The organism is Caenimonas terrae, assembly GCF_042655405.1.
In the GTDB taxonomy this organism is placed as follows: Bacteria; Pseudomonadota; Gammaproteobacteria; order Burkholderiales; family Burkholderiaceae_C; genus Ramlibacter; species Ramlibacter terrae_A.
The window spans coordinates 56393-164580 of record NZ_JBHSMF010000010.1 but is presented as its reverse complement, the minus strand read 5'-3'; the positions used below and the strand labels follow the sequence as shown (position 1 = coordinate 164580).

Annotated in this window: 108 protein-coding genes, 1 tRNA gene and 2 pseudogenes (2 of these 111 running past the window's edge); 56 read left to right on the top strand and 55 right to left on the bottom strand. The window is 69.1% G+C overall.

Features of this window, described 5'->3' with window-relative positions; all coding sequences use genetic code 11:
- The 4 genes from def to smc form a co-directional block, all read right to left on the bottom strand.
- A protein-coding gene (def, locus tag ACFPOE_RS20015) for a peptide deformylase (protein WP_376852086.1) crosses the window boundary here: on the bottom strand, positions 1-217 show its 5' portion. It extends 323 nt beyond the left edge of the window; 217 of the gene's 540 nt are visible here — the first part of the coding sequence; its start codon is at positions 215-217; the stop codon falls past the left edge of the window.
- Positions 218-283: 66 nt separating this feature from the next.
- A complete protein-coding gene (ligA, locus tag ACFPOE_RS20010; RefSeq protein WP_376852085.1) occupies positions 284-2347 on the bottom strand; it encodes an NAD-dependent DNA ligase LigA in 2064 nt (687 codons plus the stop codon).
- Between the two features lie 11 nt (positions 2348-2358).
- Positions 2359-3399, bottom strand: a complete 1041-nt coding sequence (locus tag ACFPOE_RS20005; protein ID WP_376852458.1) for a cell division protein FtsZ — start codon at positions 3397-3399, stop codon at positions 2359-2361.
- Between the two features lie 14 nt (positions 3400-3413).
- Positions 3414-6929: a chromosome segregation protein SMC gene (gene smc / locus ACFPOE_RS20000; RefSeq protein WP_376852084.1), complete on the bottom strand. Its 3516-nt coding sequence runs from the start codon at positions 6927-6929 to the stop codon at positions 3414-3416.
- A 146-nt stretch (positions 6930-7075) separates the two neighbouring features.
- On the opposite strand from smc, the gene ACFPOE_RS19995 reads away from it, so the two are divergent.
- Positions 7076-7993, top strand: a complete 918-nt coding sequence (locus tag ACFPOE_RS19995; protein ID WP_376852083.1) for a DUF72 domain-containing protein — start codon at positions 7076-7078, stop codon at positions 7991-7993.
- Entirely contained in the window at positions 7990-8823 is an 834-nt protein-coding gene (locus tag ACFPOE_RS19990; RefSeq protein WP_376852082.1) for an aldo/keto reductase, read from the top strand. Before ACFPOE_RS19995 ends, ACFPOE_RS19990 begins: the two co-directional genes overlap by 4 nt.
- A 3-nt stretch (positions 8824-8826) precedes the next feature.
- Here ACFPOE_RS19990 and budC read toward each other — a convergent pair whose 3' ends face one another.
- The 3 genes from budC to ACFPOE_RS19975 form a co-directional block, all read right to left on the bottom strand.
- Positions 8827-9594, bottom strand: a complete 768-nt coding sequence (gene budC / locus ACFPOE_RS19985) for a meso-2,3-butanediol dehydrogenase (protein WP_376852081.1) — start codon at positions 9592-9594, stop codon at positions 8827-8829.
- Positions 9595-9678: 84 nt separating this feature from the next.
- Positions 9679-10584 carry a class I SAM-dependent methyltransferase gene (locus ACFPOE_RS19980; protein WP_376852080.1) on the bottom strand — a complete coding sequence of 302 codons (906 nt, stop codon included), beginning with the start codon at positions 10582-10584 and terminating at the stop codon, positions 9679-9681.
- Between the two features lie 97 nt (positions 10585-10681).
- Positions 10682-11737, bottom strand: coding sequence for an alkane 1-monooxygenase (locus ACFPOE_RS19975; protein WP_376852079.1), 1056 nt, complete (start codon positions 11735-11737; stop codon positions 10682-10684).
- A gap of 81 nt (positions 11738-11818) precedes the next feature.
- Here ACFPOE_RS19975 and dapC point away from each other — a divergent pair, with 81 nt between their 5' ends.
- From dapC to ACFPOE_RS19940, 7 genes are all read left to right on the top strand, one after another.
- Positions 11819-13063 carry a succinyldiaminopimelate transaminase gene (dapC, locus tag ACFPOE_RS19970; protein WP_376852078.1) on the top strand — a complete coding sequence of 415 codons (1245 nt, stop codon included), beginning with the start codon at positions 11819-11821 and terminating at the stop codon, positions 13061-13063.
- Between the two features lie 4 nt (positions 13064-13067).
- Positions 13068-13892 (top strand): 2,3,4,5-tetrahydropyridine-2,6-dicarboxylate N-succinyltransferase, encoded by an 825-nt coding sequence (gene dapD, locus ACFPOE_RS19965; RefSeq protein WP_376852077.1) that lies wholly within the window; start codon positions 13068-13070, stop codon positions 13890-13892.
- Between the two features lie 151 nt (positions 13893-14043).
- Positions 14044-15201: a PilT/PilU family type 4a pilus ATPase gene (locus tag ACFPOE_RS19960; RefSeq protein ID WP_376852076.1), complete on the top strand. Its 1158-nt coding sequence runs from the start codon at positions 14044-14046 to the stop codon at positions 15199-15201.
- Positions 15202-15217: 16 nt separating this feature from the next.
- Positions 15218-16366 (top strand): succinyl-diaminopimelate desuccinylase, encoded by a 1149-nt coding sequence (gene dapE, locus ACFPOE_RS19955; RefSeq protein WP_376852075.1) that lies wholly within the window; start codon positions 15218-15220, stop codon positions 16364-16366.
- 134 nt (positions 16367-16500) lie between these two features.
- On the top strand, positions 16501-17367 hold the full coding sequence (gene prmB, locus ACFPOE_RS19950) for a 50S ribosomal protein L3 N(5)-glutamine methyltransferase (protein WP_376852074.1): 867 nt from the start codon (positions 16501-16503) through the stop codon (positions 17365-17367).
- Between the two features lie 18 nt (positions 17368-17385).
- On the top strand, positions 17386-19317 hold the full coding sequence (locus ACFPOE_RS19945) for an ABC-F family ATP-binding cassette domain-containing protein (protein WP_376852073.1): 1932 nt from the start codon (positions 17386-17388) through the stop codon (positions 19315-19317).
- Between the two features lie 65 nt (positions 19318-19382).
- The gene (locus ACFPOE_RS19940) at positions 19383-19889 is read left to right on the top strand and encodes a hypothetical protein (RefSeq protein WP_376852072.1); all 507 of its coding nucleotides are present in this window, start codon (positions 19383-19385) and stop codon (positions 19887-19889) included.
- Here the strand turns inward: ACFPOE_RS19940 and ACFPOE_RS19935 are convergent.
- Both ACFPOE_RS19935 and ACFPOE_RS19930 read right to left on the bottom strand, forming a co-directional pair.
- Positions 19876-20256, bottom strand: coding sequence for an STAS/SEC14 domain-containing protein (locus ACFPOE_RS19935; RefSeq protein WP_376852071.1), 381 nt, complete (start codon positions 20254-20256; stop codon positions 19876-19878). The two genes, ACFPOE_RS19940 and ACFPOE_RS19935, sit on opposite strands and share 14 nt — an antisense overlap.
- An 81-nt stretch (positions 20257-20337) precedes the next feature.
- Positions 20338-20556: a hypothetical protein gene (locus ACFPOE_RS19930; protein WP_376852070.1), complete on the bottom strand. Its 219-nt coding sequence runs from the start codon at positions 20554-20556 to the stop codon at positions 20338-20340.
- Between the two features lie 126 nt (positions 20557-20682).
- Here ACFPOE_RS19930 and ACFPOE_RS19925 point away from each other — a divergent pair, with 126 nt between their 5' ends.
- Entirely contained in the window at positions 20683-21780 is a 1098-nt protein-coding gene (locus tag ACFPOE_RS19925) for a glycosyltransferase family 9 protein (RefSeq protein WP_376852069.1), read from the top strand.
- Positions 21781-21852: 72 nt separating this feature from the next.
- Here the strand turns inward: ACFPOE_RS19925 and ACFPOE_RS19920 are convergent, their stop codons facing one another.
- Positions 21853-22446, bottom strand: coding sequence for a hypothetical protein (locus ACFPOE_RS19920; protein WP_376852068.1), 594 nt, complete (start codon positions 22444-22446; stop codon positions 21853-21855).
- Positions 22447-22793: 347 nt separating this feature from the next.
- Here ACFPOE_RS19920 and ACFPOE_RS19915 point away from each other — a divergent pair, with 347 nt between their 5' ends.
- Positions 22794-23213 (top strand): YybH family protein, encoded by a 420-nt coding sequence (locus ACFPOE_RS19915; protein ID WP_376852067.1) that lies wholly within the window; start codon positions 22794-22796, stop codon positions 23211-23213.
- A 182-nt stretch (positions 23214-23395) separates the two neighbouring features.
- On the opposite strand, the gene ACFPOE_RS19910 is transcribed toward ACFPOE_RS19915, so the two are convergent.
- From ACFPOE_RS19910 to ACFPOE_RS19885, 6 genes are all read right to left on the bottom strand, one after another.
- Positions 23396-23471, bottom strand: a tRNA-Lys gene (locus ACFPOE_RS19910).
- 34 nt (positions 23472-23505) lie between these two features.
- Entirely contained in the window at positions 23506-24300 is a 795-nt protein-coding gene (locus tag ACFPOE_RS19905; protein WP_376852066.1) for a tRNA threonylcarbamoyladenosine dehydratase, read from the bottom strand.
- A 4-nt stretch (positions 24301-24304) separates the two neighbouring features.
- Positions 24305-25111 (bottom strand): tol-pal system protein YbgF, encoded by an 807-nt coding sequence (gene ybgF, locus ACFPOE_RS19900; RefSeq protein ID WP_376852065.1) that lies wholly within the window; start codon positions 25109-25111, stop codon positions 24305-24307.
- The gene (gene pal, locus ACFPOE_RS19895) at positions 25108-25647 is read right to left on the bottom strand and encodes a peptidoglycan-associated lipoprotein Pal (protein WP_376852064.1); all 540 of its coding nucleotides are present in this window, start codon (positions 25645-25647) and stop codon (positions 25108-25110) included. Before pal ends, ybgF begins: the two co-directional genes overlap by 4 nt.
- 26 nt (positions 25648-25673) lie before the next feature.
- Positions 25674-26975, bottom strand: a complete 1302-nt coding sequence (gene tolB, locus ACFPOE_RS19890; RefSeq protein WP_376852063.1) for a Tol-Pal system beta propeller repeat protein TolB — start codon at positions 26973-26975, stop codon at positions 25674-25676.
- Positions 26938-27723, bottom strand: a complete 786-nt coding sequence (locus ACFPOE_RS19885; protein ID WP_376852062.1) for a glycosyltransferase family 2 protein — start codon at positions 27721-27723, stop codon at positions 26938-26940. The genes tolB and ACFPOE_RS19885 overlap by 38 nt, the downstream gene beginning before the upstream one ends.
- A gap of 140 nt (positions 27724-27863) precedes the next feature.
- On the opposite strand from ACFPOE_RS19885, the gene ACFPOE_RS19880 reads away from it, so the two are divergent.
- Genes ACFPOE_RS19880 through ACFPOE_RS19870 form a run of 3 tightly spaced genes read left to right on the top strand, consistent with a single transcriptional unit; the run spans position 27864 to position 31722 of the window.
- Positions 27864-29063 carry an O-antigen ligase family protein gene (locus ACFPOE_RS19880; RefSeq protein ID WP_376852061.1) on the top strand — a complete coding sequence of 400 codons (1200 nt, stop codon included), beginning with the start codon at positions 27864-27866 and terminating at the stop codon, positions 29061-29063.
- Complete coding sequence (gene msbA / locus ACFPOE_RS19875) at positions 29060-30850, top strand: lipid A export permease/ATP-binding protein MsbA (RefSeq protein WP_376852060.1); 1791 nt, start codon at positions 29060-29062, stop codon at positions 30848-30850. Before ACFPOE_RS19880 ends, msbA begins: the two co-directional genes overlap by 4 nt.
- A complete protein-coding gene (locus ACFPOE_RS19870) occupies positions 30847-31722 on the top strand; it encodes a glycosyltransferase family protein (RefSeq protein WP_376852059.1) in 876 nt (291 codons plus the stop codon). The genes msbA and ACFPOE_RS19870 overlap by 4 nt, the downstream gene beginning before the upstream one ends.
- A 63-nt stretch (positions 31723-31785) precedes the next feature.
- On the opposite strand, the gene ACFPOE_RS19865 is transcribed toward ACFPOE_RS19870, so the two are convergent.
- The 11 genes from ACFPOE_RS19865 to ACFPOE_RS19815 form a co-directional block, all read right to left on the bottom strand.
- Entirely contained in the window at positions 31786-32004 is a 219-nt protein-coding gene (locus tag ACFPOE_RS19865) for a hypothetical protein (protein WP_376852058.1), read from the bottom strand.
- On the bottom strand, positions 32001-33146 hold the full coding sequence (locus ACFPOE_RS19860; protein ID WP_376852057.1) for a glycosyltransferase family 4 protein: 1146 nt from the start codon (positions 33144-33146) through the stop codon (positions 32001-32003). Before ACFPOE_RS19860 ends, ACFPOE_RS19865 begins: the two co-directional genes overlap by 4 nt.
- Positions 33143-33871, bottom strand: a complete 729-nt coding sequence (locus ACFPOE_RS19855; protein ID WP_376852056.1) for a polysaccharide deacetylase family protein — start codon at positions 33869-33871, stop codon at positions 33143-33145. Before ACFPOE_RS19855 ends, ACFPOE_RS19860 begins: the two co-directional genes overlap by 4 nt.
- A 6-nt stretch (positions 33872-33877) precedes the next feature.
- A complete protein-coding gene (rng, locus tag ACFPOE_RS19850) occupies positions 33878-35353 on the bottom strand; it encodes a ribonuclease G (protein WP_376852055.1) in 1476 nt (491 codons plus the stop codon).
- 51 nt (positions 35354-35404) lie between these two features.
- A complete protein-coding gene (locus ACFPOE_RS19845; RefSeq protein WP_376852054.1) occupies positions 35405-36010 on the bottom strand; it encodes a Maf family protein in 606 nt (201 codons plus the stop codon).
- Between the two features lie 108 nt (positions 36011-36118).
- Positions 36119-36586: a 23S rRNA (pseudouridine(1915)-N(3))-methyltransferase RlmH gene (rlmH, locus tag ACFPOE_RS19840; RefSeq protein WP_376852053.1), complete on the bottom strand. Its 468-nt coding sequence runs from the start codon at positions 36584-36586 to the stop codon at positions 36119-36121.
- A complete protein-coding gene (rsfS, locus tag ACFPOE_RS19835; RefSeq protein ID WP_376852052.1) occupies positions 36583-37296 on the bottom strand; it encodes a ribosome silencing factor in 714 nt (237 codons plus the stop codon). Before rsfS ends, rlmH begins: the two co-directional genes overlap by 4 nt.
- The gene (gene nadD / locus ACFPOE_RS19830; RefSeq protein WP_376852457.1) at positions 37296-37877 is read right to left on the bottom strand and encodes a nicotinate (nicotinamide) nucleotide adenylyltransferase; all 582 of its coding nucleotides are present in this window, start codon (positions 37875-37877) and stop codon (positions 37296-37298) included. The genes rsfS and nadD overlap by 1 nt, the downstream gene beginning before the upstream one ends.
- A gap of 17 nt (positions 37878-37894) precedes the next feature.
- Positions 37895-38824, bottom strand: a complete 930-nt coding sequence (hemF, locus tag ACFPOE_RS19825; RefSeq protein ID WP_376852051.1) for an oxygen-dependent coproporphyrinogen oxidase — start codon at positions 38822-38824, stop codon at positions 37895-37897.
- Positions 38821-40107 carry a phosphoribosylamine--glycine ligase gene (gene purD, locus ACFPOE_RS19820; protein ID WP_376852050.1) on the bottom strand — a complete coding sequence of 429 codons (1287 nt, stop codon included), beginning with the start codon at positions 40105-40107 and terminating at the stop codon, positions 38821-38823. The genes hemF and purD overlap by 4 nt, the downstream gene beginning before the upstream one ends.
- A gap of 127 nt (positions 40108-40234) precedes the next feature.
- Positions 40235-40966, bottom strand: a complete 732-nt coding sequence (locus ACFPOE_RS19815; protein ID WP_376852049.1) for a YebC/PmpR family DNA-binding transcriptional regulator — start codon at positions 40964-40966, stop codon at positions 40235-40237.
- Positions 40967-41031: 65 nt separating this feature from the next.
- Between ACFPOE_RS19815 and ACFPOE_RS19810 the strand changes: the two genes are divergently transcribed.
- The 8 genes from ACFPOE_RS19810 to ACFPOE_RS19775 all read left to right on the top strand — a co-directional run bounded on the left by ACFPOE_RS19810 (position 41032) and on the right by ACFPOE_RS19775 (position 50294).
- Complete coding sequence (locus ACFPOE_RS19810) at positions 41032-42588, top strand: helicase HerA-like domain-containing protein (protein ID WP_376852048.1); 1557 nt, start codon at positions 41032-41034, stop codon at positions 42586-42588.
- Between the two features lie 152 nt (positions 42589-42740).
- Positions 42741-43994, top strand: coding sequence for a GTP cyclohydrolase II (locus ACFPOE_RS19805; RefSeq protein WP_376852047.1), 1254 nt, complete (start codon positions 42741-42743; stop codon positions 43992-43994).
- Positions 43991-45250: a URC4/urg3 family protein gene (locus ACFPOE_RS19800; protein WP_376852046.1), complete on the top strand. Its 1260-nt coding sequence runs from the start codon at positions 43991-43993 to the stop codon at positions 45248-45250. The genes ACFPOE_RS19805 and ACFPOE_RS19800 overlap by 4 nt, the downstream gene beginning before the upstream one ends.
- A gap of 135 nt (positions 45251-45385) precedes the next feature.
- Complete coding sequence (gene upp / locus ACFPOE_RS19795) at positions 45386-46015, top strand: uracil phosphoribosyltransferase (RefSeq protein WP_376852045.1); 630 nt, start codon at positions 45386-45388, stop codon at positions 46013-46015.
- Positions 46016-46019: 4 nt separating this feature from the next.
- On the top strand, positions 46020-47213 hold the full coding sequence (locus ACFPOE_RS19790; RefSeq protein ID WP_376852044.1) for a tetratricopeptide repeat protein: 1194 nt from the start codon (positions 46020-46022) through the stop codon (positions 47211-47213).
- Positions 47210-48349 carry a HupE/UreJ family protein gene (locus ACFPOE_RS19785; protein WP_376852043.1) on the top strand — a complete coding sequence of 380 codons (1140 nt, stop codon included), beginning with the start codon at positions 47210-47212 and terminating at the stop codon, positions 48347-48349. The genes ACFPOE_RS19790 and ACFPOE_RS19785 overlap by 4 nt, the downstream gene beginning before the upstream one ends.
- A gap of 40 nt (positions 48350-48389) precedes the next feature.
- Positions 48390-48995, top strand: a complete 606-nt coding sequence (locus ACFPOE_RS19780; protein ID WP_376852042.1) for a GNAT family N-acetyltransferase — start codon at positions 48390-48392, stop codon at positions 48993-48995.
- Between the two features lie 21 nt (positions 48996-49016).
- Positions 49017-50294 (top strand): amidohydrolase family protein, encoded by a 1278-nt coding sequence (locus ACFPOE_RS19775; RefSeq protein WP_376852041.1) that lies wholly within the window; start codon positions 49017-49019, stop codon positions 50292-50294.
- A 12-nt stretch (positions 50295-50306) separates the two neighbouring features.
- On the opposite strand, the gene ACFPOE_RS19770 is transcribed toward ACFPOE_RS19775, so the two are convergent.
- A complete protein-coding gene (locus tag ACFPOE_RS19770; protein ID WP_376852040.1) occupies positions 50307-50717 on the bottom strand; it encodes a hypothetical protein in 411 nt (136 codons plus the stop codon).
- 112 nt (positions 50718-50829) lie between these two features.
- Between ACFPOE_RS19770 and ACFPOE_RS19765 the strand changes: the two genes are divergently transcribed.
- The 4 genes from ACFPOE_RS19765 (at position 50830) to ACFPOE_RS19750 (ending at position 53304) form a co-directional block, all read left to right on the top strand.
- Positions 50830-51513 carry a DUF4339 domain-containing protein gene (locus ACFPOE_RS19765; RefSeq protein WP_376852039.1) on the top strand — a complete coding sequence of 228 codons (684 nt, stop codon included), beginning with the start codon at positions 50830-50832 and terminating at the stop codon, positions 51511-51513.
- Positions 51514-51620: 107 nt separating this feature from the next.
- Positions 51621-51863, top strand: a complete 243-nt coding sequence (locus tag ACFPOE_RS19760; protein ID WP_376852038.1) for a DUF6582 domain-containing protein — start codon at positions 51621-51623, stop codon at positions 51861-51863.
- A 48-nt stretch (positions 51864-51911) separates the two neighbouring features.
- A complete protein-coding gene (locus ACFPOE_RS19755) occupies positions 51912-52319 on the top strand; it encodes a cupin domain-containing protein (RefSeq protein WP_376852037.1) in 408 nt (135 codons plus the stop codon).
- A gap of 73 nt (positions 52320-52392) precedes the next feature.
- Positions 52393-53304, top strand: coding sequence for an SMP-30/gluconolactonase/LRE family protein (locus tag ACFPOE_RS19750; protein WP_376852036.1), 912 nt, complete (start codon positions 52393-52395; stop codon positions 53302-53304).
- 13 nt (positions 53305-53317) lie between these two features.
- Here the strand turns inward: ACFPOE_RS19750 and ACFPOE_RS19745 are convergent, their stop codons facing one another.
- Complete coding sequence (locus ACFPOE_RS19745) at positions 53318-53794, bottom strand: hypothetical protein (protein ID WP_376852035.1); 477 nt, start codon at positions 53792-53794, stop codon at positions 53318-53320.
- Positions 53795-53837: 43 nt separating this feature from the next.
- On the opposite strand from ACFPOE_RS19745, the gene ACFPOE_RS19740 reads away from it, so the two are divergent.
- The 5 genes from ACFPOE_RS19740 to ACFPOE_RS19720 all read left to right on the top strand — a co-directional run bounded on the left by ACFPOE_RS19740 (position 53838) and on the right by ACFPOE_RS19720 (position 57335).
- Entirely contained in the window at positions 53838-54650 is an 813-nt protein-coding gene (locus ACFPOE_RS19740) for a hypothetical protein (protein ID WP_376852034.1), read from the top strand.
- Between the two features lie 271 nt (positions 54651-54921).
- Complete coding sequence (locus tag ACFPOE_RS19735) at positions 54922-55635, top strand: YebC/PmpR family DNA-binding transcriptional regulator (protein ID WP_376852033.1); 714 nt, start codon at positions 54922-54924, stop codon at positions 55633-55635.
- A 77-nt stretch (positions 55636-55712) separates the two neighbouring features.
- On the top strand, positions 55713-56108 hold the full coding sequence (locus tag ACFPOE_RS19730; RefSeq protein WP_376852032.1) for an MbcA/ParS/Xre antitoxin family protein: 396 nt from the start codon (positions 55713-55715) through the stop codon (positions 56106-56108).
- On the top strand, positions 56105-56812 hold the full coding sequence (locus ACFPOE_RS19725) for an RES family NAD+ phosphorylase (protein ID WP_376852031.1): 708 nt from the start codon (positions 56105-56107) through the stop codon (positions 56810-56812). The genes ACFPOE_RS19730 and ACFPOE_RS19725 overlap by 4 nt, the downstream gene beginning before the upstream one ends.
- A gap of 58 nt (positions 56813-56870) precedes the next feature.
- Positions 56871-57335, top strand: coding sequence for an EVE domain-containing protein (locus tag ACFPOE_RS19720; protein WP_376852030.1), 465 nt, complete (start codon positions 56871-56873; stop codon positions 57333-57335).
- 105 nt (positions 57336-57440) lie between these two features.
- Here ACFPOE_RS19720 and clpA read toward each other — a convergent pair whose 3' ends face one another.
- Both clpA and clpS read right to left on the bottom strand, forming a co-directional pair.
- Complete coding sequence (gene clpA, locus ACFPOE_RS19715; protein WP_376852029.1) at positions 57441-59780, bottom strand: ATP-dependent Clp protease ATP-binding subunit ClpA; 2340 nt, start codon at positions 59778-59780, stop codon at positions 57441-57443.
- 50 nt (positions 59781-59830) lie between these two features.
- Positions 59831-60202 carry an ATP-dependent Clp protease adapter ClpS gene (clpS, locus tag ACFPOE_RS19710; protein WP_376852028.1) on the bottom strand — a complete coding sequence of 124 codons (372 nt, stop codon included), beginning with the start codon at positions 60200-60202 and terminating at the stop codon, positions 59831-59833.
- Positions 60203-60435: 233 nt separating this feature from the next.
- Here clpS and ACFPOE_RS19705 point away from each other — a divergent pair.
- Positions 60436-60633 (top strand): annotated as a pseudogene (locus tag ACFPOE_RS19705) (cold-shock protein); the annotation flags it as partial.
- A gap of 213 nt (positions 60634-60846) precedes the next feature.
- Here ACFPOE_RS19705 and ACFPOE_RS19700 read toward each other — a convergent pair.
- Both ACFPOE_RS19700 and icd read right to left on the bottom strand, forming a co-directional pair.
- Entirely contained in the window at positions 60847-63084 is a 2238-nt protein-coding gene (locus tag ACFPOE_RS19700) for an NADP-dependent isocitrate dehydrogenase (protein WP_376852027.1), read from the bottom strand.
- Positions 63085-63244: 160 nt separating this feature from the next.
- Positions 63245-64498, bottom strand: a complete 1254-nt coding sequence (gene icd / locus ACFPOE_RS19695) for an NADP-dependent isocitrate dehydrogenase (RefSeq protein WP_376852026.1) — start codon at positions 64496-64498, stop codon at positions 63245-63247.
- A gap of 229 nt (positions 64499-64727) precedes the next feature.
- Here icd and ACFPOE_RS19690 point away from each other — a divergent pair, with 229 nt between their 5' ends.
- The 3 genes from ACFPOE_RS19690 to ACFPOE_RS19680 all read left to right on the top strand — a co-directional run bounded on the left by ACFPOE_RS19690 (position 64728) and on the right by ACFPOE_RS19680 (position 65970).
- On the top strand, positions 64728-65090 hold the full coding sequence (locus tag ACFPOE_RS19690; protein WP_376852025.1) for a cell envelope biogenesis protein TolA: 363 nt from the start codon (positions 64728-64730) through the stop codon (positions 65088-65090).
- Positions 65091-65242: 152 nt separating this feature from the next.
- Complete coding sequence (locus tag ACFPOE_RS19685) at positions 65243-65437, top strand: hypothetical protein (RefSeq protein WP_376852024.1); 195 nt, start codon at positions 65243-65245, stop codon at positions 65435-65437.
- Between the two features lie 74 nt (positions 65438-65511).
- A complete protein-coding gene (locus ACFPOE_RS19680; protein ID WP_376852023.1) occupies positions 65512-65970 on the top strand; it encodes a DUF192 domain-containing protein in 459 nt (152 codons plus the stop codon).
- Between the two features lie 67 nt (positions 65971-66037).
- On the opposite strand, the gene ACFPOE_RS19675 is transcribed toward ACFPOE_RS19680, so the two are convergent.
- Both ACFPOE_RS19675 and xseA read right to left on the bottom strand, forming a co-directional pair.
- Positions 66038-66619, bottom strand: coding sequence for a superoxide dismutase (locus ACFPOE_RS19675; RefSeq protein WP_376852022.1), 582 nt, complete (start codon positions 66617-66619; stop codon positions 66038-66040).
- A 46-nt stretch (positions 66620-66665) separates the two neighbouring features.
- Positions 66666-67958, bottom strand: coding sequence for an exodeoxyribonuclease VII large subunit (gene xseA / locus ACFPOE_RS19670; RefSeq protein ID WP_376852021.1), 1293 nt, complete (start codon positions 67956-67958; stop codon positions 66666-66668).
- A gap of 358 nt (positions 67959-68316) precedes the next feature.
- Here xseA and ACFPOE_RS19665 point away from each other — a divergent pair, with 358 nt between their 5' ends.
- The 6 genes from ACFPOE_RS19665 to adk all read left to right on the top strand — a co-directional run bounded on the left by ACFPOE_RS19665 (position 68317) and on the right by adk (position 72121).
- Positions 68317-68943 carry a MotA/TolQ/ExbB proton channel family protein gene (locus ACFPOE_RS19665; protein WP_376852020.1) on the top strand — a complete coding sequence of 209 codons (627 nt, stop codon included), beginning with the start codon at positions 68317-68319 and terminating at the stop codon, positions 68941-68943.
- An 11-nt stretch (positions 68944-68954) separates the two neighbouring features.
- A complete protein-coding gene (locus tag ACFPOE_RS19660; RefSeq protein WP_376852019.1) occupies positions 68955-69383 on the top strand; it encodes an ExbD/TolR family protein in 429 nt (142 codons plus the stop codon).
- Positions 69384-69385: 2 nt separating this feature from the next.
- The gene (gene lpxK, locus ACFPOE_RS19655) at positions 69386-70387 is read left to right on the top strand and encodes a tetraacyldisaccharide 4'-kinase (RefSeq protein WP_376852018.1); all 1002 of its coding nucleotides are present in this window, start codon (positions 69386-69388) and stop codon (positions 70385-70387) included.
- Positions 70368-70574, top strand: a complete 207-nt coding sequence (locus ACFPOE_RS19650) for a Trm112 family protein (RefSeq protein ID WP_376852017.1) — start codon at positions 70368-70370, stop codon at positions 70572-70574. Before lpxK ends, ACFPOE_RS19650 begins: the two co-directional genes overlap by 20 nt.
- 7 nt (positions 70575-70581) lie before the next feature.
- The gene (gene kdsB, locus ACFPOE_RS19645; protein ID WP_376852016.1) at positions 70582-71331 is read left to right on the top strand and encodes a 3-deoxy-manno-octulosonate cytidylyltransferase; all 750 of its coding nucleotides are present in this window, start codon (positions 70582-70584) and stop codon (positions 71329-71331) included.
- 133 nt (positions 71332-71464) lie between these two features.
- Positions 71465-72121 carry an adenylate kinase gene (adk, locus tag ACFPOE_RS19640; RefSeq protein ID WP_376852015.1) on the top strand — a complete coding sequence of 219 codons (657 nt, stop codon included), beginning with the start codon at positions 71465-71467 and terminating at the stop codon, positions 72119-72121.
- On the opposite strand, the gene ACFPOE_RS19635 is transcribed toward adk, so the two are convergent.
- Positions 72087-73052 carry an asparaginase gene (locus ACFPOE_RS19635; protein ID WP_376852014.1) on the bottom strand — a complete coding sequence of 322 codons (966 nt, stop codon included), beginning with the start codon at positions 73050-73052 and terminating at the stop codon, positions 72087-72089. The two genes, adk and ACFPOE_RS19635, sit on opposite strands and share 35 nt — an antisense overlap.
- Before the next feature lie 104 nt (positions 73053-73156).
- On the opposite strand from ACFPOE_RS19635, the gene lexA reads away from it, so the two are divergent.
- Positions 73157-73831, top strand: coding sequence for a transcriptional repressor LexA (gene lexA, locus ACFPOE_RS19630; protein WP_376852013.1), 675 nt, complete (start codon positions 73157-73159; stop codon positions 73829-73831).
- A 115-nt stretch (positions 73832-73946) separates the two neighbouring features.
- Positions 73947-74285: a hypothetical protein gene (locus tag ACFPOE_RS19625; protein ID WP_376852012.1), complete on the top strand. Its 339-nt coding sequence runs from the start codon at positions 73947-73949 to the stop codon at positions 74283-74285.
- A 6-nt stretch (positions 74286-74291) separates the two neighbouring features.
- Here the strand turns inward: ACFPOE_RS19625 and ACFPOE_RS19620 are convergent, their stop codons facing one another.
- Positions 74292-74807, bottom strand: coding sequence for a DUF1993 domain-containing protein (locus tag ACFPOE_RS19620; protein ID WP_376852011.1), 516 nt, complete (start codon positions 74805-74807; stop codon positions 74292-74294).
- A 95-nt stretch (positions 74808-74902) separates the two neighbouring features.
- On the opposite strand from ACFPOE_RS19620, the gene ACFPOE_RS19615 reads away from it, so the two are divergent.
- Together ACFPOE_RS19615 and ACFPOE_RS19610 are read left to right on the top strand one after the other, a co-directional pair.
- Positions 74903-75910, top strand: a complete 1008-nt coding sequence (locus ACFPOE_RS19615; RefSeq protein ID WP_376852010.1) for a D-2-hydroxyacid dehydrogenase family protein — start codon at positions 74903-74905, stop codon at positions 75908-75910.
- Positions 75911-75932: 22 nt separating this feature from the next.
- Complete coding sequence (locus ACFPOE_RS19610) at positions 75933-77129, top strand: MFS transporter (RefSeq protein WP_376852009.1); 1197 nt, start codon at positions 75933-75935, stop codon at positions 77127-77129.
- Here ACFPOE_RS19610 and ACFPOE_RS19605 read toward each other — a convergent pair.
- On the bottom strand, positions 77126-79390 hold the full coding sequence (locus ACFPOE_RS19605; RefSeq protein WP_376852008.1) for a type IV pilus assembly protein FimV: 2265 nt from the start codon (positions 79388-79390) through the stop codon (positions 77126-77128). The genes ACFPOE_RS19610 and ACFPOE_RS19605 overlap by 4 nt on opposite strands.
- Before the next feature lie 65 nt (positions 79391-79455).
- Between ACFPOE_RS19605 and ACFPOE_RS19600 the strand changes: the two genes are divergently transcribed.
- The 5 genes from ACFPOE_RS19600 to ACFPOE_RS19580 all read left to right on the top strand — a co-directional run bounded on the left by ACFPOE_RS19600 (position 79456) and on the right by ACFPOE_RS19580 (position 85044).
- Positions 79456-80976, top strand: coding sequence for a 3-hydroxyacyl-CoA dehydrogenase (locus tag ACFPOE_RS19600; RefSeq protein WP_376852007.1), 1521 nt, complete (start codon positions 79456-79458; stop codon positions 80974-80976).
- 80 nt (positions 80977-81056) lie between these two features.
- Positions 81057-81836 (top strand): oxepin-CoA hydrolase, alternative type, encoded by a 780-nt coding sequence (locus ACFPOE_RS19595; RefSeq protein WP_376852006.1) that lies wholly within the window; start codon positions 81057-81059, stop codon positions 81834-81836.
- A 101-nt stretch (positions 81837-81937) separates the two neighbouring features.
- Entirely contained in the window at positions 81938-82660 is a 723-nt protein-coding gene (locus tag ACFPOE_RS19590; protein WP_376852005.1) for a Crp/Fnr family transcriptional regulator, read from the top strand.
- The gene (locus ACFPOE_RS19585; RefSeq protein WP_376852004.1) at positions 82657-83739 is read left to right on the top strand and encodes a phosphotransferase; all 1083 of its coding nucleotides are present in this window, start codon (positions 82657-82659) and stop codon (positions 83737-83739) included. The genes ACFPOE_RS19590 and ACFPOE_RS19585 overlap by 4 nt, the downstream gene beginning before the upstream one ends.
- Positions 83740-83769: 30 nt before the next feature.
- Positions 83770-85044, top strand: coding sequence for an acyl-CoA dehydrogenase family protein (locus ACFPOE_RS19580; protein ID WP_376852003.1), 1275 nt, complete (start codon positions 83770-83772; stop codon positions 85042-85044).
- A gap of 74 nt (positions 85045-85118) precedes the next feature.
- Here ACFPOE_RS19580 and ACFPOE_RS19575 read toward each other — a convergent pair whose 3' ends face one another.
- Entirely contained in the window at positions 85119-85511 is a 393-nt protein-coding gene (locus ACFPOE_RS19575) for a RidA family protein (protein WP_376852002.1), read from the bottom strand.
- Between the two features lies 1 nt (position 85512).
- Complete coding sequence (locus ACFPOE_RS19570; protein WP_376852001.1) at positions 85513-86220, bottom strand: hypothetical protein; 708 nt, start codon at positions 86218-86220, stop codon at positions 85513-85515.
- Positions 86221-86280: 60 nt separating this feature from the next.
- On the opposite strand from ACFPOE_RS19570, the gene ACFPOE_RS19565 reads away from it, so the two are divergent.
- Complete coding sequence (locus ACFPOE_RS19565; RefSeq protein WP_376852456.1) at positions 86281-86973, top strand: glutathione binding-like protein; 693 nt, start codon at positions 86281-86283, stop codon at positions 86971-86973.
- A gap of 33 nt (positions 86974-87006) precedes the next feature.
- On the opposite strand, the gene ACFPOE_RS19560 is transcribed toward ACFPOE_RS19565, so the two are convergent.
- The 3 genes from ACFPOE_RS19560 to ACFPOE_RS19550 form a co-directional block, all read right to left on the bottom strand.
- The gene (locus ACFPOE_RS19560) at positions 87007-87819 is read right to left on the bottom strand and encodes a beta/gamma crystallin-related protein (protein ID WP_376852000.1); all 813 of its coding nucleotides are present in this window, start codon (positions 87817-87819) and stop codon (positions 87007-87009) included.
- Between the two features lie 168 nt (positions 87820-87987).
- Complete coding sequence (locus ACFPOE_RS19555) at positions 87988-89316, bottom strand: protein kinase domain-containing protein (protein WP_376851999.1); 1329 nt, start codon at positions 89314-89316, stop codon at positions 87988-87990.
- Between the two features lie 85 nt (positions 89317-89401).
- Positions 89402-89596 (bottom strand): DUF3606 domain-containing protein, encoded by a 195-nt coding sequence (locus tag ACFPOE_RS19550; RefSeq protein ID WP_376851998.1) that lies wholly within the window; start codon positions 89594-89596, stop codon positions 89402-89404.
- 172 nt (positions 89597-89768) lie between these two features.
- Here ACFPOE_RS19550 and ACFPOE_RS19545 point away from each other — a divergent pair.
- The 4 genes and pseudogenes from ACFPOE_RS19545 to lon form a co-directional block, all read left to right on the top strand.
- Positions 89769-90113 (top strand): annotated as a pseudogene (locus ACFPOE_RS19545) (DUF899 family protein); the annotation flags it as partial.
- Between the two features lie 161 nt (positions 90114-90274).
- The gene (locus ACFPOE_RS19540; RefSeq protein ID WP_376851997.1) at positions 90275-90757 is read left to right on the top strand and encodes a VOC family protein; all 483 of its coding nucleotides are present in this window, start codon (positions 90275-90277) and stop codon (positions 90755-90757) included.
- 104 nt (positions 90758-90861) lie between these two features.
- Positions 90862-91668: a citryl-CoA lyase gene (locus ACFPOE_RS19535; RefSeq protein ID WP_376851996.1), complete on the top strand. Its 807-nt coding sequence runs from the start codon at positions 90862-90864 to the stop codon at positions 91666-91668.
- A 298-nt stretch (positions 91669-91966) separates the two neighbouring features.
- Positions 91967-94342: an endopeptidase La gene (lon, locus tag ACFPOE_RS19530; RefSeq protein WP_376851995.1), complete on the top strand. Its 2376-nt coding sequence runs from the start codon at positions 91967-91969 to the stop codon at positions 94340-94342.
- A gap of 38 nt (positions 94343-94380) precedes the next feature.
- Here the strand turns inward: lon and ACFPOE_RS19525 are convergent, their stop codons facing one another.
- The 11 genes from ACFPOE_RS19525 to ACFPOE_RS19475 form a co-directional block, all read right to left on the bottom strand.
- Complete coding sequence (locus ACFPOE_RS19525) at positions 94381-95463, bottom strand: porin (RefSeq protein ID WP_376851994.1); 1083 nt, start codon at positions 95461-95463, stop codon at positions 94381-94383.
- Positions 95464-95564: 101 nt separating this feature from the next.
- Entirely contained in the window at positions 95565-96323 is a 759-nt protein-coding gene (locus ACFPOE_RS19520; protein ID WP_376851993.1) for an ABC transporter ATP-binding protein, read from the bottom strand.
- Positions 96313-97056, bottom strand: a complete 744-nt coding sequence (locus tag ACFPOE_RS19515) for an ABC transporter ATP-binding protein (protein ID WP_376851992.1) — start codon at positions 97054-97056, stop codon at positions 96313-96315. The genes ACFPOE_RS19520 and ACFPOE_RS19515 overlap by 11 nt, the downstream gene beginning before the upstream one ends.
- On the bottom strand, positions 97053-98042 hold the full coding sequence (locus tag ACFPOE_RS19510; protein ID WP_376851991.1) for a branched-chain amino acid ABC transporter permease: 990 nt from the start codon (positions 98040-98042) through the stop codon (positions 97053-97055). The genes ACFPOE_RS19515 and ACFPOE_RS19510 overlap by 4 nt, the downstream gene beginning before the upstream one ends.
- Positions 98039-98917: a branched-chain amino acid ABC transporter permease gene (locus ACFPOE_RS19505; RefSeq protein ID WP_376851990.1), complete on the bottom strand. Its 879-nt coding sequence runs from the start codon at positions 98915-98917 to the stop codon at positions 98039-98041. Before ACFPOE_RS19505 ends, ACFPOE_RS19510 begins: the two co-directional genes overlap by 4 nt.
- A gap of 73 nt (positions 98918-98990) precedes the next feature.
- On the bottom strand, positions 98991-100133 hold the full coding sequence (locus ACFPOE_RS19500; protein ID WP_376851989.1) for an ABC transporter substrate-binding protein: 1143 nt from the start codon (positions 100131-100133) through the stop codon (positions 98991-98993).
- A 44-nt stretch (positions 100134-100177) separates the two neighbouring features.
- On the bottom strand, positions 100178-101416 hold the full coding sequence (locus tag ACFPOE_RS19495) for an LVIVD repeat-containing protein (protein WP_376851988.1): 1239 nt from the start codon (positions 101414-101416) through the stop codon (positions 100178-100180).
- A gap of 130 nt (positions 101417-101546) precedes the next feature.
- A complete protein-coding gene (locus tag ACFPOE_RS19490; protein ID WP_376851987.1) occupies positions 101547-102521 on the bottom strand; it encodes a Bug family tripartite tricarboxylate transporter substrate binding protein in 975 nt (324 codons plus the stop codon).
- Positions 102522-102558: 37 nt separating this feature from the next.
- Complete coding sequence (locus ACFPOE_RS19485) at positions 102559-103578, bottom strand: PdxA family dehydrogenase (RefSeq protein WP_376851986.1); 1020 nt, start codon at positions 103576-103578, stop codon at positions 102559-102561.
- 23 nt (positions 103579-103601) lie between these two features.
- Positions 103602-104681 carry an isocitrate/isopropylmalate dehydrogenase family protein gene (locus tag ACFPOE_RS19480; protein WP_376851985.1) on the bottom strand — a complete coding sequence of 360 codons (1080 nt, stop codon included), beginning with the start codon at positions 104679-104681 and terminating at the stop codon, positions 103602-103604.
- A 16-nt stretch (positions 104682-104697) separates the two neighbouring features.
- Positions 104698-105669 carry a Bug family tripartite tricarboxylate transporter substrate binding protein gene (locus tag ACFPOE_RS19475; RefSeq protein WP_376851984.1) on the bottom strand — a complete coding sequence of 324 codons (972 nt, stop codon included), beginning with the start codon at positions 105667-105669 and terminating at the stop codon, positions 104698-104700.
- Between the two features lie 84 nt (positions 105670-105753).
- Between ACFPOE_RS19475 and ACFPOE_RS19470 the strand changes: the two genes are divergently transcribed.
- Positions 105754-106704 (top strand): LysR family transcriptional regulator, encoded by a 951-nt coding sequence (locus tag ACFPOE_RS19470; RefSeq protein ID WP_376851983.1) that lies wholly within the window; start codon positions 105754-105756, stop codon positions 106702-106704.
- Here the strand turns inward: ACFPOE_RS19470 and polX are convergent.
- On the bottom strand, positions 106627-108188 hold the 3' portion of the coding sequence (gene polX / locus ACFPOE_RS19465) for a DNA polymerase/3'-5' exonuclease PolX (RefSeq protein WP_376851982.1). The gene runs 262 nt beyond the window's last position; the window shows 1562 of its 1824 coding nt (coding positions 263-1824); its start codon lies off the right edge, out of view; it ends in the stop codon at positions 106627-106629. The genes ACFPOE_RS19470 and polX overlap by 78 nt on opposite strands.

The following is a 108188-nucleotide window of genomic DNA, read 5'->3' as shown; positions in this document are numbered from 1 at the left end:
CGGGATAGCGCGGGTTGGGCGCGTCGGTGCCGAAGATCACCAGCTGCAGGTCGATGCCGATCTGCGGCGCCGCCAGGCCGGCGCCGTTGACCGCGCGCATGGTCTCGAACATGTCGGACACCAGCAGGTGCACCTCGTCGCTGTCGAACTGCGCCACCGGCTTGGCGACGCGCAGCAGGCGCTCGTCGCCCATCTTGAGAATTTCACGGATTGTCATGGGCACAAGCATAGCCGCGTCTGTCATGCCGGGCTCGACCCGGGATGACAGTGACCCCAGACCCGTTCACCGGCCGGCGAGCAGGTCGCGCAGTCCCTGTTCATCCAGGATCGCGAGCCCCAGCTGCTGCGCCTTCTCCAGCTTGCTGCCGGCCTCGGTGCCGGCGACAACGTAGTCGGTCTTCTTGCTGACCGAGCCGGCCACCTTGGCGCCGGCCGCCTCCAGCAGGTCCTTGGCTTCGTCGCGGCTGAGCGTGGGCAGCGTCCCGGTCAGCACCACCGTCTTGCCGGCCAGCGGCAGCACCGCGCGCGCCTCGGGCTCGTTCTCCGGCCAGGTCACGCCGGCAGCGCGCAGCTGTTCGACGACTTCGCGGTTGTGCGGCTGGGCGAAGAAGGTGTGGATGCTCTCGGCCACCACCGGCCCCACGTCCGGCACTTCGAGCAGCTGCGCCACGCTGGCGTCCATGATCGCGTCCATCTTGCCGAAGTGGCGCACCAGGTCGCGCGCGGTCGCCTCGCCGACATGGCGGATGCCCAGGCCGTAGAGAAAGCGCGGCAGCGTCGCCTGCTTGGATTTCTCCAGCGCCGCCAGCACGTTCTGCGCCGACTTCTCGGCCATCCGCTCCAGCGCGACGAGGTTCGCCAGCCCCAGCCGGTAGAGATCGGGCAAGGTGCGGATCACGCCGGCGTCCACCATCTGGTCCACCAGCTTGTCGCCCAGGCCCTCGATGTCCATCGCCCGGCGCTGGGCGAAATGCAGGATCGCCTCCTTGCGCTGGGCGCCGCAGAACAGGCCGCCGGTGCAGCGGTAGTCGACCTCGCCTTCCTCGCGCACGGCGTCGGAGCCGCACACCGGGCATTTGCGCGGCATGGTGAACACCGGCGCATCCTTGACCCGCTTGTCCGGCACCACGGCCACCACTTCCGGGATCACGTCGCCGGCGCGCCGCACGATCACCGTGTCGCCGACCCGCACGTCCTTGCGCCGCGCCTCGTCCTCGTTGTGCAGCGTGGCGTTGGTCACGGTGACGCCGCCGACGAACACCGGCGCCAGCTTGGCCACCGGCGTGAGCTTGCCGGTGCGCCCGACCTGCACGTCGATCGCTTCCACCGTCGTCAGCTGCTCCTGCGCCGGGTACTTGTGCGCCACTGCCCAGCGCGGCTCGCGGGTGACGAAGCCCAGCTTCTTCTGCAGCGCGATGCTGTTGACCTTGTAGACCACGCCATCGATGTCGAAGGGCAACTGGTCACGCAGCCGGCCGATGCGGTTGTAGAAGGCGACGAGCTCCGCCGCGCCGCTGGCCAGCGAGGTGTCGTTGTGCACCGGGAAGCCCCAGGAGCGCAGCGTCAGCAGCGCCTGATAATGGGTCTCGAACTGCGGGCCGCCTTCTTCCGGCGGCGACAGCTCGCCCCAGCCATAGGCGAAGAAGCTGAGCGGCCGCTGGCGCGCGATCGCCGGATCGAGCTGGCGCACTGCACCGGCGGCGGCGTTGCGCGGATTGACGAAGGTCTTCTCGTTCTTGGCGCCCCTGGCGATCTTCTCGCGCTGCTTGTCATTGAGCGACTCGAAATCGTCGCGCCGCATGTAGACCTCGCCACGCACTTCCAGCACGGGCGGTGCGTCCTCTGGAAGTTTCAGCGGAATCTGGCCGATCTGGCGGATGTTCTGCGTCACGTCCTCGCCGACCTCGCCGTCGCCGCGGGTGGCAGCCTGCACCAGCACGCCGTCCTCGTAGCGCAGGTTGATCGCCAGCCCGTCGAACTTCAGTTCCGCCACGTATTCCACCGGCGGCTCCGACTCCGCCAGGCCCAGCTCGCGCCGCACCCGGGCGTCGAAGTTCTGCGCGCCCGACGGCTCGGTGTCGGTCTCGGTGCGGATCGACAGCATCGGCACCCGGTGCTTGACCTTGGTGAAGCCGTCCAGCGTCGCGCCGCCCACGCGCTGGGTCGGCGAATCGGCCGACTGCAGCTCGGGATGTTCCGCTTCCAGCCGCTGCAGCTCGCGAAACAGCCTGTCGTATTCGGCGTCCGGAATCTCGGGCGCATCCAGCACGTGGTAGCGGTGGGCGTGGTGGTGCAGCAGCGCGCGCAGCGCGTCGACGCGCTCGCGGACGGCCGTGCTGGTCGCCATCGCGCCGGCCCTCAGGAAAACAGGCGCCGCGCCAGCGCCGAGCCGGCCGACAGGTCGCGGCCGTCCAGCGTGTCGTACAGCTGCTCGAGGTCGGCGCCGATGCCGTCCAGGGATTCGGGCCGGATCACCTGGCCGTTGTCGTCGGTGATCAGGCCGTCCATCGACGCGGCCAGCGCGATGGCCGACTCGCGCATGCGCACGAACGGCCGCTCGCTGCGGTCAACCTGCGGCACGTCCAGGCTGAGCGTCACCTCGCGGATCGCCGACAGCGCCGGATCCTCGGCCATCGCGGCCTGGGTGTCGAAGCTCAGGCCCAGCACCGGCGGCATGCCATGCACCTGCGCCGGCAGCACCATGCGGCCCGGGATCACGCCGGAGACGAAGCCCAGGCGCGCCGCATTCTGCTGCACGTAGCCCGGGCTCCAGGCCGCGTTGCGGGCCCGCAGCGTGAAACCCAGCTGCGCGTCGTGGTCGCTGGCGAACTGGTCCAGCTCGCGCGCTCTCGCCACTTCATGCAGCATCTCCGGAAATTCCGGCGCGCCGTTGACCGCGTCGGCAAAGGCCTGCGCCTTCATCACGAATTCGGAGTATTCGATCTCGTTGAGCGCGCCGGTTCGGTTGGCCATCTGCACCCCGGCCTGGAAGGCGCTGTAGCGCCGGCCGGCGTGGGGCTGCTCCCACTCGCCGGTCTCCACGCTCAGCCCTTCCACCGCGAACGGCTTGCTGCCGGCCCGGCGGGTGGGCGGCATGGCGGCAAGCGCCGCTTCCCCGGAGGCGGGCGCCTCCAGCGCGATCGGCGCGATGATGTCGATCAGCGCGTCCAGCCCCGGGCGCTTCTCCGGCAGCGGCAGGGGCACCGGATCGGTGTCGGTGTCGAAGGTGGGCTCCGACCGCTCGGCCAGCGGATCGGCCGGGTGGCCGGCGGCGGACGCGGGCGCGTCCGGCTGCGGCTGGCGCGGCGTGTTGCGGCGCGAGGTCCAGGTCTGCCAGGCGACCAGCGCGGCCAGCACCAGGCCGCCGATGATCGCCAGTCCCAGCGTGAAACTGCTCAGCGGAAACTTGTCCATCAGGCAGCTTCGGCCATCGAGACCGCGGAATCCATGTCCACGGCGACGATGCGCGACACGCCCTGCTCCTGCATGGTGACGCCGATCAGCTGCTCGGCCATCTCCATCGCGATCTTGTTGTGGCTGATGAACAGGAACTGCGTCTCGCGGCTCATGCTGGTCACCAGCTTGGCGTAGCGCTCGGTGTTGGCGTCGTCCAGCGGCGCGTCGACCTCGTCCAGCAGGCAGAACGGCGCCGGGTTCAGCTGGAAGATCGCGAACACCAGCGCGATCGCCGTCAGCGCCTTCTCGCCGCCGGACAGCAGGTGGATGGTCTGGTTCTTCTTGCCGGGCGGCTGCGCCAGCACCTGCACGCCCGAGTCCAGGATCTCCTCGCCGGTCATCACCAGCTTGGCGTTGCCGCCGCCGAACAGCTCGGGGAACATGCGGCCGAAGTGCTCGTTGACGATGTTGAAGGTGCCGGCCAGCAGGTCGCGGGTTTCGGCGTCGATCTTGCGGATCGCGTCTTCCAGCGTCGTCATCGCCTCGTTCAGGTCGGCCGACTGCGCGTCCAGGAACTGCTTGCGCTCGCGCGCCGTGGTCAGTTCCTCCAGCGCCGCCAGGTTGACGGCGCCCAGCGAGGCGATCTCGCGGTGCAGGCGGTCGATCTCGCCCTGCATGCCGGCCAGCTTGACGTTGCCCTCCTGGATCGACTTGGCTACCGCGTCCAGGTCGGCCTGGGCATCGGCCAGCAGCTGCGTGTATTGCTCCAGGCCCAGGCGCGCCGCCTGTTCCTTCAGCTGCATCTCGACGATCCGCTGGCGCAGCGGGTCCAGCTCGCGTTCCAGCTGCAGCCGGCGTTCGTCGCTGGCGCGAAGTTTCGCGGTCAGGTCGTCGTATTCGCTGCGCTTGGCGCCCAGTGCGCTCTCGCGCTCCAGCTTCAGCGCCAGCGCGCTCTGCAGCCCGGCCTGCGCCGCGGCGTCGGTCAGCCGCGCCAGTTCCTCGCGGGCCCGGTCTTCCTCGACGGCGATGGTCTCGGCCTGTTGCGTCGCGGTGGCGATGGCGCGCTGCAGCTCGGCGCGCCGCGCTTCCAGCGAGCGCTGGGAGAACTGCGCCTCTTGCGCCTGGCGCTCCAGGCTGCGCTGCTGTTCGCGGCTTTCCGCCAGCTTGCGCTCGGCCTCGATCACGCGTTCGTCCAGTTGCGCGTGCCGCTCCTGGCTGTCGGCCAGCTGCATGTCCAGTTCCTCGAAGCGGCCCTCGGCCGTCACGCGGCGCTCCTGCAGCTCCTCCAGCTGGCCGTCCACGTCCGCCAGGTCGGCGGCGATCTGCTCGCTGCGGGCCCGGGTCTGCTCGGCCAGCTGCGTCAGGCGCAGGGTCTCGACCTGCAGTTCGTGCGCCTTGCCCTGCGTCTCGGCCGCTTCACGCCGCGCCAGCACCAGCCGCTGCGATGCATCGGTGTAGGCCGCCTCGGCCCGCACCAGCGCCGAGCGCGCTTCCTCGGTGATCAGGTGCTGCGCGCGCAGCTGCTTTTCCAGGTTCTCGATCTCCTGCTGGCGCGCCAGCAAGCCGGCCTGTTCGGAGTCCGGCGCGTAGAAGCTCACGCTGTGCGCGCTGACGGCATGGCCGCTCTTGACGTAGATCACCTCGCCCGGCTGCAGCCTGGCGCGCGCTTCCAGCGCCTCCTCGAAGCTGCCCGCGGTGTAGCAGCCGTGCAGCCAGTCCACCAGCAGCGCCTTCTGGCCGGCATCGTTCAGGCGCAGCAGGTCGGCCAGCCGCGGCAGCGCCGCTGCGGCTTCGGGGGCGCCGGCCTGCGGCGGGCTGTAGAAGGCCAGCTTGGCCGGCGGCGCGTCGTTGCCGAAGGCGCGCACCATCTCCAGCCGCGACACCTCCAGCGAATTGAGGCGCTCGCGCAGCGCTCCTTCCAGTGCGTTTTCCCAGCCCTGCTCGATGTGGATGCGGCTCCACAGGCCCTGCAGGCCCTCCAGGCCGTGCTTGGCGAGCCACGGGCGCAGCTTGCCGTCGGTCTTGACCTTTTCCTGCAATGCCTTGAGCGCTTCCATCCGCGCCGACAGGTCGGCCTGCTTGCCGCCTTCGGCATTGACCGACTGCTGGCGGGCGCGCCGGTCGTCGTCCAGCGCCGGCACCTGCTCCTGCAATTCGTGCAGCCGGCCGTCGGCCGTTTCCGCGGCTTCCTGCGCCGCGGCCAGCTGCGTCTGCAGGTTGGTCAGGCGCACTTCGTCCGGCGCGGCCAGGGCGTTGCGGTCGGCGGCCAGCTTCTCGCGGCGCAGCGTCAGTGCCCGCGATTGCTCCTCGATGTTGCGCTGGTCGGCCGCCAGCACCTGGATCTGCTGCTGCACCTGGCCGACGCTGGTGCGCTGCTCGGCGGAGCGGGCCTGCGCCTGGCGCAGCGCCTCTTCCAGGTCCGGCAGCCGCTGCGACTGGTCTTCCAGCTGCGCGGCCAGCGTGATCGCCTTCTCCTCGGCTTCCACGCCCTGCCCGGCCAGCGTCTCGATCTCGGCGCTGGCGTCGTCCTTGCGGCCGGCCCATTGCGCGGTCTGTTCCTTCAGCTGGGCGAGCCGCTGCTCCACCCGCTGCCGGCCCTCGACCACGAAGCGGATCTCTGCCTCCAGCCGGCCCACTTCAGCGCTGGCTTCGTAGAGCGCGCCCTGCGCCTGGTTGACCTGGTCGCCGGCGGCGTAGTGCGCCTGGCGGATGGTCTCCAGGTCGCTCTCGATGCGGCGCAGGTCGGCCACGCGCGACTCGAGGTCGTTGACCGCCTTCTCGGCGTCGGCCTTGACCCGGCCCTGGTCCACTTCGCTCTCGGCGCGCTTGAGGAACCACAGCTGGTGCTGTCTGAGCGTGGCCTGGGCCTGCCACTCGTTGTACTTCTGCGCCACCTCGGCCTGCTTTTCCAGCTTGTCGAGGTTGCTGTTCAGCTCCCGCAGGATGTCCTCCACCCGGGTCAGGTTCTCGCGGGTGTCGGTCAGCCGGCTTTCGGTCTCGCGCCGGCGCTCCTTGTACTTGGACACGCCCGCGGCCTCTTCCAGGAACAGGCGCAGCTCCTCGGGCTTGGATTCGATGATGCGGCTGATCGTGCCCTGGCCGATGATGGCGTAGGCCCGCGGGCCCAGTCCCGTGCCCAGGAACACGTCCTGCACGTCGCGCCGGCGCACCGGCTGGTTGTTGATGTAGTAGCTGCTGGTGCCGTCGCGCGTGAGCACCCGTTTGACGGCGATCTCGGCGAACTGGCCCCACTGGCCGCCGGCCCGGTGGTCGGCGTTGTCGAACACCAGCTCCACCGATGCGCGCGACGACGGCTTCCTGGTGTTGGTGCCGTTGAAGATGACGTCCTGCATCGACTCGCCGCGCAGTTCGCTGGCGCGCGACTCGCCCAGCACCCAGCGCACGGCATCCATGATGTTGGACTTGCCGCAGCCGTTGGGACCGACCACGCCCACCAGCTGGCCGGGCAACATGAAGTTGGTGGGTTCGGCGAAGGACTTGAACCCGGATAACTTGATGGAATTGAGGCGCACTTGGCTTCAGGAAAGGGCTGACATTGGCGGGAAACCGGCTTGCCCGGCAGGGTGGCTGGGATGATACCGGACCGCCTGGCGCCCGCCCCTGCAACCAGCGGTTACGGCGGTGACCGCTGGCGCCCGCTTTCTGGCACAAGGAAGCGATGGCAGGACGCATCCGGATCGGGGTTTCAGGCTGGCGCTACCCGCCATGGCGCGGCAACTTCTATCCGCCCGGGCTGCAGCAGGCGCGCGAGCTGTGGTACGCCGCCCGCCAGTTTCCCAGCATCGAGCTCAACGGCTCCTTCTATTCGCTGCAGCGGCCCTCCAGCTACGCCAAGTGGGCCGAGGATTCGCCCGAAGGCTTCGTGTTCGCCGTCAAGGGCGGCCGTTACATCACGCACATGCTGCGCCTGCGCAATGCCCAGACGGCGGTGGCCAATTTCTTCGCCTCCGGCCTGTTCGAGCTGGGCGACAAGCTGGGGCCGGTGCTCTGGCAGTTCCCGCCCAACATGCAGTTCGAGCCCGCGCTGTTCGAGGCCTTCCTCAGGATGCTGCCGAAGACCACGGTTGCCGCGGCGGCGCTGGCGCGGCACCGGGATGCCCGCATGGCCGGGCGCGAATCCCTGGAGCCGCAGCGCAACCAGCGCATGCGCCACGCGGTGGAAGTGCGGCACGACAGCTTCGTCACGCCGGCCTTCATCGCCCTGCTGCGCAAGTACAACGTCGCCTGGGTGGTCGCCGACACGCCCAGGCCCTGGCCGCTGTACGAAGACGTGACTGCCGATTTCGTCTATGTGCGGCTGCACGGCGCCACCGAGCTGTACCGCAGCAAGTACAGCCGCGAGCAACTGGCGCGCTGGGCCGACTGCATCCGGGCCTGGACCCACGGCCTGCAGCCCGCCGATGCGCGCCTGATCGCGCCCGGGCCGCCGCCGCAGCGCAACGGCCGCGACGTCTATTGCTACTTCGACAACACCGACAAGCTGCACGCGCCCGACAATGCGCACGAGCTGATGGACCTGCTGGGCCTGTTGCCCGCGCAGCTCGACACCGGCGTCCTGGAGGTCGCCAGCCGATGAAGACCGTTCGCCTGCCAAGCGGAGAGCTGGTTGCCGCCCTGGGCCAGGGCACCTGGAGCATGGGCGAGGACCCGGCGCAGCGCGCCGCCGAACTCGCCGCGCTGCGCCTGGGCTTCGACCTGGGCCTGACGCTGATCGACAGCGCGGAAATGTATGGCGAGGGGCTGGCCGAAAGCCTGGTGGGCGAGGCGATCGCCGGCCGCCGCGACGGGGTGTTCCTGGTCAGCAAGGTCTATCCGCACAATGCCTCGCGCCAGGCGATGCGCCGCTCCTGCGAGGCCAGCCTGCGCCGGCTGGGCACCGACCGGCTCGATCTCTACCTGCTGCACTGGGCCGGCAGCGTGCCGCTGGCGGAGACGCTGGAGGCTTTCGCCGCGCTGCAGCGCGACGGGCTGATCCGGCATTTCGGCGTCAGCAATCTCGACCTGGCCGCCATGCGCGAGCTCGCCGGGCTGCCCGGCGGCGCCGGCGTGCAGACCGACCAGCTGTTGTACAACCTGTCGCGCCGCGGCATCGAGCACGACCTGCTGCCCTGGCTGCGCCAGCGCGCCATCCCGGTGATGGCCTACTCGCCGCTGGAGCAGGGCCGGCTGCTGGCCGACCGGCGGCTGCAGGCCTTTTGCGCACGGCGGGCCATCACGCCGGCGCAGGCCGCGCTGGGCTGGCTGCTGGCGCAGGACGGCGTGATCGCGATCCCCAAGGCCGCCAGCGCCGCCCGGGTGCGTGCCAATGCCGCCGCCCTGGCGCAGCCGCTGGACGCCGAGGCGCTGGCGGAACTGGAGCGCCTGTTCCCGCGGCCCACGGGGCCGGTGCCGCTGGAAATGCTGTAGCGGCTAGCCCATGTTCGGCTGGCCGCTGGACGCCGTGACGCCGCCGTCCACCGGCAAGGCCACGCCGGTCACCATGGAGGCGTCGTCGCTGGCCAGGAAGGCCACCACGGCGGCGATCTCCGACGGCCGGGCCGGCCGCCCGAGCGGGATGCGCTCCCTGAATTTCGCCATCACCTTCCTGTCCTGCTGCATGTCCTCGGTCATCGGCGTCAGCGTGAAGCTGGGGCAGACCGCGTTGACCCGCACGCCGTCGCCGCCGTGGTCCAGCGCCAGCGCCCGGGTGAAATTGACGATCGCGCCCTTGGAGGCGTTGTAGAAGCTCAGGCCCCAGTCGCCGCCCAGGCCGGACACCGACGCCATGTTGACGATGCAGCCCTTGCTGGCGACCAGGTGCGGCATGGCGGCCCGGCAACCGTGGAACACGCCGCCGGCGTTGATGGCCATCACCTCTTCCCATTCCTGCAGCGAGGCTTCGGTCACCTTGCCCTCGGGCGCGACGCCGGCGTTGTTGACCATCACGTGCAGGCCGCCGAAGCGCCGGACCGACGCCTGCACCAGCGCCTCCACCTGCCGGTATTTCGAGACGTCGCACGGCTTGACCAGCGTGCGCTCGGGCGGCAGGTCCGCGGCCACGGCATCGAGCTTGGCCCGGGTGCGTCCCGCCAGCACCACCGCCGCGCCCTCGGCCGAGAAGCGCCGCGCCACCGCTTCGCCGATGCCCGAGCCGGCCCCCGTGACGACCACCACCTTGTCCTGGAACCTTGCCTCCATCGCGCGCCCTTCGTGCAAAGCGCCCATTCTGGAAGCGCCCGCGCCGCTGCGGGTGCCAGTGCATCGGGGTGTTACGGTCGCCCGCTACGGCAGGGTCTTCGGCCAGGCATGCAGGACGGTTCGCGCCTGCCGGACCAGCTTGGCGCCGACCAGCCGGCTGCGCACGGCACCGTCGCCGATGCCGCGCGTCAGCACATGGGTGCCGCGGAACGGCCACGCGCCGACGTAGCGCAAGCCGGCCTGTTGGGCCAGGATCTGCAGCGAGCGGCGCGAATAGATCGAGACATGGCCGTTGCGCGGGGCGACGTACCACCAGGACAGCCGGGTTTCGTCGGTCACGATGCCGTCGTGGGTGCCGGTCCCGATGTAGACGGTCAGCTCGTCCGGCGAGGCGCGCTGCAGGATCTGGCGCAGCGAGCCGGCCGGATCGGGACTGTGCTCGAACACCTCGAAGGCGCTGCAGAAGTTGTAGCGGCCGGCGAATTCCGGCGTGAGCTCGGTGGTCGCGTACGGGTCGTAGGAATCGAAGGCCCAGCCGTTCTCGCGCAGCAGGGCCGCCGTCATCCCTTCGCCGCCGCCGTAGTCCAGGCCGATGGTCTCGCGCCGGCGGCCGGCCAGGAACGAGACGATGTCGCGGGCATTGCCGCGCGGGCGAACGCCCAGGTACTCCGGGTCCACCTTGGCGTAATCGGCGTTGTACACGTGCGCCCGCCACTGGCCGGCGGTGAACTGGTCGAAGAAGTCGGTGAAGATGAACGCGCAAGCGCTGCAGCGCCGGTAGATCACGGGGATCGCCGCCAGCCCCAGCGGGTACAGCGTGCGGTCGCAGGACTTGTGGAAGTCCACCATGTCGAAGGGCTCGGCCGGCTGGCCGCAGATCTTGCAGGGCGCGGCCGGACGATCGCGCGTGGCCTGGAGCCTGGCGACCGCGTGATCGAGCAGTTCGTCGCGGCCCGGTCGATGTTCCGGCGGCGCCCAAGGGTCAGTCATGCGGGTCCTGGAATTTGGCTGAAGCGCCGCGGCCAGCTAGCCCTGTCCGGCCCCTTGCAGCGGGTCCGGCGTACGGTAACACGCGGTGCGGGAGGGCTCAGCCGGCGGCACGTTCCGCGCTCTCGGTCCCGGCCACCGCCTCCACCTTGGGATCCATCAGCGCGAACCACAGCGGCGGAACGGCGGCCAGCCAGATGCAGCCCGCATACCCGGTGGGCAGCTGCGGCCCGGGCAGCGCCTGCAGTTGCGGGAACGGCGTGAGCGCCCGCAGGTGGTGGTCCGAATGGCGCTGCAGGTTGGCCAGCACGCTGTTGCTCAGCACGTGGTCGGCGTTCCAGGCGTGCTGCACGCCGAAGGGCTCGCGCCGGCCGGTGGCGTCCACGTTGCGCTGCAGGCCGTAGTGCTCGATGTAGTTCACGGTCTCCAGCAGCCAGATCGCGATGGCCGACTGCCCGAGCCAGAAGGCCAGCATCCGCCCTTGCCCGGCCGCCGCCAGCGCGCCGACGATCGCCAGGTTGGCGCCCCAGCTCCAGGCCAGCGCACTGGAGGTCCAGCCGCGGCGGGTGCGCAGCAGCATCTGCCGCTCCAGCCGCCAGGCATCGACGCAGCTCCCTGCCAGCGTGCGCGGCAGGAAGCGCCACAGGCTTTCGCCGCGCCGCGCGCTGGCCGGATCGTCGCGGCTGGCGGCGCGCGGATGGTGGCCGCGGTAATGTTCCACCATGAAATGGCTGTAATTCACGCTGGCCATCAGCAGCCAGGCCAGCACGCGGTCGGCACGGTGGCGGCTGTGGCCCAGTTCGTGCGCGAAGGTGATGCCCATGCTGCCGGTGACGAAGCCGACGCCGAAGGCCAGGCCCGCCACCTGCAGCCAGTCCAGGTGCGGCGCGCGCGCCAGCCCCGCCAGCAGCAAGGCGGCCTGCAGCGGCACGTACAGCCGCAGCAGCCAGCGCAGCTGCGGCTGCGGCCCGGCCGGCGCCGGCGAACGCTGCGCGCCCGGCCAGCACGCGTCCACCGCGGCGACCAGCAGCAGGATGGCGATCGCGCCCCAGAATGCCGTTTGCGGCCGCAGCAGCACGTTCAGCAGCGTGGTGGCCGGCAGCAGCAGGATCAACAGGAAGCGCGCATCCGACAGGCGCCAGCGGGAAGACGTCATGTTGCGATTGGATGCAGCCGGGCCGGCGGCGTCAATCGGTGCCGGCCCCCCCAAGGGCCATGCCGCGATAATCGACAGCCTATGAATCCCCTGTTGTCCCGGCTGCAGCCCTACCCCTTCGAGCGCCTGCGCGAGCTGTTTGCGGGCGTGACGCCCGATCCCGCCTTCCGCCCGATCAGCCTGGGCATCGGCGAACCCAAGCACCCCACGCCCGAATTCATCAAGCAGGCGCTGACCGCGGCGATGTACGACGCCAGCACCGACCTGGCGGCCTACCCCCCGACCGCCGGCACGCCGAAGCTGCGCGCGGCCTTCACCGGCTGGGTGCAGCGCCGCTATGGACTGGCGCTGGACCCGGCCACGCAGGTGCTGCCGGTCAACGGTTCGCGCGAGGCGCTGTTCGCATTCGCGCAGACCGTGCTGGACCCGGGCACGGGCGCGGACCCCCGCCCGGTGGTGGTCTGCCCCAATCCCTTCTACCAGATCTACGAGGGCGCGGCCCTGCTGGGCGGCGCCGATCCGTACTACGCACCCAGCGACCCGGCGCGCAACTTCGCGATCGACTGGGGCAGCGTTCCGGCCGCCATCTGGGCCCGCACCCAGCTGCTGTTCGTCTGCTCGCCGGGCAACCCGACCGGCGCGGTGATGCCGCTGGACGAATGGAAGATGCTGTTCGAGCTGTCGGACCGGCACGGCTTCGTCATTGCCTCCGACGAGTGCTACAGCGAGATCTATTTCCGCGACGAGCCGCCGCTGGGCGGGCTGGAGGCGGCGGCCAGGCTGGGCCGCAGCGATTTCCGCAACCTGGTGTCCTTCACCAGCCTGTCCAAGCGCAGCAACGTCCCGGGGCTGCGCAGCGGCTTCGTCGCGGGCGACGCCGGCCTGCTCAGGCAGTTCCTGCTGTATCGCACATACCACGGCAGCGCCATGAGCCCGGTGGTGCAGGCGGCCAGCATCGCGGCCTGGGGCGACGAACGGCATGTGGTGGAAAACCGCGCCATGTACCGGTCAAAGTTCGCGGAAGTGACGCCTTTGCTGGCGCCGGTGCTCGATGTCAGCCTGCCGGACGCCGGTTTCTACCTGTGGGCGGGTGTGGGGGAAAGCGACACTGCATTCGCCCGCGACCTGCTGGCTCAATACAATGTGACTGTGCTGCCGGGCAGCTACCTGGCCCGGGACAGCGGCGGCGCCAATCCCGCGAATGGGGGCGCCCCGGGGAACAACCCGGGACGGGGCCGCATCCGCATGGCCCTGGTGGCCGGCACCGCAGAATGCGTGGAAGCCGCGCAGCGCATCGTCCAGTTCGTGAAAAACAGATCCAAATAACTCCATGACCCAACAGCTCCAGCAGACCATCGACGCCGCGTGGGAGAACCGCGCCAACATCTCGCCCAAGTCGGCGCCCCGCGACGTGCTGGAGGCGGTCGAACACGTGATCGCCGCCCTGAACAAGGGCGAGCTGCGGGTCGCCACCCGCGAGAGCGTCGGCAAGTGGACCGTCCACCAGTGGATCAAGAAGGCGGTGCTGCTGTCGTTCCGGCTCAAGGACAACGAGATCATGAAGGCCGGCGACCTGGCCTTCTTCGACAAGGTGCAGACCAAGTTCGCCCACCTGACGCCCGAGGAAATGGCCGCCACCGGCGTGCGCGTGGTGCCGCCTGCGGTCGCCCGGCGCGGCAGCTTCGTGGCCCGCGGCGCGATCCTGATGCCCAGCTACGTGAACATCGGCGCCTACGTGGACGAAGGCACCATGGTGGACACCTGGGCCACCGTCGGCAGCTGCGCGCAGGTCGGCAAGAACGTCCACCTGTCCGGCGGCGTCGGCCTGGGCGGCGTGCTGGAGCCGCTGCAGGCCAACCCGACCATCATCGAGGACAACTGCTTCATCGGCGCCCGCTCCGAAGTGGTGGAAGGCGTGATCGTGGAGGAGAACTCGGTGGTCGGCATGGGCGTGTACCTGGGCCAGAGCACCCCGATCTACGACCGGGAAGCGGACACCATCAGCTACGGCCGCATCCCGTCGGGCTCGGTGGTGGTCAGCGGCAACCTGCCCAAGCCCGGCGGCAAGTACAGCCTGTATGCCGCCGTCATCGTCAAGCGGGTGGACGCCAAGACCCGCGCCACCACCAGCCTGAACGAGCTGCTGCGCCCCTGAAAACGGACGACGGGACGCAGAGGACGCAGAAACTACGCAGAGGACGCAAAAAAAGTCATATGAACATTTTCCAGGTCTTCTTCTGCGACTTCTGCGCAACTTTTGCGTCCTCTGCGTCCGGTTGTCCGAATTTGGTATTTAGGAGCGAAGCATGAGCACGATGGAGCGGATCCTGCGGTTGATGGGCGAGAAGAAGGCCTCGGACATCTACCTGTCCGCCCACGCCCCGGCGATGATCAAGATCAACGGCCAGTGCCTGCCGATCAACGCGCAGCTGCTGCCGCCGGACGCGCCCAAGGCGCTGCTGGCCGAAGTGCTGCCGGCCATCCGGATCAAGGAGCTGGAAGAGACCGGCGAGCTGAACATGGCCCAGCCGATCGCCGGCGTCGGCAACTTCCGCTTCTCCGCGATGCGCCAGCGCGGCACCTACGCGGTGGTGGTGCGCTTCATCAGCACCGACATTCCGGCGCTGGCCTCGCTGAACGTGCCGATGATCCTGGGCGACCTGATCATGGCCAAGCGCGGCCTGCTGCTGATGGTGGGCGCCACCGGCGCCGGCAAGAGCACCACGCTGGCGTCGATGATGGATTACCGCAACGAGAAGGCCACCGGCCACATCCTCACCATCGAGGACCCGGTGGAATTCCTGTTCACCAACAAGAAGTCGGTGATCAACCAGCGCGAGGTCGGCACCGACACCGAGTCGATGGCGGTGGCGCTGAAGAACGCGCTGCGCCAGGCGCCCGACGTGATCCTGGTGGGCGAGATCCGCGACCGCGAGACCATGTCGGCCGCGATCGCGTACGCGCAGTCGGGCCACCTGTGCCTGGCCACCATGCACGCCAACAACAGCTACCAGGCGCTCAACCGGATCCTGAGCTTCTACCCGGTCGAAGTGCGGGCGACCATGCTGGGCGACCTGGCGGCGGCGCTCAAGGCCGTGGTCTCGCAGCGGCTGCTGCGCACCATCACCGGCAGCCGGGCGCCTGCGGTGGAAGTGATGCTCAACACCAAGCTGATCTCGGAGCTGATCGAAAAGGGCGACTTCTCCGGCGTCAAGGAAGCGATGGAGAAGTCGATGGCCGAGGGCTCGCAGACCTTCGAGCAGGACATCGCCCGCATGATCGTCGACGGCATCGTGGAGAAGAAGGAAGGCCTGGCCTACGCCGACTCGCCCACCAACCTGCAATGGCGGCTGCAGAACGACTTCGCCGGCAAGGACGCCCAGTTCGCCGAGGAAGGCGCCAGCGAGGAAGACCTGGCGGAAGAAGCCTCGTTCACCGAGATCACGCTGGACGTGAAGCATTGATGACGAGGCTGGCCTGATGTCGAAGGTGCTGTACCTCGCCGAAGAACTGATCTCGCGGCCTTCGGTCACGCCGGACGACCAGGGCTGCCAGCGCATCCTGTCGCAGCGGCTGGCGCCGCTGGGCTTTGCCTGCGAGACCATCGACAGCGGCCCCGAGAGCTTCCGCGTCACCAACCTGTGGGCCAAGCGGCCCGGCTCCGGCGGCCGGACGCTGGTCTTTGCCGGCCACACCGACGTCGTGCCCACCGGCCCGCTGGAGCAGTGGAGCAGCAATCCCTTCGTGCCGGCGCACCGCGACGGCCAGCTGTACGGCCGCGGCGCCGCCGACATGAAGACCTCGATCGCCGCCTTCACGGTGGCGGTGGAGGAATTCCTGCAGGCCACGCCGGCGCCGGCGCTGTCGATCGCCCTGCTGATCACCAGCGACGAGGAAGGCCCCAGCGTGGACGGCACCGCGGTGGTCTGCGACCGGCTCAAGGCGCGCGGCGAGACCCTGGACTACTGCATCGTCGGCGAGCCGACCTCGGTGGCGCGGCTGGGCGACATGATCAAGAACGGCCGCCGCGGCAGCATGAGCGGCAAGCTCACCGTCAAGGGCGTGCAGTGCCACATCGCCTATCCGCAGCTGGGGCTCAATCCCATCCACAAGGCGATGCCGGCGCTGGCCGAACTGGCCGCGATGCAGTGGGACAAGGGCAATGCGTTCTTCCAGCCCACCAGCTGGCAGATGAGCAACATCCACGGCGGCACCGGCGCGACCAACGTGATTCCGGGCGCGATGGTGGTGGACTTCAACTTCCGCTACTCCACCGAATCCAGCGCCGAGTCGCTGCAGCAGCGCGTCGCTGCGGTGTTGGAGCGCCACGGCCTGGACTACGAGATCCAGTGGGTGGTCGGCGGCCTGCCCTTCCTTACCGAGCCGGCCGAACTGGTTGGCGCCGTGCAGGCTGCGATCCGCGCTGAAACCGGCGTCGCGGCGGAACTGTCCACCACCGGCGGCACCAGCGACGCCCGCTTCATTTCCCGCATCTGTCCGCAGGTGATCGAGTTCGGGCCGCTGAACGCCAGCATCCACAAGATCGACGAGCACGTCGCCGTCGCCGACATCGAGCCGCTCAAGAACATTTATCGCCGTACTCTGGAGCTCTTGAACGCCCAGTCCTGAAATCCGACATCCGGACGCAGAAGACGCAGAAACAACGCAGAAAGCGCAGAAGAGACCATCGAGGTCTTGAATTCCTTTTGCGACTTCTGCGTTGGTTCTGCGCTTTGGTCGTCCGGCAGTTCTCCCCTTCCCCTATGACAGTCATCGACCTCATCAACCAAAGTGCCGCGCAGCTTGAACAAGCTGGCGTGGCGTTCGGCCATGGGACGGGCAACGCGTTCGACGAGGCGGCGTGGCTGGTGCTGTGGAAGCTGGGTTATCCGCTGGACCAGATCGACGAGCACGCGGACAAGCCGGTGACGCCGCAGCAGCAGGCCGCCGCGCAGGCGCTGGTGCAGGAGCGGATCGCGTCGCGCAAGCCGGCCGCGTACCTGACCAAGGAGGCGTGGCTGCAGGGCGTGCCGTTCTACGTGGACGAGCGCGCCATCGTGCCGCGCAGCTTCATCGCCGAGATCATCGCCGACGGCGACATCGACTACTGGCTGGGCGAACACACCCGTCGGGTGCTGGACCTGTGCACCGGCAACGGCAGCCTGGCGGTGATCGCGGCGCTGTGCTGGCCGGACGTGAGCGTGGCGGCGGCCGACATCTCGCCCAAGGCGCTGGAAGTAGCGCGCATCAACGTCGACCGGCATGGGCTGGCCGACCGCATCTCCCTGATCCATTCCGACGGCCTGCAAGGCGTGCTCGGAACCTTCGACCTGATCCTGTGCAACCCGCCCTACGTCAACACGCAGAGCATGGACCAGCTGCCCGCCGAGTACCAGGCCGAACCGGCGCTGGCGCTGGCCGGCGGCGCCGACGGCATGGACTTCATCCGCCGGCTGCTGGCCGACGCGCCCGCCCACATGAGCGAGCACGCGGTGCTGGTGCTGGAAATCGGCAACGAGCGCGGCAACTTCGAAGCCGCCTTCCCGCGCCTGGCGGCCGTCTGGCTGGAAACCAGCGCCCGCGACGACCAGGTCCTGCTGCTCACCCGCGAAGCGCTGCTGACCCCCTAGAAAAGAAGAATTGCCCCTGTGATCACCCTCAAGAACGTCACCCTGCGCCGCAGCGCCAAGGTCCTGCTGGACAAGGTCTCCGTCACCATCAATCCCGGCGAGAAGGTCGGCCTGGTCGGGCGCAACGGCGCCGGCAAGTCCACCCTGTTCGCGCTGTTCACCGGCGTGCTGCACGAGGACAGCGGCGACTTCTCGCGGCCGGCGCAGTGGCAGCTGGCGCAGGTGGAGCAGAACATGCCGGAGACCGAGGAGTCGGCCACCGACTTCGTGCTGGGCGGAGACACCCGGCTGGCCAGCCTGCGCGAGCTGCTGGTGCAGGCGGAGAACAGCGGCGACGGCATGGCCATCGCCCACGCCTACACCGACCTGGCGGACGCCGGCGAGCACGACGCGGTGCCGCGCGCGCAAGCGCTGATCCTCGGCCTGGGCTTCAAGACCAGCGAGCTGGAAAGCCCGGTCAACAGCTTCTCCGGCGGCTGGCGCATGCGGCTGCAGCTGGCGCGGGCGCTGATGTGCCCGTCCGACCTGCTGCTGCTGGACGAGCCGACCAACCACCTGGACCTGGACGCGCTCGTGTGGCTGGAAGCGTGGCTCAAGCGCTACCAGGGCACGCTGATCGTGATCAGCCACGACCGCGAATTCCTGGACGCCGTCACCGACGTCACGCTGCACATCGAGAACCAGGGCATCACCCGCTACGGCGGCAACTACAGCGCCTTCGAGACGCTGCGCTCGCAGCAGCTGGAACTGCAGCAGTCGGCGTTCTCCAAGCAGCAGGACAAGATCGCCCACCTGCAGAAATTCATCGACCGCTTCAAGGCCAAGGCCAGCAAGGCCAAGCAGGCGCAGAGCCGGGTCAAGGCGCTGGAGCGGATGGAGAAGATCGCGCCGGTGCTGGCCGACGCCGACTTCACCTTCGAATTCAAGGAGCCGGCCAACCTGCCCAACCCGATGCTGGCGATCAGCGACGGCGTGTTCGGCTACAAGTCGGAAGACGAAGGCGACAAGGTGATCGTGCGCGGCGTCAACCGCTCGGTGCTGGCCGGCCAGCGGATCGGCATCCTGGGCGCCAACGGCCAGGGCAAGTCGACGCTGGTCAAGACCATCGCCGGCGACATCCCGCTGCTGGCGGGCACCATCACGCAGGGCAAGGGCCTGTCGATCGGCTATTTCGCCCAGCAGGAGCTGGACGTGCTGCGCCCCGCCGACAACCCGCTGGAGCACATGACGCGGCTGGCGCGCGAGGTCGGCCCGGCGGCGCGCGAGCAGGAGCTGCGCAACTTCCTGGGCACCTTCAACTTCAGCGGCGACATGGTGCGCCAGGCGGTCGGCACCATGAGCGGCGGCGAGAAGGCGCGGCTGGTGCTGGCGATGATGGTCTGGCAGCGCCCCAACCTGCTGCTGATGGACGAGCCGACCAACCACCTGGACCTGGCCACCCGCGAGGCGCTGTCGATGGCGCTCAACGAGTTCGAAGGCACGGTGATGCTGGTCAGCCACGACCGGCATCTGCTGCGGGCCGTCTGCGACGAATTCTGGCTGGTGGGCCGGGGCGTCGTGGCGCCGTTCGACGGCGACCTGGACGACTACCAGAAGTACCTGCTGGACGAATCCAAGCGGCTGCGCGAGCAGGCCAAGCTCGATCGCACCGCGGCGCTGGTGCAGCCGGTGGTCGTGGCCGCGCCGCGCCAGCAGGACGCCCAGCACCGCCAGCAGGTGGGCGCCCGGCTCAAGCCGCTGCGCAAGGAGCTGGAGCAGGCCGACAAGCGCATGGCGCAGCTGACGCAGGAGAAGGCGGCGCTGGAGGCCAGGCTGGCCGGCAAGCTGGCGCCGGCCGCGCTGGCCGAGGACGGCAAGCTGCTCAAGGCCGCCAACGACGAGCTTGCCCGGCTGGAGGAGCGCTGGCTGGCCCTGTCCGGCGAAATCGAATCGATCGAAACGACTGCCTGAGACTTTGGGACAGACCTTCAGGGTCTGCCGCCAACTGAGCAGGTCGGGCTGCGGTAAGGTAGCGCATGGCCGCCACCCTGCAACTTGCCGAGCACAACCCAGAGCTGGCCGCGCGCGTGCGCTATTGCCGGCGCCTGCTGAACCGGCGGGCGCTGGTGGCCGCCGCAGCCAGCGCCGTGCCGGTGCCGGGCCTGGACTGGGCGGTGGACGCCGCGCTGCTGTCCAAGCTGGTGCCGGAGATCAACCGGCAGTTCGGCCTGTCGCCCGAGCAGCTGGACCAGCTGCCCCACCACAAGCGCGAACAGGCGCAGAAGGCGATCGGCGCGATCGGCTCGATGCTGGTGGGCAAGTTCATCACCCGCGACCTGGTGCTGCGCTTCGCCGGCAAGGTCGGCATGCGGATGTCGGCCAAGCAGGCGGCGCGCTACGTGCCGCTGGCCGGCCAGCTGGTATCGGCGCTGGTGGGCTACAGTGCCATCCGCTACCTGGGCGAGGAGCACATCCGCGACTGCATCGCTGTGGTCCAGAGTGCGCACCTGGCCTTGCCGGCGCCCGCGCTCAAGGCTTCCTGAACGGCAGTTCCGCGGCGGCAATCCAGGCCAGCGCCTGGCTTTCGTCGTCGAACACCCGCAGCTGGGAACCCAGCTCCTGCGCGGCGCGCTCGCTGTTGCGCGTGAGGCTGCGCGGCGGCACCACCGACGCCACGCGTTCGAGATGGGCCAGGTCCTGCGCCACCAGTTCCCCGATGAAGATCTGCTCGGTGGGCGTGAGCTCGCCGTCCACCTGCCGCAGGTCCACCACCACCCGCCGGTCCGACCAGTAGACGGTTTCCCGGGCGATCATGGAGATCAGCTCGACGCAATCGCCGATCGAATTCGGTCCTGCGGCCTGGACCCTGACATAGCCGGGGAAGCGGGTGAGCTGGGTGCTGAATGCCATGGGCGAATGCTACCGCGCGCGCTACGGCGCCGGGCGCGCCCGCCGCGCGCCACCGGCAGCGGGCGTGCGGAACTGCGCGATTCAGGCGAAAGTCAGCTGCACCGGCACGCTGGCATGGAGCTCGCGCAGCGCCCGCCAGGTCTCGGGCGAGACCAGTTGCTGCGACTGGTCCGCCAGGTTGACGATGCGGCACTCGGCCGCGTCCGCGTGCCAGCCGGCCGCGAACAGGCCGCGCGCCTCGGGCGTGGGAAGGTCGAGGCCCGGCGGGTGCTCGAGAGGGGGTTGCCAGCGTGGATCCATGCCGGCAGCTTCTGTTGGCAGTGCGCCGCGGTCTGCCGGCATCCGCGCCTCGTGGGCGTAGGAGCGCACCCTACGCAGGCCGGGCGTGCGCGCGGCGCTGCCCGATAATCGCTGCGCCATCCGCCCATGTTCCGCCGCCTCGCACTGACCTCCATCACCCAGCCGCTGAGCCGGCCGGTTCCGGGCGAATCCGGCGCCGACTACCTGCACGAGATCGGCGCGGGCAAGGCCGCGCGCCGCGCCGCCTCGCGCCGGCTGGCCTTCTGGCTGTCGGGGCAGGAGCGGTTCCGGCTCGACCGCATCCCGGCCGGCGCCCGCCGCGTCCTGTGGATCTACTTCGGCGAAGACCAGATCGGCGACGCCCTGATGGACCTGGCGTCGCGCAGCCTGCTGGTCGACGCAGGGCTGCAGGTGGACCTGGTGGCGGCGCCGGTCGTCGCGGCCCTGTTTGAGGGCGACCCCTGGTTCGGAAAGGTGGGCAGCGACACGGCGGGGTTCAGCGGCAGCCACTACGACTGCGCCATCGTGCTGAGCAACAAGCGCAGGCCGCTGCAGCAGAAGATCCGGCATTTCCCGCGCCTGCCGTGGGTTTCCCTGCACGGCTACTTCACCGGCCCCAACTTCCACCGGGGCGCCTTCGGGGCGCAGCGGCTGGCCGATCTGCTGGGGCTGACGCCGGGCGCTGCGCAGCTGCAGGCCCATGCCCGGCAGAAGCTCGGGCCGATCCCGCCGGCGGCGACCGACCCTGCGGCCGATCTGCAGGATGCGGTAGGCCTGGTGATGGGCGGCGTGCGCAGCGACCGCGTCTACCAGCACTGGGACCAGGTGGTCCGGCAACTGGTGGACGCCGGCCACAGCCGCTTCGTCCTGGTCGGCAGCGCCAATGGAGCGGCGCAGGCCGCAACGTTGATCGCGGGCGCGCCGGCAGGCGCCCGGATCGCCGACTACACCGGCCGCCTGAGCCTGGCCGGCACGCGCGCGCTGCTGGATGCGACGCCGGTGGTCGCCTGCCCCGACGGCGGCCTGATGCACCTGGCGCTGACGGTGCGCGCGGCGCTGGTTCCCCTGTTCAGCGCGCAGATTGCGCCCCAGTGGCGCCTGCCGGCCGACGTGCTGCCCGATGCATTGCAGGCCGGCGCGGGCGGCGTGTCGAACATCCCGTCGCAACAGGTGAGCCGGGCGATCGCGCGCCTGCTGGCGCAACGAAAAAGGGGATGGCCATGACGGCCATCCCCTGCGTTTCGTTCGGACCGGGTCGACATTCATCGCCCGGGCGTGCCGCGCGGCGGCAAGCTCTTACTGGTAGCTGATGGTCAGGTTGGCGGACGCACCATTCACCGTGACGGTCACGGCGTCGGTCAGCCGGCTGGTCGCACCGGTGGTCGTGACCCGGTAGCTTGCGGTGGACGGCAGCACGTTGCCGGCGCTGTCGGTCACGCGGGTGGTCAGGCGCAGGATCAGCGAATTGGCCGAATCGGCTTCCACCGTGTAGGTGACGGTGCCCGAGCCGATCTTGGAAGTCTTGGCGCTGCTGGCGTAGCAGTCCTGGCTGATCCAGGTCCCCGAGGTGCCGGCGGGTGCATTGGCCGGCAGGCTGGTGTAGGCCGTGGTGACGCAATAGGCGCCGGCGCTCGTGGACCCCAGCGGCTTGTAGTTGCTGTCGTAGTACGCGTCGGTGGAAGCCGACAGCGGAGCGGTCTGGCCATTGGCCGACACCGAGCCGGAGAGATCGACGTGCTTGCGCAGGCCGGCGACGCCCTCGAAGGTCGCGGCGCTGGTGGTTTCGGTGTACGTGCCGGCGCCGGCGACGCTGACCGTCTGGCCCGACGCCGTCACCGTGCCGGCGATCGACACGGTGCCGGTCTTGCTCTGGTTGATCATGTTCGACATGGCCGTGCCCAGCGGGATGGCGGTGGACGCCGCGGGCGCAGGCGCGGGCTGGGCCGCGGTACTGCCGTCCCCACCGCCTCCGCAGGCGGCGACAAGCGCGCAAAGCGCGGAGATGGTCAGGATGCGTGTTGTTCTCATTGTTGTGCCCGATGTAATGCAGCGCGAAAATGCGCCGCGCGAGGGTACTGTGCGCCTTCGACCGCGGTCAATGCCGCCGTCGTGCGGCGACAACAACGAAAAAGGGGGTGACCATGACAGCCACCCCCCTGAATCATGTCGGAGAGAGTCCGGCGCGTCTGCGAAACCACGGGGCTGCATCAAGCCGCAGTGCTGGTAGGCTGCCACCGGTGGAAGAGCTCGTTGCAACCTTTTTGGCCGCGTTCGAAAACCTCGACATGCCGTCCTTCATCGCGTGTTTCGCGAGCGATGCGACGGTGTTCTTCCCGGCACCCGAGCCGCCTGCTCGATTTGATGGCAGGGCTGCGATACAGGCGCAGTTCAGCATCGTGTTCGCACGTATCCTGGGCCAAGCGCCAGGCGGCCCGCCGTATCACCGGCTGGTCCCCGAGGAGCTGCGCATCGAGCAGGTCTCGCCAAACATGGGCCTGGCCACATTCCACTTGCGCAGCGCTGAGCGAACCGCTCGGAGAACGCTGGTCCTTTGTCAACATTCGGGCGAGTGGCGCATACAGCACCTCCATGCATCCAATGTGTCCGTGGCGCACGTCGCGCTGAGCCATCAAGGCGTGTCGTCCAATGGTGCCTAACCCTTCCATCGGGGGACGTGTTCCAGGGGGCTTCGCCCGCTCCCGCGCGCCGCTGGCATCCAGCTCCGGGTGTACCCCGAAGTCCGGGTCGGTGCCTCCGAGGCTGTCACCAGACAGTCATGCCGGCCTAGAAAAAGAAAAAGCCCGCTATCGCTTTGATAGCAGGCTTTCCTTATTTGTATTGGTAGGACGTACTGGGGTCGAACCAGTGACCAACGGATTAAAAGTCCGCTGCTCTACCAACTGAGCTAACGTCCCGCAAGCTGCATCGGATGTGCAGCAAAGCCAATGATTATAACGTGGACTCCGCCGCCTTTCGGGTGGCGATGCGGTCCATCACCCAGCCGGCGGCGCACAGGCCGAAGGTGGCCGTCACGCTGGCGGCCGATCCGTAGCCGTGGCAGTTCAGCGAGCCGTCGCCTTCCAGGGCGCAGGACGGATCGGGCGGCGCCACCGCCTCGCGGCTGAACACGCAGGCCACGCCGATCTTCTTGCCTTCCCTGGGCGCGCCATGGTGCTTGCGCAGCTGGTAGCGCAGCTGCGCCAGCAGCGGGTCGTGGGTGGTGTTGGCCAGGTCGTCCACATCCACCTTGTGCGCCAGCCGCTTGCCGCCGGCCGCGCCGGCGCTGATGAACAGCACCTCGCTCCCGCGCTCGCGGGCCCAGGCGGCCATCGCCGCCTTGGCCTTGACCTGGTCGCAGGCGTCGATCACCGCCGTCACGCCGGGCGGCAGCAGCTGCGGCCAGTTGCCCGGCTCCACGAATTCCTCGATGCCGTGAACTCTGCACGCGGGATTGATCTGCGCGATGCGCTCGGCCATCGCCTGCACCTTGGCCTGGCCGATGGTGCTGGCCAGCGCGTGCACCTGGCGGTTGATGTTGGATTCGGCCACGTGGTCCAGGTCGATCAGCGTGAGTTCGCCGACGCCGCTGCGGGCCAGCGCCTCCGCCGCCCAGGACCCGACGCCGCCGATGCCGGCGACCGCGACGTGCGCGCCGCGGATGGCACGCGCGCCCGGCACGCCGTACAAGCGCTCCAGCCCGCCGAAGCGGCGCTGCAGGTCGGCCGCCTCGTCCAGGTGGGTCATCGCCCTAGCGGCGCGCCAGCCGCTCGCGGGCGGCGTTGGCGGCTTCCGACTGCGGATAGCTGCGGGTCAGCTCCTCCAGCGTGCGGCGGGCGCCCGGGTTGTCCTTCAGCTCGATCTGGCAGTTGGCGATCGACAGCAGCGCCTCGGGCGCGCGTGCGTGGTCCGGGGCCTGCGCCAGCAGCGCGCGGAAATTGGCGATCGCGCCGCGGTAGTCGCGGTTGGCGTACTGCGCGTTGCCCAGCCAGAACAGCGCCGTGCCGCGGTAGCCCGACTGCGGATAGCGCTTCACGAATTCGGTGAACGAGGTCTGCGCCGCCGGGAAGTCGCCGCGCCGGAAGATCGCCAGCGAGGCTTCGAAGTCGCGCATCTCCGCCGGATCCGCGGTGAACTCGCGCCCGTCCAGCGTCACCTTGGCCGGCTCGAACTTGCGCAGCCGCTCCTCGACGCCGGTGGCGATGTCCTTCTGGCCGCGCTGCAGTTCCGACACGCTGCGGGCCAGCTGCTCGTTCTGCCCGCGCATGGCGGCGATCTCGCCGCGCAGGGCCTCGATCTGGTTCTGCAGGTCCAGCAGGCTGCGGCGCAGCTGGCCGTTGTCGTCGGTGGCGCGACGCAGGTCGTCGGCCTGCCGCTGCATGGCGGCGTCGGCGGCGAGGCGCTGCTGCTCCACCTTTCCGCGCAGGTCCAGGATGGCGCGGCGCGCCTCGTCGTCCTCGAACAGCGCGGCATGCGACTGGCCGGCCAGCAGAGCGCCGCCGGCCAGCAGCAGCCCGGTGGCCAGCGGCCGCCAGGACCAGGCGGTATGCACCTTCATCGGCGGTAGGCGATTTCGGCGCGGCGGTTCTGCGCCCACGCGGTTTCGTCGCTGCCGATGACGGCCGGCTTTTCCTTGCCGAAGCTCACGGCCTCGACCTGGTTGTCGTTGATGCCCAGCAGGCCGAGCGAGCGGCGCACCGCCTCCGCCCGCCGCTGGCCCAGCGCCAGGTTGTATTCGCGGCCGCCGCGCTCGTCGGTGTGGCCCTCGACCACCACGTGGCGCTGGCCGTTGCCCTTGAGGAAGCGCGCATGGGCCTCGATCAGGCTCTGGAACTCGGGCTTGATCGCGTAGCTGTCGTAGTCGAAGTAGATGATGCGGGCGACATTGGCCGGGCCCGCGGTGTCGCCGGGCCGCTGGACAGCATCTACCGGCGTCACGACGCTCTCGGTGGTGCGGCTTGCGCTGCCGGCATCACCCGGCTGGACGGCGGTGCCGCTGCGGTTTTCAACCGGCACGTCGTCGAGTTTCACGCCGGAGGCGCAGCCGGCCAGCACGGTCGCGACGGCGCAGGCTGTGAGCAATCTTTTGAACATCTAGCAAAACCTCCTGATAGGACAAATCACTTCTGGAACGGACCCCAGTCGGGTTCGCGGATATCGCCGCCCTGGCCGGCCAGCCTGGCCTTGATCTTGCCATCGAGCGTGGTGGTCATGAGGGCTTCGCGCCCGTTCTGCCGGGTCGCGTACACGATCAGGCGGCCGTTGGGCGCGAAGCTGGGACGCTCGTCCGCCGTGGTGTCCGTGATCGTGTTCACCGCATTGCCGCCCAGCTCCATCACCTGCAGTTTGAAGGCGCCGTTGATGCGGGAAATGTACGCAAGCCACCGGCCGTCCGGGCTGATGGCCGGGGATATGTTGTAACTCCCCGTAAAGGTGACGCGCTCGGGCGTGCCGCCGCTGGCGGGCATGCGGTAGATCTGCGGCGCGCCGCCGCGGTCGCTGACGAAGTAGATGCTGCGGCCGTCCGGCGCATACACCGGCTCGGTGTCGATGCCCGAGGACTGCGTGAGCCGGCGCGGCTCGCCGCCGTTGGCGTCGATGGTGTAGAGCTGGGAGCCGCCGTCGCGGCTGAGCGTGACGGCCAGCGTGCGGCCGTCGGGCGCCCACGAGGGCGCGCTGTTGGAGCCGCGGAAGTTGGCGATCAGCCGCCGCTTGCCGCCGTACACCTCGTGCACGTAGACCACCGGCTTGCGCGACTCGAAGGACACATACGCGACCTGGCGGCCGTTGGGCGACCAGGACGGCGAGATGATGGGTTCGGCGCTGGCCAGGGCCGACTGCGCGTTCTCGCCGTCGGCGTCCGCCACCCACAGGTTGAAGCGCGTGCCCTGCTTGGTGACGTAGGCGATGCGGGTGGAGAACACGCCCTTCTCGCCGGTGAGCTTCTCGTAGATGAAATCGGCGATCCGGTGCGCCGCCAGCCGCAGGTCGCCCTGCGTGACCACCAGGCCGAGCACGCCCAGCTCCTGCGCGCGCACCACGTCCCACAGGCGAAAGCGCACGTCATAGCGGCCGTCGGCCAGCCGGCTGACGCTGCCGGCGGCCAGCGAGTCGGCGCCCTTCTGGCGCCACGGCGCCATGTCGGGCCGGCTGCTTTCGTCCAGCGCCGCGCCGCTGTGGTCGATCGCGCGGAACTGGCCGCTGCGCTCGAGGTCGGCCTGCACGATGGCGGCGATCTTCTGGGGCGCCTGCTCGTCGCCGCGAAACGGCGCGATGGCGATCGGCAGCTGGGTCAGGCCGACGCCGGTCACTTCGACGCGGAACTGCGCGTGCGCCAGCAGCGGTGCGGCCAGCAGGCCGGCCAGCAGGGCGCGGCGGCGGAATTCAGGCGGGAGGGTGGCCGGGTCGTGCATCAGGTTCATCTTGTCGGTTCAGGCAATAAAGGGCGAAGTATTTGCCGAAAGCGGCTTGGGCCTGCATCGTACACACGGCGAACCCCATGGCGCCGTCGAGGAAGCCCAGCCGCAGCAGGTAGCTGCGCACGAAGGCCGCCACGCCGGCGGCGCCGGCCCGCGCCATCGAGGTGCGGCGGCCGCGCGCATGGTGCTGGCGGGCCCAGGCCTGGCTGTAGGCCTCGAGCTTGCGCCAGTAATGCGCCGGGGTGGGATAGCTATCGTGCAGCAATGGACTTGTCAGACGCCCTTTGCGGGCCGGGAGTTCCGTCACAACTCTTTCATGAACGAGATCGTCGGTGAACCTGGCCTGGCCGCGCCGGAACAGGCGCAGCACCCGGTCCGGCGTCCAGCCGCAATGGCGGATCCACTGGCCGCAAAAACGGGTCAGCCGCGGAATATCATAAGCTGATACATCGGTGGCGGCCATCGCGGCCCGGATCTGGGCGCCCAGTTCCGGCGTCACGCGCTCGTCGGCGTCCAGCGACAGCACCCAGTCGCAGGTGGCCAGCGCCAGCGCCCGGTTCTTCTGCGGCCCGAAGCCGGGCCAGTCGGCGGTTTCCAGCACCCTGGCCCCGCAGGCGCGCGCGATGTCGGCGGTGCCGTCGGTGCTGGCGTTGTCCACCACCACCACCTCGTCGGCGAACGCCACGGACTGCAGGCAGGCCTGCAGGTTGGTTGCTTCGTTGCGGGTGATGACGATGACGGACAGGGACATGGGTTGGCAGGCATTATGGAAGACGCCCGGGGCGGCCGGCCGGAACGGCCCGCGCTGCTGAGATAATCGCCAGTTGTGTGAACCAGAGTGGGCCTTGCGTGTCGAAAAGAATCAGTTGGGAAAGCGTCCGGCCCTGGCCCGTGTACCTGACCGCCGCCATGCTGCCGTTCTCGCTGGCAGCGGCCAACATCGCCAAGGTGCTGATGCTGCTGTTCGTCCTGTACGCGCTGGCCCGGCCGGCGCTGCGGCGCGAGGCGCTGCAAGGCTTGCAGCGGCTGCGCACGCCGTTCTGGATCGGCGCGATGCTGGTGCTGCTGGCCCTGAGCCTGGCCTACACGCCGGCGCCGCTGCCCGAGGCGCTGCGCGACCTCAACAAGTACAGCAAGCTGCTGCTGATCCCGATGCCGCTGATGCTGCTGCGCAGCCGGCGCGAGGCGGTGATCGCGCTGGGATCGTACGTCGCGGTGGAATGCTTCGTGCTCCTGAGCTCCTATCTCCTGAGCGCCGGCCTGCACCTGCCCTGGGTGGTCAAGCCGCTGGAGGTGCGCCTGTACGTGGCGACGGTGTTCTCCAGCTACCTGGACCAGTCCATCATGACCGTCGGCCTGGCGTCGCTGGCCTGGTACCTGCGCGCTGAATTTCCGGGCCGCCACGGCCCGAAGCTGGCGCTGGGCCTGGTGCTGCTGGCCGTGGTGAACGTGCTGCTTCTGCTGCCGGGCCGCAGCGCCCAGGTGGCGCTGGTGGTGGCGCTGACCATGGCGCTGGGCTGGGCGGTTCCCGGCCGCCGGCGTTCGCTCGCCCTGCTGGCGCCGCTGCTGCTGGTGGCCGGGGTGATGGCCGGCTCGGCGCATTTCCGCGACCGGACCTCGGCGGTGATCACCGAATCGCTGGCCTATGCCGACGGCGACCCGGTGCCGACCTCCTCGGGCACCCGCCTGAACCTCTGGCACCGCGCGCTGCAGGCGATCGCGGAGAAACCCCTGATCGGCCACGGCATCGGCAGCTGGCGCTACGTCTACGCCCGGCTGGAGCGCAACGGAAACGCCCCGATGTATGCCACGGCCCACAACCCGCACCAGGAATACCTGCTCTGGGGCGTCCACCTGGGCCTGGGCGGCATCGTGCTGCTGCTGGCCTTCGGCTATGCGCTGGTGCGCGACGCTGCCCCCCTGCGCACCGAGATCCGGCGCGCGATCTACTCGCTGGTCACGATCCTGGCGGTGGTGTCCCTGTTCAACAGCACGCTGTACGACGCCCTGATCGGCGACTATTTCTGCCTGCTGCTGGGGGTTCTGCTGGCGCTCGGGCGGATGACGCCGGCGGCGGAGCCGGCGGCATGAACGAGGCCGACGGCCAGGCGACGGCGGCGGCCCGCAGGGTCTGGCCGCGGCTGGTGCGCTTCTTCCCCTATTTCCGCGGCACCCGCTGGGCGCTGCCGGCGGTGCTGGTGGCGACCATCGTCGCGGCGGTGACCGAGCCGATGATCCCGGCGCTGATGAAGCCGCTGCTGGACCGCGGCTTCCAGGGCGGGTCGCTCAGCCTGTGGCTGGTGCCGGTGGTGCTGATGGGCCTGTTCGCGGTGCGCGGCGTCGCCGGCTTCGTCGCGCAGTACAGCCTGGCCTACATGGCCAACCAGGCCATGGTGTCGCTGCGCACCCGCCTGTTCGAACGGCTGCTGGACGCGCCGATGACGCTGTTCGGCCAGACCTCGGCCAGCTCGCTGTCCAACACGGTGGTCTACGAGGTGCAGACCGGCACCATGCTGCTGGTCAACGCGATGCTGTCGCTGATCAAGGATTCGCTGACGCTGGTGGCGCTGATGGCCTACCTGCTGTGGATCAACTGGAAGCTGACGCTGATCGTGCTGGTGATCTTCCCCGGCGTGGCGCTGGTGATGAAGGTGCTGTCGCGCCGGCTGCACCGCATCACCCAGGCCAGCCAGGAGGCGACCGACCGGCTGGCCTACGTGGTGGAGGAAAACGTGCTGGCGCACCGGGTGGTGCGGCTGCACGAGGCGCAGCGGGCCCAGGGCGAGCGCTTCGCCCGGCTCAGCCACGAGCTGCGCCGGCTGGCGATGAAGTCCACGGTCGCCGCCTCGGCGATGACGCCGCTGACCCAGATGCTGGCGGCCGCCGCGCTGTCGGCGGTGATCTGCACCGCGCTGTGGCAAAGCTCCACCAGCGGCATCACGGTGGGCGGCTTCGCTTCCTTCGTGACGGCGATGCTGATGCTGGTGGCGCCGATCAAGCACCTGTCGGAATCGGCCGGACCGATCACCCGCGGGCTGGCGGCGGTGGAACGCGGACTGGACCTGATCGACCAGACCCGCTCCGAGCCGGAGGGGACGCACGACGTCGCGCATGCCCGCGGCGAGCTGGTGCTGGAGCAGGTCTCGGTGCGCTATGCCGGCGCCAGCCGGGAGGCGCTGGACGGCATCAGCCTGCGGGTCGAGCCGGGCCAGACGGTGGCGCTGGTCGGCAGCTCCGGCTCGGGCAAGACCACGCTGGTGAACCTGCTGCCCCGCTTCATCGAGCCGACCGGCGGCCGCATCACGCTGGACGGCGTGGAACTGCGCGAGTGGAAGCTGGGCGCGCTGCGCCGGCAGTTCTCCTTCGTCAGCCAGGACGTGGTGATGTTCAACGACAGCATCGCCGGCAACGTCGCGCTCGGCCTGCCGATGGACCGCGAGCGGGTGCAGCGCGCGCTGGAGGCGGCCAACCTGGCCGACCATGTCGCGGCGCTGCCGCTGGGCATCGACACCGTGGTGGGCCACAACGCCACCCAGCTGTCCGGTGGCCAGCGCCAGCGGCTGGCGATCGCCCGTGCCCTGTACAAGGACGCGCCGGTCGTGGTGCTGGACGAAGCGACCTCGGCGCTGGACGCCGAATCCGAGCAGGCCGTCAAGGGCGCGCTGCAGCGCCTGATGGCCGGCCGCACCACCCTGATCATCGCGCACCGGCTGTCCACCATCGAGCACGCCGACCGCATCCTGGTGATGGGCAACGGGCGGATCGTCGAGGAAGGCTCGCACGCCGCCCTGCTGCGCCGCAACGGCCACTACGCCCGCCTGTACAACCTGGCGGTGTCCAGCGACCTGGACAGCACGCAGGAGGGCACGCTCGCATGAGCCGCGTCTCGATCAGCGGCTTCACCTTCATCCGCAACGGCGTGATGCTGGGCTTTCCCTTCGTCGAATCGATCCGCTCGCTGCTGCCGCTGGTGGACGAATTCGTGGTGGCCGTCGGCCGCAGCGAGGACGACACGCTGGAGCGGGTGCGCGCCATCGGCGACCCGAAGATCCGGATCATCGAGACGGTGTGGAACGACAAGATGGGCGACCGCGGCTTCGTCTACGCGCAGCAGAAGATGATCGCGCAGTACGCCTGCACCGGCGACTGGGCGTTCTACCTGGAGGGCGACGAGTGCGTGCACGAGGCGGAGCTGGCCGCCATCCGCGCCAGCGTCGAGCGGCACCACGGCAACCCGGCGGTGGAGGCACTGGTGTTCGACTACCTGCATTTCTACGGCACGCCGCAGTACGTCTCGGTCAGCCCGGGCTGGTACCGGCGCGAGTGCCGGCTGATCCGCAACACCATCCGCAGCTACGCGCCCGACGGCCAGTACTGGCTGGTGACCAGCAGCCACAAGCGGCCGCGCAACCCGCACGCGGCGCTGGCGCAGGCCCACATCTACCACTACGGCTGGGTGCGCAAGGCCGAACAGATGCAGGCCAAGCTGGACCAGGTGGCCAAGTACTGGGCCGGCTCGCAGGTGATGCAGATCGACTATGCGGATTTCGATCCGCAGGCCGTGACGCCGTTCCAGGGCACCCATCCGGCCGCGATGGCGCGCTGGATCGCGACCCAGGCCGAGCAGGAGATCGTCTTCAATCCCGACTACCGGTTGACGCGCAAGGAGCGCAAGTACCGGCTCTCGATGAAGCTGGAAAAGCTCACCGGGCTGGACTTCAGCCGCAAGCACTTCAAGCTGGTGGCTTGAGGCCGGCGTCCGGATGCCGGGTCAGGCCCGGCATGACAGTCATCGCTTAACCGCGCGAATGCCTCAGCGCTCGTGCGCCGGCTGGGCCTTCGAGATGAAGGTGCTCAGGCCGCGACCGTTGACGGCGTAGACCTTCATGGCCGCGACGTTGTCCTTGCCGGCGCTGCGCTCGCTGTAGCGGTACACCTCGTCCCTGCCGCGGAACTTCACGTCGACGTAATCGCCACCGACGGCATAGGCGACGACGCCGGACTTGCCGCTGAGATTCTTGTACGGCTTCACACCAGGCTCTTGCGGTACAGCCGTTCGTACTGCGCCGCCGCGTGCTCCCAGCTGTGGGCCCGGGCGAAGGCGCGGCCGTTGGCGGACAGCCGCTGCTGCAGCGCCTGGTCGGACAGCAGGCGCTGCAGCGTGCCGACCAGCTCCTTGGAATCCTGCGGATCGGTCAGCAGCAAGGCGTCCTTGCCGTCGCGCAGCAGCGTGGAGATGCCGCACTGCGCCGGCCCGCTGACCACCACCGGCAGGCCGTGCGCCAGCCCCTCCAGCACCACCATCGCGAAGGTGTCGTCCAGCGTCGGATGCACCAGCACGTCGGCGGCGCGGTAGGCCTGCTCCACCCCGTCCAGCGCGCCCAGGAAATGCACCCGCTTCTCCACGCCGGCCGCGGCGGCCAGGTCGCGAAAGCGCTGGGCCTGGCGGGTGTGGCCCACCACCGCCAGCTGCACGTCGCGCGGCAGCATCACGAGCGCCGCCAGCAGCGTCGTCAGGCCCTTGCGGGCGAAATCGTTGGCCACGAACAGCAGCAGCCGGCCGGAGGCAGGCAGCCCCAGGTGGCGCCGGGCCGCGGCCCGGTCCCAGCTGCCCTCGGGCATCGCAACCCCGGGCGTGACGATGGACATCGCGCCGATCGCATGCGGATAGGCGGCCATCGCGTCGGCGCGCAGCGTCGAGGAGGTCAGCACCACCTGGCGCCCGGGCCGCGGCCGGAAGCGCGCCCCTTCCAGCCAGATGTAGGTCAGCAGGCGCGGGCTGCTGGCGATCTTCAGCCAGCGCAGCGCGCGCCGCCAGCCCTGCAGCCCGGCCAGCAGGTTGTGGCGCACCGGCTTGACGTGGATGGTCTGCACCCGGCCCTGCCAGCCGTTCTCGTGCGAGTGAACCACGTCGAACCCGCGCCGCGTCGCCCACCAGGTGGCGACCGCGTACCAGAGCTGGTTGACCCAGCGCGGCCGGCGCAGCGGGCTGGAGACGAGGTGGTACGTCACGCCCGGCCACTGGTGGCCGATCACCTGGGCGAACACGTGGATCTCGTGGCGCGCCGCCAGCTGCTCCACCAGCCGGATCGAATAGCTTTCGGCCCCGCCGCCGCTGCCGCTGAACACCCGGTTCAGCACCGCGATGCGCAGCCTGGCACCAGGCTCGCTCATCGCCGCTTCCGGTCTTCGTAGCCGGTCGCGATCTTCAGCCACAGCAGCGGCAGCGAGGTCGTGCGCAGCACCGGCACCCGCGGCAGCTCGAACAGGTCGTCGCCGGCCCGGGCGCGCGAGCGCTGCGTGGTGGTCGCCGTGCGGTAGCCCACCGCCTTGGCCATCGCGGCATGCTTGGTCTCGTGCGCGCCGTAGGGATAGCAGAAGTGCCGCACCGGCGCCTCCACCCGGTGCTCGAGCTCGCGCTTGCAGCCGACGATCTCGTCGAACGCCTCGGTGTCCCCGGCGCGGACCAGGTCCACGTGGTTGCGGGTATGCGCGCCCACCTCCTGCCCGCCCGCCACCCAGGCCTTGAGCTGCGCCGCGTCCATCAGCGGCCGGGCCGGGATGCCCTTGTCGCGGTCCCACACGTTGCTGCCGCCCATCTGGCCGCTGACCACGTAGCAGGTCGCGGAAAAGCCGTGCCGGCGCAGCACCGGCAGCGCGTGCTGCAGGTTGTTGACGTAGCCGTCGTCCAGCGTGATGCCCACCACCCTGCCCTTCTTGTCGCCGCGCAGGTAGGGCTCCAGCGCCGACATGCACAGGCCGCGGTAGCCCAGCATCCTGAGCATCGCCATCTGCCGCGCGAACGCCGCCGGCGACACCACCAGGCTGCGGTACGGCACGCCCTTGTCCGGCGGCGCGTCGACCTGGTGGTAGGTCAGGATGGGAATGGGCCGGCGCATCGTCGGTCAGAGCAGCACGATGTCGTACTGTTCCTGGCCCATCGCGCTTTCGGCCTGCAGCGAGATCGCCTTGCCGATGAAGTCCGACAGGCCGGCCAGGTGCTGGCTTTCCTCGTCCAGGAACAGCTCGACCACCTTGGGCGAGGCCACGATGCGGTATTCGCGCGGGTTGAACTGGCGCGCCTCGCGCAGGATCTCGCGCAGGATGTCGTAGCAGACGCTGCGCGCGGTCTTGACCGTGCCCTTGCCCTGGCAGCACTCGCAGGGCTCGCACAGCATGTGGGCCAGCGACTCGCGGGTGCGCTTGCGGGTCATCTCCACCAGCCCGAGCTGGGAGAAGCCGCCGGCCATGGTCTTGACCCGGTCGCGCGCCAGCTGCTTGCGGAATTCCGCCAGCACCGCGTCCCGGTGGTCCTCGCGCCCCATGTCGATGAAGTCCACGATGATGATGCCGCCCAGGTTGCGCAGCCGCAGCTGGCGGGCGATCGCCTGCGCCGCCTCCAGGTTGGTCTTGAAGATGGTGTCGTCGAAATTGCGGGCGCCGACGAAGCCGCCGGTGTTCACGTCCACCGTGGTCAGCGCCTCGGTCTGGTCGACGATCAGGTAGCCGCCGGACTTCAGGTCCACCCGCTTGCCCAGCGCCTTGGCGATCTCCTCGTCGATCGAGAACAGGTCGAAGATCGGCCGCTCGCCCTTGTACAGGGCGAGCCGCTCGGCCGCCGACGGCATGAACTCGCGGGCGAAGTCCTGCAGCATCGCGAACTGCTCCTTGGAGTCGAGCCGGATGGCCTGCGTCTCCTCGCTCACCAGGTCGCGCAGCACCCGCTGCAGCAGGTTCAGGTCCTGGTGCAGCAGCGACGTCGGCGGCAGCCGCTTGGCGGCGTCGCCGATGCGGGCCCAGGTCTTGCGCAGGTAGGCGATGTCGTCGGCCAGCTCGGAATCGGTGGCGTCCTCGCCGTTGGTGCGCAGGATGAAGCCGCCGCCGGCGGCCCCCACCAGGCCCTGCAGGCGGGAGCGCAGCGCGTCGCGCTGGTCGGACGGGATCTTCTGCGACACGCCCACGTGGTCGTCCTGCGGCAGAAAGACCAGCAGGCGGCCGGCAATGCTGATCTGGGTGGACAGGCGCGCGCCCTTGGTGCCGATCGGGTCCTTGATCACCTGCACCATCAGCGCCTGGCCCTCGAACACCTGCTTCTCGATCGGCACCTGCGGCTGGCTGTTGCGCACGAAGCCGGGCGGTTCGCCCTCGGGCTGGCGGTGCCAGACGTCGGCCACGTGCAGGAACGCCGCCCGCTCCAGCCCGATGTCGATGAAGGCCGACTGCATGCCGGGCAGCACCCGCGCCACCTTGCCCAGGTAGACGTTGCCCACCAGGCCGCGTTCCAGCGTGCGCTCCACGTGCAGTTCCTGCACCGCGCCGTTCTCGACGATCGCCACCCGCGTCTCCTGCGGCGACCAGTTGATCAGGATGTCCTGCTGCATGACTGTATTGATGGCTTGCGGGACCCGGCCGTGCGCCCTGTCCCCGACTGACTAGGTTTTGAATCCGAAGGCACGAAGCAGCTGCGCCGTCTCGTGCATGGGCAATCCCATGATGCCAGAGTAGGAGCCGCTGATCCTGGGGATGAAGGCGGCGGCGCGGCCCTGCACGCCGTAGGCGCCGGCCTTGCCGGCCGGCTCGCCGCCGGCCACGTACGCGGCGATCTGCGCCGCGCTCAGCGGCGCGAAGGTCACGCGCGAATCGCTCAGCGCCTCCAGCCGGCGCCGGCCGCCGGCGACCGCCACCGCGGTCAGCACCCGGTGGGTCCGGCCGGCCAGTTCGCGCAGCATCCGGCGGGCGTCGGCGTCGTCCTGCGGCTTGCCGTAGATGGTGCGGCCCAGGGCCACCGTGGTGTCCGAGCACAGGATCGGCGCCGGCGGCAGCCGGCGGCGCTGCAGCCGCTGCAGCGCGGCGTCGAGCTTCAGGCCGGTGACGCGGCGCACGTAGCGCGCCGGCGCCTCGCCCGGCAGCACCTGCTCGAGCGATTCGCTGTCCTCGCCGGCATCGGGCAGCAGCAACTCGTAGCGCACGCCGAGCTGCTCCAGCAGCTGGCGCCGGCGCGGGCTCTGGGAGGCAAGGTAGATGAAGGCCGGTGCCATCAGGAAACCGTCATCCCGGGCTTGACCCGGGATCCACAGGCCGCCGGACAGGCCGCATCGCCGGAGCGTCTGGATGCCGGGTCGAGCCCGGCATGACAAACCAGTTCTTCACTCACGATGGTACGGATGGTTGGCATTGATCGACCAGGCGCGATAGAGCTGCTCCACCAGCAGCACCCGCACCATGGCGTGCGGCAGGGTCAGGTCCGACAGTCGGATGCGCTCGTGGGCCGCCTTGCGGAAGGCCGGATCGAGCCCGTCCGGGCCGCCGATCACCAGCGCCACGTCGTCGCTGGCCAGCTGCCAGTCCTGGAGCTTGGCGGCCAGCGCCATGGTGGTGAGCGCAGTGCCGCGCTCGTCCAGCGCGACGATGTGCGTGCCCTTCGGGATCGCCGCCTCGATGCGCTCGCGCTCGGCGGCGTAGATGCTCTCCAGCGTCTTGGAGGCGCGCGGCTCGGTCTTGACGGCCTTGAGTTCGACCTTCAGCTCCGGCGGAAAGCGCTTGGCGTAATCGTCCCAGGCCGTCTGCGCCCAGTCGGGCACCCGCTGGCCGACTGCGACGACGTACAGCTTCATCTGCCGCGGCTGGGTGCCCTGCTCGCGGCCTTCTTGGCCGGCGCCTTCTTGGCCGCCGGCTTGCCCACCACCTTCAGCGTCGGCTTGCTGCTGCCGCTGCGCGCGGCGCTCTTGCCGGCCGGCTGGGCCCGGGTGCGGCCTACCGTGGTGCGGGCGCCGCCCTTGCGGGCCGGCGTGGCGCGGGCCTTTTCTTCCTTGGCCTCCCGCTCGGCGGCCTTCACCGCGGTCTTGGCCGCGCTGCTGCGACGCAGCGAGGTCATTTCGCCATCGGCGACCTTCTTGCCGGCCTTCTTGGCCGGCACCTTCGGCGCCGGCTCGGAGGCCTCGGCCGGCTTGGGCGCGCCGAACTTCAGCCGCACCGGCTTGTCGCCCCAGATCTCTTCCAGGTGGTAATACTGGCGGATGGCGGGCTGCATGATGTGGGCGACGGCGGCGCCGCAGTCCACGATGATCCACTCGCCGTTCTCCTCGCCCTCGATGCGCGGCTTGGTGAAGCCCGCCTCGCGCACCGCATCGCGCACGCTGGCGGCCAGCGCCTTGGTCTGTCGGTTGCTGGTGCCCGAGGCCACGATTACCCGCTCGAACAGCGGCGAGAGGTGCTCGGTGTTGAATACCTGGATGTCCTGCGCCTTCACGTCTTCCAGGCCATCGACGATGGCCCGCTGGAGTTTTTGCGTATCTTTTTTTGCGGAGGCGGCGTCTTGGGTCATCAGTTGGTGGGGTAAAGGTGATGTTGGGCAATATAGCGCGCAACCGGCGCGGGAACCAGAGCGGTGATGTCCTGCCCGGCGCCGGCCAGCCGCCGGACCTCGGTCGAACTCACCGGCATCGGCGGCAGCTCCACCGATTCGCGCCGGCCGGGCGGCAGGCTGGAGGCGTCGAACGGCGGCGCATCCGTTGTCGGGCGCGCCCTGGCAGCTATTGAAATAGTAGCGATCCGGGCGATTTCGGCGCTGTCGCGCCAGCTGTGGAGCGACTCGGCCTGGTCGGCGCCGATCACCAGCAGCAGCTGCGCCTGCGGGAACTCGCGCTGCAGCTCGCGCAGCGTGTCGATGGTGTAGGTCGGCCCGGCGCGCTGCAGCTCGCGGCCGTCCACCATCGTGTGCGGCACGTCGGCGAAGGCCAGCCGCGCCATCGCCAGCCGGTGCTCCGGCGGCGAGAGCTCGCGCGCCTTGTGCCAGGCCTGGCCGGTCGGGAACACCCGCAGCTGGTCCAGCCCGAGCTGCTGCACCGCCGCCCGCGCCAGCGCCACGTGGCCCAGGTGCGGCGGGTCGAAGGCGCCGCCGAACATGCCGATGCGCGCCGGCTTCAAATCCACTCCCGGGGAACCAGGAACCTGCTGACCAGGTCGTGTTCCGGTGTCCCGGGAGCCGGCTCGCGCCGATAGGCCCAGCTGGCCAGCGGCGGCATCGACATCAGGATCGACTCGGTGCGGCCGCCCGACTGCAGGCCGAAATGGGTGCCGCGGTCCCACACCAGGTTGAACTCCACGTAGCGACCGCGCCGAGCCAGCTGGTGGGCGCGCTCGCGCTCGCCGCTGGGCATGCCCTGGCGCCGCGCCAGGATCGGCAGGTAGGCCGGCAGGAAGGCGTCGCCGACCGCGCGCAGCATGGCGAAGCCCGGCTCGAAGCCGCCCTCGGAATAGTCGTCGAAGAAGATGCCGCCGATGCCGCGCTGCTCGCCGCGGTGCCTGAGGCAGAAGTACTCGTCGCACCAGGCCTTGAAGCGCGGGTACTTGTCGGCGCCGAACGGCGCCAGCGCATCGCGGCAGCTGCGGTGGAAATGCACCGCGTCCTCCTCGAAGCCGTAATAGGGCGTCAGGTCCATGCCGCCGCCGAACCAGGCCACCGGCTCGCCTCCTTGCGGCGTGGCCGACAGCATCCGCACGTTCATGTGCACCGTCGGCGCATACGGATTGCGCGGATGGAACACCAGCGAGACGCCCAGCGCCTCGAACGGCGCACCGGCCAGCGCCGGCCGGTGCTGGGTGGCGGAGCCGGGCAGCTTCGGCCCGGTGACGTGCGAGAAGCCGCAGCCGGCGCGCTCGAACACCGCGCCGTCTTCCAGGATCATGGTGATGCCGCTGCCCTGCAGCGGCTCGCCCGGGGCCTTGCGCCAGGCGTCGCTGAGCGGCTGCCTGCCGTCCGCCGCGGCGACGGCCGCCATGATCCGCTGCTGCAGGCCGAGCAGGTAGTCCCGCACCAGCGCCACCTGCGAGCCTTGCGTCACATCGCTCATCCCGGGTTGCGCAGCGCGCGGTAGCCGATGTCGCGGCGGTACTGCGCGCCGTCGAAGCGGATCTGCTCGGCCACCTCGTAGGCACGCTGCTGGGCGGCCTTGACCGAATCGGCCAGCGCCGTCACGCACAGCACCCGGCCGCCCGAAGTCAGGATGGCGCCGTCGCGCTGCTGGGTGCCCGCATGGAACACCATCGCGTCCTCGGCTTCCCGCGGCAGGCCGGTGATGACGTCGCCCTTGCGCGGATGGGCCGGATAGCCGGCGGCGGCCATCACCACGCCGAGCGCGGTGCGGCGGTCCCACTGCAGTTCCACCTGGTCCAGCGCGCCGGACGTGGCGGCCATCATCACGTCCAGCAGCTCGGTCTTCAGGCGCATCATGATCGGCTGCGTCTCCGGGTCGCCCATCCGGCAGTTGAATTCCAGCGTCTTGATCGCGCCCTCCGGCGAGATCATCAGGCCGGCATAGAGGAAGCCGGTGTACGGGATGCCGTCCGCTTCCATGCCCTTGATGGTGGGCAGGATCACCTCGCGCATGGCGCGGGCGTGGACCTCGGGCGTGACCACCGGCGCCGGCGAATACGCGCCCATCCCGCCGGTGTTGGGGCCGTGGTCGCCATCGAGCAGGCGCTTGTGGTCCTGGCTGGTGGCCAGTGCGGTGACGTTCTTGCCGTCGCACATGACGATGAAGCTGGCTTCCTCGCCGGCGAGGAACTCCTCGATCACCACCCGGGCGCCGCCCTCGTTGTGGCTGACGCCGGCCTGGTTGTCGCCCAGCATGAAGTCGATGGCCTCGTGCGCTTCCTGCGCGGTCAGCGCGACCACCACGCCCTTGCCCGCGGCCAGGCCGTCGGCCTTGACCACGATCGGCGCCCCCTTGCGCTCCACATAGGCATGCGCCGCGGCGGGATCGGAGAAGCTTTCGTACTCCGCCGTCGGAATGCCATGGCGCTTCATGAAGGCCTTGGAGAAGGCCTTGGAGCTTTCCAGCTGCGCCGCGGCTTTGGTCGGGCCGAAGATGCGCAGCCCGTGGGCGCGGAATTCGTCCACCACGCCGGCGGCCAGCGGCTGCTCGGGGCCGACCACGGTCAGCGCCACCTTTTCCTGCTGGGCCCACTTGCGCAGGGCCACCACGTCGGTGAGCGGAATGTTTTCCAGCCGGGCGTCCAGCGCGGTACCGCCGTTGCCGGGCGCGACGTAGACGGCCTGCAGCTTCTGCGACTGGGCCAGCTTCCACGCCAGGGCGTGTTCGCGGCCGCCGCCGCCGATAACGAGAACTTTCAAGGGCTAGATCCGGAAAAAGATGAAAAGGGAGGCATGGCCGATTAGAAACGCAATGACGCAAGCACCATCAGGAGCATCTTGCGGGCAGCGGGCACATGCGCCTGCCGGCCAACCGCCTGGCCCGCATTCAGGCGCCCCCTTCGATGGCGGCGTTGTGGAACACGTCCTGCACGTCGTCCAGGTCTTCCAGCACGTCCAGCAGCTTGCGCATCCTGGCGGCGTCTTCGCCGGCCAGCTCGATGGTGTTCTCGGGACGCATGGTGACCTCGGCGATCTCGGGCTTCAGGCCGGCGGCCTCCAGCGCGTTCTTGACGGCCTCGAAATCGGGATAGGCGGTGAGCACCTCGATGGCGCCGTCCTCGTCCGTGATCACGTCCTCGGCGCCCGCCTCCAGCGCCACCTCCATCACCTTGTCCTCGCTGGTGCCGGGGGCGAAGATCAGCTGGCCGCAGTGCTTGAACTGGAAGGCCACCGAGCCGGCGGTGCCCATGCTGCCGCCGTACTTGCTGAAGGCATGGCGCACATCGGCCACCGTGCGCACCTTGTTGTCCGTCATGGTGTCCACGATGATTGCGGCGCCGCCGATGCCGTAGCCCTCGTAGCGGATCTCCTCGTAGTGCGCTCCCTCGAGGTTGCCGGTGGCCTTGTCGATGTTGCGCTTGACGGTCTCGATCGGCAGGTTGGCCGCCTTGGCCTTTTCAACCGCCAGCCGCAGCCGCGGGTTGGTGCCCAGGTCGCCGCCGCCCAGGCGCGCCGCCACCATGATCTCGCGAATGACGCGGGTCCACACCTTGCCGCGCTTTTCGTCCTGGCGCCCCTTGCGGTGTTGGATATTGGCCCATTTACTGTGTCCAGCCACGAAGCACCACCTTTTGTCCTGATTTAATCCTGGGGGCGATTTTACTTTTTCCACTAGGAGCGACGATGGCCGAACCGATCCTGATCGCCAAGAATGGCGCCACCGAGTGCTTCCTGCTGCCGCAACTGGCCAACCGGCACGGACTGATCACCGGCGCCACCGGCACCGGCAAGACCGTGACGCTGCAGACGATGGCGGAGAATTTCTCCCGGATCGGGGTGCCGGTGTTCATGGCCGACGTCAAGGGCGACCTGACCGGCATCAGCCAGGCCGGCACCATCGCCGGCAAGCTGGCCGACATCGTCAAGGAGCGCGGCCTGCCGATGCCGCGGCCGGCCCCCTGCCCGGTGACGCTGTGGGACGTGTTCGGCGAACAGGGCCACCCGGTGCGCGCCACCGTCTCCGACATGGGGCCGCTGCTGCTGGCCCGCATGCTGAACCTCAACGAGACCCAGGCCGGCGTCCTCAACCTGGTGTTCAAGGTGGCCGACGACCAGGGCCTGCTGCTGCTGGACCTGAAGGACCTGCGCGCGATGCTGCAGCACGTGGGCGACAACGCCAGCACCTTCACCACCGAGTACGGCAACATCAGCGCCGCCAGCATCGGCATCATCCAGCGCGGCCTGCTGCAGATCGAGACGCAGGGCGGCGAGAAGTTCTTCGGCGAGCCGATGCTCAACATCCAGGACTTCATGCAGACGGTCGACGGCCAGGGCATCGTCAACGTGCTGGCGGCCGACAAGCTGATGAACTCGCCGCGCCTGTACGCCACCTTCCTGCTGTGGATGCTGTCGGAGCTGTTCGAGCAGCTGCCCGAGATCGGCGACCCCGAGCAACCCAAGCTGGTGTTCTTCTTCGACGAGGCGCACCTGCTGTTCACCGACGCCCCCAAGGCGCTGATCGAGCGCATCGAGCTGGTGGTGCGGCTGGTGCGCTCCAAGGGCGTGGGCGTCTATTTCGTGACGCAGAACCCGCTGGACATTCCGGACACGGTGCTGGCCCAGCTGGGCAACCGCGTGCAGCACGCCCTGCGCGCGTACACGCCGCGCGACCAGAAGGCGGTCAAGGCCACGGCCGAAACCATGCGGCAAAAGCCCGGGCTGGACATCGAGCAGGCGATCACCGAGCTGGCCGTGGGCGAGGCGCTTGTGAGCCTGCTGGATGCCAAGGGCCGGCCCAGCGTGACGGAGCGGGTGTTCGTGCTGCCGCCCGGCAGCCAGCTCGGGCCGATCACGCCGGCGCAGCGCGCCGCGTTGATCCAGGGCTCGGTGGTGGCCGGCGCCTACGAGAAGACCATCGACCGCGACTCGGCCTACGAGAAGCTCAAGGGCCGGGTGGCTTCCGCCCAGGCGCGGGCCCCTGCGGGCAATGGCGGTGGGGGCTCCGAGCCCGCGCCTGCCGGCACCGTTGGCGGCACGGCAGCCGCGCCGGCGCCGGCCGGCGCCGGCGTGCTGGGCGGCCTGTCGGACATCCTGTTCGGCAGCACCGGCCCGCGCGGCGGCAAGCACGAAGGGCTGGCCGAAAGCATGGCGCGCTCCGCCGTCCGCACCATCGGCAGCAGCGTCGGCCGCGAGATCATCCGCGGCGTGCTGGGCGGCATCATGGGCAGCAGGAAGCGCTGACCTTCGCGCGGGCATCGTCATCCCGGCCCCGAGCCGGGACCCGGACGCGACATGTGCCATTGAATGCCGTCAACCGCAGGAAGGGATGACAGGGGCGCGGGCATTGCCGCTGGCAAGCTCGATGCTACATTGCCTGCTTTGAGGGCCAGCCCATGCCAGTTGAAGTCCCCGCGCCCCGCCACATCCGCCTGACCTCGCACAGCAGCGGTTACGGCGCCCTGCCCATCCAGTGGGGCGCGGCCACGCCGGCCGAGCGCGGGCCGGTGGTCGGCACCACCACCACCCGCATGCACCGCAACGTGATCGGCACGCACAGCGGCTCCTACAGCGTGTACCGGGCGCTGGCGGTCGCCGCCGGTGCGCTGTCGCGCGACCACAAGGCGGACCTGACCAACACCTCGCCGACCGACGTCATCGGTCCCTATCCGCAGTGGACCGACGCCGGCAAGATCGTCAGCCTCGACCCCTGGGGCGCCACCGTCGCCGAGGTGTTCGCCGGCGAGCTGGCAGCCGGCTACGACATCCGCCCCACCATCGCCGTCACCCAGGCCCACGTGATCCTGCCGGAGGTGATCGAGGCGCTGCAAAGCGGGCGCCTGCAGGCCGACGGCAAGTTCCTCACCGCCGGCGGCGCCGCCATGGTGACCAAGGTGGCGATCGAGCCGGTCTGGTACCTGCCGGGCGTGGCCAGGCGCTTCGGCTGCAGCGAGGCCGACCTGCGCCGCGTGCTGTTCGAGGAGACCGGCGGCATGTACCCGGAGCTGGTGACGCGCAGCGACCTGGAGGTGTTCCTGCCGCCGATCGGCGGGCAGACGCTGTACATCTTCGGCAAGCCGCGCGACCTGGCCGATCCCTCGGTGGAGCTGACGGCGCGGGTGCACGACGAATGCAACGGCTCGGACGTGTTCGGCTCCGACATCTGCACCTGCCGGCCGTACCTGACCCACGCGATCGAGGAATGCATCCAGGGCGCGCAGCGCGGCGGCGTCGGCCTGGTGGCCTATTCGCGCAAGGAAGGCCGGGCGCTGGGCGAGGTGACCAAGTTCCTGGTCTACAACGCCCGCAAGCGCCAGGTCGGCGGCGACACCGCCGACAACTACTTCGCCCGCACCGAATGCGTCGCGGGCGTGCAGGACATGCGCTTCCAGGAGCTGATGCCCGACGTGCTGCACTGGCTGGGCATCACCAAGATCCACCGCCTGGTCTCCATGAGCAACATGAAGTTCGACGCCATCACCGGCTCGGGCATCGAGATCGGCACGCGGGTCAACATCCCGGACGCCCTGATCCCCGAGGACGCCAAGGTGGAGATGGACGCCAAGAAGGCGGCCGGCTATTTCACGCCGGGCCCGGTGCCCGATGCCGACGAACTGAAGAAGGCCAAGGGCCGGGAACTGAAATCATGAGCGACGCCGTCACCCACGCACAGGCCGAGCACGCGGCCGACATCCTGCGCACCACCGCCGCCGTGCGCGAGCGTTGCGGCCAGCTGCTGGCGCGGGCGCGCCGCGGCGAATCCCGATGGTGGACCGTCGACGACGGCAAGCTGGCCGACGCGGCGCACGCGGTGACGGCCGCCACCAAGGAGCGCTATCCCAGGCTGCACATCCCGTTCCACAGCCGCTGGCGCCACTTCGAGGCCGGCGGCATGGACCGCAAGGCGCAGCTCGACCGCCTGCTCGAAGGCATGGACCCGGCGTCGCGGGCCGAATCGATGATCGACCTGACCGTCGTCAGCGTGCTGCTCGATGCCGGCGCCGGCTCCGACTGGAAGTACGTGGAACCGGCCACCGGCAAGACCTTCACCCGCTCCGAGGGCCTGGCGGTCGCCAGTTTCCACGCCTTCACCGGCGGCCTGTTTTCCAGCGACAAGTCGCATCCGCTGCAGGCTGATTCGGCCGGCCTGCGGGCGCTGGTGACGGACCATCTGGCCTCGGCCTTCCAGGTCGGGCCGGCCAACCCGATGGTGGGCCTGGAAGGCCGCGCCGTGCTGCTGCGGCGCCTGGGCGAAGCGATGTCCGAGCAGCCCGAGGTGTTCGGCGAGGACGGCCGTCCCGGCGGCCTGTTCGACATGCTGGTGACGCCGCACGGCTCGCAGGTGCCGCACACCGCCGACATCACGGCGCACGACATCCTGTCGCAGCTGCTGATGTCGCTGTCGGGCATCTGGCCGGCCGGCAACAACATCGGCGGCGTGCCGCTGGGCGACTGCTGGCGCCACAGCGCCGTGCGCGGCGAAGGCGCTTCGGACGGCTGGGTGCCGTTCCACAAGCTGTCGCAGTGGCTGACCTATTCGCTGCTGGAGCCCTTCGCCTGGGCCGGCGTCCAGGTGCGCGGGCTGGAGGCGCTCACCGGCCTGCCCGAATACCGCAACGGCGGCCTGCTGGTGGACAGCGGCGTGCTGGTGCCCCGGGAAGCATCCGCGCGCGCGCTGGTCTGGCAGCCCGGCGACGAGCTGATCGTCGAATGGCGGGCCCTGACCGTCGCCCTGCTGGACGAACTGGCGGTGCGCGTGCGCCAGGACCTGGGCCAGGACGAGCACCACCTGCCGCTGGCCCGCGTGCTGGAAGGCGGCACCTGGGCCGCCGGCCGGGCCAGCGCCCAGCGCCTGCGCGGGGGGCTGCCGCCGCTGACGGTGGCCAGCGACGGCACCGTGTTCTGAACAAAGCTGTCATTGCGGGCTGGTCCCTGAATCCATCGGCCGCCTCGCAACGTATTGCCAGCAGACCTGTGGATCCCAGGTCAAGCCGGGATGACAATCGCCTCCCGGGTGACAATACAGGGTCAGGAAAACCAAATGAGCAACGTCCACGTCATCGACCACCCGCTGGTACAGCACAAGCTGACCCTGATGCGCAAGAAGGAGGCCAGCACCAACAGCTTCCGGCGCCTGCTCAACGAACTGGCCATGCTGATGGCCTATGAAGTGACGCGCGACATGCCGATGCAGGAGGTGGAGATCGAGACGCCGATGGAGAAGATGACGGCCAAGGTGATCGACGGCAAGAAGCTGGTGTTCGTCTCCATCCTGCGCGCCGGCACCGGCATCCTGGACGGCATGCTCAGCGTGGTGCCGGGCGCCCGGGTCGGCCACATCGGCCTTTACCGCGACCCCAAGACGCTGACGGCGGTGGAGTACTACTTCAAGATGCCGGCCGACATGCACGAGCGCGACATCGTGGTGGTGGACCCGATGCTGGCCACCGGCAATTCGGCCATCGCCGCGGTCGAGCGGCTCAAGGAGCTGCGGCCCAAGTCGATCAAGTTCGCCTGCCTGCTCACCTGCCCCGAGGGCGTGGCCGCCCTGCAGAAGGCCCATCCCGACGTGCCGATCTACACCGCCGCCATCGACCGCGAGCTCGACTCGCACGGCTACATCCTGCCGGGCCTGGGCGACGCCGGCGACCGCATCTTCGGCACCAAGTAAGGCGATGAAGTTCTCCATGCGGCTCGCGGCCGCTGCATCGCTGTGCCTGGGCCTGGCCGGCCCCGCCCTCGCGGCGCCCTTCACTCCCGCCGACGACAGCGTCGTGGTCGAAAAGCTGCCCGGCGGCGCCAGCGACCCCGCGGTGCGCCGGGTCGACTCGCTGCGCAAGCAGCTGGCCGCGCGGCCCGGCGACGGCGCGCTGCGGCTGGAGATTGCGCGGCGCTATTTCGAGCTGGCGATGGCGCAGGGCGACCCGCGCTTCGTCGGCTACGCTTCGGCCACCATCGCGCCGCTGCTGGCTACCGCCGACAACAACGCCGGCTACTGGCTGCTGCGCGGGCTGATCGAGCAGTACAGCCACGACTTCGGCGCCGCCCTGGCCAGCTTGGACCGCGCCTCCAAGATCGATCCGGCCAACCCCGAGCCGATGGCCTGGCGCTCCGCCATCGACATGGTGCAGGCGCGCTATCCGCAGGCGCTGGCCGAATGCAAGGCGCTGGCGCCGCTGACCCCGCCGCTATACGCCACCGGCTGCATGGCCTATGTGCAATCGGCCACCGGCCAGCTGCTGGCGTCCTGGCAGCAGCTGCAGGGCGCGCTGGCGGCCGCGCCGAACGCCGATCCCGGGCTGCGGGTCTGGGCCCTCACCCGGCTGGCGGACATGGCGCAGCGGCTGCAGAAGCCCGATGAAGCGGAAACGCATTTCCGCGCCGCGCTGGCCCTGGGCATCAACGACCAGTACCTGCTGGGCGCGTATTCGGACTTCCTGCTGGAGCACGGCCGGCCGGCGGAAGTGGAGAAGCTGCTGGCCGACTGGGAGCGCTCGGACGTGCTGCTGCTGCGGCTGGCGCTGGCCGGCGCGGCGCTGAAGGATTCGCACGCGGCCGGCTGGGCCGGCCAGATGCGCGATCGCTTCCAGGCTGCCGCCCAGCGCGGCGACCGGCTGCACGAGCAGGAGGCGGCGCGCTTCGAGCTGGACGTGGAGAAGCAACCCAAGGAGGCGCTGGCGCTGGCGGTGCGCAACTACGCGGTGCAGAAGGAGCCGCGCGATGCCGAAGTGCTGATGCGCACCGCGCTGGCGGCCGGCGACGCCAAGGCGGCGCAACCGGCGCTCGACTGGCTGCGCAGCAGCCGCTACGAGGACCCCCGGCTGGCGCAGCTGGCCGCCCAGCTGGTGGCCCAGGGAGCCAGGCGATGAAACGCTGCATCGCCTTCCTGTTCGCGCTGCTGCTGGCCGGCGCGGCCCTCGCCCACAAGCCCAGCGACAGCTACCTGACGCTGCGCGCGGAAGAAGGCAAGAGCGAGGTGACGGCGCGCTGGGACATCGCGCTGCGCGACCTGGACTACGTGCTGCAGCTCGATCGCGACACCAACGGCGAGCTGACCTGGGGCGAGGTGCGCCAGCGCAGCGCCGACATCACGCGGGTGGCGACGCAGAACCTGCAGCTGTCCACCGGCGACAGGGACTGTCCGTGGGAGACCACCGCGCCGCTGCAGCTGGACCACCACAGCGACGGCACCTATGCGGTGCTGAGCCTGGTGGCCCGCTGCCCGGGCCTGGACGCAGGCCTGAAGCTGCACTACTCGCTGTTCTTCGACGTCGATCCCTCGCACCGGGGCCTGGTGCAATGGGTGGCACCGGGCGGCACCGCGTCGCAGGCGCTGGTGTTCGGCACCGAATCGGCCGAACAGACCCTGGCGCTGCAATCGGCCGGCGCCTGGCCGACGCTGCGCCAGTACCTGGTCGACGGCATCTGGCACATCTGGATCGGCTACGACCACATCCTGTTCCTGCTGTCGCTGCTGCTGCCCTCGGTGCTGGTGCGGCGCGAGGGCCGCTGGACCGGCGCGCCGGGCCTGGGCGGCGCGGTCAAGGAAGTGCTCAAGGTGGTCACGGCCTTCACGCTGGCGCATTCGATCACGCTCAGCCTGGCGGCGCTGCAGATCATCAGCCTGCCGTCGCGGCTGGTGGAATCGGCGATCGCGTTGTCGGTGGTGTTCGCGGCGCTGAACAACCTGCGCGGCACCATCGAATCGAAGCGCTGGGTGATGGCCTTCGCCTTCGGGCTGATCCACGGCTTCGGCTTCGCCTCGGTGCTGGCCGACCTGGGCCTGCCGCAGGGCGCGCTGGTGCTGGCGCTGGTGGGCTTCAACGGCGGCGTCGAAGTGGGCCAGCTGGCGATCGTGGCGGTGTTCCTGCCGCTGGCCTACCTGCTGCGCGGGACCGGCTTCTACCAGCGCGGCGTGCTCAAGGCCGGTTCGCTGATCGTCGCGGCGATCGCGACCTGGTGGTTCGTGCAGCGGGTGTTCGATCTGCAGGGCGGGCCGTTCTGACGGCCCGGCCGGCAGCGCACTGCAAACGCAAGGGGGAGCGATGGCCACGATTCCGCAAGGCTTCACCGCCATCGCTCCCGGCCTGCTGACCGGACGGCGGGTGCGCCTGCATCCCTGGACCGAGGCGGACCACGCTCCCTTCGCTGCCCTGAACGCCGATCCGGTGGCGATGGAGTTCTTTCCGGCGCCGCTCACGCGTGCGCAAAGCGACGCGCTGACCGTGCGCATCAACAAGGCCATCACCCAGCGCGGCTGGGGCCTGTGGGCGGCGGAGCGCCTGCCGGCGGACGGCCGCCCGGCGCTGTTCATGGGCTTCATCGGCCTGGGCATTCCGGCGGCCGACCTGCCCTTCCAGCCCTGCGTGGAAATCGGCTGGCGGCTGGCCCGCCCGTTCTGGGGCCAGGGCCTGGCCACCGAGGGCGCGCGGCTGGCGCTGCGGGTGGGCTTCGAGGCGCTGGCGCTGGATGACATCGTCTCCTTCACCACGCTGAGAAACACTCGCTCGCGCGCCGTGATGGAGCGCCTGGGCATGCAGGAAAGCCCGGCCGAGCGCTTCGACCATCCTTCGCTGCCGGCCGGCAACCCGCAGCGGCCGCACTGCCTGTACCGGCTGCCGCGCGCGCGCTGGAGCGCGGCGCCACAATAGCCGAAACACGATCGGCCCGCCATGCTCGACCTCCTCATCACCAACGCAGTGCTGCCCGACGGCCGCAGCGGCATGTCCGTCGCCGTGCAGGGCGGAAGGATCGCCGAGGTGACGCCCGGCCTGCAGGCGCCGGCCGCCCAGACCGTCGACGCCGGCGGCCAGCTGCTCAGCCCGCCCTTTTGCGATCCGCACTTCCACATGGACGCCACGCTCAGCTACGGGCTGCCGCGCGTGAACGACAGCGGGACGCTGCTGGAAGGCATCGCGCTGTGGGGCGAACTCAAGCCCACGCTGAAGGCGGAGGCGATCATCGGGCGGGCATTGGCCTACTGCGACTGGGCGGTCGCCCGCGGCCTGCTGGCGATCCGCAGCCACGTGGACACCAGCGACGCCAGCATGCTGCCGGTGGAGTCGCTGCTGGAAGTGAAGAAGCGGGTGGCGCCCTACATCGACCTGCAGCTGGTGGCCTTCCCGCAGGACGGCGTGCTGCGCAGCAAGGGCGGCCTGGAGAACATCCAGCGGGCGCTGGACCTGGGCGTCGACGTGGTCGGCGGCATCCCGCACTTCGAGCGCACCATGAGCGAGGGCGCGGCCAGCGTGAAGCTGCTGTGCGAGATCGCGGCGGAACGCGGCAAGCTGGTCGACATGCACTGCGACGAGACCGACGATCCGCTGTCGCGCCACATCGAGACGCTGGCCTTCGAAGCACAGCGGCTGGGCCTGCAGGGCCGCGTCAACGGCAGCCACTGCACTTCGATGCACAGCATGGACAACTACTACGTGAGCAAGCTGATTCCGCTGATCGCCGAGAGCGGCGTCAGCGTGGTCGCCAATCCGCTGATCAACATCACGCTGCAAGGGCGGCACGACAGCTACCCCAAGCGGCGCGGCATGACCCGCGTGCCCGAGCTGATGGCCGCCGGCGTGACCGTCGCCATGGGCGGCGACTGCGTGATGGACCCCTGGTACGGCATGGGCAGCGCCGACATGCTGGAGGTGGCGCACATGGGCCTGCACGTGGCGCAGATGACCAGCCAGCGCGGAATCGGGCAATGCTTCGACGCCGTCACGGTCAACGCCGCGAAGGTCATGCACCTGGACGGCTATGGCATCGCGGCCGGTTGCGACGCCAGCTTCGTGCTGCTGCAGGCGGCCAGCCCGATGGATGCGATCCGCCTGCGGGCCAACCGGCTGCAGGTTTGGAAGAAGGGCAGGCTGCTGGCGCAGACGGCGCCGGTGGTGGCGCAGCTGCAGCTGCCGGGCCGTCCCGGCACGTCGCGCTTCAGCCTGCCGGCGTAGCGGCCGGCGCGCTCACTTGCCCTGCTTGATGCGCGGCCCGGGCGGCAGGCCCTTGCTGCGCGACCGCCTGGCGATCAGCGTGGACACGCCGGTGTCCCCGAACTGGTGGCGCGAGCCCGGCCCCGCCATCCACTGCGAGGACGCGCGCAGCAGCAGGCCGAAGCCGAATGCGCCGGCAAAGCCGACAGCGCACGCCAGCAGCGCCATGCCGATCACGGCCAGCAGCACGGCGGTGTCGCCGTCCGTTGCGCCCACCCGCACAGCGCCGGCGACCGAGACCAGCATCGGCAGCAGCACCCCGAGCGCGATCTGGCGCGGGCGCCGCGCCAGCAGGCGGCTCGACGACGAGAACGCGAACAGGAAGCCGAGCACCAGGGCCAGCGCGGGACCGGCGAACAGCAGTCCGTCGAGGATGTTTGCCATGGACGCGAGAATAAGGCCAACCGGCCTGGCGGTGGTGCTCAGCAGCGCGGGATCGCACCGGCCCCTGCCGCGGACTGCGCCCTTCGTTATGCTCGGCGCGAAGGAGTCTCGGATGATCGACTATCACGTGAGCCGCAACGGCAAGACGCTGGGCGTCTATCCGGAAGCGGACGCCAGGCACTATTACGCCCAGGGCCGGATCTCCCCCGACGACCTGGTGTGGCACGAGGGCATGCCGGCCTGGGTGGCCGCCGGCCAGGTGTTCGGGCCCTCGCCGCTGGACGCCGCGCCGTGGCCGTCGCCGGTGCCGGTGCCGACCGCGGTGGCCCCACCGGCCGCCGGCGCAGCGCCCGGCAGCGCGCCGGCCGTGCCGCCGCCGCCCAGGCTGCACTGGGCGCTGGTGCTGCTGCTCACGCTCGTCACCTTCGGCATCTTCTTCGTCGCCTGGATCTTCGTGCAGGCGGCATGGATCAAGAAGATCCATCCCAAGTCCAAGGCCATGACGCTGCTGGTGGTCTACCTGGTGCTCGTGCTGCTGGGCCAGGTGATCGCCGCCGCCAGCCAGAAGGATTCCAGCGAAGCGGCCGTGGCCAGCCTGCTGGTGCTGGCCGGCTCCGTCGTCTCCATCGTCGCCATCTTCTCGATGCGCCGTTCGATGCTGAACTACTACAACGGCGTCGAGCCGATCGGCCTGCGGCTGTCGGGCGTGCTGACCTTCTTCCTGGGCGTGTTCTACCTGCAGTACCACATGACGCGCATCGCGCGCTGGAAGGAATCGGGCGTGCTGCCGCTGTAGCGTGACGGCGGCCCTGTACAAACAGTTGCGCAACGAGCCGCCTGCTACAAACGCCGCCGCCGGCTCTGGGACACTGTGCGCACCAGTTTTGTGAAAGGAGCAACCCCATGAGCAAGCTCAACGAGCACGCACGCGACGATCTCGGCGCCACGCAATTCGCGTTCGAGAAGCAGCGCAAGGAACCGATCGAAAACGCCAGCCACGTGCGCAACGCCGTCGCGCGTTTCAACCAGGTGGAAGGCGTCACCGACGCCGAGCGCGACGCCGCGTGGAAGCGGATCCAGGGCGCCGCCAAGAAGTACAACGTGGACCTGACCGAGTCCAGCTGGCGCGAGATCGGCAAGAAATAGCCGCCCCGCGCCGTAGCAGAATGCAGTCCCAACCACAAGGAGCGCGCCATGGGACTTCGTTTCAAGACTCTTGCTGCCGGCGGACTGTTTGCTGCGATCGCGGCGGTCGCCGTGGCCCAGCCCTCGGCGCTCACGCGCACGATGGTCACCAAGGCCGACGTCTCGGTGCCGGGCCGCGAGGCAGTGGTGGCGCGGGTGGAGGTGGCGGCCGGCGGCGTCGCCGGCTGGCACACGCACCCGGGCGACGAGATCAGCTACGTGATGGAAGGCGAGGCGACACTGATGGTCGCCGGCCAGCCGGACCGCAAGGTCGCTGCCGGCGGCGGGTTCGTCATTCCGGCCGGCGTGGTGCACAACGCCAGGAACGAGGGCGCGGCCCCGGTGAAGCTGGTCGGTGTCTACGTGGTGGAGAAGGGCCAGCCGCTGGCCACGCCCGCCCCCGCCCCCAACCAGTAGCCCGTCAGCCGCCCGTGGTGCGCGAATCGCGCGATGACCGGCGGCATGCGGCTGCAACAATCCGGAGCCGCAAATGAACAAGGCGTGGGTAATGGCGGTAATGGCGGCCGTGGCCGCGCTGGCGGGCTGTGCCTCCGATGGAGGCACAGCCGCGCTGGGCACTGCGCCGGGCTACCTGCCGGCCTTGAGCGACGCTGTCCCGAACGGCGCCGCGCTCTCCCACCGCATCTACACACCCGGCCTGGACGAGGGCTACGTGCCGCAGGGACTGACCAGCGCCGCCGGCTACCTGTTCGTCAGCAGCTACAAGCCGACGCCGGACCTCAAGTCCAACACCGGTCCCTGCCGGGTGTTCCGCATCGAGATGGCCACCGGCAAGGCGGCCGGCCACTTCGATCTCCAGCCCGGCACATGCACCCATTCGGGCGGCCTCGCGCACGTCGGCGGCGGCAAGCTGCTGCTGGCCGACACGCGGCAGGTCTTCCTGATCGACGTCGACCAGGCATTGGCATCGGGCAGCGCCGCCGGTGCCTCGAAATCCGTCAAGGTCAGCGGCGAACTGCGCGGTTCCTACGCCACCTTCGACGGCAAGGATGCGTGGATCGGCACCTGGACCAAGGAGCAGCCGAAGGCGCGCATGTTCCGGCTGGACGCGCGGCTGTTCGACGACTTCGACGGCCAGAGCGTGAAGGAAGATCGCGCCGTCGAATCGATCCCGGTGCCGCTGGAAGCCCAGGGCGCGGCCTTCGACCGGGCCGGCAGCCTGTGGGTGTCCGCGAGCAACAGCAGGTGGGGCCGGCTCTACCGGCTGGACCGCCGGGGCCAGGTGCTGGCGCAGTACGAGATGGTCGCGGGCCTGGAAGACCTGACCGTCGATGCGGCCGGCCACCTGTGGGGACTGTCGGAATCGGGAACGCGCAAGTACAGTGCGTGGGACACCCGCTTTCCGTTCATCTTCCGGATCGACACCGGCAAGCTGCGCTAGCCCGCCCGCGGCGCTAGAGCCTGAAGCCGGCGGCGGCCCAGGCGCCGGCGCTCGCGCGGGTGAGCTGGAACGAAGGCGCGACGCGGGCCTGCGCCAGCAGCTGCCCGGACGCATCGGTGGCGCGCAAGGTGGCCGACGGATTCTCGTCGTCCGGTTCGATGTCCAGTGACACGGTGACGCGGCCGTTGCCGTGCGCGATCTCGATCTGCCGGTGCAGCGTGGCCTGCAGCTGCTGCTCGTGCCGGCGCACGAATTCGGACGCGGTCTTCACCAGGGTGTTGAAGGCCGACGTGTCCAGCGGCTTGGGGTTCTTCTTGTCGCGTCCCATGGTCCAGGGGCCGACCAGCGCGGGCTCCGACCGGCCGTCCGGCGTCATCGCCACCGCCCAGCCGTCGTCGTCCTCGTTCTTGATCACCTTCGCGGTCCAGCCGTTGTCGCGCCAAAGACGCGGTTGCTGGACCTTTTCGTTGCTGTCTTCGATCTCGTTCATCCGTCGATTGTCGCCGCGCGGCTGCTCTGGCACATTCGATGGCATGAACACCGCAACGGGCGTGCTCGTGATTCTGGCGATCTTCACGGTTGGCGTCGCGGTGCTGGCCATCCTGTTCTTCGGCAAGAGCAAGACCGGCAAGTTTTCGCGCTTCGCGGACAAGTCGGGTGGTCGGGGCGACCAGCTCGTCGCTTTGGTGGTGGGACTGCTTGGCATCGGCTTGCTGGTCCTGTCGCTGATGGGCGTTGACTGGGGCGGCACGTTGATGGCAATCGGCGCACTCCTGTACACGATCGGATTCAGGCAACTTCTTCCCGGCATGAGCGCCGCCAACCCGCGCGCGCGCGTGTTCCTGATCAGGGCCTGGATCGATCTTGCGCTGGCGCTGGCCTGCTTTGGCGGGGCGATCGCCCTCTATTCCCAGGGTGGAGGCGCCTACGGGCGGGTGTTTTTCGGCATCCCGGCATTGTTCCTGGTCATGTTCGGTTGCGTGGCAGCCGGGATTGCCCTGGCGGACTACCTGCGATATGTCGGGCGCAAACCGCTGCCCAAGGTGGAGCCGCCCCCAGCCGTGCTGGCCGCGCTGCTCAAGCCGCCCGGTGCGCCCGGTGCCGCGCAGCCGCCTGTCGCTGCCCCGCCCATCCCGGTCGAAGTGGAAACGCCCGCCGCCTCACCCCTGCCCGGCCTGTTCGCCGGCGTCGTCTGCCTGTCGGCCGGCATCTGGTTCCGTGCCACCGAGCTGGTGTCCACCGAGGTCGGCTACGTCGTCGGCGTACCGCTGTTCGTGTATGGGGTGATCCGCTGCGGCCTGAGCCTGATCGCCCTGGCAAGGTCCTTGTCCGCGCGCCGGATCTGAGCCACCCGGCCACCGCGTCGCCAACATGCGCAACCCAGCGCCCGGGCGGGCGCGCCTTCCTGGCCGGCGACGAGCTCGCGGCGGGCGGCGGCATGGCGGTTTTTTCGCTGACCGGCGTGCGCGACTTCATGCCGGGTGGACCCGGGGCCTTATCCTCGCATCCTGGCCTGGCTGCAGCGCATCGGCGCGCGCGAGGCCTACCAGAGGGCCGTGCACCGGGAGATCCCGGCATGGTTCTCCTCCTGACCTGACAGACACAAGGAAGACCGCCATGGGCGCACAGTGGAAAGCAAAGGGCAAGGCCCAGGCAGCGGATGCCCGGGGCAAGCTGTTCGGCCGGCTGGCCAAGGACATCATGGTGGCGGCGCGCAACGGCGCCGATCCGGCCAGCAATTCGCGGCTGCGGCTGGTGGTGGAGCAGGCCCGCAAGGTCTCGATGCCCAAGGAGACGCTGGACCGCGCCATCAAGAAGGGGGCCGGCCTGACCGGCGAGGCGGTGCACTTCGAGCACGTGATGTACGAAGGCTTCGCGCCGCACCGCGTGCCGGTGATGGTGGAGTGCCTGACCGACAACGTGAACCGCACAGCGCCGGAGATGCGTGTCCTGTTCCGCAAGGGGCAGCTGGGCACCTCGGGCTCGGTGGCCTGGGACTTCGACCACGTGGGGCTGATCGAGGCAGAGCCGGCGGCCAAGGGCGCGGATCCGGAACTGGCAGCGATCGAGGCGGGCGCGCAGGACTTCGAGCCGGCCGAGGACGAGGGCGTCACGCTGTTCCTCACCGACCCGACCGACCTGGACATCGTCAGCCGCGCGCTGCCGGCGCACGGCTTCAACGTGCTGTCGGCCAAGCTGGGCTACCGGCCGAAGAACCCGATCGACCCGGCCAGCCTGGGCGCGGCCGAACTGGAGGAAGTGGAAGCCTTCCTGGCTGCGATCGACGCCAACGACGACGTGCAGAACGTCTATGTGGGGCTGGCGGGCTAAGCCAGTCCGGCGCCCGGCCGCGTCTTGCGCAAGAAAGGGATTGGTGCTAATATTTCACCAGCAAGATCACCTCCGCCATGAGAACCGCCCTTCCCGCCGCCGCACCGGCAGCTGAGACGGCAGCCGCCGCCAGCGCGGTGCTGACCAAGGCCACGCTGCGTTCGGCCGGCCTGCTGGGCCTGAGCAACTCGGTGCTGGCCAGGGCGGTGGGCCTGAGCGAGGCCAGCATCTCGCGCATGTCCAGCGGCGCCAAGGCCTTCGAGGTGGGCTCCAAGCCGGCGGAGCTGGCCGCCCTGGTGGTGCGGGTCTATCGTTCGCTCGACGCGCTGGTGGGCAACAACGAGGAACACCGGCGGCTCTGGATGACGTCGTTCAACCGGGCGTTCAATGCCACCCCCCGCGACGCGATCCAGACCGCCGAAGGCCTGGTGCGGGTGGTGACCTACCTGGATGCCGCCCGCGCGCCTGCATGAGCGCCGGCCCCTGGAAGGACGACTGGTTCGCGCACGCCAGGCCGGCCCGCCGCAAGCTCTGGCGCGGCGTGGAAGCGCAGCACCGGGTCGCCACCATGCGGCTGGTGGACAGCAGCGCCGAGCAGGAACTGCTGGAACAGCTGCTGGAAGCCAGCAAGCCGCCGCTGCCCCCCGACTCGCAAGGGCTGCATTACCTGATCTCCACGCCGTTTCGCTACAGCTCGCCCTACCCGTCGCGCTACCGGCCGGCCAACGAGCCCGGCGTCTGGTACGGCGCCGAGCAGCCCGAGACGGTGGCGGCGGAGCTGGCGTACTGGCGCTGGAAATTCCTGATCGAATCCGACGGGCTGCGCGACGCCCAGCTGGTGACGGAGCACACCTTCTTCCAGGCCCAGTTCAGGGGAGTGGAGCTGGATCTCACGGCCCCGCCCTGGGCCACGCTGCGCGAGCTGCTGCGCGACGGCAACGACTATTCGGCCTGCCACCGGCTGGCGCGCGAGGTGCGGGCGCGCAGCGCGCCGGCCATCGACGCGCTGCATTACGAGTCGGCGCGCCGCGCCGGCGGCATGTGCCAGGCGGTGCTGGTGCCGCGCGCGCTCAGCCTGCCGGCCATGCACCCGCAGCAGACCTGGGTGTGCAAGACCACACGCGCGCTGGTCATGTTCCGGCACGACGGCCAGGCGCTGGAATTCCCGTTCGGCTAGCCGGCCGCGGGCCGCGGCCTGGCTTCCTGGAACGGGCGTCTGCATCCAGAATGCGGCCATGAACTACTGGCTGATGAAATCGGAACCCGCCGAATGCTCGGTGGACGACGCACTGGCGGCGCCGAATGCCACCGTGCCCTGGGTCGGCGTGCGCAACTACCAGGCGCGCAACTACATGCGCGACACCATGCGGGTGGACGACGGCGTGCTGTTCTATCACTCCAGCTGCGCCGAGCCGGGCATCGTCGGCATCGCGCGGGTGGCCAGCACGCCCTATCCCGACCCCACGCAGTTCGACCAGAAGTCCCACTACTTCGACGCCGCGTCCAAGCCCGAGGAACCGCGCTGGCAGCTGGTGGACGTGCAGGTGCTGCGCAAGATCCGCAACATCACGTTGCCCGAGCTGCGCGCGACGCCACAGCTGGAGGAACTGCTGGTGCTCAAGAAAGGCAACCGGCTGTCGATCACGCCGGTGGAACCCAAGCACTGGAAGGCGATCCTGAAGCTGGCGGACAAGGCCTGACCCATTGACCGTCATCCCGGGTCAAGTCCGGCAGGGCCCTCGAGACCGGCCCGACAGCAAAAAAGAAAGCCGCCCGAGGGCGGCTTTCTTGTTGGGCAGCGAGGCTTACTCGCTGGAGACTTCTTCCGGCTCCGGCTTGGCCTTGCCCTCCTTCTTGGGCAGCGGCTGGATGTCCAGCAGCACCTCGGAGGTCTCCACGCCCTTGTCGTCGGTCTTCAGCTCGATGTCCACCGTGAGGCGGCCGCCTTCGGTCAGGCGCCCGAACAGCAGTTCGTCGGCCAGCGCGCGGCGGATCGTGTCCTGGATCAGGCGCTGCATCGGCCGGGCGCCCATCAACGGATCGAAGCCCTTCTTGGCCAGGTGCTTGCGCAGGGCGTCGGTGAAGGTCACCTCGACCTTCTTCTCGGCCAGCTGCTGCTCCAGCACCAGCAGGAACTTGTCGACCACCCGCAGGATGACCTGCTCGTCCAGCGCCTTGAAGCTCACCATCGCGTCCAGGCGGTTGCGGAACTCCGGCGTGAACAGGCGCTTGATGTCGGCCATCTCGTCGCCCGCGTCGCGGGTGTTGGTGAAGCCGATCACCGACTTGTTCATCGTCTCGGCGCCCGCGTTGGTCGTCATGATGATGATGACGTTGCGGAAGTCCGCCTTGCGGCCGTTGTTGTCCGTCAGCGTGCCGTGGTCCATCACCTGCAGCAGCACGTTGAAGATGTCCGGGTGCGCCTTCTCGATCTCGTCGAGCAGCAGCACCGCGTGCGGCTTCTTCGTCACCGCCTCGGTCAGCAGGCCGCCCTGGTCGAAGCCGACGTAGCCCGGCGGCGCCCCGATTAAGCGGGAGACCGCATGGCGCTCCATGTACTCGGACATGTCGAAGCGGATCAGCTCGATGCCCATGATGTAGGCCAGCTGCTTGGCCGCCTCGGTCTTGCCGACGCCGGTCGGGCCGCTGAACAGGAAGGAACCGATCGGCTTGTCGCCGCGGCCCAGGCCCGAACGCGCCATCTTCACGGCACCCGCCAGAACTTCCAGCGCCTTGTCCTGGCCGAACACCACGCTCTTCAAGTCGCGCTCGATGTTCTTGAGCTTGTCGCGGTCGTCGTTGGACACCGAGGCGGGCGGAATGCGGGCGATCTTGGCCACGATCTCTTCCACTTCGGTCTTGGAGATCGTCTTCTTGCGCTTGCCCACCGGCAGGATGCGCTGGGCCGCGCCGGCCTCGTCGATCACGTCGATCGCCTTGTCCGGCAGGTGCCGGTCGTTGATGTACTTGGCGCTCAGTTCGGCCGCCGCCTGCAGGGCGCCGGCGGCGTACTTGACGCTGTGGTGCTCCTCGAAGCGCGACTTCAGGCCCTTGAGGATCTCGATCGTCTCGGCCACGCTGGGCTCGACCACGTCGACCTTCTGGAAGCGCCGCGACAGGGCCGCGTCCTTCTCGAAGATGCCGCGGTACTCGGTGAATGTGGTCGCGCCGATGCACTTGAGCTGGCCGCTGGACAGCGCCGGCTTGAGCAGGTTGGACGCGTCCAGGGTGCCGCCCGACGCCGCGCCGGCGCCGATCAGGGTGTGGATCTCGTCGATGAACAGGATGGCGTTGGGCTTGTCCTTGAGCGACTTGAGCACGCCCTTGAGGCGCTGCTCGAAATCGCCGCGGTACTTGGTGCCGGCCAGCAGCGCGCCCATGTCCAGCGAATAGACGCTGGAATCGGCCAGGATCTCCGGCACTTCCTTCTGCACGATGCGCCAGGCCAGGCCCTCGGCGATCGCGGTCTTGCCCACGCCGGCCTCGCCCACCAGCAGCGGGTTGTTTTTCCTGCGCCGGCACAGGATCTGGATCACGCGCTCCACCTCGTACTCGCGGCCGATCAGCGGGTCGATCTTGCCGTCCTTGGCCGCCTGGTTCAGGTTCTGGGTGAACTGCTCCAGCGGGGACGCCTTCTCGTTCTTCTCGCCGCCCTCCTCGCTCTCGCTGGAGGACGCCTCGCTGCCCTTGGCCGGTTCCGGCGGGTCGCTCTTCTTGATGCCGTGGGCGATGAAATTGACCACGTCCAGCCGGGTAACGCCCTGCTGGTGCAGGTAATAGACGGCGTGCGAGTCCTTCTCGCCGAAGATCGCCACCAGCACGTTGGCGCCGGTCACTTCCTTCTTGCCGTTGCCGGTGGACTGCACGTGCATGATCGCGCGCTGGATGACGCGCTGGAACCCGAGCGTGGGCTGGGTGTCCACGTCGTCGGTGCCCGCGACCTGGGGGGTGTTGTCCTTGATGAAGTTCGACAGCGACTTGCGCAGGTCGTCGATGTTCGCCGAGCATGCGCGCAGCACTTCCGCCGCGCTGGGATTGTCCAGCAGGGCAAGCAGCAGGTGCTCCACGGTGATGAACTCGTGGCGCTGCTGCCTCGCTTCCACAAATGCCATGTGGAGGCTGACTTCCAATTCCTGGGCAATCATGTGATTTCCTTTTTGCCTTGCTTGCTAACGAATACTAGTCTGATCCGGGTTTACTCAACCGGTTCACTGACACATTGCAGCGGATGGCCCGCTTGCCGCGCCGCTTCCTGCACCTGGTCCACCTTGGTGGCCGCCACGTCCCGCGAATAGACCCCGCAGATCGCCTTTCCGTCCAGGTGGATCTTCAGCATGATCTGGGTGGCCGTCTCGCGGTCCTTGTTGAAGAACTCCTGGATCACCACCACGACGAATTCCATCGGCGTGTAGTCGTCGTTGAGCATGACGACCTGGTACATCTGGGGAGGCTTGGTTTTCTGGGTGCGCCGCTCCAGCACCACGTCCCCGCCGTCGTCGGCTTCCTTCGGGCGCGTTCTGGGCGCGACCGGAGCCGGGGTGGGTGTTTTGCTTGCCATGAAAATCATTCTATCGAGCGTGCTTTCGCAGTGCGGCCTGAAGGTGAATTGGTGGCGGATCCGTCACTTTCAAGCGACAGGCGGCGGAGCCGGCAAAAACCGGTTCCGCCCAGGGGCGAATGTGTCCCGAATGTGTCTGCCGCGGGCGGCGCTGCCGAAACTTTAGTTAAGTGAAAATATTGACACAACTGCGCTGAATCGGGACACTGGCAAGCCGAGGGAAACGAGCAGGAGCCGACGCTATGGCAACGGGTACAGTCAAGTGGTTCAATGATGCCAAGGGCTTCGGGTTCATCGAACCCGACGGCGGCGGCTCCGACGTCTTCGCGCATTTCTCTGCCATCGCCATGGACGGGTTCAAGACCCTCAAGCAGGGTTCGCGCGTCAATTTCGAGATCACCGAGGGCCCCAAGGGCCAGTTGGCGCAGAACATCCAGGCCGAGGCCGCCCCGGCGACCGTTTCGCCGATCCAGACCCTGCCGGCCGGCGCCCCGCAGGAAAGGCACCAGCGCCATTCCAAGGTCCGCGCCCCCCAATTCCACGCCGCCTCCAGCCATGGCGGCGACATGCTGAGCAAGTAAGGGCGACCGGCCGGAAAAAAAGCCGCCCTCGGGCGGCTTTTTCCATTCCGGGCGGCCGTGGCCGCCCAGGCGTCAGGATTGCAGCGCAGCCAGGGCGCCGTTGAAGGTCGCGCTCGGGCGCATCACGGCGCTGACCTTCTTGCGGTCCGGGAAATAGTAGCCGCCGATGTCGGCCGGCCGGCCCTGCACGGCATTGAGCTCCTCCACGATCTTCTGCTCGTTGGCCGTCAGCGCCTGGGCCAGTGGCGCGAAGCGCTGCGCCAGTCCGGCGTCCTGCGTCTGGGCCGCCAGGGCCTGGGCCCAGTACATCGTCAGGTAGAACTGGCTGCCGCGGTTGTCCAACTGGCCGGTCCTGGGCGACGGGCTCTTGTTGTTCTCCAGCAGCTTGCCGGTGGCGGCGTCCAGCGCAGCGGCCAGGACCTTGGCCCGGGTGTTGCCGGTCTTGATGCCTTCGTCCTCCAGGCTCACCGCCAGCGCCAGGAACTCCCCCAGGGAGTCCCAGCGCAGGTGGTTTTCCTCGACCAGCTGCTGCACGTGCTTGGGGGCCGAGCCGCCCGCGCCGGTCTCGTACATGCCACCGCCGGCCATCAGAGGCACGATCGACAGCATCTTGGCGCTGGTGCCCAGCTCCATGATCGGGAACAGGTCGGTCAGGTAGTCGCGCAGGATGTTGCCGGTGACGCTGATGGTGTCGCGGCCGCGGATCACGCGCTCGAGCGTGAAGCGCATCGCGTGGACCTGGCTCATCACCTGGATGTCCAGCCCGGTCGTGTCGTGTTCCTTCAGGTAGGCATCGACCTTCTTGCGCAGTTCCGCTTCGTGCGGGCGGAACGCGTCCAGCCAGAACACCGCGGTCATGCCGGAGTTGCGGGCCCGGGTGACGGCGAGCTTGACCCAGTCGCGGATGGCGGCGTCCTTGACCTGGCACATGCGCCAGAGGTCCCCCTGCTCCACCTTCTGGCTGAGCAGCACTTCGCCGGTGGCCAGATCGGTGATGTTGGCCACGCCGTCTTCCGGGATCTCGAAGGTCTTGTCGTGCGAGCCGTATTCCTCGGCCTGCTGCGCCATCAGCCCGACGTTGGGGACGGTGCCCATGGTCTTCGGGTCGAAGTTGCCGTGCCACTTGCAGAAGTTGATGATCTCCTGGTAGATGCGGGCGAAGGTCGACTCGGGGATGACTGCCTTCACTTCCTTGAGCCGGCCGTCGGCGCCGTACATCTTGCCGCCCTGGCGGATCATCGCCGGCATCGACGCGTCCACGATGATGTCGTTGGGCGAGTGGAAATTGGTGATGCCCTTGGCCGAATCGACCATCGCCAGCGCCGGCCGGTTCTCCAGGCAGGCGTGCAGGTCGCGCTTGATCTCGTCCTGCTGGGATTGCGGCAGCGTGGCGATCTTCTCGTACAGGTTGGCCATGCCGTTGTTGACGTTCACGCCGAGCTCGTCGAACAGCTTGCCGTGCTTGTCGAACGCCTCCTTGTAGAACATGCGCACGCAATGGCCGAACACGATCGGGTGGGAGACCTTCATCATGGTCGCCTTCACGTGCAGCGAGAACATCACGCCGGTGTTCTTGGCGTCCTCGATCTGCTGCTCGTAGAAAGCCAGCAGCGCCTTCTTGCTCATGAACATCGAGTCGATGATCTCGCCGGCCAGCAGCGAGACCTTGGGCTTGAGGACGATGGTCTTGCCCGACTTCGTGACCAGTTCCATGCGGACGTCGCGTGCCTTGTCCAGGGTCATCGACTTCTCGCCGGCGTAGAAGTCGCCGTGGGTCATGTGCGAGACGTGGGTGCGCGACGCGGGGCTCCATTCGCCCATGCTGTGCGGGTGCTTGCGGGCGAACTCCTTGACCGCTTTCGGGGCGCGGCGGTCGGAGTTGCCCTCGCGCAAGACCGGGTTCACGGCCGAGCCGAGCACCCTGGCGTAGCGCTGGCGGATCGCCTTGTCGTCGTCGTTCTTCGGGTTCTCCGGGTACTCGGGAACCATGTAGCCCTGGCCGCGCAGTTCGCGGATCGCCGCCACCAGCTGGTTCTGCGAGGCGCTGATGTTCGGCAGCTTGATGATGTTGGCATCGGGCTGCAGCGTCTTGCCTGCCAGCTCCGTCAGCGTGTTGTGCGTCTTCTGCTGCTCGCCCAGGAAATCGGGAAACTCGCCGAGGATCCGGTTGGCCACGGAGATGTCGCTCTCCACGACGTCGATGCCCGCCGCAGCGGCGAAGGTGCGCACGATCGGCAGGAAGGCGTGGGTCGCCAGGTACGGAGCTTCGTCCGTCAGTGTGTAGATGATCTTTGAACGGTCTGCAGCCACAGGGTTTTCTCTCTGGATGTTGGGTCGGGAGGGTGATCGGACAACGCAGCGCCATTTTACGAGATGGAACCGCGTGCCATGACGTGAAGCGACGCCCAAAGCAAAAAGCCCCGGGGCCTGTCGACCCCGGGGCTTGGCATGCGGTGGTCCCGCAGTGGGCTTACATGTTCTCGATCATCACCTGGCCGAAACCGGAGCAGGAGACCTGCGTGGCGCCATCCATCAGGCGGGCGAAGTCGTAGGTGACTTTCTTGGACAGGATGGACTTCTCCAGCGAGCTGATGATCAGGTCCGCGGCCTCGGTCCAGCCCATGTGGCGCAGCATCATCTCGGCCGACAGGATCTCGGAGCCTGGGTTCACGTAGTCCTTGCCGGCGTACTTCGGCGCGGTGCCGTGGGTGGCTTCGAACATGGCGACCGAGTCGCTCATGTTGGCGCCCGGGGCGATGCCGATGCCGCCGACCTGGGCGGCCAGCGCGTCGGAGATGTAGTCGCCGTTGAGGTTCAGCGTGGCCACCACGCTGTACTCGGCCGGCCGCAGCAGGATCTGCTGGAGGAAGGCGTCGGCGATCACGTCCTTGACGACGATGTCCTTGCCTGTCTTGGGGTTCTTGAACTTCATCCACGGTCCGCCGTCGATCTCCGCCGCGCCGAATTCCTTCTTGGCCAGGCCATAGCCCCAGTCCCGGAAGCCACCCTCGGTGAACTTCATGATGTTGCCCTTGTGGACCAGGGTCACGCTGGACTTGTCGTTGTCGATCGCGTACTGGATCGCCTTGCGCACCAGGCGCTCGGTGCCCTCGCGCGAGACCGGCTTGATGCCGATGCCCGAGGTGTTCGGGAAGCGGATCTTCTTGACGCCCATCTCGTCCTGCAGGAACTTGATCAGCTTTTTGGCCTTGTCCGACTCGGCCTCGAACTCGATGCCGGCGTAGATGTCTTCCGAGTTCTCGCGGAAGATCACCATGTTGGTCTTGTGCGGCTCCTTGACCGGGCTGGGCACGCCCTCGAAATACTGGATCGGGCGCAGACAGACGTACAGGTCCAGCTCCTGGCGCAGCGCCACGTTCAGCGAGCGGATGCCGCCGCCGACCGGTGTCGTCAACGGACCCTTGATCGACACCACGTACTCGCGCACGGCGGCCAGCGTCTCTTCCGGCAGCCAGACGTCCGGGCCGTAGACCTTGGTCGACTTCTCGCCGGCGAAGACCTCCATCCACTGGATCTTCTTCTTGCCGCCATAGGCCTTGGCGACGGCGGCGTCGACCACCTTGATCATCACCGGCGTGATGTCCAGGCCGGTGCCGTCGCCCTCGATGAACGGAATGATCGGCTGGTCCGGCACGTTCAGGGACATGTCGGCGTTGACGGTGATCTTCTGGCCTTGGGCGGGCACCTTGATGTGCTGGTACATGGGGGGGTCGTCTCCGGGATGAAGGGATGGGCAGCCGCGGGCGCGGGTCGCGCGGCGGAGCTTCTGGATTCTAGGCGAAACCCTTAGCCGTTCCCATGCCTGCGGGGGTGCCGGACCGGGGGCCGGGACGACCCCTGTCAACCGCGGCCAGCTCTGCCGCGTTGGCGGTGAGGTTTCCTGCGAAAGCCAGGAAGCGCATTTCGACATCAACCATCCAAGAGAGATTTCCATGAACAAATTGCTCGCCACCCTGCTGGCCGCCTTCTTCGCCACCGCCTCCTTTGCCGCTTCCCACGTCGGCGCGCCGATGGCCGGCGCCTCCGCCGCCGTCAAGGCCGAAGCCAAGGCCGACAAGAAGGAAGTGAAGGCCGAAGCGAAGGCCGAGAAGAAGGATGCCAAGGCGGACGCCAAGGCCGAGAAGATGCAAGCCAAGGCCGACAAGAAGGCGGGCAAGGCCGCCGCCGAAGCCAAGGCCGACAAGAAGATTGCAGCTGCCGAAGCCAAGAAGGACAAGGCTGTGGCCGGCGCCAGCGCCAAGGAAGCCAAGGCCGAAGCCAAGGCCGACGCCAAGAAGGAAGAAGCCAAGAAGTAATTCTTCGGCGCTCCCGGCAAACCCGCTGCGGCGGGTTTTTTTGCGCCCGCGCCCGGGGCGGTCAACCGGGCTCGCGGCAGCGCCGTTACGGATGAGCCTTCCGATCGCGGAAGGAGCGTTCGAAAAATCATCAAGCTCAAGGATCCGGACTAATGAACAAACTCCTCGCCACCCTGATTGCGTCCCTGTTTGCCGTGTCGACCGCCTTTGCCGCGTCGCACACCGGTGCGCCGATGGCTGGCGCCTCCGCCCCGAAGGCCGAAGCCCAGGCCACCAAGAAGACCGTGAAGAAGGCCAAGAAAGCCAAGAAGGCCAAGAAGGTCAAGGCCGAGGAAACGAAGTCGTAATTCCCGACTCGGCCCTCCCAGCAATGCCCGCCCGCCGCGGGCATTTTTCCTGGGGAGGGGTCACAATGCCAACGATGAAACTCCCTTTGCGCATCCTTGCCGCCCTGGCCACCGCGGTGGCCCTGCACGCGGCGCACGCCGCCGACGAACCGCAGATGAACCTGCCGCGGGTCCGGTTGTCGGTCGGTCTCCACCAGATCGACGCCCAGGTGGCGCAGAACAACGACGAGCGGATGGTCGGCCTGATGTTCCGCAGGCAGATGCCCCAGCACGAGGGCATGCTGTTCGTGTTCGAGCAGCCGTCGATGCAGTGCTTCTGGATGAAGAACACGCTGCTGCCGCTGTCTGCCGCCTTCGTCGCCGACGATGGCACCATCGTCAATCTCGTGGACATGAAGCCGCAGACCACCGACTCGCACTGCTCGCTCAAGCCCGTGCGCTACGTGCTGGAGATGAACCAGGGCTGGTTCGCCAAGAAGGGCATCAAGGCCGGCACCAAGCTGGCCGGCCAGCCCTTCGAAGCCGCCCGCTAGGGCATTGCGCGCACCGATGAAAAAAGCCGGCTGAGGCCGGCTTTTTCAATGGCGACAGTTGCCCGGGTCAGCCGAAATTCTTCTGCGCGAAATCCCAGTTGGCCAGCTTGTCCAGGTAGGTCTCGACGAACTTCGGGCGCAGGTTGCGGTAGTCGATGTAGTACGCGTGTTCCCACACGTCGACCGTGAACAGCGCCTTGTCGGCGGTGGTCAGCGGCGTGCCGGCGGCGCCCGTGTTCACGATGTCGACGCTGCCGTCCGGTTTCTTCACCAGCCAGGTCCAGCCGGAACCGAAGTTGCCGACGGCGGACTTGACGAAGGCTTCCCGGAAGGCGGCGTAGCTGCCCCACTTCTTGTTGATCGCTTCGGCCAGCGCGCCCTTGGGCTCGCCGCCGCCGGCCGGCTTCATGCAGTTCCAGAAGAAGGTGTGGTTCCAGACCTGGGCCGAGTTGTTGTAGATGCCGCCGGAGGATTTCTTGATGATCTCCTCCAGGGTCATGTTCTCGAACTCGGTGCCCTTCTGCAGGTTGTTGAGGTTCACCACATACGCGTTGTGGTGCTTGTCGTGGTGGTACTCGAGGGTTTCCTTCGAGTAGTGCGGGGCCAGCGAGTCGTAGGGGTACGGCAGCGGGGGCAGGGTGTGTTCCATGGTCTCTTTCCTCGGGAGTTGGCAGGCAGGGGACTGATTCTAGGGACTAAATCAGCCGCCGAGGCGCGACAGTGAGATCTACCTCGCCATCGGCCAGGCTCGCGCGCAGCGCCTGCCCGATGCGGGTCTGGCCGGCACTGGTGATGGCCGTGCCGTCGAGATCCGTCAGCAGCGCATAGCCGCGTTGCAGCACCAGCCGGGGGTCCAGCATCTCGAGTTGCAGTTGCTGCCGATCGAGCCGTTCGTGGGCGCTGCGCAGGCGCGCCGCGACGGCGGCGGACAGCGCGCCCGCCACCGCAGGCAACGCCCCCTGGGCTGCCAGCAGCCGGCCGGCGACCGCATAGCGCAACCGATGGGCCTGCGCGGCCAGGCGCAGCCGCTGCCCGCCGAGGCGCGCCGATGGCCTTCCCAGCCTGGCGGCGGCGACGTCGATGCGCTGGTTGCCCAGGTCGAGCCGGCGCGCGGCCGCCGTGCGCAGCTGCGCCTGGGCCTGGTCCAGTTGTGCCAGCCATTCCGAGCGCGCGGTGGCGGCCAGTTCGGCGGCAGCGGTCGGCGTCGGCGCGCGCAGGTCGGCGACGAAATCGGCGATCGTGAAGTCGGTTTCGTGGCCGACGCCGCTGACCAGGGGCACCGGGCTGCGCGCGATGGTGCGTGCCAGTTGCTCGTCGTTGAAGGCCCACAGGTCCTCGATCGAGCCGCCGCCGCGCACCAGCAGGATGACGTCGATGGTGCCTGTTGCGGCCAGCCGGTAGAGGCCGTCCAGCGCCCTGACCAGGTCGGCCGGGGCCTGGGTACCCTGCACCGCCGCGGGTGCCAGCACCACCGGGATGTGCGGCACCCGGCGCGACAGGCAGGTCACCACGTCATGCAGCGCGGCCGCCCCCAGCGACGTCACCAGGCCGATGCCGCGCGGCAGCGCCGGCGGCGCACGCTTGCGCGCTGCGTCGAACAGCCCTTCCGCCTCCAGCCTGGCCTTGAGCCGCAGGAACTGTTCGAACAGCGCGCCCTGCCCGGCCCGCGTCAGGCTTTCGACGATCAGCTGCAGGTCGCCGCGCGGCCCGTAGACGTCGAGTCGGCCGGTCACCTCCACGCTGTCGCCATCGCGGGGATTGAAGTCGAGCAGGCCGGCGGCGCGGCGGAACATGGCGCAGCGGATCTGGCCGTCGCCGTCCTTCAGCGAGAAGTAGCAATGACCGCTGGCTGCGCGCGAAAAGCCCGAAAGCTCGCCCCGGACCGCCACCGGATTGAAGCGCGCATCGAGCGCATCAGCGATGGCGCGGCAGAGCGCGCCGACCTGCCAGATTCGTGGCGCCGCGCCGACCGGTGGCACGGCCGGCATCAGGCCCACCCGCGCTCGACGGGCAATTTAGTCCACAGAAGCCGCGCCGGTGCGGCTTTGCCGGGGGTTTGCCGGGAGAAAGCCCATTTTGTCGAGCAACCCATTGAATTCATTAAACTTTTTCCTGCTCAATTTGTCATCGATTTGTCACGTTGAAGCATTGGTGCGGGTTCCCGAGCCATGGGGGGTGACTTCTCAACAAAGTTATCCACAGCTTCTGTGAGTCTTGTCCTACGAGTCAGGTTTTCCCATCCTACGATTGGAGTAGTGACCAGCAGGATCCGCTTGCGGCGAGGCGGCCCGGAGCGCTGGGCCATAATCGGCGCTCTCAAACGGCATTACGCGCGGAGAGTCTTCATTGCTTTCGATCATACAAGCCGCAGGCTGGCCGATCTGGCCGCTGGTTGCCTGCTCCATCCTCGCGCTCGCGCTCATCATTGAACGATTCATCAGCCTCAAGACCGCCAAGGTGGCGCCGCCCAAGCTGCTGGAGGAAGCGCTGGCGGTGTCCCGCACCAGCGTGCCGGCGCCGGACGTGGTCAAGCAACTCGAGCAGAACTCGGCGCTCGGCGAAGTCCTGGCCAGCGGTTTCCGGGCCCTCAATTCCGATCCGCGCTGCACCGAGAACGACCTGCGGGCCACGATGGAAGGCACGGGCCGGGCGGTGGCGCACCGGCTCGAGCGCTACCTGAGCGCGCTGGCAACGATCGCTTCCGCCGCTCCCTTGCTGGGCCTGCTGGGCACCGTGATCGGCATGATCGAGATCTTCGGCTCCCAGGGCTCGGGCACCTCCACCGGCGGCAATCCGGCCCAACTGGCGCACGGCATCTCGGTGGCCCTGTACAACACGGCCTTCGGCCTGATCGTGGCGATCCCGTCGCTGATCTTCTGGCGCTACTTCCGCGGCCGGGTCGACGAGCACCTGCTGACGCTGGAGCTGGCCGCCGAACGCTTCGCGCGCCACCTCAACCAGCTGCGCAGATAGGGCCGACCGCGATGAACTTCCGCCCGCGCGCCAAGGAGGAACCGGAGATCAACCTGATCCCGTTCATCGACGTCCTGCTGGTGATCCTGATCTTCCTGATGCTGTCGACGACCTACAGCAAGTTCACCGAGCTGCAGCTGCGGCTGCCGGTGGCGGATGCCGATGCCCAGCGCGACTATCCCAAGGAAGTGATCGTCACCGTCAGCGCCGACGGCAGGTACACCGTGAACCGGGTCCCGGTCGAGGGCCGCAGCGTCGAGACGATGGCGGTGGCACTGGTCGAGGCCGCCAAGGCCGGCAAGGACAGCGTCATCATCATCAGCGCCGACGCCATGGCGGCCCACCAGTCGGTCATCACGGTGATGGAGGCGGCTCGCCGCTCGGGCATGAACCAGATCACCTTCGCCACCCAGCCGTCCGGCCAGGCCGGCCACCGCTGACCATGGGCCATGCCCTGCAGAGCGCCTGGCTGCGCCGCGGCGCCCTCGCCTGCCTGCTGTGGCCGCTGTCGCTGCTGTTTCGCGCCTTGGTGGCGCTGCGCCGGCGCCTGTACCGCAGCGGCCGCCTCAAGAGCGCGCGGCTGCCGGTGCCGGTGGTCGTGGTCGGCAACGTGGTGGCCGGCGGCGCCGGCAAGACCCCGGTGTTGCTGGCATTGCTGGAGCACCTGGCCGCTCGCGGCCTGCGCGCCGGCGTGATCTCGCGCGGCTACGGCCGCCGCTCGCGCGCCTGCCTGGAAGTCGGCCCCGCCAGCCAGCCCGAGCAGGTGGGCGACGAGCCGCTGCTGATCCAGCGGGCCGCCGGCGTGCCGGTGGTCGTCGCGCGCAGGCGCATCGACGCGGGCAAGGCGTTGCTGGCGGCTCATCCCGAGGTGCAGGTGATCGTCTGCGACGACGGCCTGCAGCACCTGGCCCTGCAGCGCGACATCGAGCTGTGCGTGTTCGACGCCCGCGGCCTGGGCAACGGCTGGCTGCAGCCGGCCGGCCCGCTGCGCGAACCCTGGCCGCGCCAGGTCGACTTCATGCTGGCGCCGGCGGAGTTCGCCGCCGCCCACCAGGGTTTCAGCGTCGAGCGCGAGCTCGCTCCGGTGGTCTGCAATGGCAGGGCCGAGCGCACGGACCTGTCCGCCTTGCGCGGCAAGCCGCTGCTGGCGGTGGCCGGCATCGCCAATCCGCCGGCCTTCTTCGGCATGCTGCGAGCGCAGGGACTGGACCTGGAGTGCACCTTCGCGCTGCCCGACCACTACGATTTCAGCGGCGCGCCGCTGCCGCTGGATCCGGCCATGATCATCGTTTGCACCGAGAAGGACGCGGTCAAGCTGTGGCGCAGCCGGCCCGACGCGTGGGCGGTGCCGCTGGTGGTGCGGATCGATCCCGCGTTCTGGCCGCCATTCGACCGCCTGCTGGATGCAAAGCTATCATCGGTCCATGGATCCGAAACTGCTTGAGCTGCTGGTCTGCCCCGTCACCAAGGGCCACCTCGACTACGACCGCGAGCGCCAGGAGCTGCTGTCGCGCAGCGCCAGGCTGGCCTATCCGGTGCGCGACGGCATCCCGATCCTGCTGGAAGACCAGGCCCGCGTGCTGAGCGACGAGGAACTCGAGCAACTGCCCGCGCGAACGCCGCTGGTCTGATGCGGCCATGGGCTACACGGTCCTGATCCCGGCGCGGCTGGCCTCCACCCGCCTGCCCGACAAGCCGCTGGCCGACCTGGCCGGCAAACCGATGGTGGTGCGGGTCGCGCAACGCGCGCTGCAGTCGCAGGCGACACGGGTGGTAGTCGCGGCCGACAGCGCCAGCATCGTCGATGCCTGCCGCGCCCACGGCGTGGAAGCCGTGTTGACGCGCACCGACCATCCTTCCGGCAGCGACCGCCTGGCCGAGGCCAGCCGGCTGCTGGGATTGACACCCGACGCCATCGTGGTCAACGTCCAGGGCGACGAGCCGCTGATCTCGGCGGCGCTGATCGATGCGGTGGCGTCGTTGCTGCAGCAGCGTCCCGATGCCAGCATGAGCACCGCCGCCCACGCCATCACGGAGCTCGACGAGTTCCTCAATCCCAACGTGGTCAAGGCCGTGCTCGACGCCTCGGGCCTGGCGCTCTACTTCAGCCGCGCGCCGATCCCGTGGTGGCGCGACGGCTTTTCCGCCGGCGTCTCCCGGCTGCCGCAGCCGGCACCGCTGCGCCATGTCGGCATCTACGGCTACCGGGTCGGCTTCCTGCAGCAGTTCCCGTCCCTGCCGCCGGCGCCCCTGGAAGACTGCGAGGCGCTGGAGCAGCTGCGTGCGCTCTGGCACGGGCACCGGATCGCGGTCCACGTGAGCGCCGAGGCGCCGGGGCCGGGCGTCGACACGCCGGCCGACCTGGAGCGCGTGCGCAAGCTGTTTTAACGCTCGCCGCCCGCTTCCACCACGTCAGGTCGGGGCAAGCCTGCATGCTATCCTTTGCAGCAACGAGCGCAGCGGCGCGGGGCGCGCGGCCCCCGCGCCACAAGCTGCCAGATCCAACCATCCGAGGACATCCATGAGACTGATTCTGTTGGGCGCGCCCGGCGCTGGCAAAGGCACGCAAGCGACCTTCATCTGCCAGAAGTACGGCATCCCGCAGATCTCCACCGGCGACATGCTGCGCGCCGCGGTCAAGGCCGGCACGCCGCTGGGCGTGGCCGCCAAGAAGGTCATGGACTCGGGCGCGCTGGTGGGCGACGACATCATCATCGGGCTGGTCAAGGAGCGCATCGCGCAGCCCGATTGCGCCAACGGCTTCCTGTTCGACGGTTTCCCGCGCACCATTCCGCAGGCCGACGCGATGAAGGCGGCCGGCGTCAAGCTCGATCACGTGCTGGAAATCGACGTGCCGTTCGAGGCGATCGTGGAGCGCATGAGCGGGCGCCGCTCGCACACCGCCTCGGGCCGAACCTACCACGTCAAGTTCAATCCGCCCAAGGTCGAGGGCCGCGACGATGTCACCGGCGAAGCGTTGATCCAGCGCGAGGACGACAAGGAAGAGACCGTCAAGAAGCGGCTCGAGGTCTATGCCCAGCAGACCCGCCCGCTGGTGGACTACTACTCGGCATGGGCGCGGGCCGAACCGGCCAGCGCGCCCAAGTACCACCGCATCAGCGGGACCGGCAGCGTCGAGGAAATCACCCAGCGCGCGCTGGCGGCGCTGTCGCAGTAGCCAGCAGCTCCAGCTGCAGCGCGAGGCGCGCCTTCACCGGCGACAGACCGCCGGCCGACTCGAACGATCCGTCGGCATGCCCCAGCACCACGCCTTGCGCGCAGCGGGTCGAGCGCACCACCCGCACCCCCTGCTGCTGCGCCTTGCGCAGCGCGGCTTCCAGCAGGTGGTGGATGGTCCCGTTGCCGGTGCCGGCAACCACCAGCCCCCTGACACCCGCCGCCACCAGCGCCTGCACCGCCCGGCCATCGGCGCCGCCATGGCTGCTGACGATTTCCACCCACGGCCAGTCGCCGCCATCGGCCAGCGCCGCCATCGCGGAATGCGATGACGCGTCCGGTTGCGGCCAGCTTCGCAGCAGCCGCACGCCGCCTTCCTCCACATAGCCCAGCGGCCCGGCATCGCCGGAGCTGAAGGCATCGAGCCGGTAGGTGTGCGTCTTTCTGACATCCAGCGGGCCGTGGATGGCTCCGGCGCAGACCGCCACCACGCCGCGCGCGCCGGGCCAGCGAGCCACGGCGATCGCGTCCACGATGTTCTGCGGCCCGTCGGGCGCCAGCGCCGTGGCCGGCCGCATCGCGCAGGTCAGCACCACCGGCTTGACCGGTGCCAGCAGCGCCTGCAGCAGGGACGCCGTTTCCTCCAGCGTATCGGTGCCGTGCGTAACGACGATGCCCTGGATATCGTCCTGCGCCAGCCAGTGCGCGCAGCGCTGGGCCAGTCGCGTCCACACCGCAGCGTCCATGTCCTTGCTGTCGATCTGCGCCACCTGCTCGGTGACCAGCGGCAGGTCGCGCAGCGCGTCGATTTCGCCCAGCAGCTGCGAGATGGAAAGCGTTGCGGCCGTGTAGCCGACGTTGTCGCTGCGCGAGTGCGAGCTGCCGGCGAGCGTGCCGCCGGTGCCGAGTACCACAATTTTTGGCCGATTCACTTGCAAACTTCTCCAAACTGGTTAAAAATACAGCTACTGGATATTAAGACAGTGAGTGCCTCTTCTTCCCTCTCTCCTCCAGTGCATCCACCAGGAGTCGCCCCATGCTCGAAACGCCCAAGCTCACCGCCCGCCAGCAGCAGATTCTGGACCTGATCCAGAGCGCGATTGCACGCACCGGCGCCCCGCCCACGCGCGCCGAGATCGCGGCGGAGCTGGGATTCAAGTCCGCCAACGCCGCCGAGGAACACCTGCAGGCCCTCGCCCGCAAGGGCGTGATCGAGCTGGTCAGCGGCACCTCCCGCGGCATCCGTCTGAACAGCGAGACGCTGCGCACCATCCACGAGTCGCGCACCAAGCAGTTCTCGCTGCCGCTGCAAAGCCTGGCCCAGCTGGCCCTGCCGCTGATCGGCCGGGTGGCCGCCGGCTCGCCGATCCTGGCGCAGGAGCATGTGGACCAGACCTACTACGTGGAAAACACGCTGTTCCAGCGCCGGCCTGATTACCTGCTCAAGGTGCGCGGCATGTCGATGCGGGATGCCGGCATCATGGATGGCGACCTGCTGGCGGTGCAGGCCACCAAGGAGGCCAAGAACGGCCAGATCATCGTGGCCCGCCTGGGCGACGACGTCACCGTCAAGCGCTTCCGCCGCAACAAGCACCTGATCGAGCTGCACGCCGAGAACCCCGACTACCAAACCATCGTCGTGGAACCCGGCGAGCCCTTCGAGATCGAGGGCCTGGCGGTCGGCCTGATCCGCAACACCATGCTGATGTAGCTGCGCCTTTCCGGGCCGCCGCAGGTGGCGGGCGTATGGCGCAAGGCGCCATCACCCTGCGGCCGGCCTCGCAATCGCAATCCTGCCTGTGTCTGACCTTTCACAGGAGCATGCAATGGGAATCACCTTGATGACGTTCAGCGGGCTGTTCGCGCCGCTGCAGCAGCTTGCCGGCTGGCTGGCCAGCGCACCGGCCCGGCCGCCGCAGCGGGTCGGCCGCATGGTTGCGGCGCCGGCCGCCGCCTGCGGCAAGGGCCCGGGCCGGGCCCGTCCCACCTGGCGTCCTGCGGTGCGCAACGTGCTGCCGGCACGCCGGCCGCTGCGCGTGGTGCGGGTGGAAGACGGCGCCCATGCGTCGGCCGCCGCCGGCCGGATGGTCATCTCCGGACGGATGGCCGACGTCTGCGCCGAACTGGACAGGCTGGCAGCGCAGGAGGCGGGCCGCGTCCGTTAACCGGGCTTAGCTGCGGCCGCCGGTCAGGTAGTCGCCCTTGCCCAGCTCGACGCCGTTGTGCCGCAGGATGGCATAGGCCGTGGTGACGTGGAAAAACAGATTGGGCAGGGCGACGTTCAGCAGGTAGGCCTCGCCCTTGAGGGTGCGCGTGACGTCGCGCCCGGCGGGAAAGGTGATGTCCTTGCCGTCCGTGCCCTCGAGCTGGCTGCGCGGCACGCTGTCCAGGAAGTCCAGCGTCTTGCGGATGCGCTCCTTCAGCTCGGCCAGCGTCGCCTCGTTGTCCTCGAACTTGGGCGCCTCCACGCCGGCGATCCGGGCCGCGCCGTTCTTGCAGGCGTCGCAGGCAATCTGCACCTGCTTCTTCAGCGGCAGCATGTCGGGCGCCAGCCGGCAGTCCACCAGCACCTGCGGATCGAACTTGCGGGCCTCGGCATTGGCCTGGGCCTTGTCCAGGAAGTGGCTCAGGTTGCCCAGCATGTTCTTGAAAACCGGCACGCTGGCCGTGTACATCGAAATCGTCATCTGCGTCTCCTGGGTACGACTGAAAAGGTACGCCATGCTAGCGGCTTCGGCAGGCCGGCGCGCTGGGCACGCTGCGCTCAGGGCACAATTGCCGGATGAACGTAGTGATCCTCGACGATTACCAGGACGCGGTGCGCAAGCTCCAGTGCGCCTCCAAGCTGGAGGCCTATCCGGCCAAGGTCTACACCAACACCGTCAAGGGCATCGGCCAGCTGTCGGTGCGGCTGCGCGATGCCGACATCATCGTGCTGATCCGCGAGCGCACCCACATCACGCGCCAGCTGGTGGAAAAGCTGCCGCGGCTGCGCCTGATCGCCCAGACCGGCCGGGTCGGCAGCCACCTGGACGTGGAAGCGTGCACCGAGCGCGGCATCGCGGTGGCCGAGGGCGTGGGCTCACCGGTGGCGCCCGCCGAACTGACCTGGGCGCTGATCATGGCCGCGATGCGCCGGCTGCCGCAGTACATCTCCACCCTCAAGCACGGCGGCTGGCAGCAGTCGGGCATGAAGTCGGCGTCGATGCCGGTCAACTACGGCCTGGGCATGGTGCTCAGGGGCAAGACGCTGGGCATCTGGGGCTACGGCAAGATCGGCCAGCTGGTGGCCGGCTACGGCAAGGCCTTCGGCATGCAGGTGCTGGTGTGGGGCCGGCAGGCGGCGCGCGAAAAGGCCGCCGCCGACGGCCACCAGGCCGCCAACAGCCGCGAGGAGCTGTTCGCCGAAAGCGACGTGCTCAGCCTGCACCTGCGGCTGAACGAGGAGACGACCGGCATCGTCACGCTGGAAGACCTGGGGCGGATGAAGCCCACCGCCCTGCTGGTGAACACCTCGCGGGCGGAACTGGTGGCGCCGGAAGCGCTGATCGCGGCGCTCAACCGCGGCCGGCCCGGGATGGCCGCGATCGACGTCTTCGAAAGCGAGCCGATCCTGCAGGGCCACGCCCTGCTGCGGCTGGAAAACTGCATCTGCACCCCGCACATCGGCTACGTGGAACTGGACAGCTACGAGCTGTATTTCGGCGCCGCGTTCGACAACGTGGTCAATTTCATCCGCGGCACGCCGACCAACATCGTCAATCCTGGCGCGCTCCAGGTCAGGCGCTGAAGTCCGCGCCCCAGGCCATCCCATGAGCGCCGTGCCGGGCAGCGTCGCCGCCAGCCGCGATTCGGCCATGCCGCCCGTACTATGGGCGCTGCTGTTCGGCAACTTCGTGATCGGCACCGGCGTGATGGTGGTGCCCGGCACGCTCAACGAACTGGGCAGCTCGCTGCACGTGTCGGTTTCCACCGCCGGCCAGCTGATCTCGGCGTCGGCGGTGGTGATGTGCGTCGGCGCCCCGCTGCTGGCGGCGTTGGTGGCCGGCTGGGACCGGCGCCGCCTGCTGGCGCTGTCGATGCTCTGGTTCGGCGCGCTGCACCTGCTGTGCACCCTGATGCCGACCTTCGGCACGCTGCTGCCGGTGCGGATGCTGGCGGTGATCGCGCCGGCCATCTTCACGCCCCAGGCCGCGGCCTGCGTCGGCCTGCTGGTGCCGGCGTCCCAGCGTGGCCGTGCCATCACCTTCGTGTTCCTGGGCTGGTCGGTGGCATCGGTGCTGGGCATGCCGCTGGGGGCCTACGTCGGCGGCATGTTCGGCTGGCGCAGCGCATTTGCGCTGGTCGGCCTGCTGTCGCTGGCCAGCGCGGCCTGGGTCTGGCGCGCCATGCCCGACGGGGTGCGCCCGCCGGCGCTGACGCTGGCCGACTGGCGCGAGACGCTGCGCTCGCGCGCGCTGATGCTGGTGATCGCGGTGACGGTGCTGTTCTCGGCCGGCCAGTTCGTGCTGTTCTCGTACTTCGCGCCTTACTACAAGCAGGCGATCGGCATCACGCCGGCGCAACTGAGCCTGCTGTTCGTCTGGTTCGGCGCCTTCGGCTTTGCCGGCAACATGCTGATGACGCGGCACATCGAGCGCATCGGTGCCGACGCCGGCGTGTTGATCGCCATCGCCAGCATGGCGCTGAGCCTGCTGCTGTGGCCGTTGGGCACCAGCCTGCTGCTGGCGGCGCTAGTGTCGGCGCCGTGGGCGCTTGGCTGCTTCTCGTCCAATTCGGCGCAGCAGGCGCGGCTGGTGGGCATCGCGCCGGCACTGGCGGCCGGCTCCATCGCGCTCAACTCGTCGGCCATGTATGCCGGCCAGGCGCTGGGTGCGGCCGGGGGCGGGGCGCTGATCGCCCGCGGCCAGATGGGAATGCTGCACTGGGCCGGCTTCGGCCTGCTGCTGCTGGCCATGGCCGCCAGCGCCTGGGCGGCCAGCCACCGCGGCAGCCACCGCAGCGGCTAGGAGCCGGGCTTGCCGGGGTGGCCGGGATCGGTATCCCGCTCCGGCTCGAACAGCTCGAAATCGATGCCGTTGTCGGCGGCCGGCCCCGCCGGTGCCGTCAGGTCGATGTCCAGCCCCAGGCGCGGCGACGGCCGCGGCACCTGCGGGTCGTGGAACTCGTGGCCGGTCGTGTGCGGCCCGAGCGGATCCTCTTCGACCTCGGAATCGAGCATCGAATGCAGCGAGTCGAGGTCCACCAATTCGCCCAGCCCGGTCTCGCCGGGGCTGCTGTCCATCATGCTGTCGAGATCGTAGGCCGCCGCCTTGCCCGGCGCCGGGGGCGGCGCTGCGTCGTGCTTGGAGACCGACAGCGGCTGCAGCGAGGTTTCGTTGAAGCTCGAGGCGTGCGAACCCGAGACCGAGTCGCCCTCGGCGGCGGCCGGCGCCGGCTGGACCACCTCGCGCCCGAGGTTGTAGAGCATCACCAGTTCGCGGTAGGCCTCCAGGTCGAAGGGCTCGGCGCCCTCTCCGCCGGGCTTGCGGAAGATCGATTCCTCGATCACGTCCATCACCTTGGGCGAGGGCCAGAGCGCGGCGATGCGGGTGAGCGCGCGCGGGTAATCCTCCAGCCCGCCGCTCACGGTGGGCGTGCTGTCGTACGCCGGCACTTCGGCGTTGAACTGGTGCTGGAAATCGCGCCGCAGCAACTCGTAGTCATCGCGCCGCTTGAGCGCGCGGTAGATCGCCAGCAGGTCCAGCCAGACCAGCGCGCTGGTCTCGGTGTTGTTGTGGATGTGGCTCTCCAGCACCTCGATGGCCTGCTCGGTCTGGCCCAGCGACATGAAGAAGTCGGCCTGCTGCTGGATGTCCACCAGTTCCTCGGCCTTGACCATGCGCATGCTGGCCAGTGCGCTGGACTGAAAGCTCGACTGGAACGAGGAGGGGCCGGCGCGGCGATCGGCCGGGGATTGCGTCGGTGCTGGCGTGGGGATCGGCGGCGAAACCGGCTTCATTGCCTGGGTGCGGGCCATCGCCTCGGCCGAGGGCATCACCGGCACCCGGGGCGGCTTCTTCAGGCTCTCGAACATCGACTCGTCCACCCGTAGGTCCAGGTTGCCCGCGCGCAGCGGCGACCCCGGCGCTGCCGGTTCCACCGGCGCCGTGCCGGCTGCAACGGCGTCGGCCGCCGCGTCACGGCGCCGCCACCATTCGCCCGTGCTGCTGCCCTCGCCCCGGCGCAGCCACCAGGTCACGACGACCGCGGCCAGCAGCAGCGCCAGCAAGGCGATCGCCGCCAGCGTGAGGGTGCGCTCCTGCTGCGCCTGACTGAGCTGCGTGCGCAGGTCGTTCAGGGTCCGGTCGTTGTTCGCCACCAGGCCGCGCAGGCCCTTGACGTCGTTCTCCAGCGCCTGCACGCGTTCCAGGTCGCGCAGCACGTCCTCGGGTTGCGCGTTGATCGAGCGCCAGAGCGCGGCCGCCTGGGCCCGCACGCGTTCGTCGGTGGATGGCGCTGCCGCCAGGCCGGCGGTGGCGCGCAGTTGCGGATCGCGCTCGGGCCCGAAGTCCAGCATGTCCACCGTCAGGTGCGGCCGCCCGCCACGGCTGGCGGTACGGGTGGCGGCGCGCCCGGCAGGCGCAACGCGCTGCTGCGCCGACGGCAGCGCGATTTCAATCTTGCCGGCTGCTGCGCCGCGCGGCGCCACCGCCGTTTCGGCGGCGCGGCGTGCACGCGCGGCGGCGCGTTCGGCCCGGCTGCTGCGAGGCGGGGTGGCCGCTTCGGTTGCGGTTGCGGCCGAAGTCGTGGTTGCGGCCGAAGGCGCGGCTGTGGCCGGCGCTGCCTGCCGGATGGCTGGCGCGGCAGCCACCGCTGCCGGCGCGGGTGCCGCAGCGACCGGCGCGTCGCCGGGCTCCTCGGACAGCAGCACGTAGCGGCGGGTGAACTTCTCCTTGCAGCCCAGGCGCAGGTAGACGGTGACCACCGGTTCGTCCACCAGCACGGACGACTGGATCCGCACCTGCGCGTTCTGGCCGGTGCCGGGCTGGACCCGGGCCGTCACCCGTCCTTCGTTGATCCGCGTGTCGCCCTGGAAGACGTCGGCCTGCGGACACAGCTCGCCGGCCTGCGCCGGATTGTCGAGGGTCAGCGGGATCGCCACGTCCAGCGGGCGGCCCAGCAGTGCGGCCCCGCGGCTGCGCCCGAGCGTCAGCGCCGCGCTGCTCAGGGCAGCGGACAGGAGAACGCAGGCAATCAGTCCCCTGCGAAAGGGTTGGCGAATCGACATGGATGGGGTGGAATTCTGGCACAGCCCAAGCCGCGACTGGCGTGCAGCCAACGATAATTCAACGCATGCAAACCACTTACCGCTGCGTCGGCGTCACCGGAGCAGGTGCCATGGGACGCGGGATCGCGCAGATCGCGGCCCAGGCCGGCAGCATTGTGCGGCTCTATGACACCCAGCCCGAGGCCGTGGCCCGGGCGCGCGACGAGCTGTTCGCGCAATGGGACCGGCAGCTGGAAAAGGGCCGCCTGGATGCGGCCGCGGTCGCCGGTTGCAAGGCGCGGCTGCTGCCGGCGCAGCGCCTGCAGGAGCTGGCGGACTGCGACCTGGTGGTGGAGGCCATCGTCGAGAGGCTGGACGTCAAGCGTGCGCTGTTCGCCGAACTCGAGCAGATCGTGCGGCCGCAGGCCGTGCTTGCCACCAACACCTCGTCGCTGTCGGTGACGGCGATCGCCGCCGGTATGCAGCAGCCGCAGCGCTTTGCCGGCTACCACTTCTTCAATCCGGTGCCGTTGATGAAGGTGGTGGAAGTGATCGCCGGGCTCAGGACCGACCCTGCGGTGTGCCAGGCGCTGTCGGCGTTCGCCCGCGAGATGGGTCACACGCCGGTGCTGGCGCAGGACACGCCGGGCTTCATCGTCAACCACGCGGGCCGCGGCTACGGGACCGAGGCGCTGCGCGTGGTGGGAGAAGGCGTCGCCGATTTCGCCACCGTCGACCGCATCCTGCGCGACCAGGTCGGCTTCAGGCTGGGGCCGTTCGAGCTGATGGACCTGACGGCGCTGGACGTTTCGCACCCGGTGATGGAGTCGATCTACCACCAGTATTACGAGGAGCCGCGCTACCGGCCGAGCGTCATCACGGCGCAGCGGCTGGCCGGCGGCATGCTTGGCCGCAAGACCGGGGAAGGCTTCTACCGCTACCTGGACGGCAAGGCGCAGGTGTCCGCGGAGGCGCCGGCGCCGCAGCTGGCCGAGCTGCCGCCGGTGTGGGTTTCCACCCGCGCCGCCCGCCGCTCCGAGCTGTACCAGTTGCTCAAGGAGCTGGGCGCCACGATCGAGACCGGCCAGTCGCCCTCGCTGCATGCGCTGACGCTGGTGGCGCCGCTGGGCTTCGACGTCACCACGGTGGCGGTGGTGGAGCGGCTCGACCCGGCGCGCACTGTCGGCATCGACATGCTGATCGACGACGCGGCCACCAGGCGCCGGGTGATCGCCACCAACCCGGCCACCCGCGCCGACATGCGCGACGCGGCGCACGCGCTGCTGGCACGCGACGGCAAGCCGGTCAGCGTAATCCGCGATTCCGCCGGCTTCGTGACGCAGCGGGTGGTGGCCGGCATCGTCAACATCGCCGCCGACATCTGCCAGCAGCGCATCTGCAGCCCCAAGGACCTGGAGACTGCGGTGACGCTGGGCCTGGGCTATCCGCTCGGGCCGCTGGCGATGGGCGACCGCTGGGGTCCGACCAACATCCTGGAAGTGCTGTTCAACATGCAGACCGTGTACGGCGACCCGCGCTACCGCCCCAGTCCCTGGCTGCGAAGGCGCGGAGCGATCGGCCTGTCGCTCCTCCATGAAGAAGACTAGTCGCAAGGACAAGGCGGCGATGCGGCCTGATACTTGTGGGACCGATCTTCAGCGCTGTCCCCACTGACCAACGAACCGTTATGACCGCAGAACTGAAAAGCACCAGCCAGGGCCAGACCATGGTGCTGGCGCTGAGCAATCCCGAGCACCGCAACGCGCTCGGCCCGGAGATGTACGCGGCCGGCGTCGAGGCGCTGAGCGTGGCCGAATCCAACCCGGAAATCCGCACCGTCGTGATCACCGGCGAAGGCAGCACCTTCTGCGGCGGCGGCAACCTGCGGCGGCTGCAGGCCAACCGCGAGCTGCCGGCCCAGGTCCAGGCGCAGTCGATCGAGGGCCTGCACAGCTGGATCGAGGCGATCCGCACCTTCCCCAAGCCGGTGATCGCGGCAGTCGAAGGGGCCGCGGCCGGCGCCGGCTTCTCGCTGGCGCTGGCCTGCGACTTCATCGTGGCGGCCGACAACGCGGTGTTCGTCATGGCATACAGCAACGTCGGCCTGTCGGTGGACGGCGGCGCCAGCTGGAGCCTGGCGCGCGCCCTGCCGCGCCAGCTGGTCAACGAACTGCTGATGGCCGGCGAGCGCATCGCGCCGGCGCGGCTGCACGCGCTCGGGCTGGTCAACCAGCTGGCGCCGCCCGGCGGCGCGCTGGCGGCGGCGCTGGAGCTGGCCGGCCGGCTCAACGCCCGCGCACCCAACGTGCTGGCCAGCCTGAAGGAACTGGTGGCGGACGCCGCGGACGCCAGCTTCAGCGCCCAGCTGGCGGCCGAGCGCGACCATTTCGTGCGCAACCTGCACCACGCCAACGGCGGCATCGGCATCGCCGCCTTCCTGGCCAAAGAGAAGCCGCGCTTCCAGTAGGCGCTTGCGCGGGGCCTGCGCCGCAGGTGACAACCCTGAGCCGCCGCGCCGGTCCCCGGCGCGACAATGCAGGCGCAGACAGTCACTCAAACGACAGGCAAATGGACGATCCCATTCTTACCATCGAGGAACGCGAGGCGATCAATACCGGTCGCTGGTTTTCCTCACTCTCCCCATCGCTGCGGCACGACATTCTCCGATGCGCCTACGTCAAACGCTTCAAGGACGGCGAGCTGATCGCCGCCCGGGGCGACCCGCCGGAGGACTGGATCGCCTGCGCCAAGGGGGCGGTGCGGGTGAGCTCGACCTCGATCTCGGGCAAGCAGATCACCTTCGCCTACGTGGAGCCGGGCATCTGGTTCGGCGACGTGGCGATCTTCGACGGCGACCGCCGCACCCACGATGCCTACGCGCATGGCGACAGCACCATCCTGTGCGTGGCCAAGGCCGATTTCCGCAAGATCCTGGCCAGCCACGTGGAACTCTACGAGGCGATGCTGCGGCTGCACGCGCGCCGCATCCGCCAGCTGTTCGGCCTGGTGGAAGACCTCAACACCCTGCCCTTGCGCGCGCGCCTGGCCAAGCAGCTGCTGCACCTGGTGCGCAGCTACGGCGTGCCCTCGCTGGCGGACGGCAGCGAGATGCGCATCGGCCTGCAGCTGGCGCAGGAGGAACTGGCGCAGCTGCTGGGTGCTTCCCGCCAGCGCGTCAACCAGGAGCTCAAGGCAATGGAGCGCGAGGGCGCGATCCGCATCGAGCCGGCCGGCCTGATGGTGCGCAACCGCGAAGCCCTGCTGAAGATCTCGGAAGCCGACACCCCATGAATTACGACCACTTCGTCGGCACCAAGGCCGTCTCCGAGCAGCACGCCATCGACGTCGGCGCCCTCACCGCCTGGCTGGAGCAGAACCTGCCCGGTTTCGCCGGTCCCCTGCGCCTGGAGATGTTCAAGGGCGGCCAGTCCAATCCCACCTACAAGCTGATCACGCCGGCGCGCAGCTACGTGATGCGCGCCAAGCCCGGCCCGGTGGCCAAGCTGCTGCCGTCGGCCCACGCGATCGAGCGCGAATTCGCCGTCATGCGCGGCCTCGCCGGCACCGGCGTGCCGGTGCCGCAGATGCTGTGCCTGTGCGAGGACGAAGCCGTGATCGGCCGCGCCTTCTACGTGATGGAGTTCATGCCGGGCCGCGTGCTGTGGGACCAGGCCCTGCCGGACATGGACCAGGCCGGTCGCGCCGCCATCTACGACGAGATGAACCGCGTGATCTCGGCCCTGCATACCGTCGACTTCGCCAAGCAAGGGCTGGCCGGCTACGGCAAGCCGGGCAACTACTTCGACCGCCAGATCGGCCGCTGGAGCAAGCAGTACGTGGCCTCCGTCACCCAGCCGATCCCCGAGATGGACCAGCTGATGGCCTGGCTGCCGTCGCACATGCCGGCCAGCGCGCGCGACGAGAGCAAGGTGTCGATCGTGCACGGCGACTTCCGGCTCGACAACCTGGTGTTCCATCCGACCGAGCCGCGCGTGATGGCGGTGCTGGACTGGGAGCTGTCGACGCTGGGCCATCCGTTGGCCGACTTCAGCTACCACTGCATGGCCTGGCACATCCCGCACCAGCTGTCGCGCGGCATCGGCGGGCTGGACCTCGCCGCGCTCGGCATCCCGTCGGAGGCGCAATACATCCGCCGCTACTGCGAGCGCACCGGCCTGACCACGCCGCAGGAGCTGGCCGGCGACTGGAACTTCTACCTGGCCTACAACATGTTCCGCATCGCCGCCATCCTGCAGGGCATCGCCAAGCGGGTGGAGGCCGGCACCGCCTCCAGCGCGCAGGCCGTCGCCTCCGGCGCCGGCGCCCGCCCGATGGCCGAACTGGCCTGGACATTCGCCCGCCAGGCCTGACACCGCACATTCGCACCCCAAGGAGAGAGCATGGACTTCGACTTTTCCCCCAAGACCAAGGAGCTGCAGGCCAGGCTGCTCAAGTTCATGGACGACAACATCTATCCGGCGGAGAAAGCCTACAAGGAGGAGCTGCAGGCCAACACCGAGGCCGGCAAGCGCTGGAGCGCGCTGCAGACCATCGAGCAGCTCAAGCCCAAGGCCCGCGCCGCCGGCCTGTGGAACCTGTTCCTGCCGGTGGACAGCGCCTCGGCCTCGGGCTACACCGGCGCCGGCCTGACCAACCAGGAATATGCGCCGCTGGCCGAGATCATGGGCCGGGTGCCGTGGTCCTCCGAGGTGTTCAACTGCTCGGCGCCGGACACCGGCAACATGGAAACCATCGCCCGCTACGGTTCCGAGGAGAACAAGGCGCGCTGGCTCAAGCCGCTGCTGGAAGGCCAGATCCGCTCGGCCTTCGCGATGACGGAACCGGAGGTGGCGTCGTCGGACGCCACCAACATCGAGACCCGCATCGAGCGCCAGGGCGACGAGTACGTGATCAACGGCCACAAGTGGTGGATCTCCGGCGCCGCCGACCCGCGCTGCGCCATCTTCATCACCATGGGCAAGACCGATCCGGAGGCGCCGCGCCACTCGCAGCAGAGCATGGTGCTGGTGCCGGCGGACACCAAGGGGGTGCGGATCGTGCGGCCGCTGAACGTGTTCGGCTACGACGACGCGCCGCACGGCCACGTGGAGATGTACTTCGAGAACGTGCGGGTGCCGGTGTCCAACATCCTGCTGGGCGAAGGCCGCGGCTTCGAGATCGCCCAGGGCCGGCTCGGCCCGGGACGGATCCACCACTGCATGCGCCTGATCGGCCTGGCCGAGCGCGCGCTGGAGCTGATGTGCAAGCGCGCCTCCTCGCGGGTGGCGTTCGGCAAGACGGTGGCGCAGCAGACCGTGACCCAGGAGCGGATCGCCGAGTCCCGCTGCAAGATCGACATGGCGCGCCTGCTCACGCTCAAGGCCGCCTGGCTGATGGACATGGCCGGCAACAAGGTGGCCAAGAACGAGATCGCGATGATCAAGGTGGTGGCGCCCAACATGGCCTGCCAGGTGATCGACTGGGCGATGCAGGTGCACGGCGGCGGCGGCGTCAGCGACGATTTCCCGCTGGCCTCGGCCTATGCCAATGCCCGCACGCTGCGCTTCGCCGACGGCCCGGACGAAGTGCACCGCAACGCGATCGCCAAGTGGGAGCTGGGCAAGTACGGCACCTACGGCCGCGACGCCCAGGTGCCCGTCACCCGCGGCGGCTGAGGTCGTCCTTCCGGGCTTGACCCGGGATGACCACCGGCCCGCAAACGCGATGCCGACGATCCGGAATCGCAGCCTCAGGCCAGCGCCGTGGCCTCGACTTCCAGCAGGAAGCCGTGGTGCAGCAGCGGCACCGGCACCACCGCCCGCGCCGGCCGGGCGTCGCCGGCCCATTGCGCATAGATGGCGTTGAACTGCGGCCAGTGCCCGATGTCGGTGATGTAGACCCGCACCTGCACCAGCCGGTCGATCGAGCTGCCGGCGCTGCGCAAGGCGGCGGCGACGTTGGCCAGCACCTGAAGCGCCTGCGCCTCGAACGGTTCCTGGTTCAGTTTGCGGCCGTCCGGCGCGATCGGCAGTTCGCCGGCCACGAACACGAAGCCGCCGGCGCGCACCGCATGGCTGTAATGGCCGCCCGGCGCCGCCAGGTCGGCCGGCAGCGGCGCGTCGAACACCGGCGCCGGTTCCACTTCAGGGCCGCTTGACCGGCGTGGCCAGCCCGCCCAGTGCGTTCTCGCAGGCGGTCGTGAAGATCAGCGCCGCATGCTGCAGCGTCGCCATGTTGGGCGGCCGGTATTCCATCCGCATGTAGCCCTTGCCGCGCAGCAGCATCAGCATGAACGGGGTTTCAGCGTCCGGGCCGGGCCGGGGCCACTCCAGCATGGCCGTGGCCAGCACGCCGTCGACCCAGGCCAGGGCATTCTCGCGGCGGTCCGCCAGCACTGCGTAACGCTCCCAGAACGGCGCCGGCAGCTCGTCCCAGCCCACCTCGTCGTACATCGCCAGCCAGCGCATTTCCTCGGGCAGCTTGGGGTCGACCGAGGTCTGCAGGTGGTCCGTGTAGATCGAGTAGGCCTGCTTGTCCAGCGCTTCCTTCAGGGTGCGATTGAGCACCAGCACCGCGGCATCCTCGTCGATGCCCAGTTCGGCGCGGCCGCGCAGCTCCTCGCCGCGGATGAAGTTGCGGGTCGGCCGCCCCAGTTCCATGCGCCAGCGCTTGCCGCCGATCTTGCCTTCCAGCCCGAGCGCGCCGCCGCCGTCGGCGCTGGAGAAGCCGAAGCCGCGGGTCGACGCCCATTCGGACATCGGCCCGGCGGCCATCTGCGAAGGCGGGCCGACCGTTTCCTTGTCGTCTTCGCGGGACGCCCGGGTGAAAGCCTTCTTGATGCGCTCGAACATGCGGCTCGGGGATGACCTAAAGTGCCATTATTGTTCAAACGGGAAAGCATGAGGAAAGCGATGATCGAAGTGTTCACCTGGGCCACGCCCAACGGCCACAAAGTCCACGTCATGCTGGAAGAATGCGACCTGCCGTACCGGGCGATCCCGGTCAACATCGGCGCCGGCGACCAGTTCAAGCCCGAATTCCTGGCCATCAGCCCCAACAACAAGATTCCGGCCATCACCGACCCGCACGGCCCCGACGGCAAGCCGATCTCGCTGTTCGAATCCGGCGCGATCCTCGTCTATCTGGCGTCCAAGACCGGCATGTTCCTGCCGCGGACCGACCGCGAGCGCTTCGAGGTGCTGCAGTGGCTGATGTTCCAGATGGGCAGCGTCGGCCCGATGCTGGGCCAGGCCCACCACTTCCGGATGTACGCGCCCGAGAAGATTCCCTATGCGATCGACCGCTACAGCAACGAGGCCAGGCGCATCTATTCGGTGATCGACAAGCGGCTGGCGCAGAGCCGCTTCCTGGGCGGGAAGGACTATTCGATCGCCGACATCGCCACCTTCCCGTGGCTGCGCAGCTGGCAGAACCAGGGCATCACGCTGTCGGACTATCCGCACCTGCAGGAGTGGTTCAACGCAATCGACGCCCGGCCGGCGGTGCAGCGCGGCGTCAAGGTGCTGGCGGAGCTGCGCAAGCCCGTGCGCGACGAGAAGGAGCGCGAAATCCTGTTCGGCAAGACGCAGTACGAGCGGCGCTGAGCTGTCGCCCGGCGCCGCCGCTGCGCGGTGGGCCTACTGGCGCGGCAGGCCGTTGGCGTTCACGATGATCGTGTTGCCGACCGGCGGGGCCGTCATCTGCACGTGGTGCTCGGCACCGCGGTAGTTGTAGGTCACGTCCCAGAAGTCGGGCTTGGTGTTCTGCGTGGTTTCGCAGCGTTGCACGTCGCGTCCCACCGGGCCGACGCCGGCCGAGCCGCCCGCCATGTTGTTGCCCACCACCGCGCCGCCGACGGCACCGGCAACCGTGGCCAGGTCGTTGCCCGTGCCGCCGCCGACCTGGTGGCCCAGCACCCCGCCGATCAGCCCGCCGAGCAGCAGGCCGCCCACGTTGCTCTGGCTCGGTGCCGCCTGCACCTGCTGGCGCTCCATCCAGCAACGCTGGTTCGGCGGGCCGACCACGGCGCGCACCGAGGTGATCGGCGCTTCGTACACGCGCTCGTTCGGACGGCGACGGTATTCATAGGTCGGGGCCGCGAGCGGTTCCGGCGCAGGCACGGCGACCGGCCGGTTGCCCTGCAGCGGACGCACCGACGATATGCTGCCTTCCAGGCCCAGGCGCTCCAGCGAGTCGTAGCTGCCGCGGCGCAGGACCACGCAGCGGCCTTCGAAGCGGGCGTCTTCGCAGGCTTCCCAGCGGCCGCTGTCCACCACCACCGAGCGGGCCCGGTCGTTGAAGCCGAAGCGCTCGAAGTTGCCGACGCGCTGGTTGGTGGTGAAGGCGCGGCCGCGGAAGCCCTCGCCTTCGTAGAAGGTGATCTGGGCCCTGGCCTGGGCGCCGAGCAGCAGCGCGGCGATGCCGAGTGCGGATTTGAGTTTGAGGTTCATGAGAAGGTCTCCGGTTGATAGTGGGACTCGCTTGCGCCTTTGCGGTGCAGCGACCGAACGGACCATTGTTGAGGCGCAACCTGACGGCAAGCTGTAGGCCAATGTCGCAAAGGCGGTCAAGCAGAGGTAAAGAAATCGCCGATTTGTGAAGTGCTGCCGGCCCGCCCCTCAGGATGCAGCCCGCGGGCCGGATGCATTGCCCTCGCCCAGGATGTCCCAGCTGCCGACCTGGGCGGTGGTGTCGATCAGGCGGTTCACCAGCAGCTTGATGAAGGCCTTGTCGAAGCTGGCCTGCAGCTCCTCGGAGCCGTGGCGCAGCGCCTCGTTGCGGATTTCCAGCGCCAGCACGTCGGAGTTGGCGACCGCGGTGGCGCTGCGCGCCTTGTTGGCCGGATGCAGGTAGGTCATCTCGCCCAGGGTCACGCCCGAGGGCAGCGTGGCGAGCTTCCAGGCATTGCGGCTGACGCTGACCTTGCCCTGGAGGATGACGAAGAACGAATCGCCGGGCTCGCCCTCGCGCATCAGCACGCTGCCGCGCGCGAAGGTGTTGAGCTTGGCCAGCCGCAGCGTCTCCCACAGCGCCGGGTCGTGGAACTCGGAGAAGAAGTTCAGCCCGCGCAGCTCGGAGAAGCGCTCTCCCTCGCGCTCCACCGCCCGGCGCGCCGGCATGCTGCGGCTGACCGACAGCAGCGCGTCGGCGAATTCGGCCCAGGTCGCGTAGCGATCCTGCGGCCGCTTGGCCAGTGCCCGCATTACCACCGCGTCCACCGCCTCGGGCAGGTCGGCGCGCAGCAGGCTGGGCGGCGACGGCTGCTCGGTGTTGATGCGGTACATGGTGGCGAAATCGGTTTCGCCCTCGAACGGGCGGCGGCCGGTCAGCAGCTCGTACATCACCACCGCCAGCGAGAACATATCGCTCTGGTAGGTGCAATCCTGCTCGCGCACCTGCTCCGGCGACATGTAGGAGGGCGAACCGACCAGGCCCATCACCTGGGTGGTGTCCGCGCTCAGCGACAGGGCGGTGCCGAAGTCCGTCACCTTGATGACGCCGTTGGTCTGCAGGATCAGGTTGGCCGGCTTGATGTCGCGGTGCACCAGCCCGTTCACGTTGGCATGCTCCAGCGCGCCGCAGCACTTGAAGGCCAGGTCCAGCACCTGCGGCACCGTCAGCGCCCGCTCCACCGTGGTGAAGGCGGACAGCGACTGGCCGTCCACGTATTCCAGCACCAGGTAGGGCGGGTCGGCGTCGATGTCGGCGTCCAGCAGCCGGACGATGTGGGGGTGGTTGAGCCGGCCGGACACGGCCGCTTCCTTGTGCAGGTGGCGCCGGTAGCGGGCGAACTGGTCCGGATCGGTCAGCAGGTGGGCGTGGATCTGCTTGATGGCGACCCGGCGCCGGTGGAACGGGTCGTAGCCCAGGTACACGGTGCTGCTGGCGCCGCGCCCGATCTCGCGCTCAACAACGTACTTGCCGATGGCAGCGGGAATCGTTCGCATGGCGGCGCCTTTCCTCGTCCGGAGACCGGGCCAGCCATGAATATAAGGGACGGCGCCCGGCAGGCACAGTCTGCCCGAGCGCCGTTCAGGCGGCGCGCGAACGCTCCTGCAAGTAGGTGACGACCGTGTCGACGTGGTCGCCGACCGCGCGCACCGCCTCCTCGATCGCGGCGGCCGGCGTGTCCAGGCAGATGGCCCAGTCCCTGAGCTCGTACTTCTCGAGCACGTTGATGCGGTCGCGCCTGCTGCCGCCTGCCGCTGCCAGCTGTCCGTCTGCCATTTGAAATGCCTCCCGGTCGATGTTTGCGATCTTAGGAAGCGGCCCGGCGCCGGCCTGTAGGACCAGTGCTGAACGACGGGTGCGACGCGGCTGCAAGCCCTGTGGTCCGCCGGACCGTGCGATGCAGTATTTTTCGTGGACCTGTCGATCGGCGGGCAGCGTTTTCGTCGTGATGCAAAGGAGTCAGCCCATGCCACAGCTCAGACCCGCAGCCGAACTTGCCGCCGCCGCCAGCAAGCCCTACCCGAACGACAGCGCCGACTACCGCGCGGCCCGCAGCGCCCTGCTGGCCGAGGAAGTGGAGCTGCGGCGCCACATCGAGCGCGTCGCCGCCCAGCGCCGCGCCCTGCCCCCGGGCGGGGTGGCGCCGGGCTACCGGTTCGAGGACGAGAACGGCAGGACCGTGGCGCTGGCCGACCTGTTCGGCCGGCACGACCCGCTGGTCAGCTATTTCTGGATGTTCGGCCCGCAGCGCGAACGGCCCTGTCCGATGTGCACCGCCTTCCTCGGATCCTGGCCCAGGACGGCGGCGAATGGCCCGCGCTCGACGCCTGGACCCGCGACGGCGACCGGGTCCGCCACTGTGGAACCTGCTGGACCTGACGCCCGGCGGCCGCGGCACCGACTGGTATCCCAAGCTCGACGACTGACCCGATCACCCACCAAGGAGCAAGCGCCATGCAGAAGATCACACCCCACCTCTGGTACAGCAAGGAGGCCGAAGAGGCCGCCGCCTTCTACGTCAGCGTGTTCCCGGGCTCCAGGCTCAGGCGCGTGACGACGCTCCCGATCGATTCCCCCAGCGGCCCGGCGGGCTCGGTGCGGATGGTCGAATTCGACCTGTTCGGCCAGGAGTTCCTGGCGATCACGGCCGGCCCGCTGGACCCGTTCAACCACGCAGTCTCTTTCGTCGTGAACTGCGAGGACCAGGCCGAGATCGACCGCTACTGGGAGGCGCTGCTCCAGGGCGGCGGCACGCCCGAGCAATGCGGCTGGATCAGGGACCGCTTCGGCCTGTGCTGGCAGATCGTGCCCTCGATCCTGGGCGAGCTGATGGCGCATCCCGACCGCGCCAGGGCGGCGCGGGCGGCGCTGGCGATGATGAAGATGGTCAAGTTCGACGTCGCCGCGCTGCGCAGCGCCTTCGACGGCGGCGGCTGAACCCACCATCGATGCCATCGCTGGTATCGATGGACGGACATCACTTCTGTTGCTGGTCAAGGTCCCTTAAGCTGTCGCCCACCCGCTCACCTCAAGGAACCAGCATGAAAATCGGCAAGGAAACGCAGCCCAGGTCGGCGATCTGCACCGCCAACGAACACACGATCGTGGTGCGCGGCAAGGACCTGTGCCAGGACCTGATCGGCAAGACCTCGTTCACCGACTACTTCTTCCTGCTGGTGACCGGCAAGATGCCCGGGCCGGCGGCTTCGCGGGTGCTCGACGCGACGCTGGTGGCGATCGCCGAACACGGCCTGGTGCCCAGCGTGCAGGCCAGCCGCATGACCTACGCCGCGGCGCCGGACGCACTGCAGGGCGCCGTCGCCGCCGGCATCCTGGGTTGTGGCTCGGTCATCCTGGGCGCCTCGGAAACGGCCGGCCGCCTGTTCGACGAGATCGACCGCCGCGCCGGCCCCGGCGGCGACCTGCAGACGGCGGCGCGCGCCGTGGTGGGCGAGTGGCGCCAGGCCAAGCGCGCCATCGCCGGCTACGGCCATCCGCTGCACAAGGAACGGGATCCCCGCGTCGACGCACTGTTTGCCGTCGCCCGCGACAGCGGCGCCGACCTGCGCTTCGTGGCGATCGCCGAGGTGGTGGAACAGGTGATTCCCGAGATCGTCGGCAAGTCGCTCAAGCTCAACGTGTCGGCGGCCATCCCGGCGGTGCTGCTCGGGGTCGGCTTCCCGCTGGCGGCGCTGCGCGGCGTCCCCATCGTGGCGCGCACCGCCGGCCTGGTCGGCCACCTGACGGAAGAAGCGACGCAGCCGATCGGATTTGCGCTGTCTTACCAGGCCACGCGCGAACTGGAGTACACGGGCGAAGTGCCGGCCGGCTTCATCGCCGGCCACTGAGCGCGCCGGGCGCAGGCGCCTGGCAAAAAAAGGCCACCGCATGTCGGGTTCCATCGGCCCGCCTGCCATACGGGTGACAGCCGTGGCGCGCGGCGTCACGGCAACCCGGGCCGGCGGACCGGCCCCGTCTCGTCACCCTTCCCGCAGCGTCGTCGGGATCGCCCTTCACACGGTGGCAGATTCACTGTAGTGCGGCGCGCCGGTCCTGTCGCTGATCCAGATCAAACTCGTGCCACGGGGCGCCGCCTAGCATGTCTGTCGACTGCCCGGCGAGTCCCCGGGCCATGAGAGGAATGTCATGGATACTGCCGCCCCCAGCCCGCTGGAACTGCCGCCCGGCGTGGTCGCATTGATCCCGATGCGCAACCTGGTCCTGTTCCCGCATGTGATCGCGCCGATCAGCGTCGGCCGCCCCCGTTCGCTGGCCGCGCTGGAACACGCGATCGCGGCGGGAGCGCCGGTGGTGATCGTGCTGCAGAAGGTTCCCGAGCAGGACGATCCGTCCATCGAGGACCTGCACGCCATCGGCTCCCTGGCCATGGTGGTGCAGCACCTGAAGCAGCAGGAAAAACTGCACCACGCGGTGTGCCAGGGCACCCAGCGGGTCCGGCTGGTGGAGTCGGTCCCCGGCTTTCCCTTCATCGCCGTGAAGGTCGAGGTGATCGAGGAGCCGGCCGACGATTCGGCCGAAGCCCAGGCGCTGGCGATGCAGCTGCGCGAACGCGCGCTGGAACTGCTGTCGCTGCTGCCCAGCGTGCCGGCGGAGCTGGTCCAGGCGCTGCAGACCACCCGCGGCACGGCCGAACTGGCCGACATCACGGCCAGCGTGCTGGACGCCGAAGTGGTCGAGAAGCAGGCCCTGCTCGAAACCATCGCCACCGCCGACCGGGTGGGCAAGCTGCTGCACCTGCTGTCGCACCGCACCGAGGTGCTGCGGCTGTCGCGCGAGATCGGCGAACGCACCAAGGAGCAGCTGGACGACCGCCAGCGCAAGTACCTGCTGCGCGAGCAGCTGCGGACCATCCAGCAGGAACTGGGCGAGGACGACGGCGACAAGGAGGAGTTCGCCCAGCTCGAAGCGGCCATTGCCAAGGCCGGCATGCCCGCCGAGGTGGAGGCGCACGCGCGCAAGGAACTGCAGCGGCTGCAGCGCCTGCCGGACGCCGCCGGCGAAAGCTCCATGCTGCGCACCTACCTGGAGTGGATGATCGAGCTGCCGTGGGCCCAGCCGACGGAAACGCCGATCGACCTGCAGGCCGCCCGCCGCATCCTGGAAGCCGACCACTTCGGGCTGGAGAAGGTCAAGCAGCGCATCGTCGAGTTCCTGGCGGTGCGCAAGCTCAACCCGACCGGCCGCGCCCCGATCCTGTGCTTCGTCGGGCCGCCGGGCGTGGGCAAGACCTCGCTCGGCCAGAGCATCGCCCGCGCGCTGGAGCGGCCCTTCGTGCGGGTGTCGCTGGGCGGCGTGCACGACGAGGCCGAGATCCGCGGCCACCGCCGCACCTACATCGGCGCCCTGCCCGGCAACATCGTGCAGAGCCTGCGCAAGGCTGGCGCCCGCGACTGCGTGATGATGCTCGACGAGGTCGACAAGGTCACGGCCAGCGCCCATGGCGACCCGTCCGCGGCCCTGCTGGAGGTGCTCGATCCGGAGCAGAACAGCAGCTTCCGCGACAACTACCTGGGCGTGCCCTTCGACCTGAGCCGGGTGGTGTTCATCGCCACCGCCAACGTGATCGACGACGTTCCCGGACCGGTGCGCGACCGCATGGAGGTGATCGAGCTGCCCGGCTACACCCAGGAAGAAAAGGTGCAGATCGCGCAGGCCTACCTGGTGCGGCGCCAGCGCGAGGCCAACGGCCTGCAGGAGGGCCAGTGCGACATCAGCGCCGAGGCGCTGACGGCGATCGTGTCCGACCACACCCGCGAGGCCGGCGTGCGCCAGCTGGAGCGCGAGATCGGCCGCGTCATGCGGCACGCGGCGATGAAGGTGGCGGAAGGCTCCGCCGACAGGGTGCAGATCGAACCGGCCCAGCTCGACGCCATCCTGGGGCCGCCGAAGTACGAGCGCGAGGTCGCCCTGCGCAGCGGCGTCGCCGGCGTCGCCACCGGCCTGGCCTGGACCCCGGTGGGCGGCGAGATCCTGTTCATCGAGGCCACGCGGGTGGCCGGCAACGGCCGGCTGACACTGACCGGCCAGCTCGGCTCCGTGATGAAGGAAAGCGCCGAGGCCGCCATCACGCTGCTCAAGTCGCGCGCTGCCGGCCTGGGCATCGAGGCGTCCGCCCTGGAAGGCATGGACCTGCACATGCACATCCCGGCCGGCGCCATTCCCAAGGACGGCCCCAGCGCCGGGGTGGCGATGTTCATCGCGCTGGCCTCGCTGTTCAGCGGCCGGCCGGTGCGCCACGACGTGGCGATGACCGGCGAGATCAGCCTGCGCGGCCTGGTGCTGCCGGTGGGCGGCGTCAAGGACAAGATCCTCGCGGCGCAGCGGGCCGGCCTGCGCACCGTGATGCTGCCGGCGCGCAACCTGAAGGACCTGCGCGAGGTGCCGGAAAGCACCCGCGCCGCGATGGAATTCGTCCCGCTGGAAACGGTGGACGACGCCATCCGCTGCGCGCTCACCGGGTCGCAAGCGGTCGTGGCGACAAAGGAACTGGAGACCGCCTGACCGGGCGGCGCCCGCGAAGGCAGGCGCCGTCCTGCGCCTCAGAAGCTGTGCGTGATGCCCAGCTGCAACGCGTCGATCGAGCCGCCCGGCACCGCTGTCGTCGGCCGCGCCCCGGCCGCCACGACCGCCGCGCCGCCCAGCGAGAGGTTGTTGCGCAGCCCGTGCTGCTGCAGGTGAGACAGCGCGCTGTAGATGGTGGTGCGCTTGGACAGGGAGTAGCGGTACAGCACGCTGGTCTGGTCGGCATCACCGTGGCCGGCGCCCGACAGCCGATCCTTCAGCTTGAAGTAGCCGAATGCCAGGTTCGAGGCAGGCGTGAGCTGCCAGCCCGCCGAGATCGCGTACAGGTTCTGGTTCAGGCTGCCGTCGCTGCGCGTCTCCCTCCCCGTTGCGGCATAGATCCGCCAGCGACTCGTGACGGCGTAGGAGGCGCCCAGGCCCAGCCTGCGCTGCGAAAACGCCAGCGACTGGTTGTCGATGATCTCGTGGTTCAAGCCGACATACAGGCGCGGGATCTCGTACTCCACGGCCGTGTGGATGTTCCGGTTGGCCCGGCTTTCCGCCGCCACCGGCGCGCCTGCGATGGCGCCGCGCGCGTACAGCACCTGGGCTTTCACGTTGGCCAGCACCGGGGTGAAGTAGCCCACGGCATCGTCGACGCGAGGCGCCGTCCCCGTCACGTTGTTCCAGCCGGACGCCTGGGTGGCACCGCCGAAGGCGTCGAATTTCCCGTTCATGAAGAACTGCGGCGTGTTCTGGCGTCCCAGGCGGAACTCGCCCCAGGAACCCGACATCCCGGCCCACGACTGCCGGTTGAAGGGCCGGTTCGCGTCCGCCGCCGATCCGTTGTCCGCATTGAAGCCGTACTCCAGCGCGAAATTGGCCGCCAGGCCGGCCCCCAGGTCCTCGCGCCCGCGCATCCCCCAGCGCGACGCCAGCAGGCCACTGGAATCCAGGCGGGTGACCGCCCCGGCGCCTTCGACCTTGATGTGCGTGACGAATTCGTCCACCACGCCGTAAAGCACGACGTTCGAGGCGTTCTGCGCCATCGCCTGGCCGGCCACCAGGGTTGCCGCGGCCAGCGCCAGTGGCAATTTCAGGAAACACTTTGCTTTGCCCATGCCTTGTCCCTCGTTTTTAACGGCCGTGTCGGCCCTTTGGTTGTGATGGGCCGCCGCAGCGGCCCTGCTCTTCTTGCGGAAACTGCCACCCGCCCGACCCGTCACCCTGGCGCGCCGGCCGCGGTGTTGCCCATGCCCGCGCCCAGGAACAGCTGGCCGACCCGGGGATCGGCCAGGATGGTCGCGGCCCGGTCATGCAGCCGCGTCTCGCCCAGTTCGAGCACCAGCCCGTAGTCGGACCGTTGCAGCGCGCTTCTGGCGTTCTGTTCCACCATCAGCACCGACACGCCGCGATCGCGCATGTCGGCGAGGATGTCGAAGGTCTCCTGCACCATCAGCGGCGACAGGCCGATCGAGGGTTCGTCGATCAGGAGCAGCTTGGGCTCCAGCAACAGGGCCCGGGCGATCTCCAGCAGCTTCTGCTGCCCGCCCGACAGCGTGCTGGCCTGCACCTTGGCCCGGCTGCGCAGGGCCGGAAAGCGGTCCAGCACGGTGTCGATGCGCTCGCGCAGCTTGACGCCGCGCGGCGCGGCGTACCCGCCCAGTTCCAGGTTGTGCAGCACCGACAGCTCGGGAAAGATGTTGCGGCCCTGCGGGACGTAGCTGATGCCGAGCTTGAGCAGGCTGGCCGGTGCCAGCCCGGTCACGTCCTGCCCGTCGAACGTGATCCGACCGGCACGCAGCGTGAGCAGGCCGAAGATCGCCTTGAAGACAGTCGACTTGCCGGCGCCGTTGGGCCCGATCACCGTCGTGATCGCGCCGCGGGCGATCTGGAACGTGGTGCCGTTCAGGATCGTGACCTTGCCGTAGCCGCCGACCACCGCGTCCAGCGCCAGGATGGGGGAGGTGTCAGTGGCCAAGGTAGGCCTCGATGACGCGTGGATCGCGGCGCACCTGGTCCGGCGTGCCCTCGGCGATGATCCGCCCTTCCGCGAGCACCAGGATCCGCGTGCACAGGCCCATGACGAACTCCATGTTGTGTTCGATCACCACGAAGGAAACGTTCTCGCGTGCGTTGATGGCGATCAGGCGCTCGCGCAGCCCGGCCAGCATCGTCAGGTTCACCCCGCCGGCCGGCTCGTCGAGCAGCACCAGCCGCGGCTCCGCCATGAAGGCCATGGCCGCGTCGAGCAGCTTCTGCTGGCCGTAGCTGAGGTTGCCCGCGTACTCCTGCGCAACGTGCGAGAGCAGGAAGAAATCGACCATCTGCCGGGCCCGGTCCGTGAGGCCGCAGTCACGCCTGCCGACCAGCCGGCTCCACATCGATCCCACGTGCTCCTGGCCGGCGACGATCAGGTTCTCCACCACGGTCAGCTGCGGGAACACCTGCAGCAGCTGGAACGTGCGGCCGACGCCGCGCCGGCTGAGGTCGCTGGGCCGCAGGCCCACGATCGGCTCGCCGTCCAGCCGGATCTCGCCCGCGGTCGCCTGCAGCTGCCCGAGGATGCAGTTGAACAAGGTGGACTTGCCCGAGCCGTTGGGGCCGATCAGGCCGAGGATCTCGCCCTGGCGGACCTCCAGCGACACGTCGTCCACGGCCTGGATCCCGCCGAAGCTCTTGGTCAGATGGCTCACCTGCAGCACCGGCGTCACTTGCCTTCTCCTTCGGCCGGCGGGGCCGGTTCCGGCGCCAGCTGGTGGGTGCGCCGGACCACCACGCTGCGGCCGCGCCGCAACAGGCCCAGCAACCCGGTCGGGCAGAACGCCAGCAGGACCATCACCAGCAGCGCATAGACGATGAGGTACATGCCTTCCGAAAAGCGCAGCCATTCGGGCAGCAGCACCGCCACCAGCGCGCCCAGGTACGGTCCGAAGAAGAAGCCCGCACCGCCGACGATGACCATCAGCAGCAGGCTCAGCGACAGGTTCAGGATGAACATCGAGGGATCGACGAACTGCACCAGCGGCGCGTACAGCGCGCCCGCCACGCCGCCGAGGGTCGAGCCGATCGCGAACGCCATCAGGGTGTAGCGGCGGGTGTCCACGCCGAGCGAGGAGGCGCGCACCGGGTTCTCGCGCAGCGCCGTGAAGGCCCTGCCCCAGGGGGAACGCACGATCCAGGCCACCAGCGCCGTCACCACCGCCAGCGCTGCGAGGCAGAACAGGTAGTACGCGTAGGGCGAGTCCGTCTTCCACCACAGCAGCATCGGGCGCTTGATTCCCGACAGGCCGTAGGTGCCGCCGGTCAGCCATTCCTCGTTGCGGAACACGAGGTACGCCAGCGTCGAGAAGCTCAGCGTCACGAAAGCCAGGTAGTGATGCTGCACGCGCAGCGCCGGGTACCCGAGCAGCCAGCCCAGCGCCAGGCAAAGGCCCACGGCGAGCAGCAGCCCGAGCCAGAAGGAGCCGCCGTGGCTCATGAGGATCGCCACCGAATAGGCGCCGACGCCGACGAAGGCCGCCTGCGCCAGCGAGATCTGCCCGGCGTAGCCGAGCGTGAGGTTCAGGCCGACGGCGGCGATCGTCATCACCACCCACAGGGTCATGACGTAGATGCCGTACGGCTTCATCGCCAGCGGCGCCAGCAGCAGCGTCAGCGCTGCCAGGCAGCCCAGGACAATCTGGCTCCTGCGGCTCATACGGTGCGCTCCACGCGCCGTCCGAACAGCCCCTCGGGCCGGAACAGGATCACGAAGATCAGCAGGAACAGCGGGATCGCGCCGCGGTATTGCGCCGAGATGTAGACCGCCGCCAGGTTGTCCAGCACGCCCAGGATCAGGCCGCCGGCGATCGCGCCTCGCGCCTGGTTGAAGCCGCCGACGATCGCGGCGATGAAGGCGGCCTGGCCCAGGGTTTCGCCGTTGGTGAATTTCGCCAGGTAAATCGGGCTGATCAGGACCGAGGCGACGGCGACCAGGGCCGCATTGATCACGAAGGTCAACAGGATCATGCGCTCCACCGGAATGCCCAGGATCAATGCGACCGGCGGGTTCTGGGCCGTGGCCTGCATGCAGCGGCCGAGCCGGGTGTGGCCCAGGAACAGCTGCAGCGCCGTCACCACGACCACGGCGACGGCCAGGATGACCAGGCTCTGCGCCGACACCGGCATGCCGAAGATGTTGATGTCGGCCGAGTTCCAGAGCACCGGGAACGGCTGCGCCTCGGCCCCGTAGAACTCCCGCACGCCTTCCTTGATCAGGATCGACAGGGCGACGGTGGAGATCACCAGCGGCAGCACGCCGTGCTTGAGCATCGGGTTCACCAGCAGGTACTTGAACACCACGCCGAGCAGGATCACCGAGACCGCGAGCGCCACCCCGAGTGACGCCACCAGCGACAGGCCGCCCCATTTCATCGCGGCCAGCGCGAAGAACGCCGGCACCATCACGAACTCGCCCTGGGCGAAGTTGATGGTCTGCGAGGTCTGCCAGATCAGCATGAAGCCGACCGCGACCAGGGCGTAGATCGCCCCGGTGGCGAGCCCGGCCACCAGCAGTTGAACGAGTTGCTGCATAGGATGTGTGCGTTGCGGGGCGGCCGGCGCCCGGGAGAGCGGCGGCACGCGTGCGCCGCCGCTGGTCTGGCGGCTACTTGCCCAGCTTGGGCAGCGTCTGCACCATGGTCTGCTTGCCGCCCACCACCTCGCCCAGGAAGCTGATGCGGTCCACCTCGCCCTTGTCGTCCCAGCTGGTCTCCATCAGGATTCCGGGCTCGTCCTTGGGCGTGATCGTCAGCCCGTGCATGGTCTTGGCCAGCAGCTTGCGGTCGAACTTGCCCTGCTTCTGCGTCGCGTACTTCACGGCGTAGACCGCCGTGTAGCCCTTGATGCCGTTGTGGTCCGGCACGTACTTGAAGCGGTTCAGGAATCTCGCGCGGAATTCCTGCACGGCGGGAATCGGTGCTTCGGCGGACAGGGAGATGTGGCCGCGCACGCCGTTGGCGGCATCGCCCGCCAGTTCCACCACCTTCTGGCTCAGGAGGTTGGTGTCGCCGATGATCGGCACCGCCACCGCCTGTTTGCGGGCCTCGCGCAGCATGCGGGCGCTTTCCTCTTCGTTCAGGTAGATGAACAGCGCGTCGGGTTTCGCGTTCTTGACCTTGACGACGTCGGCGGCGAAGTCCACCTGCCCCTGCTCGGTGGAGATGTCCGCTGCCACCTTGATGCCTCTGGCGGCCGCAGCCTTGAGGAAGCCGTCGCGGCCGCCCTTGCCGAAGTCGTTGTTGACCCAGACGATCGCCACGCTCTTGGCCTTCAGGCCGTCGGCCAGGTAGTTCACGATCTTGGGCATCGCGATCTGCTGACCGAACGAGGTGCGGAAGAAATACGGGTTGCCCATCTGCGTCAGTTCGGCCGCCTCGCCGCCGGAGAACTGCGGCACCTCGGCCTGCTGCGCCAGCAGCATGTTGACCTTGACCGAGCCCGAGAAGATCGGCCCGAGGATCACGTAGGGATCGGCGTCGATGGCGCGCTGGACCTGCGCCCGCGAGACGCCCGGGTTGCTCTGGGTGTCGGCAACGCTGGTGACGATCTTGCGCCCGAGGATGCCGCCCTTGGCGTTGATCTCGTCGATGGCCATGGTGGCGCCGTCGCGCCAGTTGGTCCCCGACACCGCGCCGCCGCCGGTGAGCTCCACGACGATCGGCATGTTGACCGTCTGCTGCGCGTGGGCGGCCAGGACGGCCATCGCGGCCGCAGCGGCAAGCACCCTCCCGAAGGATGGAATGTTCATCTCTTGTCTCCTCGTTTTGCTGTCGTGAATCTCTGGATCTCGCCTCAGACCAGCGGACCGTCGTAATGCAGGATGTTCAGCCCCGCGTTGGGGTCCGTCAGGTACATGAACCCTTCGCGGTCCACGTAGCAGTCGCAGCACTGGATCACCTGGGGCCGGTTCGGCCGCGGGTCCATCATCCGGGTCGGATTTGGCGGCACGTAGTAGCCCACCTCTTGCGGCCGGAACGGGTTCTCGATGTCGAAGACGCGCACGCCGGCGTTGTAGTAGGTGGCGAAGACCAGGCGCGAGCTCTGGAAGGCGCCGGGCCGGTTCTCGTGCAGGTTGTGGGAGCCGAAGTTGCCGCCCTTGGCGCAGTAGTCAGCCTCCTGCGGTTGCGGCATCGTGGCGATGGTGACGGGATTGGACGGCTCCCGGATGTCGCAGACCCAGATGTAGCGCAGCCCTTCGCTGCAGTTCGGCGCCGTCGCTTCGTCGCCGACGATCAGCAGGTTGCGGTCGGGCAAGGGCAGCGGCGAATGCGTCATGCCGCCGAACGGCGGGTCGGTGTTGCGGTGCGCCAGCAGCTTGGGCTGGGTCGGGTCCTTGATGTCCAGGATGGTCAGCCCGCCGTCGCGCCAGGCGCCGAACGCAAGGTCGCCCGCCACCAGCGCGTGATGCAGGGCGTAGCGCTTGCCCTTGGGCCAGGTCGGCGCCTCGCCGCCGCCGCTCCACATGCCGGGCAGCCACCAGCGCCCCACGACTTCCGGCCGGGTGGGATCCTTCAGGTCGATGACGCTGAAGACGTGGTCCGTGAAGTCCGCGAAGTGGATGGAGGCATAGGCGTAACGCCCGCCCACGTACCAGAGCCGGTGCGGGCCGATGCCGTGCACCGGCATGAAGCCGATCTCGCGCGGCTGCTCCGGGCTGGAGATGTCGTACACCCGCAGGCCGGAGGTGAACTTGCCGGCCTGGCGCTTCAGGCTGTCGGCGGGCGAGGCGCCGAAGTAGGTCTTCTCGTCCTGCTGGAATTCCTGCATCGTCCACACGCTCGGCGCGTTGACGGCCAGCAGCAGGTCGCCATGCGTCTGCAGGTGCAGCGCGCGGGTGCCGGGCGGGCACGCGATGAAGTTGACCGGCCTGGGCTTGCGCGGGTCGCGCACGTCGATGACCGAGATGCCGTTGCTGAAGCCGTGGCCCACATACGCATAGCCGCGATGGACCATGATCTGCACGCCGTCGGCACGGCCGCCCATGTCGCTGTGGCTGACGAAACTGATGTTCTTCGACGCTGTCGGTTCCACGGTTGCCCCCGTTGCGTTGCGTGTCTCGGACCGCACAAGAAGTGGGCGCTGCCGCATTGCTTGGGCGCAGTCTAGGGCGCACGTTCCCCGAGCGAAACTACTGAATTCCTTGAGCCGCTATAGGATTTGCTTATACGGACTCCAGCGTGACGCCGGCCTCGCGAATCAGCTTGCCCCACTTGGCCCGCTCGGCCCGCATGAAGGTGCCGAATTCGTCGGGCGACATCGGCGACGCCTCGAGCACCTGGGCCCGCAGGGCCGCCACGACCTCGGGCTTGCCAAGCACCTTGACGCATGCGGCATTGAGCCGGTCGATCACCGGGCGCGGCGTCGCCGCGGGCGCCACGATGCCGTACCAGTTGTTCGACACGAATCCGGCCACGCCGGCTTCGACCATGGTCGGCACCTGCGCAAGCTCCGCGGCGCGCCTGGCGGTCGTCACCGCCAGCGCACGCAGCTTGCCGCCGCGCACCTGCGCCAGGGCGGTGACACCGCTGGCGAACGAGAAGTCGACTTCGCCCGACAGCATGGCCGTCATGAGTCCGCCGCCGCTCTTGTACGGAACATGCAGCGGCTTGGTGCCGGTCAACGACGACAGCAGCACGCCCGCCAGGTGCCCGGCGGTGCCGACGCCGGACGATCCATAGGTGAGCGAGCTCGCGGTCCTGCACGCCGCGACCAGCTGGCTGACGTCGTGCAAGGGCGAACTCGCCGGCACGACCAGCACGTTGCACGAATCGACGGCGTTGGTGATCGGCGCCAGGTCGCGGTCCGGGTCGTACCCGATCTTCTCCTTGTAGAGGTTCGGGTTGATGGCCAGCGCCGCGATCGTCCCCATCAGGATGGTGTGGCCGTCCGCCTTGGCCTCGGTCGCCAGGTAACGCGTTGCGACGTTGCCGCCGACGCCGGGCCGGTTCTCGACGATCACCGGCTGCCCGAGTTCCTGCACCAGGTGCGGGGCCAGCACGCGCGCGACCAGGTCGGCGCCGCCGCCGGGCGCAAAGCCCACCAGCATCTGGATGGGCCGAACGGGAAAGGCCTGCGCCCAGGGCTGCGCCAAAGGCGCGAGGGCGAGACTGGCACACGCGATGCGGCGATTGATCATGGTTTGTCTCCCGAGAGGCTTGCTGGATGGAAAGAGGCTAGGCCGGCGCCACGGGCCTTTTCTTCTGCGCGGCGATCGTGGTGCACAGCTCGAACGCCTTGCTGATGGCGCCGACGTTCGCCTTGCCCTGGCCGACGATGTCGTAGGCCGTGCCGTGGGCCGGCGTCGTGTAGGTCGTCGCCAGGCCGCCGGTGATGGTCACGCCCTCGAAGAAGCCCAGCAGCTTGGTGGCGATCTGCCCCTGGTCGTGGTACATGATCACCACGGCGTCGAGGTCGCCTTTCACCGCCTTGAGGAAGACCGTGTCGGAAGGCAGCGGCCCCTGCGTCTGCAGGCCCTCGTCGCGCAGCCGCTGCAGCGCCGGGCGGATCACCCGGATCTCCTCGTCGCCGAACAGCCCGGACTCGCCCGCATGGGGGTTCAGCGCCGCCACCCCGATGCGCGGCTGCGCATGGCCGAAGGCCCGCAAGGTGGCGTGGGCCAGCGTCACGGCGCCGCGGATCCGGTCGGGCGTGACCATGTCCACCGCCGTGCGCAGGCTCACGTGCGACGTCACCCGGAAGGTGCTGAACTGCGGGATGACGTTGATCTCGCCGTAATAGCCGGCGTGCCCGTTCCAGTGGGCGAACAGCGCGTGCTCGTCGTTGAACGCGAACCCGCCCCGGCTCAAGGCCGCCTTGTTCAGCGGCGCGAAGCAGATGCCATCGAGCTCGCCCTCGATCGCGCGTTCGGTCATCCACTTGAGCGTTTCGCCGGCGCGCCGGCCGGCTTGCGCCGACAGCGCCCCGCGCTCGAAGTCCGCCGGGTCGGTGTTGGCCAGGTCGATCACCGCAATCGCGCGGTCCGACCAGTCGATCTCCGCCAGCGAGCGGACCACCTTGAAGTCCAGCGCTGCGCGGGCGTCGGCCATGCCCAGCCGCAGCACCCGCAGGTCGCCCACCACGACCACGCGCGCCAGCTGGTGCGTCTCGGGCCGCTGCAGCAGCTTGACCGCGACCTCCGGGCCGATGCCCGTCACGTCGCCCAGCATCAGGCCGATCACCGGTCGTTGTTCCATCGGGATTTGCTCCTGGTTGCCGATCACGCGCGCAGCCCGCGCAGCACGGCCTGCGTCATCGAGTGGGTGTTGCCCTGGCCGCGGATGTCGCCGGTGCGGGCCCGGGCGTCGCCCACGGCTTCGGTGATGGCGCGCGCCATGGAGGCGGCCATGCGCACCGCGCCCGCGTTGGCGCGGCTGTGGCCGAGCCAGTCGAACATCATCCGGGTCGATTCCATCATCGCGTACGGGTTGGCGATGCCCTTGCCCGCGATGTCGGGCGCGGAGCCGTGCGTGGCCTGCGCCATGGCGACGTCGCCGTCGCCGATGCACAGTCCCGGCGCCATGCCCAGGCCGCCGACCAGGCCGGCCGCCAGGTCCGAGAGGATGTCGCCGAACATGTTGGTGGTGACCACCACGTCGAACGACTGCGGGTCGCGCACCAGCCGCATCGCCATCGTGTCGACGATCACGTCGTCGACCAGCACGTCCGGGTATTCCGGCGCGAGCTTGAGGCACTCCTCCACGAACATGCCGCAGCCGAGCTTGAAGACCGTGTCCTTGTGCACGTAGGTCAGGTGATTGCGCCGCTGGCGCGCCAGCTCGAACGCGGCCCGGGCGACGCGCCGGCTGCCGGTGCGCGTGATGACACGCACCGACAGGGTCACTTCGTCCGTGGGCCGGAACTCTCCCGATCCCATGAACATGTTGCGATCGGGCTGGAAGCCCTCGTTGTTCTCGCGCACGATCACCAGGTCCACGTTGTCCTGCAGGCAACCGATGCCAGCATAGGAGCGGGTCGGCCGCACGTTGGCGAACAGGTTGAACGACTTGCGCAGGATCGGGTGCGGGTTGATCGCTTCGGGCAGCCTGGGATAGGCCCGATGGCCGATCGGGCCGAGGATCCAGCCGTCCAGGGTCCTGAGCGCCTCCAGCGTCCCGGGTGGCAGGGTGTGGCCGTGCGTGTCGAGCGCGGTCCGGCCGATCGGCAGCGGCTGCCAGTCGATCGCGACGCCGTGCAGTTCGGCGGCGGCGCGGCTGATGTCGACCGAAGCCGGGACGATCTCGTGGCCGATGTCGTCGCCGTTGAGGATGCCGATGCGAAGGGGTTTGGTGTTGTTCATGGCCAAGGGGTTGCGCTCATTCCTCGAGGTGGATGTTCCGCGCCCGGGCCAGGGTGGTCCAGCGCGCGATTTCGGACCGGATGTAGTCGCCGAACTGCTCCGGCGACATCGGCCATGGCTCGACGGCCTCGCCCGCGAGCTTCTCGCGCATGTCCGGCGCGTTCAGCACCGCAACCTGGGTTTCGTTGAGCCGCCGGACGATGTCGGGCGCCATGCCGGCCGGGCCGACCGAGCCGTACCACTGCATCGCGTCGAAGCCCTTGAAGCCGACCTCCTCCATCGTCGGGATGTCCTTGATCTGCGGGCTGCGCGCCTTGCCCGTGACGGCCAGGGCGCGCATCTTTCCCGAGCGCAGATGCGGCAGGGCCGCGGCCAGGCCCGGGAACATCGCCTGGGTCTGTCCGCCCAGCAGGTCGATGATGGCCGGCGCGATGCCGCGGTACGGGATGTGCAGCATGAAGGCGCCGGTCTGCTGCTTGAACAGCTCCATGGTCAGGTGGGTCAGCGAGCCTTGGCCGGCGGAACCGTAGCTCACCCGGCCGGGGTTGCGCTTGACGTAGTCGATGAACTCGGCCACCGTCCTGACCGGCAGCGTGGCGTTCACCACCAGCACGTTGGGCGTCGCGCCGATCATCCCGATCGGCGTGAACTGCTTGATGGGGTCGTAGCTGATATGGCGGGTGGCCGGCGTCGTGCCGTGGGTGGCGACATAGCCCTGCATCAGCGTGTAGCCATCCGGCGCCGCCCGCGCCGTGATCTGGCTGGCGACCACGCCGCCGCCGCCGCTCTGGTTGTCCACCAAGAAGGTCTGGCCGAGGGCGGCGCCCCAGCGCTCGGTGACCACGCGGGCGATCATGTCGTTGCCGCCGCCGGCGGCGACCGGCACGATGTAGCGGATCGGCTTGGTGGGATAGGCGGCCTGGGCCAGGGCCAGGCCGGGCATGGCGGCGGCCGCAGAGGCTGCCTGCAGCAGTTGACGGCGTTTCATTCTTGTCTCCAGTCGTTTGTGCGGCATGGTCGCGCCCCACGATTCGGCTGTAAAGTGCAAGTTTCCTCGCCTTTGTTGCAATCCATGCAAGTCAAACCAGCCGCCGCCAAGGCCGGCACACCAGCGCGCAGTCCCGGCCTGGCCGACCTGCGGGCCTTCATCCGCGCCGCCGAACTGCGCAGCTTCGCGGCCGCGGCCAAGGCGCTGCACCTGTCGCTGCCGGCCTTCTCGCGCCGCATCTCCAACCTCGAGCTGCGGCTGGGCGTCAGGCTGTTCGACCGGACGACGCGCAGCATGGAACTCACGCAGCTGGGCAGCCGCTTCCTGCGCGAGGTCACGACGGTGGTCGACGACCTGGACCGGACCCTGCTGGGATTGCGCGACGCCGCCCAACTGGAGGCCGGCGACGTCACCATCGGCTGCGTGCTGTCGGCGGTGCACCACTTCCTGCCGCCGGTGATCGACGCCTACCGCGAGCTGCATCCCAACGTGCTGGTGCGGATCATCGAGCAGGGAGCCGACGGCGTCTTTGCCTCGGTCCGGCACGGCGAGGCCGATTTCGGGATCAACTACATCGGCATGCAGGAATCCGAGGTTGCCTTCACGCCGCTGCTGAACGACCCTTATGTGCTGGCCTGCCGCGCCGACCACGCGCTGGGCGCGCGCCGCACGGTGCGCTGGGACGAACTGGCGGCCTGGGACCAGGTGCGCGTGTCCCAGGCCAGCCGCAACCGGGTCTTCATCGACCAGGCGCTGGCCGAACTGCCGGCGCTGCCGCGGCCGGTGTGCGAGGTGCGCCACGTCTCGACGCTGATCGGCCTGGTGGAAGCCGGCCTGGGCGTCGCGATCGTGCCGCAACTGGCGGTGCCGCCGCGGCCGGCCGCCGTCGTCGGCATCCCGCTGGAGCCGCCGGTCACCCGCACCATCGGCCTGATCCAGCGCGCCGGCCGGACCCTGTCACCCGCTGCGGACGCGTTTGCGCAGCTGCTGGTGGCGGCCAGCCGCAGCAGGAGCCGCAAGACGCGGCGCCGCTGATGTGATTGCGCTGGCGCTGCGGCCCATGGTCGCCGCCAGCAGCGGGCGCAAATCCTCCAGCTTGCGGGTGTTCAGCACGTCGGCCGGCCCGAGCCAGCCGCGCCGCGCCTGCCCCACGCCCCAGCGCAGGTTGTCGAACTCCAGCGTGCTGTGGGCGTCGGAATCGATGCTGACCAGCACGCCCTCGTCGCGCGCCATCCGGCAGGCCAGCTCGCCCAGGTCCAGCCGCGCCGGGTGGGCGTTCAGCTCCAGGAAGCAGCCGCGCTCGCGCGCCTTGCGCACCACCCGCTGCAGGTCGATGTCGCTGGCCGGCCGCTCGTCGATCAGCCGCCCGCTGGGATGCGCCAGGATGCTGAAGTGCGGATGGTCCATGGCCCGCAGCAGGCGCGCTGTCTGCTGCTCGCGCGGCAGGTCGAAGCGGTGGTGGATGGCGCCCACCACCAGGTCCAGCCGGCCCAGGATGGCGTCGGGCAGGTCCAGCGAGCCGTCCTCCAGGATGTCGACTTCCACCCCCTTGAGCAGCACGATGCCCTGCAGGCGGGCATTGAGCGCGTCGATCTCGTCGATCTGGCGCGCCAGCCGGCCGGCGTCCAGGCCGTGCACCAGCGCCAGCCGCTTCGAATGCTCGGTCACCGCCAGGTACTGCAGGCCGTGCGCGCGCGCGGCATTGGCCATCGCTTCGAGCGTGTCGTGGCCGTCGCTGGCCTTGCTGTGCGAATGCAGGTCGCCGCGCAGGTCGGCCAGCTGCACCAGCCGCGGCAGCCGATGCACGCGGGCCGCATCGATCTCGCCGCGGTCCTCGCGCAGCTCGGGCTCGATGAAGTCCAGGCCCAGCGCCTGGTACACCGACGCCTCGGTGGCGCCGGCGATGCGCCGGTCGCCCCGGAACAGGCCGTATTCGTTGAGCTTGAGTCCCGCCTCCTGCGCCAGCCGCCGCAGCGCGATGTTGTGCGGCTTGGAGCCGGTGAAGTAAAGCCAGGCGGCGCCGAAGCTGGCCGGCGGCACGGCGCGCAGGTCGACCTGCAGGCCGCTGCGCAGCACGATGCTGGCACGGGTGGCGCCCTGCGACAGCACCCGCTCGACGTCGGCGCCGGCCGCGAAGCGCTGCATCACCGGGCTGCCGCGGCCCGCGGTCACCAGCAGGTCGAGGTCGCCCACGGTGTCGCGCATGCGGCGCAGGCTGCCGCCGGCCACCGCCTGCTTGACGCCGGGCACCGCCCTGAGTTCGGCCAGCAGCGCATCGGCCACCTGGCTCGCCGCCGCCAGCTTGAAGCGGCGGTCCTGCGCCAGCTGCCGCTGCGCCGCATCGAGGATCAGCTGCTGCGTCTTGGCGCCGAAGCCGTGCACCTGCCCGACCCGGCCCTCGCGGGCGGCAACCAGCAGTTGCTCCAGCGTCTCGATGCCCAGTTCGTCGTGCAGCGTCCGCACCCGCTTGGGTCCCAGGCCGGGAATGGCCAGCAGCGCCGTCATGCCGGGCGGCAGTT

What these genes read in the sequence shown, in the direction of transcription:
- ligA (WP_376852085.1), bottom strand. Translation starts at nt 2,347, where the DNA reads ATGGCGACCAGCACGGCCGTCCGCGAGCGCGTCGACGCGCTGCGCGCG.
- ACFPOE_RS19995 (WP_376852083.1), top strand. Translation starts at nt 7,076, where the DNA reads ATGGCAGGACGCATCCGGATCGGGGTTTCAGGCTGGCGCTACCCGCCA.
- ACFPOE_RS19990 (WP_376852082.1), top strand. Translation starts at nt 7,990, where the DNA reads ATGAAGACCGTTCGCCTGCCAAGCGGAGAGCTGGTTGCCGCCCTGGGC.
- budC (WP_376852081.1), bottom strand. Translation starts at nt 9,594, where the DNA reads ATGGAGGCAAGGTTCCAGGACAAGGTGGTGGTCGTCACGGGGGCCGGC.
- ACFPOE_RS19980 (WP_376852080.1), bottom strand. Translation starts at nt 10,584, where the DNA reads ATGACTGACCCTTGGGCGCCGCCGGAACATCGACCGGGCCGCGACGAA.
- ACFPOE_RS19975 (WP_376852079.1), bottom strand. Translation starts at nt 11,737, where the DNA reads ATGACGTCTTCCCGCTGGCGCCTGTCGGATGCGCGCTTCCTGTTGATC.
- dapC (WP_376852078.1), top strand. Translation starts at nt 11,819, where the DNA reads ATGAATCCCCTGTTGTCCCGGCTGCAGCCCTACCCCTTCGAGCGCCTG.
- dapD (WP_376852077.1), top strand. Translation starts at nt 13,068, where the DNA reads ATGACCCAACAGCTCCAGCAGACCATCGACGCCGCGTGGGAGAACCGC.
- ACFPOE_RS19960 (WP_376852076.1), top strand. Translation starts at nt 14,044, where the DNA reads ATGAGCACGATGGAGCGGATCCTGCGGTTGATGGGCGAGAAGAAGGCC.
- dapE (WP_376852075.1), top strand. Translation starts at nt 15,218, where the DNA reads ATGTCGAAGGTGCTGTACCTCGCCGAAGAACTGATCTCGCGGCCTTCG.
- prmB (WP_376852074.1), top strand. Translation starts at nt 16,501, where the DNA reads ATGACAGTCATCGACCTCATCAACCAAAGTGCCGCGCAGCTTGAACAA.
- ACFPOE_RS19940 (WP_376852072.1), top strand. Translation starts at nt 19,383, where the DNA reads ATGGCCGCCACCCTGCAACTTGCCGAGCACAACCCAGAGCTGGCCGCG.
- ACFPOE_RS19935 (WP_376852071.1), bottom strand. Translation starts at nt 20,256, where the DNA reads ATGGCATTCAGCACCCAGCTCACCCGCTTCCCCGGCTATGTCAGGGTC.
- ACFPOE_RS19930 (WP_376852070.1), bottom strand. Translation starts at nt 20,556, where the DNA reads ATGGATCCACGCTGGCAACCCCCTCTCGAGCACCCGCCGGGCCTCGAC.
- ACFPOE_RS19925 (WP_376852069.1), top strand. Translation starts at nt 20,683, where the DNA reads ATGTTCCGCCGCCTCGCACTGACCTCCATCACCCAGCCGCTGAGCCGG.
- ACFPOE_RS19920 (WP_376852068.1), bottom strand. Translation starts at nt 22,446, where the DNA reads ATGTCGAACATGATCAACCAGAGCAAGACCGGCACCGTGTCGATCGCC.
- ACFPOE_RS19905 (WP_376852066.1), bottom strand. Translation starts at nt 24,300, where the DNA reads ATGACCCACCTGGACGAGGCGGCCGACCTGCAGCGCCGCTTCGGCGGG.
- ybgF (WP_376852065.1), bottom strand. Translation starts at nt 25,111, where the DNA reads ATGAAGGTGCATACCGCCTGGTCCTGGCGGCCGCTGGCCACCGGGCTG.
- pal (WP_376852064.1), bottom strand. Translation starts at nt 25,647, where the DNA reads ATGTTCAAAAGATTGCTCACAGCCTGCGCCGTCGCGACCGTGCTGGCC.
- tolB (WP_376852063.1), bottom strand. Translation starts at nt 26,975, where the DNA reads ATGAACCTGATGCACGACCCGGCCACCCTCCCGCCTGAATTCCGCCGC.
- ACFPOE_RS19885 (WP_376852062.1), bottom strand. Translation starts at nt 27,723, where the DNA reads ATGTCCCTGTCCGTCATCGTCATCACCCGCAACGAAGCAACCAACCTG.
- msbA (WP_376852060.1), top strand. Translation starts at nt 29,060, where the DNA reads ATGAACGAGGCCGACGGCCAGGCGACGGCGGCGGCCCGCAGGGTCTGG.
- ACFPOE_RS19870 (WP_376852059.1), top strand. Translation starts at nt 30,847, where the DNA reads ATGAGCCGCGTCTCGATCAGCGGCTTCACCTTCATCCGCAACGGCGTG.
- ACFPOE_RS19860 (WP_376852057.1), bottom strand. Translation starts at nt 33,146, where the DNA reads ATGAGCGAGCCTGGTGCCAGGCTGCGCATCGCGGTGCTGAACCGGGTG.
- ACFPOE_RS19855 (WP_376852056.1), bottom strand. Translation starts at nt 33,871, where the DNA reads ATGCGCCGGCCCATTCCCATCCTGACCTACCACCAGGTCGACGCGCCG.
- rng (WP_376852055.1), bottom strand. Translation starts at nt 35,353, where the DNA reads ATGCAGCAGGACATCCTGATCAACTGGTCGCCGCAGGAGACGCGGGTG.
- ACFPOE_RS19845 (WP_376852054.1), bottom strand. Translation starts at nt 36,010, where the DNA reads ATGGCACCGGCCTTCATCTACCTTGCCTCCCAGAGCCCGCGCCGGCGC.
- rlmH (WP_376852053.1), bottom strand. Translation starts at nt 36,586, where the DNA reads ATGAAGCTGTACGTCGTCGCAGTCGGCCAGCGGGTGCCCGACTGGGCG.
- rsfS (WP_376852052.1), bottom strand. Translation starts at nt 37,296, where the DNA reads ATGACCCAAGACGCCGCCTCCGCAAAAAAAGATACGCAAAAACTCCAG.
- nadD (WP_376852457.1), bottom strand. Translation starts at nt 37,877, where the DNA reads ATGTTCGGCGGCGCCTTCGACCCGCCGCACCTGGGCCACGTGGCGCTG.
- hemF (WP_376852051.1), bottom strand. Translation starts at nt 38,824, where the DNA reads ATGAGCGATGTGACGCAAGGCTCGCAGGTGGCGCTGGTGCGGGACTAC.
- ACFPOE_RS19810 (WP_376852048.1), top strand. Translation starts at nt 41,032, where the DNA reads ATGGCCGAACCGATCCTGATCGCCAAGAATGGCGCCACCGAGTGCTTC.
- ACFPOE_RS19805 (WP_376852047.1), top strand. Translation starts at nt 42,741, where the DNA reads ATGCCAGTTGAAGTCCCCGCGCCCCGCCACATCCGCCTGACCTCGCAC.
- ACFPOE_RS19800 (WP_376852046.1), top strand. Translation starts at nt 43,991, where the DNA reads ATGAGCGACGCCGTCACCCACGCACAGGCCGAGCACGCGGCCGACATC.
- upp (WP_376852045.1), top strand. Translation starts at nt 45,386, where the DNA reads ATGAGCAACGTCCACGTCATCGACCACCCGCTGGTACAGCACAAGCTG.
- ACFPOE_RS19790 (WP_376852044.1), top strand. Translation starts at nt 46,020, where the DNA reads ATGAAGTTCTCCATGCGGCTCGCGGCCGCTGCATCGCTGTGCCTGGGC.
- ACFPOE_RS19785 (WP_376852043.1), top strand. Translation starts at nt 47,210, where the DNA reads ATGAAACGCTGCATCGCCTTCCTGTTCGCGCTGCTGCTGGCCGGCGCG.
- ACFPOE_RS19780 (WP_376852042.1), top strand. Translation starts at nt 48,390, where the DNA reads ATGGCCACGATTCCGCAAGGCTTCACCGCCATCGCTCCCGGCCTGCTG.
- ACFPOE_RS19775 (WP_376852041.1), top strand. Translation starts at nt 49,017, where the DNA reads ATGCTCGACCTCCTCATCACCAACGCAGTGCTGCCCGACGGCCGCAGC.
- ACFPOE_RS19770 (WP_376852040.1), bottom strand. Translation starts at nt 50,717, where the DNA reads ATGGCAAACATCCTCGACGGACTGCTGTTCGCCGGTCCCGCGCTGGCC.
- ACFPOE_RS19765 (WP_376852039.1), top strand. Translation starts at nt 50,830, where the DNA reads ATGATCGACTATCACGTGAGCCGCAACGGCAAGACGCTGGGCGTCTAT.
- ACFPOE_RS19760 (WP_376852038.1), top strand. Translation starts at nt 51,621, where the DNA reads ATGAGCAAGCTCAACGAGCACGCACGCGACGATCTCGGCGCCACGCAA.
- ACFPOE_RS19755 (WP_376852037.1), top strand. Translation starts at nt 51,912, where the DNA reads ATGGGACTTCGTTTCAAGACTCTTGCTGCCGGCGGACTGTTTGCTGCG.
- ACFPOE_RS19750 (WP_376852036.1), top strand. Translation starts at nt 52,393, where the DNA reads ATGAACAAGGCGTGGGTAATGGCGGTAATGGCGGCCGTGGCCGCGCTG.
- ACFPOE_RS19745 (WP_376852035.1), bottom strand. Translation starts at nt 53,794, where the DNA reads ATGAACGAGATCGAAGACAGCAACGAAAAGGTCCAGCAACCGCGTCTT.
- ACFPOE_RS19740 (WP_376852034.1), top strand. Translation starts at nt 53,838, where the DNA reads ATGAACACCGCAACGGGCGTGCTCGTGATTCTGGCGATCTTCACGGTT.
- ACFPOE_RS19735 (WP_376852033.1), top strand. Translation starts at nt 54,922, where the DNA reads ATGGGCGCACAGTGGAAAGCAAAGGGCAAGGCCCAGGCAGCGGATGCC.
- ACFPOE_RS19730 (WP_376852032.1), top strand. Translation starts at nt 55,713, where the DNA reads ATGAGAACCGCCCTTCCCGCCGCCGCACCGGCAGCTGAGACGGCAGCC.
- ACFPOE_RS19725 (WP_376852031.1), top strand. Translation starts at nt 56,105, where the DNA reads ATGAGCGCCGGCCCCTGGAAGGACGACTGGTTCGCGCACGCCAGGCCG.
- ACFPOE_RS19720 (WP_376852030.1), top strand. Translation starts at nt 56,871, where the DNA reads ATGAACTACTGGCTGATGAAATCGGAACCCGCCGAATGCTCGGTGGAC.
- clpA (WP_376852029.1), bottom strand. Translation starts at nt 59,780, where the DNA reads ATGATTGCCCAGGAATTGGAAGTCAGCCTCCACATGGCATTTGTGGAA.
- clpS (WP_376852028.1), bottom strand. Translation starts at nt 60,202, where the DNA reads ATGATTTTCATGGCAAGCAAAACACCCACCCCGGCTCCGGTCGCGCCC.
- icd (WP_376852026.1), bottom strand. Translation starts at nt 64,498, where the DNA reads ATGTACCAGCACATCAAGGTGCCCGCCCAAGGCCAGAAGATCACCGTC.
- ACFPOE_RS19690 (WP_376852025.1), top strand. Translation starts at nt 64,728, where the DNA reads ATGAACAAATTGCTCGCCACCCTGCTGGCCGCCTTCTTCGCCACCGCC.
- ACFPOE_RS19685 (WP_376852024.1), top strand. Translation starts at nt 65,243, where the DNA reads ATGAACAAACTCCTCGCCACCCTGATTGCGTCCCTGTTTGCCGTGTCG.
- ACFPOE_RS19680 (WP_376852023.1), top strand. Translation starts at nt 65,512, where the DNA reads ATGAAACTCCCTTTGCGCATCCTTGCCGCCCTGGCCACCGCGGTGGCC.
- ACFPOE_RS19675 (WP_376852022.1), bottom strand. Translation starts at nt 66,619, where the DNA reads ATGGAACACACCCTGCCCCCGCTGCCGTACCCCTACGACTCGCTGGCC.
- xseA (WP_376852021.1), bottom strand. Translation starts at nt 67,958, where the DNA reads ATGCCGGCCGTGCCACCGGTCGGCGCGGCGCCACGAATCTGGCAGGTC.
- ACFPOE_RS19660 (WP_376852019.1), top strand. Translation starts at nt 68,955, where the DNA reads ATGAACTTCCGCCCGCGCGCCAAGGAGGAACCGGAGATCAACCTGATC.
- lpxK (WP_376852018.1), top strand. Translation starts at nt 69,386, where the DNA reads ATGGGCCATGCCCTGCAGAGCGCCTGGCTGCGCCGCGGCGCCCTCGCC.
- ACFPOE_RS19650 (WP_376852017.1), top strand. Translation starts at nt 70,368, where the DNA reads ATGGATCCGAAACTGCTTGAGCTGCTGGTCTGCCCCGTCACCAAGGGC.
- kdsB (WP_376852016.1), top strand. Translation starts at nt 70,582, where the DNA reads ATGGGCTACACGGTCCTGATCCCGGCGCGGCTGGCCTCCACCCGCCTG.
- adk (WP_376852015.1), top strand. Translation starts at nt 71,465, where the DNA reads ATGAGACTGATTCTGTTGGGCGCGCCCGGCGCTGGCAAAGGCACGCAA.
- lexA (WP_376852013.1), top strand. Translation starts at nt 73,157, where the DNA reads ATGCTCGAAACGCCCAAGCTCACCGCCCGCCAGCAGCAGATTCTGGAC.
- ACFPOE_RS19625 (WP_376852012.1), top strand. Translation starts at nt 73,947, where the DNA reads ATGGGAATCACCTTGATGACGTTCAGCGGGCTGTTCGCGCCGCTGCAG.
- ACFPOE_RS19620 (WP_376852011.1), bottom strand. Translation starts at nt 74,807, where the DNA reads ATGACGATTTCGATGTACACGGCCAGCGTGCCGGTTTTCAAGAACATG.
- ACFPOE_RS19615 (WP_376852010.1), top strand. Translation starts at nt 74,903, where the DNA reads ATGAACGTAGTGATCCTCGACGATTACCAGGACGCGGTGCGCAAGCTC.
- ACFPOE_RS19610 (WP_376852009.1), top strand. Translation starts at nt 75,933, where the DNA reads ATGAGCGCCGTGCCGGGCAGCGTCGCCGCCAGCCGCGATTCGGCCATG.
- ACFPOE_RS19605 (WP_376852008.1), bottom strand. Translation starts at nt 79,390, where the DNA reads ATGTCGATTCGCCAACCCTTTCGCAGGGGACTGATTGCCTGCGTTCTC.
- ACFPOE_RS19600 (WP_376852007.1), top strand. Translation starts at nt 79,456, where the DNA reads ATGCAAACCACTTACCGCTGCGTCGGCGTCACCGGAGCAGGTGCCATG.
- ACFPOE_RS19595 (WP_376852006.1), top strand. Translation starts at nt 81,057, where the DNA reads ATGACCGCAGAACTGAAAAGCACCAGCCAGGGCCAGACCATGGTGCTG.
- ACFPOE_RS19590 (WP_376852005.1), top strand. Translation starts at nt 81,938, where the DNA reads ATGGACGATCCCATTCTTACCATCGAGGAACGCGAGGCGATCAATACC.
- ACFPOE_RS19585 (WP_376852004.1), top strand. Translation starts at nt 82,657, where the DNA reads ATGAATTACGACCACTTCGTCGGCACCAAGGCCGTCTCCGAGCAGCAC.
- ACFPOE_RS19580 (WP_376852003.1), top strand. Translation starts at nt 83,770, where the DNA reads ATGGACTTCGACTTTTCCCCCAAGACCAAGGAGCTGCAGGCCAGGCTG.
- ACFPOE_RS19570 (WP_376852001.1), bottom strand. Translation starts at nt 86,220, where the DNA reads ATGTTCGAGCGCATCAAGAAGGCTTTCACCCGGGCGTCCCGCGAAGAC.
- ACFPOE_RS19565 (WP_376852456.1), top strand. Translation starts at nt 86,281, where the DNA reads ATGATCGAAGTGTTCACCTGGGCCACGCCCAACGGCCACAAAGTCCAC.
- ACFPOE_RS19560 (WP_376852000.1), bottom strand. Translation starts at nt 87,819, where the DNA reads ATGAACCTCAAACTCAAATCCGCACTCGGCATCGCCGCGCTGCTGCTC.
- ACFPOE_RS19555 (WP_376851999.1), bottom strand. Translation starts at nt 89,316, where the DNA reads ATGCGAACGATTCCCGCTGCCATCGGCAAGTACGTTGTTGAGCGCGAG.
- ACFPOE_RS19550 (WP_376851998.1), bottom strand. Translation starts at nt 89,596, where the DNA reads ATGGCAGACGGACAGCTGGCAGCGGCAGGCGGCAGCAGGCGCGACCGC.
- ACFPOE_RS19540 (WP_376851997.1), top strand. Translation starts at nt 90,275, where the DNA reads ATGCAGAAGATCACACCCCACCTCTGGTACAGCAAGGAGGCCGAAGAG.
- ACFPOE_RS19535 (WP_376851996.1), top strand. Translation starts at nt 90,862, where the DNA reads ATGAAAATCGGCAAGGAAACGCAGCCCAGGTCGGCGATCTGCACCGCC.
- lon (WP_376851995.1), top strand. Translation starts at nt 91,967, where the DNA reads ATGGATACTGCCGCCCCCAGCCCGCTGGAACTGCCGCCCGGCGTGGTC.
- ACFPOE_RS19525 (WP_376851994.1), bottom strand. Translation starts at nt 95,463, where the DNA reads ATGGGCAAAGCAAAGTGTTTCCTGAAATTGCCACTGGCGCTGGCCGCG.
- ACFPOE_RS19510 (WP_376851991.1), bottom strand. Translation starts at nt 98,042, where the DNA reads ATGAGCCGCAGGAGCCAGATTGTCCTGGGCTGCCTGGCAGCGCTGACG.
- ACFPOE_RS19505 (WP_376851990.1), bottom strand. Translation starts at nt 98,917, where the DNA reads ATGCAGCAACTCGTTCAACTGCTGGTGGCCGGGCTCGCCACCGGGGCG.
- ACFPOE_RS19500 (WP_376851989.1), bottom strand. Translation starts at nt 100,133, where the DNA reads ATGAACATTCCATCCTTCGGGAGGGTGCTTGCCGCTGCGGCCGCGATG.
- ACFPOE_RS19490 (WP_376851987.1), bottom strand. Translation starts at nt 102,521, where the DNA reads ATGATCAATCGCCGCATCGCGTGTGCCAGTCTCGCCCTCGCGCCTTTG.
- ACFPOE_RS19485 (WP_376851986.1), bottom strand. Translation starts at nt 103,578, where the DNA reads ATGGAACAACGACCGGTGATCGGCCTGATGCTGGGCGACGTGACGGGC.
- ACFPOE_RS19480 (WP_376851985.1), bottom strand. Translation starts at nt 104,681, where the DNA reads ATGAACAACACCAAACCCCTTCGCATCGGCATCCTCAACGGCGACGAC.
- ACFPOE_RS19475 (WP_376851984.1), bottom strand. Translation starts at nt 105,669, where the DNA reads ATGAAACGCCGTCAACTGCTGCAGGCAGCCTCTGCGGCCGCCGCCATG.
- ACFPOE_RS19470 (WP_376851983.1), top strand. Translation starts at nt 105,754, where the DNA reads ATGCAAGTCAAACCAGCCGCCGCCAAGGCCGGCACACCAGCGCGCAGT.